This window comes from Ottowia sp., from assembly GCF_016703145.1.
Taxonomy (GTDB): Bacteria; Pseudomonadota; Gammaproteobacteria; order Burkholderiales; family Burkholderiaceae_C; genus Ottowia.
This window is the reverse complement of the sequence record NZ_JADJCO010000003.1, coordinates 1,516,054-1,627,043: the sequence shown is the minus strand read 5'-3', so window position 1 is coordinate 1,627,043 and position 110,990 is coordinate 1,516,054. Positions and strand designations below refer to the sequence as shown.

Sequence of the window (110,990 nt, the reverse complement as noted above, 5' to 3'; positions counted from 1 at the left end):
GGCGGCAGCCCGGTGGCTGGCAGTTCGATTTCCGACACCTGTACCGCAAGTCGGGCAGCGCTACGCGCTTCTCGGACTTCGCCTACGACTTGCGCGCGCTGGTCGCGCGGCAGTCTCTGCCCGGCTACGTCCTGGGCATCGAGCGGATGCCGGACAACAGTGCCGAGCTGCTGACCTTCCGGCCCGTGCCGTTCACGGCACGGGGATAAACGGTGCGCAGCTTGTGGACGGATTCGTGCTATCAGGAGTACGGGGTATCGTGCTATCGGGAGTACGTCCCTCGTGCTATCAGGAGTACGGATCGGCCGCAAAGCCAATACCGGTGCGGGTTTCGACCTCCCTTAACTTACCTAACTTAAATTCTCTAACTTGTAGTAGAGAAACGCCGTCGCGGTGGACAACCGCCACGCGGCCACAACCGCAGCAGGCAAAGCCCGGTTTTCCAACATGGAGGGCCAGGCCATGATCGTCGCGCTGCTCAACCAGAAAGGCGGCGTGGGCAAGACCACGCTCGCCACCCACATCGCGGGCGAACTCGCGCTGCGTGGGCAGCACGTCGTCCTGCTGGACGCCGACCCGCAGGGTTCATCGCTGGACTGGACGCAGCGCAGAAGCCAGCAAGGCTTGCCACGGCTGTTCAGCGCCGTGGGCTTGGCACGCGAAACGCTGCATCAGGAAGCGCCAGAACTCGCCAGGCGGGCCGATCACGTCGTCATCGACGGGCCGCCCAGGATCGCCGCCTTGGCGCGCTCCGCGCTGTTGGCGGCCGAGCGCGTGCTGATCCCGGTGCAGCCCAGCCCCTATGACCTGTGGGCCAGCGCAGAGATGGTGGCGCTGATCCGCGAGGCGCAGGTGTTTCGGCCTGCGCTACGCGCGGCCTTTGTCATCAACCGGCGCGTCAGCACCACCGTGATCGGGCGCGAAGCACGCCAGGCGCTCGCCGACCAGCCGCTTCCTGCGCTGCGCGCGGAAGTGCATCAACGCATCGTCTTCGCCGACAGCGTAGCCGCTGGCCGGCTCGCCCGCGAGACGGCACCGGACAGTGCCGCCGCGCGCGAAATCACCGCACTGGTGGATGAACTATTGCGGTGGCCGACATGACAGCGAAGCCGCCACCGAACAGCAAACGCACGGCCAAGCGCGTCGGCATCGGCGCGCGTCCGCCCGCGAATCCGCACGCCGAGGCGTGGATTCGCCAGGGCGACGCCGATGCGCTGGGAAAGGGCGACCTCTACACCGCGCGCCTGACCCTCGATATCACGCCCGCCATGCGTTCGCGCATCAAGGTATCGGCCTTCACGCAGGGCGTGACCGTGGCCGACCTGCTGCGCAGCCTGTTGGAGCGGGAGTTTCCAGAACACCGCAGGGAGAACACGCCATGACCGCACCCGCTTCGCCTGCCGCTGGCGCGGCTACGGCTGCGCTCGCCGCATCTTTCGGCCAGCCTGCCAGCGCGCCGCTGACGCGCGTGGCGTTGGCCTACATCGAACCGCGCTTCAAGCTCTATCTGCGCTTCGGCGAACCCGCGCGCACGCTCCAGCTCGACCGCTGGAGGCGCTGCGCGGTGTTCCTGCCAGGCGCCATGTTGTGCCGCATCCGCTGGCAGGCCAACGACTATGGCACCGTGCGCTGGCAGCTCATGGTCATGCAGGCTTGCACACCGCTGGATGCGGCGCAGCGCATTCCCGGCGTGCAGCCGGGCGCGCGCCTGCTGCTGCACGTTGAGGGCGAGAACCAAGTCCGCGCCGTGCTGGAGCGCATCGACGCCATCGAGGCACTGGGCATCGCACCTACCGGTGCTTCGCCCGCGTACTGGCGCACGCTCGCCAACCGCCTGGCCGCACGCTTGCCATTGCCCGAATACAGCACCGAGCGGCACGTCGCCTGGCTCATCGGGAGGGCGCTGCCATGACCGCCGTTTCCACTGCCGGCACAGCGTCGCATCCTCGCTCGCCCCGCGCACATTTGCGCGCTCGCATCGTGCTGGCGGGCCTGTCCGCCTGCAGCCTCGCTGCGCTGGCCTGGGCGTCCTTCATGAAGCCGCTGCCGCGCCTGATCTACAACCCGTCCGACAGCGTGGCCATCGGCTGGTATCGCGTCGATCCGCTGGGCCACGGCACCGGCTCGCTGCCACGTCCTTTGTCCGTGGACAGCATCGTTCTGACCACGCTGCCGCCAGAGGCTGCCGCGCTGGCCGCGCAGCGCGGCTACCTGCCGGCGCGCGTGCCACTGCTCAAGCGTGTGGGCGCGGTCGCGCCACAACACGTTTGCGTTTTCGATGCACTGGTCTGGATCGACGGCGTGCCGATGGCTGCCGTTCGGCCCGCCGACCGGCTGGGCCGTCCGCTGTCATCTTGGCCGCAGTGTCGGCGCCTTCGCCCTGGCGAACTGTTCCTGCTGAGTGTGACCAACCCGGCGTCGTTCGACAGCCGTTATTTCGGGCCGGTCAGTGCATCCGCCGTGATCGGCATTGCGCATCCGGTCTGGCTGGAATCCCGCCCATGATGGCCGTCGATTCGCTGCACGTTGCCGTGCATCTCATCGTGCCATCGGGCGTGTCGTTCTGCTGGCTGTCGCTGTTTCGTCACGCGTGCAATGCGGGTGTCAATCCTGCGCATTGGGCACCGCACTTCGCGCTGCCTCCGGCGCAGCCATCCCACGTGCAGGCGTCTTGCCTCGAACGCGCCCGGCCTGCGGCCCTGGCCGCGTTCGCCGGCGCGCTGGCTGCTCGCGCAGCAGCGCCGCCGGGCCGCCGACGCCCGGAGCGACAGCGAGGGGCAAAGGCGGAAGGCAAGACAAAAGGGTGCGGCACCTGTCGGCCCGCAAAGCCAGTCTGCACGTGGGGGTGGCGCGGCACGCAGCGGCTTCGCCGCCGTGCCGCATGGGGCGCGAGGCCCGCGCCGATACAGGCATGCCCGCGTGCTTCGCACGACCGGACACGCCTCAACTTTCCGGGGAGGCAACCATGACCGACCGCCGCGATGATTTCCGCATCCGTCCCAGCGCCCCGAAGAACCGGGGCCAGGGCTTCGTTTCCAAGGTGCTCAAGCAGGCGGGCAAGGCCAGCGGCGGCAAGTCCTCGGTGCGCCGTCCGGCATCGGCGCGTGGCACCGGCCAGCGGCCCGGCTCGCGCCTCGGACGTGGCCACACGGCGGCGCGCTTCGCGGGCGCGAAGCTGACGCCCATGTCGCGGCGCGTGACCATCAAGACGCTGCTGGTCAACCAGCGCCAGGCCAGCCCGCAGTCGCTCGCCAAGCATCTGCGCTACATCGAGCGCGATGGCGTGGGACGCGACGGCGAGCTGGGCCAAGCCTACGGGCCGCAGACCGATGCCGCCGACCTCGATGCGTTCAAGGAACGCTGCGCCGACGACCGGCACCATTTCCGCTTCATCCTCTCACCCGAGGACGGTGCAGAGCTGGAAGACCTGCGCACCTACACGCGACACCTGATGGGCCGCATGGAGGCCGACCTGGGCACGCGGCTGGAATGGGTGGCAGTCGATCACTGGAACACCGACAACCCGCACACGCACCTCATCGTGCGCGGGCGCGACGACACCGGCAAAGACCTCATCATCGCGGGCGACTACATCGCCGATGGCTTCCGCCATCGCGCCGCCGAGCTGGCGACTGAATGGCTGGGGCCGCGCACCGAACTGGAGATCCAGCAGACTTTGCAGCGCGAGGTGGAGCAAGAGCGGTGGACGAGCCTGGATCGCACGCTCAAGCGCGAGCTGGGCGACGATGGCCTGTTGCCTGTCGAACGCCTCAACGAGCCGAGATTGCAACGCCAGCGCCTGCTGCTGATCGGCCGCCTGCAACGCTTGCACCGCCTGGGCCTGGCCGACGAGCTGCGGCCGGGCACCTGGGCCGTCCATGCCGATGCGGAAAAGACCCTGCGCGCCCTGGGCGAGCGCGGCGACATCATCCGCACCATGCAGCGCGCCATGCGCGGCGAGCCGCGCGAACTGGCGGTGTTCGAGCCGGGAGACGATGGCCGAACCATCCTCGGCCGCGTGGCCGCGAAGGGGCTGGCCGACGAACTGCGCGACCGGGGCTATCTGGTCATCGACGGGGTGGACGGCAAGGCCCACTACGTCGCGCTCAACGCCCGCGACGAGCTGGCGAACTATCCAACCGGCTCCGTGGTGGAGGTGAAGGGTTCGACCGACGTGCGCGCGGCCGATCGCAATATCGCCGCGCTGGCGAGCGGTGGCCTGTACCGCACCGATCATCACCTTGCCATCGCCCAGGGGCAGGCCGTGCCTGGCCGCGATCCGCTAGAGGTGGTGGCCGCCCACGTTCGACGGTTGGAAGCCCTGCGCCGGGCTGGCATCGTGGAGCGCGTAGCCGAAGGTCTATGGAAAGTGCCCGTCGACCTGCCCGAGCAGGGCCGCCGCTACGACGCGCAGCGCCTTGGCGGCGTGGCCGTGGAACTGAAATCGCACCTGCCCATCGAGCGGCAAGCGCGCGTGATCGGGGCCACCTGGCTCGACCAGCAACTTATCGGTGGTGGTTCGGGCCTCGGCGACCTGGGCTTTGGCAGCGACGTCCGGGACGCGCTCCAGAAGCGCGCCGACTACCTGGCCGAACAGGGGCTGGCTGAGCGGCGCGGGCAGCGCGTGATCTTGGCGCGCAACCTGTTGGGCACGCTGCGCAATCGAGAGCTCGCACAGGCCGCCAAGGACATTGCCGCCGAAACCGGCCTGGAGCATCGCCCGGTGGCCGACGGCCAGTGCGTTGCCGGCATCTACCGGCGCTCCGTCATGCTCGCCAGCGGGCGCTACGCGATGCTCGATGACGGCATGGGGTTCAGCCTGGTGCCGTGGAAGCTGGTGATCGATCAGCGGATGGGGCAGCAGCTTATCGCCACGATGCGCAGCGGCGGGGTGTCGTGGGAGATTGGGCGACAACGGGGGATAAGTAGCTCTTAAAGTTGATGCTCAGGACTTCACTCGCAATGGTGCAAGGCTTGTGAAGTGCTTGACCGCTGCTCCCCATCAGAGTTGCATACAGGCAGTCGACAAACAGCAATGATGCGCCCGAAGCAACGTCGCCTGCCTTGGGCAGCCATCGAACGTTTCAGTCAGCGAAACACGGTGGGTGCGCTGCATGAGCAAATGGCTCACCGCTCCTGTGATGCGCGTTAAGGTCTCCATATCGAGCGGAATCGCCGTTCCCGAGCTGAATCAGGATTAGATGAAACGTGAATCCCAAATACATCGCGTGCTGCAAGCGCTGAACGCCAATCGAGTTCCGGGGTGGCAGTTTCCAGCCCACTATTTGGGGCTTGCATTCGGGCGCCTTGAGGGGCACCACGCCGAAGTAGTCATGCGTGCAGGCCCGCATTGCATCGACGCGAATGGGGCAGTGTCATTGGAAGCTCTGGGCGTTCTCGCGGATGTGGCGATGGCCGGTGCAGTACGGAGCCAGATGGGGCCCACGGCTCGCGTCGCGACGGTCAGCATACGGCTTAGCTTAGGCATACTCCCTGGAGAAGGAGATCTTCACGCGGCGGCCGAGCTGAAATTGAGCTATCCAGGCCCCGCTATGCAGATGACGGCAGCGAGTCTGTCTGTCGTCGCGAACGGCAAGCTCTGCTGTACCGGAGAAGGCACCTTTGCCGTTCTCGATAGCGCACGCAATTCGGCCTCTCATCCCCTGCCAAAGCGCAGCACGCTCGAATCGATCGATCCCCTTGCCACTGCGGATTTGACGTCGGAAGAACGGCTCGTCTTCGACCGAGCGCGGTACGCTGACACCCGCTCCCTCGCAGAGCACCCATTCCTCGAACGGTTTTGGAGCGCTCCTTCCGGGCAGGGGAAAGAATGGGCAGAGCGTCGTGTGGAAGGAGGCATGCACGTCGGAAACCGTGTCGGCGATATTCAGGGCGGCGTACTGCTCGGCATCGCGGCGCGGACTTGCTCCTCAGCACTTCCGCAAGGCTGGCGGCTGATCGATCTCTCCGCACAGTACATCTCAGCGAGTCCGCATACCGGAGTCGTGATTCGGGCCAAGTCGCTGCGCGTCGGTCGTAGCCTCGCATGCATCGAATGCGAGGCGACCGACGACCAGGGGCGAACGACGCTGCGCGCTCAGGCGAGTTTCATGAAGGAGCCAAACTCCTGACCACCCGGCAGGCATGGGCGCGCACGTCCGCCTTCGGGCGGCGCGAGCGTGCCGCGCCTCATCAACGCGTCGTACCCCACACACCTTCCACCTCCTCGGCCAGCGCAAGCAGTTTCTCGCCAAGTGTCTCCACAGTGAGTTGGGGAGGAAGACCGGCAGACGCCAAATAGCTGGCGTTGAGGCCATATATGGACCCCTGCGGCCCCCGCACGATGGTGCCTACGCCCGCATTCCCAAGAAGAGAGCTTGCTTGGCTATATCCCCGCCTCAGAGCCTCGCGGATAGCCGCATTCAACGGCCCGCGAACCTTCGGCCAAGCGGGGCCGTGCTCATCAGCCAGAAGCTCGTAGACGGCAGCGCGTTCATTCGCTCCAAGATGAGCCAAATACGCGATGCCGGGAGAGCACGTTTCGATCGGCAAGCGAAGCCCTGCAGCCACCGTGCGTGTCTGGGCGCCACGGCCTTTGCGAAAGGTGGTCACATAGACCATGTGGACATGGTCATGCGCTGACAGACCGACGTTGATCTGGTTCTCGCGGGCGAAGGTTTCGAGCAACCCATTGACCGTGCCCAACTCGGAACGGCTGAACTGAAACGCCCGGCCCAGGCTCAGGCACGATGGCGCCAGACGGTAAGCCTCTTCTTTCACGTCGAAATCAAGAAGTCCCGTATCCACCAGAGAGCGGCACAGCCTGCTCACGGTCGCCTTCGGCAACTGCACCCTCTGCACCAGTTCCGAATTGGACAGGCTCGGGGTGCCCCCCAGAAAGGCTCGGAGAATTCGGATACCCCGCTCCAGTGACTGACTGCCAGGTGTAACGCGGACAAACCTTCCGGTCTCCCGGCTAATGCGGCGACTCGTTTGCATGGTTCCCCCTGAACAAGAAAGACGACCTTGCGGCCCTGGATGTTCGAACCGCGCAACGCTTGGATTGTTCCGGTCTGCGAAACACGCGGCTTCCCCGCGCCATCTTACAGACTTAATCTTCCGGGCTCACCACCGGGGACCAGACGTGCTCCGGCCGAAATCACAGGAGGCACACATGGACAGGAGATACGCCGAACGCGCTTCGGTAAATCGGACACGCCGACGGGTTCTGCTTGCAGCAGGGAGTGCTCTGGCGGCCAGCAGCTTTTCACGGCCCGTGCTGGCTCAGCAGTGGCCCTCCAAACCCATTCGCATTGTCGCTGCTCAGGCACCCGGTTCATCGAACGATGCAACCGCGCGCGCGCTCGCGGAATTTCTCACCACCGAACTCAAAACCCCTGTGGTCGTGGAGAACAAGCCGGGCGGCCTCGGCATGATCGCAGCCGACACCGTGGCGCGCTCGGCGCCGGACGGATACACACTTCTGATCACCCTGCACAGCCAACTGGCGCAGGCGCCGGTCCTGCTCAAGAAGGCACCGATCGACCCAGCCAGGGACCTCGTTCCGGTCGGAACATTCAATACCGGTGTGTCGCTGGGCGTCGTCAAGAAGGACCTGCCGGTTACCAACCTGAAGGAACTCATCGCGCTGTCCAAGACGCGGCCTGTTTCGGTGGGCAACTATGGTGTTGGGTCCGGCTGGCAAATGATGGTCATGCAACTTGCCAAGCAGACAGGAGGCCAGTTCGACATCGTGACCTACAAGGGCACCGGCCCGATGGCGCTCGACCTGATGGCCGGGAACATCGACATGGGAGCGGGATCGATGGTCGGCTTGGCGGGCGGCATCCAGCGCGGGTCGTTCAAGCCCGTCGTCATGATCCAGGGCAGCCGCGGGAATCCACTGGCGCCAGGCGTGCCGAGTTGGGCTGACGAAGGCTTCAAGGGGCCGGCGTTCCAGAGCCTTCTGGAGTCGAACATGGTGTTGGCTCCGCGCGGCACGCCAACCGAGGTGGTTCAGCGTATCGCTGAGCTGATCCAGAAGTCCGCTCATGCCTCCGACAAAGTCAAGGCGGTGCTCGCCCAGCTCGGCGTCACTGACAGCCCCACGCTGACCGGACCCGCCCTCAAGGAGTTCATTGCCCAGACCTGGCCGGCGTTCCAGAACATGACCCGCGAACTCAACATCGTCATCGAATAGACGGGCACCGTCGTCAAGGAGGACATTCATGAGACTCGTCAACAAATGCGGAATCATCACCGCCGCTGCATCGGGAATTGGCCGCGCTGGCGCCATCCGGTTCGCCCACGAAGGTGCGAAAGTCCTGGTGGTTGATCGGGATCAAAGAGCAGCCGAAGAGACCGTCGCGGCCATTCGAGCCACGGGGGGCGCGGCAGTCGCTGCAATCGGTGATCTCACCCAAGAAGACTTTGCGCGACAGATCGTGCGCACCTGCCAAGAAGAATTCGGCGGCGTGGATTTTCTCTGGCCCAACGCCGGGCATCCCGGTGCAGCCGCCGTCGAAGGTCTGGACCTGGCCGATTTCGATCTCGCGATCAACCTGAATCTGCGAGCGGCACTGGCGTCCGTCGTGGAGGCGGTCCCGCTCATGCGACAACGCGGCGGCGGAAGCGTCCTGTTCACAGCGTCAACATCGGGTCTCGTTGGCTCACCAGTGAGTCCTGTCTACTCGGCCGCCAAGTTCGGCATCGTGGGGCTGATGAAATCATTGTCGAAGCGCTTCGGCAGGGATGGGATTCGATTCAACGCCGTGTGCCCAACTGCCACCGACACGCCGATGCTGCGCGTCTTCGTCAAGCAGCCCGACGACGAGGCGGCCCAGAACGAAGACGTAGAGGAGTTGGTCAAAAAGCGGGCCACCGGCAATGCGTTCGGTCGCACGGCAAAGCCCGAAGAGATTGCCAGTGCAGCGCTTTTCCTGATTTCCGACGAAGCGTCGTTCATCACGGGCGTCGCGCTTCCAATCGACGCCGGGGCAACGGCGTAGTACTTCGCCAGCCCAGGGATTGTTGCTCGATTCGAGCCAGGTCCGCACGGCTTCCGAGGACCGGCCATCAAGCCTGGCACGGCATCTGACGGTGCGTCTTCAGCGCCGGAAAAGCACCGTGCCGGCCGCAGCAGTAGCCGGATGCGTCCATTGATGGACGGCATCTGCTGCTCATTGCTCGCATCCCATATTGCAGACGCACCCCATCCAACAGGCGATGAAGGCACGTGTGCGTGCGTCCGGATTTAACGGAGGTGTCGCCCGTTGCGTCTTTGCTTGATGTTCCGTATACCGAAACACCATTCTTTCTTCATCGGTATCTCGCTGATAAATTTTCATCCGCACGAGGTGTTTCGAGATCGCGTGTCGCCGACTTTTCAATACCACTCTGAAGACACGAAAGAGGACTGATATGGGACAAATCACTGTAGCCGCCGGCATTGCGCGACTGCTCGAAAAAATGGGCACGGAGTTCGTCTTCGGCCTCAACGGCCATGGAAACTGGGGGCTGCTCGATGCCCTGGTCTACGACACCAAGATCGAGTGCATCAGCGCGCGGATGGAAGACCAGGCGGTGGAGCTTGCTGATGGCTACTGGCGCTACAAGCGCGGGGGCGCACTGCCCATCGTGACGACGAGCGTCGGCCCCGGCAACGCCAACATCATGCCGGCCATCGCCACGGCGTACTACGAGTCGATCGCCATGCTCGCCATCGTCGGCGTCGGCGCCACGCACTGGTTTGACCGGGGAGGCATCGAGGAAGCTTACCGCGATGGCCCTGAAGACTTCGCGGGGGCGATCCGGCCGATCTGCAAAAAGGCCGGGATGGCGACACGCCCGGACACCTGCATCGACATGTTCCTGCGCGCCTACAAGACGGCACTGTCGGGCCGGCCGGGTCCGGTGGTCATGGCCATCCCGTTCGACATCCAGCATGCGCTGATCCCCGAAGACAGCCTGCCCGATCCAATGCCCTACATGCGAATCCGCCGGCCCGGCCCGGATCCGAAGGGAATCGCCGACGCTATCAAACTGCTGGAGAAGGCCGAACGCCCGCTGCTGGTGTTCGGAAGCGGCATCGCCAATAGTGGCGCGCATCAGGCACTTCTCGACTTTGCCGAGGCCACCGGCACGCCGGTCGTCGCCACCTCTGCGGGCAAGGCTGCTTTCCCGGAGACGCACCGACTGTCTGCCGGCATCGTCGGACGCGCGGGCTCGCTGCACGGAAACCACATGGCCCGCCGCTCCGACCTGATCATCGGCGTCGGAACCCACTTCACAGACATCGACACCGGCGGCTGGACGCTGTTCGACATTCCCGGCAACGCCAAGCTGATCCACGTGGACATCGACGAGAACGAACTGGGCAGGGCTTATCCGACCGAGGTCGCCCTGAACTCGGACGCGCGTCTAGCACTGGAGGCCTTGACGAAGGCCGCGCAGAGCGCCGGGATCAAGGAACGCACAAGCTGGACGAACGAACTCGCCAAGGAACGCGATGCCTTCAACGAGGCGGTCAAGCCGCTGCGCGAGTCCAACATCTCGCCACTGCACTACGCCCGCGTCTGCGAGGACGTGAGCCAGGTCGTCGAGTCGCAATGTCCCGAGATGTCGGTATTCTTCGACACCGGCCATATGCTCAGCTTTGGCCCGTGTTTCCTGCGCGCATCGTCGCGCAACGTCTACCACAGCAGCTTCATGCATCGCATGGGCTGGAGCGCATCGGCGGCCATCGGCGCCAGCATGGCGAGCGGGGGCAAGCCTGCCGTGGCGCTACTGGGCGACGGGGCATTCATCATGCGTGCGACCGTCATGCTCACTGCCGTCGAGCAGAAGCTGCCTGTGATTGCGGTGGTGTTCGACAACAAGTCGCTGCAGATCGAACGCGAGGCGATGTTCAAGATATATGGCCGCGAGTCGCTGTGCGACTACCGCAAGAAGGGCGAAACTGAGCTTTGGGGGCCGGACTTCGCCAAGATGGCCGAGGGCATGGGCTGCGTCGGCGTCCGCGTCGAGAAGGCCGAGGACTTCAAGCGTGCGTTCGAAGCCGCCCTGGCCAGCGGTAAGCCCACCGTGATCAGCGTGGCCACCGAGATCGAGACACCGCAGTATCGCTCTGCCTGGTACCCGTATCCGAAGGACTTCAACGCTACCTGGAAGCCGGGCCTCGTGGATGCACCGGAAGGTCACGGCTTCGTGATGCCCACCTTCTCCAAAGAAGATTGAGGTCATCCCGATGAGCGAGCTTGCCCTGAAAGATCCAAACCTGCTGCGCACGCGAGCCTTCGTGAATGGCCAGTGGATCAGTTCGGATTCCGGCGACACCGTCGCCGTGACCAACCCCGCCACAGGCGACATCGTCGGTACCATCCCGCAGATGGGCGCGGCGGAAGCGCGCCGCGCCATCGAGGCAGCAGACGCAGCCCTGCCCGGCTGGCGCGCCACCCTGGCAAAGCAGCGGGGCCGGCTGCTACGAAGGTGGTTCGACCTCATCATCGAGAACCAGGACGACCTGGCCAAGCTGATGACGGCCGAGCAAGGCAAGCCCTTGTCCGAGGCACGCTCGGAGGTGGTGAGCGGCGCGGCCTTCATCGAATGGTTCGCCGAGGAGGCGCGCCGCGCCTACGGCGAGACCATCCCTGCGCCCGCGGCCGACCGCCGCGTGTTAGTCATCAAGCAGCCGGTCGGTGTGTGCGCAGCCATCACGCCGTGGAACTTCCCCAGCACCATCATCACGCGCAAGGCGGGAGCAGCCCTTGCGGCCGGATGCACGATGGTGGTGCGGCCGGCCAGCAACACGCCCTACTCGGCATTGGCGCTAGCAGAGCTGGCGCAACGTGCCGGGATACCCCCGGGCGTCTTCAACGTCATCACCGGTGCACCCGAGGAGATCGGGCTGGAGCTGACGACGAACCCGATCGTGCGCAAGCTGTCCTTCACGGGCTCGACCGGCGTCGGCAGGAAGCTGATGGCCCAGTGTTCCAGCACTATCAAGAAGATGGCGCTAGAACTTGGCGGGAACGCGCCGTTCATCGTGTTCGAGGACGCAGACGTCGATGCGGCCGTGGAGGGTGCGCTGGCATCGAAGTTCCGCAACGCGGGGCAAGCCTGCGTCGGCGCGAATCGGTTCTATGTCCACGATCGCATCTATGACGAGTTCGCTGCGAAGCTGGTCGAGAAGGTCAAAGAGCTGAAGGTGGGCCCGGGGACTGAGGCGGGCGTCACGATGGGGCCGCTCATCGACACGCGGGCCGTGGAGAAGGTGGAGGACCACCTCGCGGATGCGCTCTCCAAGGGCGCCCGTGTACTCGTCGGAGGTCGGCGGCACGCCCTCGGCCGTTCCTTCTTCGAGCCAACAGTGCTTGCGGATGCCAAAGCGAACATGAAGGTCGCCCGCGAGGAGACGTTCGGCCCGCTTGCCCCGCTCTTCCGGTTCACCGACGAAGCGGAGCTGCTTGAAGCAGCCAATGACACGGAGCTTGGGCTCGCCTCCTACTTCTACAGCAAGGACATCACGCGCATCTGGCGCGTCGCGGAGGCGCTGGAGACCGGCATGGTGGGCGTGAACGTCGGGTTGATGGCCAACGAAGCCGTGCCGTTCGGCGGGATCAAGGAGTCCGGCATCGGTCGCGAGGGCTCCCATCACGGTCTCGACGACTACCTGGAGGTCAAGTACGTGTGCCTGGGCGGCATGCACAGCTGACCACCACGACAGCATGCGGCGAGGGTCGGCTCACTAAGGATCGCCCGCCGCGGCATGCGCCCTTCACCCCCGGCAAGCACCCAACCAATCTTGAAGACAAAGGAGACTCATCATGCGTATTCTCGCCACAGCATTGACGGCCGTGACATTCCTGTTCGGGGCCACACTCGCCTCCGCACAGGACTATCCCTCGCGGCCTATTCGATGGCTCGTCCCCTACCCTGCAGGCGGAGGCGGCGACAACATCGCCCGGCTCATGACGCACAGAGCCTCGGAGGTCCTGAAGCAGAGCATCGTGGTCGACAACCGCCCGGGCGGCAACACCGTCATCGCCACGCAAGTTCTGCTCTCGTCACCCAAGGACGGATACACCGTTCTGCACACCGCCGAGCAGATTGCCTCCAATGGAAGCCTCTATCCGAGCCTCCAGTATTCGGCGGAGCGTGATCTGGATTTCATCGCGTTGATGGCGCGGGTTCCCTTCGTGCTGTTGGCGCGGCCCAATCTACCCGTCACCGACGGCGCGAATGTGATCGCCTACATGAAGAAAGAAGGTGACAAGGTCAACTATGGCAGTTGGGGGCAAGGTGGCGCCAATCACCTGGTGATGGAGGCGTTCGCCGACCGGATCGGTGCCCGCCCGACGCATGTGCCATTTCAGGGGGCCGCTCCTGCGGTGCAGAACCTTCTGGGGGGCCAGATCGATCTGTACTTTTCTGACCCCACTGTGGCGCTGCCGTACATCCGCTCCGGCAAGCTCAAGCCCTTGCTGGTGACCACCAAGGAGCGCTTGCCGTACCTCCCGGATATCCCCACGGTTGCGGAGAGCGGCTATCCGGGCTTCGACATGTACACGTGGCATGGCCTCGTTGCGCCGAAGGGAACGCCGCCTGCAATCGTGCAGAAGCTCTCTGCAACCATCCAACAAGTGGTCGCAGAGCCCGCCATCAAGAAGGAGTTGATGGAGCGTGGCCTGATCCCCGACGCGCAGGGACCGGAGCAATTCAAGGAGACGTTCCTCAAGACCCAGGCAGAGCTGGGCGGAATCGTACGCAAGCTGGGCATCAAGATTCAGTAAGGCACGAGCACAAAAGCCGCCGGAAGCGGGCCGTCGAGGTTTCGCCCCTCTTTTGCCGGCGTGCTCTCAACCCAGCACTGGTTGGGCGATCGGGATACCGGCCGGCCGTGGCTTCATCGCCGGAGATTGCAGCACGTTGCGTGCGCGCGGCTGATGTCGCTTGATGTAGATCGCCATCATGAGCCGGCAGAAATTCGTTGGTACCAAGGGACGCATTCGTATGTCAACCACGACGCGGTCGCAGTTGAGCCTGTGGCAGCAACTTGTGAAGGTGGCGCTGGAGCAGCCCACATCTGCTTTTCCCTCCACGGTCTTGTCCAAGGCCTGCGATCGCGTCATCGACACGGTCGCATCGGCGCTTGCGAGCGCAAGCGTGGGTGAAGGGCTCATGGCAAGCAGAGTCGTTCAGACCGAAGGCAGCGCAGGCCCGGCATCGATATGGGCGTCCAAGGGAAAAACGGCATCGGCAGCGCTGGCGTGTCTCGCAAACGGCACGCTTGCTCATGCCGTTGAGTACGACGACACCCATGCGCTGTCCACTCTTCACCCGGGCGTCGTCATCGTTCCCGCTGCCTTGGCGGTGGGCCAGGAGGTGAACGCCAGCGGTCCGGACGTGCTCGCTGCTGTGACCATCGGCTATGAGATCGCGTCACGCCTGGCGGCGCTGGTGCCTGGCAAGTTCCAACGCCAGGGATTTCAGCCGACGGCCGTGCTTGGCATCTTCGGCGCCACTGCCGCCGTCTGCCGGCTGAAGCGAGTCTCCCTCCAGAGCGCCACGCACGCGGGAGGCATCGCAGGCAGCCTCACGGGCGGGCTGATGGAATATCTGGCCGACGGCAGTGACGTGAAGCAATTGCATGCCGGGTGGGTGGCGCAAGGTGCCGTGCGTGCGGTCCAGTTCGCCGAAGGCGGTCTGACCGGCCCTCGGACGGTACTTGAAGGTGAAAAGGGGGTGTTCCAGGCGTTCATCTCCCAATCCATCGATCCTCTCGCTGCTGTCGCGGGGTACGGCGACGATTGGCGAGGGGTCGATGCCGCGACGAAGCTCTATCCCGCCTGTTACGGGGTGCATGCGGTCATTGACGCGTGGCACCTTGTTCGCGCCCAGCATGGCCTCGGACGAGAAGATCTGCCGAACATCAAGCGCATAACAGGGCTGGTCCCCGAGTTCTTCCGGCAACTGGTGTGCGAGCCGCTGGCACACAAGCGGGCGCCACGCACCGTCTACGAAGCACGCTTCAGCCTGCCCTATGTCCTCGCGAGGGCCATCGTCGACGGGCATGTCGATCTTCACAGCTTCCTGCCAGAGCGCGTGGCCGATCCGGCGTTGGCGCCCGTCATGCAGAAGATCGACTATGAAACCGCGGACTTTCGGACTTTCCCTGGTGAGTTTCCCGGGGGCGTGCGCGTGGAAATGTCGGATGGGCGTGTCTTCGAGGCGACGGTGGAGTACAACCCAGGCGGGCCGAGCATGCCTGCTTCCGGTGCCCAACTTGAGCAAAAGCTGCTTGCCGTGAGCGAACGCTTCAGCGATTCCGGCGCAGGGCGCGCCCTCATCGAATCGATGCGGATGCTTTGCCAGCCCGGCAGTGTCCTGCACGGGTTCTCCTCATCGATGGCCCGTATCGGGGCCGCCGAGCATGACTTGAATAGCGCTTCGACATGAAGGAAATGCCACCATGAAGGCCATCGTTGTACGTTCACCGGCTGGGCTAGAGCATCTGGAACTGCGTGACCTCCCAGACCCAGGCCATCCCGGGCCAGGGCAGATACGGGTCGCCTTGCATGCAACCTCGCTGAACTACCATGACCTGCAAGTCGCTGACGGGCGGTTTCCCACGGACGACGGCCGTGTGCTGATGTCCGACGGTGCAGGGGTCGTCGAGGCTGTTGGCGAGGGGGTCACCGACTTCAACCTCGGAGATCATGTGGTCTCGGTTTTCTTTCCGCAGTGGCTTGACGGCTCCCCGTGCGACGCCGTGGGCAACTTTCGAGGTACGCCGGGCGATGGCATCGATGGCTACGCCACCGAGTACACCGTTCGTCCGGCGACGAGCTTCACCCGGGCACCTCGTGGTTGGGAGCATGCCGAAGCGGCGACCATCACCACGGCGGGCCTTACAGCTTGGCGTGCGCTGGCGGTGAATGGGGCGCTCAAAGCCGGTGACACGGTGCTCGTGTTGGGGACCGGCGGCGTCTCGATCGCCGCGCTGCAGATCGCCAAGTCCATGGGCGCCCGCGTCATCGTTACTTCCTCGTCAGATGAGAAGCTGTCTCGCGCCCGTGCGCTGGGTGCTGACGAGGTCGTCAACTATCAGAGATCACCGGATTGGAGCCACACGGTCCTCTCGCTGACATCTGGGCACGGTGTGGACCATATCGTCGAGGTCGGAGGGCCAGGCACGCTCGCGAACAGCATCCGCGCCATACGCGTAGGCGGGCACATATCTCTGATCGGCGTCCTGACCGGCCGCGAGGGCGCTATACCGACAGGATTGATGCTGGGTAAACAAGTGCGTCTGCACGGGTTCATCGTTGGTAGTCGCCGGCAGCAGCAGGAATATGTCGCCGCCCTTGAGCAGACGGGCATTCGTCCTGTGATCGATCGGCGCTTCACGTTGGAGAACCTGGGCGATGCCTTCAGGCTTCAAGCGAAGGGAGGCCATTTCGGCAAAATCGTTGCGCAATGGTGACCCACCGCGTCCGCAGCTCAGATCTGCGGTCCGCCCCAAGCCTTCTCCAGCTCGTGCGCGAGTGCGACTATTGCTTCCCCTAGCTTTTCGACGGTGAGATCGGGTGGCAGCCCAACCGAAGGCAAATAGCTGGCGCTGACTGCATAAGCAGCCCCACCGCGCCCCTTCACTGAGGCACCGAGCCCGGCATTGCCAAAAACAGACGTGGCTTGGCTGTACCCCCGGGCGATCGCGTCAGCAATGTTTTGCTCCAAGGTTGACCGCACTGCGGGCCAGTCGCGATCGTGGTATGTCTCAAGGACACCGTAGACGGTTGCCCGCCTCTTCGGATTGGCCGAAGCCAAGTAGGCAATGCCCGGCGAGCAGGTGGCCATGGGAAGGCGCAGGCCCGATGCCACGGTGCGCGTCTGCGCACCGCGACTTTCTCGAAAGGTCGTGACATACACCATGTGCCCATGATCGGGAGCAGACAACCCAACATTGACCTGGTGCTCGCGGGCGAAGGTCTTCAGCACACCATTCACCGTGCCCAGTTCAGAGCGGCTGAACTGAAAGGCACGGCCCAGGCTCAGGCTTGATGGCGCGAGCCGATAGGCCTCTTCATCCGGGTCAAACTCCAGCATCCCGGCATCGACGAGCGAGCGGCAAAGGCGACTCACCGTCGCCTTTGGCAAGTGCGTACGCACCACCAGCTCCGAGTTGGACAGGCTTGGCGCTGCTTCGAGGAACGCGCGCAGAACCTGTATGCCGCGCGCCAGAGATTGACTACCTGGTGTGACCCTGACAAAGCTGCCAGTCTCGCGGCTCAACCGACGGCTCTCGTGCATCTCGGGTCACCCTCGTTCAGCGCTGGGGCGCCTCCAGGATCGTCACGACGCAGGCGGCTTCTTCCAGTCCATGGAACCCGCCGCCGTTTTCCGCCATGCCCAGCTTGGCCCCCTGAACCTGGTTTTCGCCCGCTTCGCCGCGCAACTGGCGCACGAGGTCATGCACCTGAATCGCGCCGGTCGCTCCGATCGGGTGCCCTTTCGAGTGCAGGCCGCCCGACACGTTGATCGGCAGCTTCCCCCCGAGCCGGGTAACCCCGCTGGCGACCATGGGGCCGCCTTGGCCGTATTCGCAGAAACCGCAGTTCTCCATGTGCAGGATCTCAGCGATGGCCGAGGCATCGTGCAGTTCCGCCAGCGAAATGTCCGTCGGGCCGACCCCCGCCATGTCATAGGCGCGGAACGCCGCCACCCGCGTGAGGTGGTGAGACACGTCCTTCGCGGCACGGTCGGAGCTGCTGCTTACACCCATGCCGCGCACGCGCACCGCACGGCTGGCGAGCCCCTGCTTGCGGACGAAGTCATCCGACGCCACCACCAGTGCGCAGGCACCGTCCGTCATGGGGGCACACATAGATCGGGTGATGGGCCAGGCGATCATCTTGTCGGCGAGCACTTCCTCGACGGTCATGGGATGGCGGTACTGCGCAAACGGGTTCCACTGGGAGTGCCAGTGGTTCTTTGCGGCCACGTGCGCGATCTGCTCCACCGTGGTGCCGAACATCTTCATGTGGAAACGCGCCTGCGCGGAGTAGATGTCCATGAAGACGGATCGCTCGGCCGACCCTGAGGCAGCCGAGTCGGGAGGCAGAACGTCCTGTCCCAGCGCCAGCAGGCGCGCAAGGTGCTCGTCCGCGAGGTCGCGGTCCCAGCTTCCCTTGAACGCCTCGAACATGGCCTCCCGCTTTTCGGGGAAGTTCATCTTCTCGGCGCCGACGACCAAGGCCACCTCGAACAGGCCCGCTTTGACGGCGGCGAAGCCCTGGAACAGGCCCGAGCTGGAGCTGGCGCAGGCGTTGTCCGTATTGAAGATAGGAATGCTCTCAAAGCCATAGGCGCGCAGCGAGGCCTGGCCGCGGACGCCGTGCTGCCCCTCCAGGGCGCCCTGGCGCGTATTGCAAAACCACGCGGCCTGCACGGCATCCTTGGTCAGGTGGGCATCGGCCAGGGCTGCGTCAATGGCCTCCCGGGACAAGTCCTTGACGCTGCGTTCGAGGTGCTTGCCGAGCTTGGTCATCCCGGCGCCAATCACATAGACGTTTGACATTCGTGTCTCCTTGATCAGTACCGTCCGCCGGTCACATGCAATGTCTCGCCCGTGATGTAGGACGAGAGTCGCGAGCCCAGGAAGACGATGGCGTTGGCCACGTCCTCGGGCTCGCCGATACGCGGGATGGGCGTGGTCTTCTCCGCCGCTTCCTTGATCTTTCCGTAGTGCGGCAGGTTGGTAACGGCCGCCGTATTGATGATCCCAGGCGCCACGGCGTTCACCGTGATGTTGTTCTTGCCGTACTCCAGCGAAAGCGCCCGGGTGAAGCCGATGATCCCGGCCTTGGCTGACGAGTAGTTGGCCTGGCCGGGGTTGCCCAGATGCGCCCGCGAGGAAATGTTCACGATGCGGCCGTACCCGGCCTCCACCATGGCCGGGATCACGGCCCGCGAACACAGGAAGGCACCCTTGAGGATCACGTCGACCACGCTGCTCCAGTCGGCCAGGCTCATGCGCACGATCTTCATGTCGCGCGTGAAGCCCGCGTTGTTCACCAGCACGCTCACGGGTCCCAGATCGCGCTGGATGGCGTCCACCGTCTCTTGGACCGAGACCTCGTCGGTCACGTTCGTCTCGTATGCGGCGGCCAATCCGCCTGTGGCGGCGATCTCCTCGCGCACGGCGTTGGCTCCCGCCAGATTGCGATCCACGATAGCGACCTTCGCGCCTTGGGCAGCGAACGACCGGGCGGCTTCAGCGCCGATGCCGCTGCCTCCGCCGGTGACCATCACCACTTGGTCTTTCAAACCGAAATCCATGTCATCTCCATTCGTCTAGCTAGTCAATGAAATACTGCCGTTATCGAGCACGCAGGCCGCGCCTTCGCCCTCGGTGAAGCAGCGAAAACGCAGTTCGCCTTCCTCCCGCCAAATCTCGGTGCGCAGCCGCTGGCCGGGATAAGTGGGCGCGGTGAAACGAGCGGCCACCGCGCCGATGCGCTGGGTCTCAAATCCGAGCGCCGCGCGCGACACGCTGCACACGCTGGAGCCCAGCGTGCATAGCCCATGCAGGATGGGCCGAGGGAACCCCACAGACGTGGCGAGCGCATCGTCCACATGCAAGGGGTTGTAGTCACCGCTCAGCCGGTAAATGAACGCCGCGCGCTCGTCCAACTCCCAGTGATCCACCAGGTCAGGTGTGCGCTCAGGGATACCCACGAAGACCGGCGCACCGGCCGCTTCGCCGCCAAACCCACCCTGACCGCGAAGCACCGACACGTTGTCGAGTTCGCACAGCAACTCGTCCTTCGCCACGTCGATGACGCGACGGCGCGTCACGACCACCGCATCGCGGCCTGGCCCCTTGTCCACGATGGACATCACGGCTGAAGTGCCGACCACCTCGCCTTCGGCAGGAAGCGGCTTCGCTACGCGCACCACCTGAGCACCGTGCAGCATCCTCTTCACGTCGATGCCGGTCGCAGGGTCTCCCATCCACAGCCCCGGATAGCCGAGCACGAGACTCATCGTCGGCAGCGCGGCAAGATCCTTCTCGTAGACGTAGCGCAGTTCCTGCTCGTAGGAGGCAGAACTGCGCCGACCCAACCCGAGCCCCAAGGCATAGAGCATCGTGTCCTTGCGGGTGTACTTCTGCCGAACCTCCGGGATCGGGTGGCGCATCAGGCGTTCGGGATCAATCATGTCCGCCCTCCTTGGGGTAGTCCGAGAAACGCGGCGCGCGTCGTTCCGTCATGGCGCGAACGCCTTCCTTGAAGTCCGGCGAGCGCATCTGGTAGGCCTGCACCTCGCTCTCCCGCGCCACGGCCTGGCGGAAGCCTTCGACCAAGCCCGTGCGGAGGGTGGTACGGGTCGACTGCACAGCCCATGGCGAGGACGTCGCGAGCTCCTGAGCCAGCGCCTTGGCCTCTTCCCGACATTGGCCCGGCGCCGCGAGGGTGTCCACCAGACCGATACGATGGGCCTCCTGCGCGTCGATGCGCTGGCCCGTGTACAGGAGGCGCGCTGCCTGCTGTACGCCGAGCAGACGGGGAAGCGTGAAGGACAGTCCAAAGCCCGGGTGCACGCCGAGGCGGTTGAAGTTGGCCGAGAAACGCGCTTCCGGCGCGGCGATGCGGAAGTCCGCACACATCGCGAGGCCCAGGCCCCCGCCGACGCAAGGCCCGTGGATGGCGGCGACGATGGGCTTGCCGAAGCGCATGAGGCGAATGCCCTCCTGGTACACGGGCGTGGTCTTCTTCGGGTTCCGGATGCGGTCGGAATCGGGTCGGCTATTGAAGTCCGCCCCCGCGCAGAACGACTTTCCGCCGGCAGCGAGGATCACCACGCGGCAACGCGGATCGGCCTCCAGCTCGTCGAGCACATCGGCGATCTGCTCGACCATCACCAGGTCGAAGAAATTGTGCGGCGGACGGTTCAGCTCGATGGTGGCGACCGCACTGTCGCGGCTGACGAGGATGGCGTCCGCTGCCGGTATTGCGGTGGGCTCTTGATGGCTGGTCATGCTGCGCTCTCCTCCATGTTGCGATAGAGGCTCGTGCGGCTCATGGCCGGCCAGAAGCTCTGGGCGCCTGCCTTCACCACCTGGCTGCCGATGCGACGGGCCCACCAGCTCGCGGTGCCGTGATCCTCGCGCCAGACCCACATGCGCCGCGTCGCGAAGTTCAGGACGTGCTCGTAGGTGAAGCCGATGGCGCCGTGCACCTGGTGCGCCACCGAGGTCGCAATGTCCGCTGCCTCGCCAGCGAGCACCTTGGCGCAACCAGCGCTGAGCGAGTCGCCGACCTGCTCCGGTTCGGTCCAAGACGATGCATTCTGGAAGGCCAGTTCCGAGGCGTGGCGGGCCACGGCGATCTGGCCTGCCATCTGGGCCAACTGCTGCTGAATGGCCTGATTCTTGCCGATCGGCCGGCCGAACTGCACGCGGTCAAGCGCGTATTGCACCGAGGTTTCGAGTGCGAACTCCGCAGCTCCGACGATCATGGCGGAGCGAGCCAGTGCGCCAAGGTAGCGGGCCGGCTGCGACACGAAAGGGAACGGGGCGTCGAACACGAACTCCGCTCGCGCCGCCTTGAGCACCACGGTGTCGCTGGGGAGCTTCGTCACATCGACGCGCTCCGCGACCTCACAGCCCGGCGCCTTGAGGTTCCAGACGCCCATGCGGCCGTCGGGCAAGCCGACCAGGATCAGGTCGCAGGCGCGGGCCCAAGGTACGCGGGCCAAAGTCCCATCGGCCACAACGTCGGCTCCCGAGCCGGAAAGCTGCAGGCCCGCGACCGTCACCTCGTCTGCCAGTGCAATCGGAAGGCTTGTCTCGACTTCGTGCCCGCCCGCATTGATCAGGTAGTTCGCGATCACCGTCTCGGCCAGAGGAAGGGGCACGCGGTAGTAGCCCAGTCCCCGGAACAGCGGGAGGGCATCGGTCCAGCTGACGCCGACGCCGCCCTGCGATTCTGGGGAAAGCAGATTCGCGAACCCGCTTTCGACGGCCAGATTCCACTGTTCGGGAAGACGGCCGGTTTTCTCGGCGTTGACGCAGTCCGCGATGTCCAGCGCCTTGGAGAAGAATCGGACAATGCTGTCCTCAATGATGGAGTCGCTCATCTCAGTCCCAAGCCTCGTGCAATGATTCCGCGCAGGATTTCCCGGGTCCCGCCGCGAAGGGAGAACGACGGTGCTGCGACCGTCAGATAATCGATGGCCTCGACGAACTCGGGGTCGTCACGTCCTGCCTCGGTGAAGTAGTCGGACGCCAGCTGCGGGATGGATTGCTCCATCACCGCGCCCTGATCCTTGACCAGCGATGCCTGCACGGCCGGGTCTTCGCCCCTGGCCATCATCAGAGCGATGCCCTGCGACATGCTGCGCAGGGCCAGGTACTTCGAGAACACGCGCCCGACGATCTCCGTCTGCGAATCCTGCTGCAGGTCGGCGACCTTGATCATCTGTTGATAGAGCTGGGTGCTGCTCAGAAAGCGCTCCGGCCCCGATCGCTCGTGCTTGAGTTCATTGAGCACCTGCGACCAGCCCTGGCCCTCGACGCCGATCAGGCATTCATCCGGCACGAACACACCATCGAGCACGACCTCGTTGAAGGTGTGCGTGCCCAACTGCGACTGGATGGGGCGCACCTCGATGCCTGGCAGTGTGATGTCCACCAGGAACTGCGACAGCCCCGCGTGGCGATCCTCGTTTTTTTCGCCGGTGCGGACCAGCGCGATCATGTACTCGCAGTCATGGGCGCGCGAGGTCCAGACCTTTCGTCCGGTGATTTCCCAACCGCCCTCTACCTTCTTGGCTTTGGTGCGAATGGAGGCCAGGTCGGAGCCGGAGTCGGGCTCGCTCAGCCCTGCGCAGAAGCCCAGTTCGCCTTTGGCGATGAGCGGCACCAGCTTGGGCGCGAGCGTGTCAGGGGCGTAGCGGATAAGCAGTGGCCCGCTCTGGCGCTCCGAGATCCAGTGGTAGCCCACGGGCGCGCCCGCAGCAAGCAGTTCCTCGATGACGACGTAGCGCTCGAGCGGGCTGCGGCCTTGGCCGCCGAACTGCTTAGGCCAAGTCATCCCGAGCCAGCCGCGCGCGCCGAGCTTGCGGCTGAACTCGCGGTTGTTGTTCTGCCAGCTCTTGGCACGTTCGGCGATCGGAAATCCCGCCAGGGCATCGCGCAGGAACGCGCGCACCTCCTGGCGCAGAACCTCGCATTCGGGCGGCATCTCGCCCAGTCGAATTTGCATGGGGGTCATATTGTTGACACTCGTGAAGGGCCGGCCTCAGGCCAGCCAGTTGGTAATCTGCGAGGCGGTGGCCTCGCCGTCGGCCGCCCTCGGCGTCCGCGGGGGCACGCACGGTGTTCTGCTAAACCGAATCGCGGGAGACGGCTGGCATACGCCCGCTACATCACTGAAGGTTCTGCGCGCGACCAGTTGCGGGTCGTTGACCGCCTCGTCAAAGGAGAGCACCGGCTCGGCGCAGCATTCGCAGGTAGCGAACAGGGTGGCCCACGTGTCGCGTGACTGTTGGAGGAACCTAGAAGCCATCTCTTCGCGCAAGCGCGGCCAGTGCCGCCGGTCGAAGTGATCGTTTTCCGCCGTAAAGTCGATATCCAGCAGCCCCAGCAGGTTGTCCACGAATCGACGCTCGACTGCGCCGACGGCGACGTACCGCCCGTCCGCACATCGGTACACGTCGTAGAACGGCGCGCCAGAGTCGAGGTAGTTGGTTCCGCGCTCGGCTTGCCAGTCGCCCGAGGCCCGCCGGCCGTGGATGGACATGGCGAGGTTGGAGACCGCATCGACCACCGAGACATCGACAACCTGGCCGCGCTTGGAGCGCCCGGCCTCAAGCAGCGCCGCCAAAATGCCAGCGACCGTGAACATGCCTCCACCGCCCATGTCCCCGACCAGGGTGACGGGAACGGCAGGTGGTTGCCCGCGCTGCCCTATCGCATCTAGCGCGCCGGTGCGCGCCAGGAAGTTGATGTCGTGTCCAACTCTGCCGGAAAGCGGTCCATCCTGGCCCCACCCCGTCACTCGGGCATAGACAAGCGCCGGATTGAGGCTGAAGCACTCTTGTGGGCCGAGGCCGATCTTCTCCATGACCCCGGGTCGGAACCCTTCGATCAATGCGTCCGCAGAGGCAAGCAATTCCTTGACACGTGCCATGTCCGTTGGGGCCTTGAGATCCAAGGCTGCTTCGTAGCGATTGCGCCGCAGGAAATTGAACTGCACGGCTCCCTTCGGAGCACCCAGTTGATGCTGCGTGGGACGGTCGATCCGAAGCACCTTGGCGCCCATGTCGGCGAGCAAGGTTGCAGCGAGCGCGCCAGGGCCCACGCCAGCGAACTCGACAACACGTATTCCGTCCAGCGCCGGCATGTGCGGTTACTCGAACTTCAGGCCTGTTTCCGAGACGAGCTTTCGCCACCGCTCTATCTCGGCAACCTGGAACTTGCGCATCTCGTCCGGCCCGGAGAAGAACGAGGTATGCCCTTGGGCCGCGATGCGCTCCTTGACGACGTCCATGGTGCTGGCCTGTCGAATGATCTCGACGATCCGGTCGCGAATCGGCCTGGGCGTGCCCGCGCGCACCGCAACGGCGTTGTAGATGAGCGCCTCGTAGCCCTTCGGGCCGACCTCTTTCACCGTAGGAACCCCCGGCAGCTTCGGATGGCGCTTGTCACCGGTGAACATGAGGATGCGAACCCGCCCGCCATCGGCCAGCGGCAGCAGCGGATTGACGGCAGTGACGGCGTAGTCCACCTCGCCAGCGGCCACTGCCTTCGCGGCCTCGCCCGAGTCCTTGTAAGGAATGTTGGTGACCTTGATGCCGAGCAGTTGCGCGAGCCACTCGTTCCAGAGCGTGTACGTTGGCGTTCCGCCGCCGTGATTCAACTTGCCGGGGTTCTTCGCCGCGAACTGAACCAGCTCTTCGAACGTCTTGAACTTGGACGATGCGGGGACCGCGACGGCCGCATAGCTGATTTCGAGCACCGAGATCGGCTCGAAGTCCTTCAGTGGATCGTAGGGAAGGTTCTTGCGAATTGCGGCGTTGGTGCTGAGCACCGTATTGCTGGCGAACAAGATCGAATAGCCATCAGCCGGCTCGCCGAGCACCGCCCGCGCGCCGATGATGCCCTCGCCGCCACCGCGGTTCTCGACCACGACAGACTGACCGGCGATATCGCCAAATACCTTGGCGTAAGTGCGTGCGGTGATGTCGCTCGAACTTCCGGCCCCGAAAGGGACATAGAACTTGACGGGTCTCGTGGGGTAGTTGCCCTGCGAGAACGCGACGCCGGGGAGCATCGTCGCGAGGCCTGCAGCGCCACACAGAAGTGCAGATCGGCGGGACATCAAAGAGCGGGTGGTGTACTTCATGGCATGGTCGCCGCATCTCTGCGGCATGTCTCCTTCAGTTAGTCATTCTTTGGCAAGTAGGTATCGTTGTGCTCTCCCAGCGAGGGAGCCGGACTTCGCAGCGTCGCAGGCGTCTTGCTGTAGAGGACGGGATGGCGAACCTGGACAATGGGTCCGACGACCGGGTGATCGGAGGTCTCGAACAACCCCACGGCGGCAAGGTGCTCGTCGTCGAGAATCTCGTGCAGCGGATTGATCTTTCCGCTGGCAATATCGAGTTCGTCGCAGACTGCCTGCCATTGCTGGTTCGACATCGTTGGCCCCAAGCGCTCCAACAGGTCATTCAATGCACCGATATTGCGGCTGACGTCAGCCCGGGAGCGGATCGCTAATTTCTCGAACTCGCTCTGCTGCCCCAGCCGGCAAAGGATCGTCTCCCACTGCTTGGGGCCATAGGGCATGATGCAGAGTGCACCATCCTGCGTATGGATGACACGTCGGCCGCCCTCCAGCAGACGCTTGTAGCCGGGAGGTTCGGCCCGATCCGGGTAAGTCAGACCGCCCATGTGCTCGACCAGGTTGAACGCGGTCATCGTCTCCAACATCGGGACCTCGATCTCCTGCGCGATGCCATGCTCCGAACGGCAGTGCAGTGCGGCCAACACGGCGTTGGCGGCCATCAAACCTGCGACCTTGTCGGCGATGACGGTCTTGACGTATGCCGGACCGCCGCTGCCGGAGTTGATGTCGACCAAGCCGCTCGCGGCTTGGATCACATCGTCAAAAGCAGGTCGTCCACCGTGCGGGCCGTTCGATCCATAGCCGGTAATCGAGCAGTAGATGATGCGCGGATTGATCTCAACGACAGTGGAGTACGAGAGACCCAGGCGCTCGATGGCTGCCATGCGCATGTTGTGGATGAAGACGTCGGCATCCTTCAGCAAAAGCTTGAGCTTGCTTTTGCCTTCTTCCTGTTTCAAGTCAAGCTGAACTGATTTCTTATTTCGATTCGAAGCCAAGAAAATGTGGCCGAATCCAGGCGTGCGCAGAACGCCGTTCGAGCGCATCGCATCGCCCGTCGGACCTTCGATCTTCAGTACCTCGGCACCCAGATCCGCGAGGATCTGCGTCGTGTATGGGCCACTCAAAACAGTCGTCAGGTCGATCACCTTGAGACCATGCAAGGGGCCGTCGATCGGCGCATGAGTCGTTGTTGTGTTCATGCGAAAAAGTCTACTGACGTGCCCCGACCTGGAAAAGATAGATGTTTCAGAATACGAAACATCATCAGTGAACGCTACTCGTATTCGCGGACTCGGGGAGCAATACTTTCTGCGCGAGAGAAACGGCGACGCAGCTCCCTCTGGTCGTGTGCGGAGCGAGCTAGAGCCGTTGGGAGCGCACCTATCAATGGGCTTTGAAACAGCAACGAGGCACCGATCTTCTCGGTGGCCAACTATGGCCTGAAAGCTGACCTGTTCGCCGCCGTGCCGAAACTGGTGCAGGCTTTGTGAAGCCGCCCGCAGGCGAGAAGGCATCGCGTGCCGACTGCCTTCTCTCAGTCGCCTCGTTCCAGGCCACGCCCAGCGAACTGCTGTTCGACGTGTTCGAGGCACGGGACTCGCCCCGCGTCCCAACATCGTTTACTGCGGCGACCACGCACAGAGCAAAGAGCGCGCTGCCGCGCTTCTTGGGCAGATCGGGTTCGACCCCGTGGACGCCTATGGGCATGTGGAAGGGCCGAAGTGGGCCTATCACTTCAACCGCTTGAAGTGACGCCGGGTGCGGCGCGCGGGGACAGCCTGGCTGCACGGCACGGCAGCCCAGGTTCTTGAACTGTCTCATCGCATCGTCCTGTGATTCCACAATGTTGAACTATCGGATTGATAAATATCATTTTGTTTGTCATTGTAGGATTGTTCGGTAGAATAGACCCCAGCAGTTCAGCAGCCGGCGCTATGTCAGTGCTCGCAGCGGCTGGCTCCTACCACCCATCTACTTCGACAAAGGAACAGATATGGCACGCATCATCCTCATCACCGGCGCCAATCGTGGGATCGGCCGCGAACTCGCCAAGCAGCTCGCAGCAGACGGCGACACCGTGCTGCTCGGCGCCCGCAACTTCGAGGGCGCCACCCAGGCCGCCGCAGAAATCGGCAGCAACGCGCACGCGGTTCAGCTCGACGTGTCGAACCAAGCGAGCGTGGACGCGGCTGCGAAGAAGATCGAAGCCGACTTCGGTCGTCTCGACGTGCTGGTGAACAACGTGGGCGGCGTCTTTGACTACGCGCAACAGGCTTCCACGGCCGACCTCGCGGTCGTCCAGCAGGCGCTGGAAATCAACCTCTTTAGCGCCGTGCGCGTCACGCAAGCGATGCTGCCGCTGCTGCGCAAGGCGCAGGGCGCGCGCATCGTCAACGTCTCCAGCGAGAAGGGTTCGATCGCCAGCATGACCGCAGGCGTCCCCGCCTACGGAACGTCGAAAGCGGCGCTGAACGCCTATACCCGCAACCTCGCTTCGGAACTGGCCGATCAGGGCATCACCGTCAACGCCGCCTGCCCCGGCTGGACGGCTACCGACCTCGGCGGCGAAGGCGGACGCCCTGTTTCCGAGGGCGCGGCCAGCATCAAGTACGTCGTCAATCTGCCCGCCGATGCCGGCACCAGCGGCTTCTATCAGGACGGCAAGAGCCTGGCTTGGTAATGACACCTTGAACCGCCCCGCGATGGCGGGGCGGTTCGGCCGTGCCGAGGCGCACGCACCGATCGACCCATCACTACAGGTTTATCCATGAGTTCACTCGCCGGAAAAGTCGCCCTTGTCACCGGGGCATCCAAAGGCATCGGGGCCACCATCGCCAAGGATTTCGCTGCCGCAGGCGCGAGCGTTGCCGTCAACTACGCCTCCAGCAAAGCAGCGGCGGATCAGGTCGTGGCCGTCATCGTGGCCGCTGGCGGCAAGGCCGTCGCCCTGCAGGGCGACGTTTCCAAGCCAGAAGCGATTGACCGAGTGATTGGGGAAACGGTCGCAGCTTTCGGGCGGCTCGACATTCTGGTCAACAACGCCGGGGTGTTCGAGTTCAAGCCCCTGGAGGCCATCACGCCCGAGCATTTCCACCACCAGTTCGACATCAACGTACTGGGCTTGCTGCTGACCACTCAAAAGGCCGTGCCCCATCTGGAAGCCGCAGGCGGCGGCAGCGTGGTCAACATCAGTTCTTCGATCAGCCACGCCCCCGAGCCATACGGCTCGGTTTACAGCGCCAGCAAGGCGGCGGTCGATGCCATCACCCGCTCGCTGGCGAAAGAGCTTGGCCCGCGTGGGATTCGCGTGAACTCGATCAATCCCGGGATGGTGGAAACCGAAGGCTCGCGCAGCCTGGCCTTGGGCAATTCCGAGGTGCAGGCATTCCAGGCACAGGTTGCCGCTTCCACGCCGCTCGGGCGCATCGCCCAGCCGCAGGACATTGGGCCGGTGGTGGTCTTTCTCGCGTCCAAGGATTCGGGCTGGGTCACCGGCAAATCGCTGCTCGTTGACGGCGGGCACTTCTAGGTCGCGTGTGCCCCCCGGCACATGACACTGCGCCACGCGACGCGTTGACGGCATTTGCGACAGGTCTATCAGTGCGATCGAAAGGTCAGGCACATCGTCGCATACGACACGGAGATCACCCTTATGAGCTATACCCTCACAATCAACGACGAGTCACGCGTTGTGGATGTGGACGCTGATACCCCTTTGTTGTGGGTGTTGCGTGACGTGCTTGGCATGACCGGCACAAAGTACGGCTGTGGCATGGCGCTGTGCGGGGCTTGCACAGTGCATATGAACGGAGCCGCCACTCGCTCCTGCCTCACCCCCGTTGAGGTCGCTGTCGGCAAGTCCATCACCACTATCGAGGCCATCCACAACACTGAGGCGGGCCGAGCCGTGCAGAAGGCTTGGCTCGACCTCGACGTCGTGCAGTGTGGCTACTGTCAGTCCGGCCAGATCATGTCTGCCACGGCACTACTCGCGCAAACGCCGGCCCCCAGCGACGAGCAGATCCGCGCTGGCATGGCCGGCAACATCTGCCGATGCGGCACTTACGACCGTATCCATGCAGCGATCAAGCAGGCAGCTCGCCTCATTCCAATCCGGAAGGAGACATGAAATGCAGACCGCTGATAAGACTCATGGTGCACCCAGACTGACGCGGCGAAATCTTCTGAAGGCAGTCGGTGTCGGTGGCGCGTTGCTCGTGGCCGCGCAAATACCTCGGTGGATTGCCAAGGGGTCCGCGAACGCTCCAGATGAGGGCGGCGGCACGTTCAGTGCGGTGATACGCATTGGCGCAGACGACATAGTGACCCTCGTGATGCCACGTGTCGAAATGGGCCAAGGCATCTATACATCCCTGTCCATGTTGATCGCCGAAGAGCTAGAAGTCGATTTGTCTCGCGTGCGCCTGGAGCACGCACCAGCCGACGACGAACTCTACGGGCGAACAGATTCTGGTGTGCAAGGAACGGGAGGCTCAACCTCGGTGCGTACCGCTTGGCTACCGATGCGGCAGGCTGGCGCAGCCGCCCGAATGATGTTGACTGCCGCGGCCGCCCAAAGTTGGGGAGTGGACGTCAGTGCTTGCAAGGCGGAGAACGGCGGGGTGCTGCACGCTGCCAGCGGCAGGCAGTTGCGATATGGCGAACTCGCTGCGCTAGCAGCGACGATGTCGGTTCCTGTTGAGGTTCAACTCAAGGACCGTTCGCAGTTTCAGAAGATCGGTAGCGCCCAGAAGCGGCTTGAGGCTCCCGAGAAAGTCAATGGTACGGCGAGGTTCGGCATCGACGCGCAGTTGCCAGGTCTGCGCGTGGTGACCGTGGCCGCTAGTCCCGTGCCGGGTGGGCGCGTCAAAGGCGTGAATGCAGAGGCGGCGCGCGGCGTGCGTGGCGTGAGCCAAGTCGTGCGCCTGGACGATCTAGTCGCGGTTGTGGCCGATCACATGGGGGCTGCACGCAAAGGCTTGGCTGCTGCTCAGGTTGAGTGGGACGACGGCCCCGCTGGTCAATACTCGACCGAAGCTATGGTCGCGGAACTGGCCAAGGCGTCGGGACAGGAAGGTGCCACAGCTCGCCGTGAGGGCGATGTTGCTACAGCGCAGGCTGACGCCACTGCCAAGGGTCACCGCAACATCGAGGCGATCTACCAGCAGCCGTTGCTGGCGCAAGCTCCGATGGAGCCGATGAACTGTACCGTGAAGTTGCTCCCCAACAGTTGCGAGATCTGGCTTGGCACTCAGGTTCCCACACGGGCACAGGCCGCCGCTGCCCAAGCAGCGGACCTGCGAGTGGAGCAAGTGCAGGTGCACAACCACTTGCTGGGTGGTGGCTTCGGCCGTCGGCTGGATGTGGATTTCGTGACACAGGCCGTGCGAATCGCCCGAGAGGTCCAGGCCCCCATCAAAGTGGTTTGGACGCGGGAAGAGGACATGCAGCACAGCACGTTCCGCCCGTCCCACTACAACCGCCTGAGCGCCACGCTGGACGCCCAGGGACATCCCGTTGCTTGGCACCACCGCGTGACAGGATCGTCCGTCATTGCACGCTACTCGCCCGCCGCCTTCAGAAACAACGTAGATCCCGATGCCATTCGGGATGCGGCTGGGCCGTATGAGTTCGCCAACATGCTGATTCAGTATGTGCGCCAAGAGCCGCCCGAGGGGTTGCTCACCGGCTGGTGGCGCGGCGTCGGTCATATGCAGAACGCCTTTCCGGTGGAGTGTTTTATGGATGAACTGGCACGCGCTTCTGGGCGAGATGCGATTGCTTTCCGAAAGCCTTTGCTGACCAAGCAACCTCGAGCGCTGCGGGTGCTGGAGGTCGCTGCCGAGAAATCCGGCTGGGGCGTACCACTGGCTAGGGGTCGGGGCAGAGGACTCGCCCTGACTTACTCATTCCAGACCTACGCGGCGCAAGTGGTCGAGGTCAGCGTCGATGCCGACGGCAATGTCACTACCGAGCGCGTCATCACTGTGGTGGATTGCGGTCAAGTGATTTCACCCGGCGCCCTTGGAGCGCAGGTGCACGGTGGCACCATCTTTGGTTTATCTGCCGCGTTGTTCGGCAACATCTCGATCAAGGACGGGCGCGTGGAACAGTCCAACTTTCACGACTACCGCGTACTGCGCATGAATGAGATACCTGCGATGGAGACGCACGTCATTTCGAGTACCGAAGACCCGACGGGCATTGGCGAGATCGCCACCGTGGTCATTGCGCCAGCGCTGCTCAATGCGATTCACGACGCAACAGGTAAGCGTATTAGGCGCCTTCCGATCAACCCGGCTGATCTCAAGGCAGCCTGAGTTGTTCTTCTCTAGCTGCCCTGCCCTGTCGGCCGGGCACGACCTTCCATCAACCACCATGAGGACAAGACCATGAAAGCTGTAGGCTTCAAGCAAAACGGGCCAATCGACCGCGACGACGCCCTGATCGACATTACCCTTCTGAAGCCCGTTCCCACGGAGCATGATCTGCTGGTCGAAATCGCGGCCACCGCCGTCAACCCGATCGACTACGAAATCCGCCGCAATGCCATGCCAGCCGACGGCGAAGTTCGCGTGCTGGGCTGGGACGCCGTTGGCACGGTCGTCGAGAAGGGTTCGCTCGTCCAGGGCTTCGAGATCGGTGACAGGGTTTACTACTGCGGCGCCATCCGTCGGCAGGGGTCGAACGCTGAATACAACCTGGTCGATGCACGCATCGCGGCCAAGGCGCCCGCATCCCTGTCCAATGCCGAGGCGGCTGCGCTGCCGCTGACCTCGCTCACCGCATGGGAAATGCTGTTCGAGCGCCTGGACGTGACGCGCCCCGTCCCCGGCGCGGCCCAGGCCGTGGTCATCATCGGCGGCGCCGGTGGTGTCGGCTCGATGGCGATCCAACTGCTGCGCGCCCGTACCGACCTGACGGTGATTGCCACCGCATCGCGCCCGGAAACCAAGGAATGGTGCGAAAGCCTTGGCGCGCACCATGTCGTGGATCACAGCCAGCCGCTGGCCGCGCAGATCGAAGCCTTGGGGCTGGGTGCGCCTGGCTTCGTCTTCACCACGGCCGGCTCCATTGAGTACCGCGACGACATTGTGAAATTCATGTCGCCCCAAGGACGCTACGGCTACATCGACAACCCCAAAGTGTTCGACGCCAACCCCTTCAAGTGGAAGTGCATTTCGATCCACCTTGAAGCGGTTTTCATGCGCTCGCTGATGCAGACCGTGGACATGAGCGTGCAAGGCGACATCCTGCGCGAAATCGCCAAGCTGATCGAGGCCGGGAAGATTCGCACCACGCTGACCGACACCTTCGGAACGATCAACGCGGCCAACCTCAAGCGCGCGCACCAACTGCTGGAAAGCGGCAAGGCACGCGGAAAGATCGTCCTTGAGGGCTTCTGACCGCCAGGTGCCCAGCATCCGCGCTGAACGGGCGAGCCGTTCCACGGGGCCGCGAGCGGCGACCCCGTGGGATCGCGTCGTCTTTCCCGAATCCCATGTTTGAAGTGAGGCACCACGATGATTTCTCGTGACGACCGCCGCGAGGCCGAAAGCCAGATCGCGCGCCTGATCCACACCTATCTCTACCGTCTCGATGAAGGCGACCTGGAAGCCGTCGCCGCGTTCTTCGAGGACGCGACCTGGCACGTTTCCCCGGAACTGGCGACGCGCGGCAAGGTGGAAAAGCTCGCCTGGCTGCGCGAGCACACCCCCGCGCATGGCGCCTACCTCGGGCCGCAGCACCTGATCGGCAATGTGCTCATCGACGTGGCCGACGACGGGCAGACGGCCACCAGCGTTTCGTACTTCATCGTGTCCCAACTGACGGAAGGCTCGGCGGCGCATGTGGCCGCACGCGGGCGCTACGTGGATGGCTTTGCCTTGCGCAACGGCCAATGGCGATTCACGGAGCGGCGAGTCCACATCGACCGGCGCTAAGGCCCGAGCGATTCTTGAGCTTGATAGGAAAAGAACAACGATGGCTGAAGCATCCGCATCTCAGTGCGCCCCCGGCACGCCCGCGAAAGCGGGCCTGCCTCTGGTCGTCTATATCCTGACGGTCGGCACGTTCCTCATGGGAACGTCCGAGTTCATCGTCGCGGGCCTGCTGCCCGAAATCGCCGCCGACTACGGTGTATCCGTCGCCCAGGTCGGCATGGCGATCACGCTGTTCGCTGTCGGCATGATCTTCGGCGCTCCGGCCGTGGGGCTGCTCACACTGCGGATGCCCAAGCGCATCACGCTGATGATCTCCCTGGTGGTGTTTGCGATAGGCCACCTGATCGCCGCGCTCACGACAGACTTCACGGTGCTGCTGGTCAGTCGCGTGGTCAGTGCGGTGGCCACCGGCGCGTTTTGGGGCAGCGCGGCAGTCGTCGCCACCCGCGCCGCCGGCCCCACGGCCGGCGCCCGGGCAATGGGTCTGGTGATCGGCGGTGGGATGCTCGCCAACGTCCTCGGCGTACCTCTGGGCTCGATTGCCGGGCAGCTCGCCGGATGGCGCGGCCCGTTTTGGGCGCTGGCCGTCATCGCGGCCGTCGTCGCTGTCGCCATCGTCAAGCTCGTGCCCGCAGAGCCGCCGGGCCAGGCGATCCCGCACATCCGTGGGGAGTTCGCAGGTCTGCGCACGGCCCGGCTGTGGCTGGTGCTGCTGGCTTGCGTCACCGTCAACGCAGGCGCGCTTTCCGTCTATAGCTTCATCGCCCCCTTGCTGACCGAGCACACGGGCCTGGGCAGCCGGTTCATCCCCATCGCGCTGGCCCTGTTCGGCGTGGCTTCTCTGTTCGGCTCGATCTTCGGTGGCCGCATCGGCGACCGGCACCCGTTCACGATGCCGATGTTCACCGCCGGCGTTTCGGCGCTGGCCTCGGCGGGGCTGTTCGCGTTTTCGTCGCAGCCGGCGCCCACGCTGATCCTGTTCACGCTGCTGGGCCTGGTCGGACTGGCGGCCAACCCGGTGCTTGCCCACCTTGCCGTCGGCTATGGCGGCGAAGCCCCCACGCTGGCATCCTCGATGGTGATTTCATTCCTCAACGTCGGCACGGCCCTGGGAACGTGGGTCACGGGAATGCTCATCGGAACGCAGCTCGGCGTGCTCGCGCCGCTGCTGGTCGGCGTCATCTTCGGCCTGCTCACCTTCGTTCCCGTGGTGACGGTTGCGGTGCTCGAACGTCGGCACCCGATCCTGCGGCATAAGCTCGCGGCCCCCAGCCACGCGGCATAGAGGCAATCTTCGTCCCATTGTCCGCGGCGGGCCGAGCACCCAGCCAGCCTCCCACATCGTGATTGCTTTGACCCATACGCGCCGCCATAATTCAACATTATGGAATCGACAACATCATCCGGCCGTGTGATCCAGTCCGTGCAGCGGGCTTTCGATCTGCTGGAGCACATCGCCCGGCAGCCCGAAGGCGCACGCTTGAGCGAATTGGCGGACGGCACCGGCTTGAACCGCAGCACCGCCCACAACCTGCTCGCGTCCCTCGAAGAACTCGGGTACATCACGCAGGACAGGAAGGGTGCGGCCTATCGGCTGACCGGCAAGCTCACCCAGCTTGTCCGGCCTGACGCCGAGGCCGAACACGCGCTGCGCGCACGCATCCGGCCCGTGCTCCAGGCCGTGAGCGTTGCATCAGGCGAATCCGCGTTCCTGGGCCTGGTCAGCGGCAGCGACTACCTGTGCGTGGACGCCGTGCTGTCGGACAAGCCGCTGCACCTGGCCGTGAGGCCCGGCGAGCGCACCCCGCTGATCGGACAGGCGCTCGGCCACACCCTGCTGGCGGCAGACGCCGGCCTGGCGCAATCCGTCCGTGCCCAAGACCCGGAACGCTGGCAGCAGCACGCCAAGGAAATCGACGATGCGCAGCGCAAGGGCTTCGCCCTCGACCTCGACAGCGAGAAGGCTGGAATCTCATGCGTGGCGGTCGCGGTCACGTCGCGCGCGGCCATCGCCATTGCCGGGCCGACGAGCCGCCTGCCGAAAGCGCGCCTGATCGAGATTGCCCAGCACATCCGCGCGGAACTCGACAAGGTACGCCCGGCGGGCCAAGGCTGGCTGTAGCCGGCCACCGTCGCCGCCCGGCGCTATGACGCCCGGACTTTGCGCTTGGGCAGATTGGCGGCTTCCGGTTCGAGCAGCCCGGCAATGTCGCGCCGGGGCGACGCACCGAACAAGCGGCTGTATTCACGGCTGAACTGCGACGGGCTTTCATAGCCCACCTTGAACGCGGCGCTCGCCGCATCCAGGCGCTCGTTGAGCATCAGCCGCTTGGCCTCGTTGAGCCGCAACCACTTCTGGTATTGCAGCGGACTCATCGCCGTGAGCTGCCGGAAATGGTGGTGGAACGTCGGCGTGCTCATCTGCACGGACGCGGCCAGCTCCTCGACGCGCAGCGGCGCCGCATAGTTCATCTTGAGCCAGTCGATGGCCCTGGCGATCTTGTAGGCTTGCCCGTCCACCGAGGCAATCTGGCGCAGCCGCCCCGCCTGGTCGCTGGTCAGCAGGCGATAGTGCAGCTCGCGCAGGAAGATTGGTGCCAGTGTCGGAATGGCCTGCGGCTCGTCCAGCAGTTCCAGCAAGCGCCCGATAGGTTTCAGGATGGCCGGCGTGAGATCGCCGATGCCGATGCAGCCATTGACGGCCCGATCGCGAGGCGGCGGTACGTTGCCATGCGCGATCAGCTCAGCAATCGTGCGCAGATCGAGGTTCACCGTCAGGCCCAGGCAGGGAACGTCCTGGCTGGCCTGCACCACTTCGGAACTGGCGGGCAAGTCCAGCGACGTGATGAGGTAACGGGAGGCATCGTAGGCATAGGCATCACCACCGACCAGCATCTGCTTCTCGCCCTGCACGACGACCACGATGCTGGGCGGAATCATGCAGTAGGCCGGCGCGGCGGGCGCCTCGCGCCGAAAGAAGCTCACGTTCGGGATCGGCGTCGAACAGTCCGTGGTGCCCTTGCTCCACTTGTCGATGACATGCACCAGCGGCTCGCGCAAGGTGCTGCAAGGTTCATTCATGGTGTCGTGTACGCGGGTGTATGGGCATGCGTCGCCCTGAAAAGGGAACTCTACCCCGAACCGCGCATTGATGTCACGGAACACTCCTGAATCATCGAATTAGGCAAGAAAACCAGAGGATTGATCTATCGGTTCAATGCGCCTGACCAGGAGAATCTTCATGTGATCCTGGGCGGCATGTGATCGCGCATCGTCTCTCCCGGCTGCCTGCTATCCCCAGGAACCCGATGCCAGCGGCGTGCAACTGTCCCCCGAGGACATGCAGGAAATCGAGGCCGTTCTTTCCAAGACGCCCGTTCAGGGCGCGCTACGGCGAGAACAGCCTGAAGTTCGTGGGACGTTGAACACCGTGCGCCCCGCTCAATAAGGAACAACCGATGACAGTCAAAGCCTACGGCGCCCATGCGGGCGATCTTCCCTCGAACCGATCGGCATCACCCGGCGCGCGCCCGGCGCGCACGATGTGCAGATCGCCATCGCCTACTGCGGCCTGTGCCACTCCGACATTCACCAGGTGCGCGGCGAATGGGCCGGCACGCTCTACCCCTGCGTGCCGGGCCACGAAATCGTGGGCCGTATCACGGCAGTCGGCGATCATGTGTCCGGCCACAAGGTCGGGGATCTGGTCGGCGTGGGCTGCATCGTCGATAGCTGCAAGCATTGCGAGGATTGCGGAGACGGCCTGGAGAACTACTGCGACCACATGGTCGGCACCTACAATTTCCCCACGCCGGACGCGCCCGGCCACACGCTGGGCGGTTACTCGCAGCAGATCGTGGTGCACGAGCGCTACGTGCTGCGCATCCGCCACCCCGAGGCGCAACTGGCGGCCGTGGCGCCGCTGCTGTGCGCGGGCATCACGACCTATTCGCCGCTGCGTCACTGGAAGGTCGGGCCGGGCCACAAGGTCGGCGTGGTCGGTATCGGCGGCCTGGGCCATATGGGCATCAAGCTCGCCCACGCGATGGGCGCGCACGTCGTGGCCTTCACCACGTCGGAATCCAAGCGCGAAGCCGCCAAGGCATTGGGCGCGCATGAGGTCGTCGTGTCCCGCAATGCCGACGAGATGGCCGCACACACCAAGAGCTTGGACTTCATTCTCAACACCGTGGCGGCGCCACACGATCTGGATGCCTTCTTTGTGCTGCTCAAGCGCGACGGAACGATGGCGTTAGTAGGTGCACCGGCCTCGCCGCACCCTTCGCCCCAGGTGTTCAACCTCATCATGAAACGCCGCAGTCTTGCCGGCTCAATGATCGGCGGTATCCCCGAGACACAGGAAATGCTGGACTTCTGTGCCGAGCACGGAATCGTCGCGGACATTGAAATGATCCGCGCCGGTGAAATCAATGGCGCTTACGAACGGATGCTGAAGGGTGATGTGAAGTATCGCTTTGTGATGGATGCCTCAACGCTGTGACCGCGCCGCGCAAGGCGTGGCAAGGCAGCAGAACACAACCTCCCCATCGAAAGGTCAGCCAATGAAAGAGATAGAGAACGTAGAGCCATCGGGCATTGATGCCGATCGCCGTCAGGTTCTGAAATACATGGGTTCGAGCGCCTTGGCGCTCGGCGTGATGTCAACGATTCCTTTTGCAAGGGCCAACACTATGTCGAACGAAATGCCGGAAGGCGCCAACAACTTCTACACCAGCGATCTGGTGGCTGTTCAGAAAGTCAACTTCCCGAACCAGTACGGGATGAAGATCGTGGGCAATCTGATCCTGCCGAAGAACCGCGACGCTTCCAAGAAGCTGCCAGCCATCGTCGTCGGTCACCCGATGGGTGCGGTCAAGGAGCAAAGCGCAAACCTCTACGCGACGAAGATGGCCGAACAGGGCTTCGCCGCAATGGCCATCGACCTCCCGTTCTGGGGGGAGAGCGAAGGCGCTGCACGCAACGCCGTAGCGCCCGACCTGTACTCGGAAGCGTTCAGCGCGGCGGTGGACTACCTCGGCACGCACGAAGCCGTGGATCGCGCGCGCATCGGCGGCATCGGCATCTGCGGCAGCGGCGGCTTCATCGTCAGCGCCGCCAAGATCGACCCACGCCTGAAGGCGATCGCCACCGTCAGCATGTACGACATGGGCGCGGTGACGCGCAATGGCTACGGCAAGTCGCAGACGCTGGCGCAGCGCAAGGACAAGCTGGCCCAGGCCGCGCAGCTTCGTTACGAGGAGTTCACCAGCGGCAAGCGGATTTTCCAGAACTACTTGCCGGTCGAATTGCCCGCCGATGCCGACCCCGTGACCGCGATGTATCACAACTTCTACCGCACGAAGCGCGGCATCGCCATCCCGGCCGGCTACACGCTGGAGCAGACACAGAACCGCACGCTCGCGGGCGAAGTGAAGTTCATGAACTTCTACCCGTTCAACGACATTGAGACGATCTCGCCGCGCCCGCTGCTGTTCATCGCGGGCGACCAGGCGCACTCCAGAGAGTTCAGCGAGGACGCTTACCAGCGTGCTGCAGAACCCAAGGAACTGCATTGGGTCAAGGGCGCCAACCACGTTGACCTTTACGACCGGGTGAACCTCATCCCGTTCGCCAAGCTGACGGACTTCTTCCACAAGCACTTGAGCTAGACCGGCCCAAGCGGCACCCAAAGGCGATAGACAAAATGGAGGTGTTCGATGGAACTTCGCCATCTACGCTACTTCTTGGCCGTAGCCGAGGAACTCCACTTCGCGCGCGCCGCCGAGAAACTGCACATCGAGCAATCGCCGCTGTCGCGTGCCATCAAGGAGCTGGAAGAGGAACTGGGCGTGGTGCTGCTTGCTCGCACCACACGCAGCACGCGACTGACCCGCGCCGGCAAACTATTCTTGGAGCATGCACACCGCGTTCTTGCCGCCTTGGATCAAGCGCGAGACGGTGTGAAATCAGCAGTCAACGGATTTCATGGACAGTTGCGTATAGCTCTATCGGACGGCATCACGCCATCGCGCTTGCCAGCTTTATTGGCGCTATGCCGCCAAGAGGAACCCGAGGTTGAGCTTCGCTTCTTTGAGGTGCCCCTGTCGCAGCAGCTCAAAGGGTTGCATGACGACCTGTACGACGTTGGGTTTGCGCAATCTGACGAGGTAGGCGACGGCATCGTTGCGCTGCCTGTCTGGAGCGATGTGCTCATGGTGGCGGTGCCGGCACGGCATCCATTGCTGACCCACAAGCGGATTCCGCTGGATGAACTGCTGCGTCATCCGCTGGTCTTGTGCGATCCGCAAGCCTGCGAAGGCCATGCCAAGTACGTTGATCGAGTGCTGCGCCGCTCCGACATGGAGCCTCTGATTGCCGAACGCAGCGCCTCTTGCGACCTCATGATGGCGCTTGTATCGGCTGGCTTCGCGCTTGGCCTGGCGGGTGCAGCGCACATCGCCGCCAGTCGTGAACAAGGCATAGTGGCACGGCCACTCGCATCGACTGTGCCGCCACTGACGACGTTCCTGCTGCGCCCCGAAGGTGAGCCATCCGATGTATTGGAGCGATTCATCGAGCGGGTGCAGTCGATGGACTCACCAGAATCCCCCAAGCCCATCGCGGGCCTCGATCCTGATCCTGATCCTGATCCTGATCCTGATCCTGATCCTGATCCTGATCCTGATCCTGATCCTACGGAGGAACCTGCACCATGAAGAAGATCATTCCCTTCTTGCTGGTGGCCGCGTTGACTGCCTGCGGCCAGTCGGAAACGCCTCAGAAGGCCAGCACCTCCGAAGCGAATATTCCAACAGTAGAAGAACTGGCGTCCAACCCCGAACGGCTTAAAGAACTGCGCCAGCAATGCAAGACGGATCGCGCCAAGCTGGGCGATGTACTGTGCAACCGGGTGGCCGAGGCTACGCGCAAGCGGTTCTATGGCGACGGCGATACCCCCTACACCCCGCCGAAAGAGTCCCCCAAGTTCTGATCGTTGGTGGTTCGCTGCATCACCTTCAAGTTCCCGTTCTACACGCCGCAATGCGCCTGCGCTTGCGGCGTTTTTATTTGGCTCTCTACCGCACTCATTCTGTCTTTTTGCTCGACCTTTCTGCTTGAAACGGTCTTTGACCGGCACTGACCCGGCACCGATCCTGACGCCTGCGGCACGTCCTTGTGTCGCTTCTTCCATCAGGAATCAGCGCAGGAGAAATCGGAGGCCAGGTCATGCAAGGGACGAACGTGCTGTTCGGTCAGATCGCCGTGGTATTCGGCATCGTGATCGCCGGCGTGTGGGGCGCCACACAATGGACAGCAGCCGCCCTCGGCTATCAGCTACGCCTTGGCTCGCCCTGGTTCGATTTCCTTGGCACGCCGATCTACCACCCGTGGAAGCTGTTCGAGTGGTGGTTCTTCTTCGATGCCTATGCGCCGCGCGTGTTCGACACCGGCGGCGCCATCGCGGGGGGCAGCGGCTTGCTGGCGGTGGTGGTCGCCATTGGCATGTCGATCTGGCGCTCGCGGCAATCGCGCCTCGTCACGACCTACGGCTCGGCCCGCTGGGCGAACGCGCAGGACATTCGCAAGGCGGGCCTCACACAGCCGGCCGGCGTGTTCCTTGGCAAGCACGACAGCCAGTACCTTCGGCATGAAGGGCCAGAGCATGTCCTGACGTTCGCGCCCACGCGCTCGGGCAAGGGCGTGGGCCTGGTGGTGCCCACCTTGTTGAGCTGGCCCGCGTCCGCCGTCATCCACGACATCAAGGGCGAGAACTGGAGCATCACGGCAGGCTGGCGCTCGCGCTTCTCGCATTGCCTGCTGTTCAACCCGACGGATGCGAGGTCGGCCGCATACAACCCGCTGCTTGAGGTACGGCGCGGCGCGCACGAAGTGCGTGACGTTCAGAACATCGCGGACATCCTGGTCGATCCCGAAGGCGCGCTGGAGAAGCGTAACCATTGGGAAAAGACCAGCCACGCGCTGCTGGTCGGCGCCATCCTGCACGTCCTCTACGCGGGCGAGGACAAGACGCTGCGCGGCGTCGCCAACTTCCTCTCCGACCCGGCCAGCCCTTTCGAGCTGACCTTGCACCGGATGATGACCACGCCACATTTGGGCGCGGAGCCTCATCCGGTGGTGGCGTCCGCAGCGCGCGAGGTGCTCAACAAATCGGACAACGAGCGCTCCGGCGTGTTGTCCACGGCCATGTCGTTCCTCGGCCTGTACCGCGACCCTACGGTGGCCGAAGTCACGTCGCGCTGCGACTGGCGCATCGCCGACCTGATCGCCGCCGAGCATCCGGTGTCGCTGTATCTGGTGGTGCCGCCTTCGGACATTTCGCGGACGAAGCCGCTCATTCGCCTGATCCTCAACCAGATCGGGCGGCGCCTCACGGAATCGCTTGACGGCTCCGACGGCATCGAGCGCCGCCACAAGCTGCTGCTGATGCTCGACGAGTTTCCGGCGCTGGGGCGCCTGGACTTCTTCGAGACGGCGCTGGCGTTCATGGCGGGCTACGGTATACGCAGCTTCCTGATTGCGCAGTCGCTCAACCAGATCGACAAGGCGTATGGGCAGAACCATTCGATTCTGGACAACTGCCATGTGCGCGTGACGTTTGCGACGAACGACGAACGCACGGCCAAACGGATCTCCGAGACGCTGGGCACAGCCACCGAGCTGCGCGCCCAGCGCAACTACGCGGGCCACCGGCTCGCGCCGTGGCTCGGGCACCTGATGGTGTCGCGCCAAGAAACGGCACGGCCGTTGCTGACACCTGGTGAAGTCATGCAGCTTCCGCCCGACGAGGCCGTGGTGATGGTCTCCAGCGTGGCGCCGATCAAGGCCAAGAAGCTGCGCTACTACTCGGACGCCAATTTCAAGCGCCGCGTGCTGCCGCCGCCCGCGCTGGCGGACGGCCAGTACGCCGACGCGGCGCCGCTGCGCCCCGACGACTGGAGCGGGCTGGCGATTCCGCCAACACCTGCCGCACCGGCCACCGCATCCGCTGATGACCTGGGGAGCTTGGCTGCCGACGACGGCGGCCCGCGCCGTCAGCCCGAACTCTCCGAAACCTTCGCCTACGACCCAGAGCTGGCCGCGACTGCCGCCGACCTCGCGCTGCTCGATGACGACGACGACCTGCCGCCTCCCCTTCCTCGCCAGCTTGATCCGGCCATGCAGCGCACGGCCCGGCTGGCATCGCTGAACCCCAACGACGGAATCGAGCTATGAGCCACTACCGCCTGAACCTCTTTATCCAGCCCGAGCACGCCAAGCGGCTCGACGAGCTGGCCGCCAAGAAAGGCGTCTCAAAGTCCAGCATCGTCGCGGCGGCACTCGCATCCTGGCTGTCGCCCGACGCGGCCGACCAGCGCGAAGCGGCGATTGCCAAGCGGTTGGATCGCCTGTCGCGCCATGCCGAGCGCATGGAGCGCGACCAGAACATCGCCATCGAGACGCTGGCACTGTTTGTTCGCTACTACCTGACCGTGAGCACGCCAGTCCCCGAGGCGCACCAGGACGCGGCTCGCGCCCAGGGCAAAGCGCGCTTCGAGCAATTCATTGAACAGTTGGGCCGCCACCTGCTGCGGGGCCGGAGCCTGGTGCGCGACGTGGTGGAGGAACTGCATCCCGACCCAATGCGGATGGAAGACGCGGCGGCCGCCGCACAAACGCAGGAGCGTGCGTCATGAGCGCCGTTCCGCAGTCCATGAGCGCCACATCGCTCGATCGCCGCATCCAGATGCTGCGCACGGCGATGGGGCCGCTGATCGCCGCCGCGCTCGAAGACCCGGACGTGGTGGAAATCATGCTCAACCCGGATCGAACCTTGTGGATCGACCGGCTTTCATCGGGCCGCGCGCCGATGGGCGTGGAGCTGTCCGAAGCGGACGGCGAGCGCATCATCCGCCTTGTGGCCGCCCACGTCGGCGCGGAAGTGCATCGCGGCCAGCCGCTGCTGTCCGCCGAGCTGCCGGAGACGGGTGAGCGCTTCGAGGGCATCCTGCCGCCCGCCGCACCAGGGCCGGCCTTCGCGCTGCGCAAGCGCGCCGTGGGCGTGATCCCGCTGTCGCGCTACATCGAAGACGGAATGATGACCGCCGAGCAGGCGGGCTTTCTGGTGCGTGCCGTGCGCGAGCGCCAGAACGTCCTGATCGCCGGAGCCACCAGTAGCGGCAAGACGACCTTGGCCAATGCGCTGCTGGCCGAAATCGCCGCCACGGGCGACCGCGTGCTGGTGCTCGAAGACACGGTGGAACTGCAATGCGCGGCCCGCGACCACGTGCCGCTGCGCACGCGGGCCGGCGTGGTGTCCATGACGGAGTTGGTGCGTTCGTCCATGCGCCTGCGCCCGGATCGCGTCGTCGTCGGCGAAGTGCGCGGCGCCGAAGCACTGGATCTCATCAAGGTGTGGGGCACGGGCCATCCTGGCGGCATCGCCACCATCCACGCCGGCTCCGCACTGGGCGCGCTGCTGCGCCTGGAGCAATTGATTCTCGAAGTGGCGGTGAACCCGCCCCGTGCGCTGATCGCCGAGGCGGTCAACGTGGTCATCCACATCGCCGGGCGCGGGCGCAAGCGCCACATCGAGAGCATCGCCCGCGTCGTCGGCTTCGACGGCGTGGGCTACCGGCTGGCGGATTGGGAGGCGGACGCGATGGACGCGCCGTTTCCCGAGTTGCAGCCGATCCCCGATGCCGCACCTGCTGCGGCGACTTTCCTGTCCCCTGACCAACCTGGAGAACTGCCATGACGCAGATGACCATTCCTGCTTTCCGTTTTTCTGCAAATCCGGCTTTGCGCCTTGCACGGCTGCGCAGCCTGGCCCGCCCTGCGGGGCAAGGACTGCTGCTGGCCGCGCTGCTGCTGTTCCTCGCCGGAACGGCGCAGGCCGCCGGTTCCTCGATGCCGTGGGAAGGCCCGCTGCAATCCATCCTCGAATCCATCCAGGGGCCGGTCGCACGAATCGTCGCGGTCATCATCATCATCGCCACGGGCCTCGCACTGGCCTTCGGCGACACGTCGGGCGGCTTTCGCAAGCTGATCCAGATCGTGTTTGGCCTGTCCATCGCGTTCGCGGCTTCCAGCTTCTTCCTGTCGTTCTTCAGCTTCTCCGGCGGGGCTGTCGTATGAGCGGCCCGGATACCTTCGCGGCAGGGTTCGAGGTGCCTTTGCATCGCTCGCTGACCGAGCCGATTCTGTTGGGCGGTGCGCCGCGCACCGTGGCGATCGCCAACGGCACGCTGGCCGCCGCCGTCGGGCTGGGCCTGCAACTGTGGATTCCCGGTGTCGTGCTCTGGATCATTGGCCATTCGCTGGCGGTATGGGGTGCGCGCGTCGATCCGCAGTTCATGGCCGTGTTCGCTCGGCACATCAAGCACCGCTCGCTGCTGGACGTGTGAGGTGATGCCGTGCTGAACCTTGCCGAATACCGCCAGCGCCCGGCCTTGCTTGCCGACTGGTTGCCCTGGGCCGGGCTGGTTGCGCCGGGCGTCGTCTTGAACAAGGACGGTAGTTTCCAGCGTACGGCCCGGTTTCGCGGGCCTGACCTCGACAGCGCGACGCAGGGCGAGCTGATTGCCACATCGGCGCGCTTGAACAACGCGCTACGTCGGCTGGGATCTGGCTGGGCCTTGTTCGTGGAGGCCGAGCGTCGCGCTGCCGCCAACTATCCGCACGCGGAGTTTCCTGAGCCTCTGTCGTGGCTGGTGGACGAGGAGCGCCGCGCAGCATTCGAGGAATCGGGCAACCACTTCGAGAGCGGCTATCACCTGACATTGGTGTATCTGCCGCCCGAGGAATCACGCGCCCGCGCGGCGGGGATGCTGTACGAGAACCGGCCCACCGAAGGCGTGGACTGGCGCGAGCGCCTGACGGCCTTCGTGGCGGAAACCGATCGCGTCTTTGACCTGCTCGACGGCGTGATGCCGGAAATCGCCTGGCTCGACGACAGCCAGACGTTGACCTATCTGCACGCCACCATCTCGACGCGGCGCTACCGCGTGGGCGTGCCCGAAGTGCCGTTCCACATCGACGCGCTGCTGACCGACTCCGCGCTGGTCGGTGGCCTCGCACCCATACTGGGCGAACAGCACCTGCGCGTGGTGTCGGTGCGGGGCTTTCCGACCTCGACCTGGCCGGGGATTCTGGACGACCTCAACCGCCTTGGATTTGCCTATCGCTGGTCAACCCGGTTCTTGTGTCTCGACAAATCCGAGGCGGAACGGGAATTGGGGCGCCTGCGCCGCCAGTGGTTCGCCAAGCGCAAGAACGTCATCGCCTTGCTGCGAGAAACCATCTTCCAGCAGGAATCCCCGCTGGTGGACACCGACGCCAGCAACAAATCGGCCGATGCGGATGCCGCATTGCAGGAGCTGGGCAGCGATCAGGTTGCCTTCGGCTACCTCACCGCCACGATGACGGTGCTCGACGCCGATCCTGCGGTGGCCGACGAAAAGCTGCGCATGGTGGAGCGCGTCATCCAGGGCCGGGGCTTCGTGACGATCCCCGAGACCCTGAATGCGGTCGATGCGTGGCTGTCCTCGATCCCCGGCAACGCCTACGCCAACGTGCGCCAGCCCATCGTCTCGACGCTGAATCTGGCGCACATGATGCCGGTGTCCGCCGTGTGGGCCGGGCCGGAGAAGAACGACCATCTTGATGGCCCGCCGTTGATCGTCACCCGCACCGAGGGCGCCACGCCGTTCCGGCTGGTGACGCACATTGGCGACGTGGGCCACACGCTGGTGGCCGGGCCCACCGGCATGGGCAAGTCGGTGCTGCTCGCCACCTTGGCGATGCAGTTCCGGCGCTATCGCGGCTCACGCATCTTCGCGTTCGACATGGGACGCTCCATGCGCGCCACGATCCTTGGGCTGGGCGGCGAGCACTACGACCTGGGCACGGATGGAGAAATTGCCTTCCAGCCCTTGGCCCGCATCGACCGCGAGGGCTACCGTACCTGGGCGGCCGAATGGATCGAAGGCCGCTTGCGGCATGAGGGCGTGGCCGTTGGCCCCGACGAGAAGGCCGCCATCTGGTCGGCACTTGGCAGTCTCGCTGGCGCGCCCGTGGAGCAGCGCACGATGACGGGCTTGTCGGTGCTGCTGCAATCGAATGCGCTGCGCCAAGCACTGGCCCCCTATGTGCTGGGCGGCGCGCACGGCAAGCTGCTGGACGCGGATGTGGATCGCCTGGGTTCTGGCAGCGTGCAGTGCTTCGAGATGGAAGAGCTGATGCACAGCAAGGCCGCCGTCATGGCCGTGCTGCATTACCTCTTTGCGCGATTCGACGAGCGCTTCGACGGTGCGCCCACGCTGCTGATCCTCGATGAGGCGTGGCTGTTCCTTGATGACCCCGTATTCGCAGCCCGCATCCGCCAGTGGCTCAAGACGCTGCGCAAGAAGAACGTCAGCGTCATCTTCGCCACGCAGAGCCTGGCGGACATCAAGGATTCGAGCATCGCGCCCGCGATCATCGAGAGCTGCGCCAGCCGCATCTTCCTGCCGAACCCGCAGGCGACCGAGCCGCAGATCAGGACGATCTACGAGGGCTTTGGGCTGAACTCACGCCAGATCGAGATCGTCGCCACCGCGCAGCCCAAGCGCGACTACTACTACCAATCGCGTCTCGGCAATCGCCTGTTCGACCTCGACCTGGGGCCGGCGGCGCTGGCCTTTGCAGGCGCTTCCACGCCGCAAGACCAGCGCGACATCGACCACGTGCTGCTGGATGCCGGCGCGCCCGGCTTCGCCGGCGCCTGGCTGCGCCATCGCGGTCTCGATTGGGCGGCCGACCTGCTGCCCTCGTTCCCCGGCCTTGCGCCGCTTGCCTCCCATGTTCCCCCTCGTATCACCGATCAACCCCAGGAGACCCTGCCATGAAGTCCTATACCCCCAAGCTCGCCGCAGTGGCCGTCGCCTGCACGCTCGCCTTCGGCGCCGTGCAGCCGGCCCACGCCATCTTCGGCATCGGCGACACCGTGTTCGACGAGTTCAACTTCATGCAGAACATGATGACGGCGGCCAACACGCTGGAGCAGATCAGCAACCAGGTCGAGCAGCTTCAGAACGAGGCACAGATGCTGATGAACCAGGCGCGCAACCTGGCCAGCTTGCCGTCCAGCGTGGTGAGCCGCTTGCGCAGCAATCTGGCGACCACCCAGCGGCTGATCGCCCAGGCCAAGGGCCTGGCCTATGACGTGGCGAACATGGACCGGGAGTTCGCGCGCCTGTACCCGGAGCAGTACGCCGCCACCGTCAGCGGCGACCAGATGTACCGCGATGCGCAGGCGCGTTGGAAGAACACGCTCAACGGCTTGCAGACCACCATGCAGATGCAAGCTCAGGCATCGCAGAACCTCCATGACGATGAAGGCGTGTTGGCCGATTTGGTGGGCAAGAGCCAATCCGCCGTCGGCGCGCTGCAAGCCATGCAGGCCACGAACCAACTGCTGGCCTTGCAGGCCAAGCAGTCCATCCAGACTCAGCGGCTCCAGATCACGCAAGACCGGGCCGCTTCGCTGGAGCTGGCGCGGCAGGCTGCGGCCACGGAGCGCGCCCGCGAGGTGCGGCGGCGTTTCCTGGGCGACGGCACGCCGTACACACCACAGTCCGTCAACTTCTACCGTGACTGACGGGAGGCCGCCATGCAATGCGTCCTCGTCCTGTCTGTTTCAGTGCTTGCTGCGCTGCTGGCCGCTTGTGGCGAGCGGCCAGCCGACAACCTCGCCGATGCCCTGGCCGCCGATCCCGTGCGGCTCAAGGCATTGCGCGCGCAATGCGCCGCCAATCCACAACAGGTCATGCAGGCCACGGGCGAGGACGCTTGCCGCGCCGCCGCCGAAGCCTTCCGGCGGCGCTTCTTCTCCGGCCAGACCGGGCCGGATGAATACCAGACGCTGGCCGACCTGCCACCGATTCCGCCGAGCTTCGATGAACCGGCCGATGGCGTAGCGCCAGCATCGCCCGCCGAACCGGAGGGCACGCCATGAATGACGTGACCATCATCGACCAGTTCCTCAACACCTTCGCCACCTACATCGACTCGGGTTTCGGGTTGCTGCGCGGTGAAGTGGCGTTCCTCACGGCCACGCTGATCGTCATCGACATGACGATCGCCGGGCTGTATTGGGCCATGAGCCACGCCACCGGCCAAGGCGAGGACGTGATCGCCAAGCTGCTGCGCAAAGTGCTCTATGTCGGTGCCTTCGCCTACATCCTCAACAACTTCAACTGGCTGGCCAGCATCGTGTTCCGCTCGTTTGCGGGGCTGGGCATTACGGCCACCGGCTCGGCCATCACGATGGAGAACTTTTTGCAGCCGGGCCGGCTGGCGAAAACCGGAATCGACGCCGGGGCGCCGATTCTGGAACAGATCGGCGAGATGGCGGGCTTTCCCGAGGTGTTCGCCAATCTCGATCCCATCGTGGTGCTGTTCCTCGCGTGGCTGGTCGTGGTGCTGTGCTTCTTCGTACTGGCGATCCAGCTGTTCATCACGCTGATCGAGTTCAAGCTGACCACGCTCGCGGGGTTCGTGCTGGTGCCGTTCGCGCTTTGGAACAAGACGAGCTTTCTAGCGGAAAAGGTCTTGGGCAACGTGGTGGCATCCGGCGTCAAGGTGCTGGTCCTGGCCGTGATCGTCGGCATCGGCTCGGGCTTGTTCTCGCAGTTCCAAGTCCATCCCGCAGAGCCGAACATCGACCATGCGCTGGTCATCATGCTGGCCTCGCTCACGCTGCTGGCGCTGGGCATTTTCGGCCCTGGCATCGCCACGGGCCTCGTGTCCGGTGCGCCGCAGCTCGGCGCGGGCGCAATGGCCGGTGCCGCTGTCGGCGCAGCCGGGACGGCCGTTGCCGTCGGTGCTGCCGCGGCTGGCGTTGGTGGCGCGGTCATGGCCGGGGCGCGCATGGCGCCAGCCGCCGCCAAGCTGGCCGGCAGCGGCGCGCGTGCTGCTGCCTCGACGGCCAGCAGCGCACGATCGGCATTCCAGGCGGGTTCCGCCGCCGCAGGCGGTGGCGCGAAGGGCGCAATGGCCGGCCTGGGCAACGTCGCCAAAACCGGCGCGCAGTCCGCCGGACGCGCGGCTGCATCCCGTGCTTCCGCTGCGGGGCAGCGGATGGCCGCTCCGTTCCGTGCTGGCTGGAACGGCCCAGCCGCTGACGAAGGTGCGGCCGCCGGTGGAGCCGGGGCATCCGGCCAGGCCGTCGCGGGCGATGTCACTTCCGGCGTAGCCAACGCACAGCCCGCCTGGGCCAAGCGGCTGCACCGCCGCCAGCAACTCACCCATGCCGCGACCACCGCCGCCCACGCACTGCGCGGGGGCGACGGCGGCGGCTCCGGCCAGGGGCCAAGCCTGCGCGGCTCCGACGATTGAAGCGATTCACAAGGAGAACTGACCATGCGATTCAGAAAACCGCAGGTGCGCTACGCCGACACGCCGCAGCCTGCCACGCCGTACCAAGCTGCTGGCCAGGTGTGGGACGACCGTATCGGCTCGCCCCGCGTGCAGGCGAAGAACTGGCGGCTGATGGCCTTCGGCTGCCTCACGCTCGCGCTGTTGATGGCCGGCGGCCTGGTGTGGCGCTCGGCGCAGTCCATCGTGACGCCCTATGTCATCGAGGTGGACAACGCGGGCCAGGTGCGCGCTGTCGGCGAGGCCGCCACGCCGTACCAGCCCAGCGATGCGCAGATCGCGTACCACCTGGGCCGCTTCATGGCCTGGTGCGTTCGCTGTCCATCGACCCGATCGTGGTGCGGCAGAACTGGCTGGACGCCTACGACTACACGACCGACAAGGGTGCCGTGGTGTTGAACGAGCACGCCCGCGTGAATGACCCGTTCGCGCGCATCGGCAAGGAGTCGGTGACGGTGCAGATCACCAGTGTGACCCGTGCCAGCGACACGTCTTTCAACGTGCGCTGGACGGAGCAGCGCTTCGTCAACGGCGCCGCCGCAGGCACTGAACGCTGGAACGCCGTGATTTCCATCGTGCAGCAAACCCCGCGTACCGAGCAGCGCCTGCGCAAGAACCCCCTGGGCATCTACGTCAACGGCCTGTCGTGGAGCCGCGAACTCGATTCTTCCGAAGGAGCCAAGCCATGAATGATCTTTTCCGTAAATCCGCTGCGCCGGTGATCCTGCTTGCCTTGGCGGGCTGCGCCACGCAGGGCAAGCCGCCGCCGACCATCTCGCTCGACGAGCCGGTGCAGGCCCAGCCGCTGCCGGAGCCGCCAGCGCCCGTGGAGGTGGTGGCCGTGCCGCAAGTGCTGCCGATGCCGGCGCAGATGAAACCTGTGCCGGATGCCAAGCCTGCCGCAGAACCCGCCGATGAAACCGTGCGCGTGTCCCGCGCCAACGCCGAAGCGCGCATTGCGCCCACGCGCGAGGGCTACGTCAACGCGATTCAGGTCTGGCCCTTCACGGATGGCGCGCTGTATCAGGTCTATGCGGCCGTGGGCCGCGTGACCGTGATCGCGCTCCAGCCGGGCGAGGAGCTGGTGACGGTGGCCGCCGGCGACACGGTGCGCTGGATCGTGGGCGACACGTCCAGCGGCAGCGGCGATGCGCTGCGCGTCAATGTGATGGTCAAGCCGATCCGCTCGGGCCTGAAGACCAATCTGGTCATCACGACCAGCCGCAGGACATATCTGCTGGAACTGACCTCGACCGAGAAGACTTGGATGGCCTCCGTGTCCTGGGAGTACCCCAAGGACAAGATGTTGACCCTGCAGCGCCAGGCGCAAGTGGCCAATGCCGCTGCGCCGGTGGAGTCCGGTCTGTCGCTGGAGAAGATCCGCTTCCGCTACGCGGTCAGCGGCAGCAATCCGCCGTGGAAGCCGCTGCGCGCCTTCGACGATGGCGAGAAGGTCTACATCCAGTTCCCGCCGGGCATCGCCCAGGGCGAGCTGCCGCCGCTGTTCGTGATCGGCGCACAGGGCGATGGGCAACTGGTGAACTATCGCTTCCGCTCGCCGTACTACATCGTGGATCGCCTGTTTGGCGCGGCCGAACTGCGGCTGGGCGGCGACAAGGGCGACGTGGTGCGGATCGAGCGCACGGATGGTGTCTCGGGTGGCACTCGGAGGAATTGACCATGAGCCAGGACGATTCCCCTGAATTTGCCACGTCTTCGGCGGGCAAGGTCGCGCCTGAGGCGGTGGCGCTGCGCGCGCAGCCGCGCTCGGTCACGCGCCTGAACCGGCGCACGCTGGCCATCCTCGTCGGCGGCCTGTCGGTCGCCGTGCTCGGGGCCACCATCTGGTCATTGCAGCCGCACCGGCGCGGCGCGGGCGATCAGACTGAGCTTTACAACGTGGATCGCGTCTCGAAGTCCGAAGGGCTGGATGGGCTTCCTTCGGATTACTCCAAGCTGCCAAAGGTGCCGGAACTGGGGCCGCCACTGCCGGGCGATCTCGGCCCGGCCATTGTGAAGTCGCAGCAGCCTGTGACGCCCACCTATGCGCCGCCGGGCCACGACCCGGAGGACGCACGTCGCCAGGAGGCGGAGGCAGCGGCGGCCTCGTCGGTGTTCTTCCGTTCCGGCTCTCCCGGCAAGACCGCAGCGCCAGCGACCGCGCAAGTCGTTGCGGCTGGCTCCGCATCGGCCTTGGCGGGCTTCGATCCATTGGCCGCTGGGTCGGCCTCGACGGCGGCCCAGCCTGCCGATCCAACCACGGCGCAGAACCGGCAGGAGCAGAAGGAAGCCTTCCTGAAAGGCGGTTCTACGGAAACCCGCAATTCCGGCCATCTCCAGATGCCTGTCTCACCATACCAAGTGATGGCCGGGACGGTGATTGCGGCGGCGCTGGTGACAGGCATCAAGTCCGATCTGCCGGGCGACGTGATCGCCACGGTGACGGAGCCGGTCTATGACACGGCCACGGGCAAGTTCCTGCTGATCCCGCAGGGCTCGCGCATCCTGGGCAAGTACAACAACCAGGTCAGCTTTGGACAGAGCCGGGTGCAGATGGTGTGGAACCGGATCATCCTGCCCGATACGTCCTCACTGACGCTGGACAACCTTGTGGGCACCGATCCTGCGGGCTATGCCGGCGTGGAAGACGAGATCAACCGGCACTGGGGCAGCATTGTGGCTGGGGCGGCGCTGACGACGTTGCTGGGTATCGGGGCCGAGTTGGCCGCGCCGGAGAACCGGCAGGACGGCAACCGCATCATCATCGCTGGACGTGATGGCCTACAGGACAGCGTGAACCAGGTAGGCCAGGAGATGACCCGGCGCAACATGAACATCCAGCCGACGCTGACGGCGCGGCCAGGGCTGCCGGTGCGTGTCATCGTCAACCGCGATTTACAGCTTCGTTCTTACCAGCCCTTGTTCTATCAGCGCGAAGGTGCCCGATGAGCACGACCAGAAAATTGCGGCTTGGCCCGCTCCCGAAACTCGAATCCAGCAAGCTGACCTTCGCGTGTCCGGCCAGCTTGAAGGCGGACTTGGACCGCTATGCAATGCTTCACACGCAGGCGTATGGCGAGGCCGTGGATGCGATGACACTGATCCCGCATATGTTGGAAGCCTTCATGACGGGGGATCGGGGATTTCGCTCTCAATCGCACGTGCAACAGAAGCGGGCAGCGCGAGATACGACGTCACCGTGATGCGTAGATTAGATGGTGCCCTCCTCGCTTCGCCACAGCGAGTTGTACCAATTGCTGCCGATAGTCACCATGGCTCCGTATGCACAGAGATCTACTGGGAGTCATCAATGCACGTTCGCATGGAACACGTCGCTGAACACGAGGAGCCGCAGGCGCACGCACCGTATCCCGGCACGGATGGCTATGACAACCTGCCCCAGTTTCCTGCAAAGTTTCCTTTGCCTTTCCGCCGTACCATCCGCCGTCACGAGTTGCACCAGATCGTGCCTCTGGCAGAGACGACGATCTACGAAATGGAACAGCGCGGCGAATTCCCGCGCCGCTTCCGCCTCACCGCCCGGTGCGTCGTCTGGGACTTGGCAGAAGTCGAAGCCTGGATCGAAGGCCGCAAGCAAGCCTCTCGATCAGCGAAGACCAGCACGTCGAGCGGACCGGACGTGAGGCTGCGCCGGCACCGCCCTATTCGAGGATGACGTCACCATCAAATGGCTGCAGCGGCTACGCGGCATCCACCCGGACCAGTACCGCTCCCGGCAGCGCCTGTGCCATCTTCGCCGTGGCAAGTGTGACCGCAGCATCGCGGTCACTCGCCTTCCTGCTGAAAGCCAGGCCGACATGACCCGGCCGCCCCCAACCGCCCGTGGCATCGGCGCAGTCGCTGTCCGCCAGCCGGCGAAGGACATCCTCCTGCGACCCCATGCCCGAGTCCAGTGCATAGACCAGCGTGAAATCGTGAACCATCGCGGTAGCCTCCTTCGTCATCTGGCACCAGCGATCCGCGCCAGCGTTTCGTCAAGCTGCCGGCGATCAGTTGCACGCTTGGCGGCCGTGCGCTGCGCCAGGTTGTGAAGCTTGCGTCGCACACCCGGCAACTCGGCCGCATGGGCAAGTCCGATCAGATTGAAATCCGGCTTCTCATCCTCGACGGATTGCAGAAAGGCTCGCGACGGCCCATCCAACCAATGCGCTACGCGCGCCAACAGGCGCTCGCGGCTTTCCAGCAAGGCAGCCACGCTGATAGGCTCGGATGTCATGCCCTTGAAATGGGCCTCGAAGGTAGCCTCGAAATCCGCAGACACGCGGGGTGCCAGCATTTCCCAGGCCGGCTTGGGGCTGCACGTCAGGTACACGAGGAAAGTGCGCCAGAGCGCTTCATTCGCCCGCTCCTCCTGCAGCAGCAAGCCTACGTCGAAGAGATCGCGCGGATGCTGCCGCGACAGCGCCGCCGCCAGCTTGCCGGCATAGAGGTCGGCGAAATCCAGAACCTGCACCTCGGCGAAGCCGAACGCCTCCTCCACGCGTGGGCGCACGACCATGCTGCGCACCGGATGCACCGTGCCGCGCATGACCGGTGTTGTCTCGATCTGCACGCGCGCGCGGCCGCGACTGGCCACCAGCCGCGTGACCGCCCCGCCCTCGCCCGCCGAGGCCTGCACCTGCAGTTGCAAAGGCCGCGCACGCAGCTTGTCGGCCAGTTGTCCGAGCGCTTCGGCAATCAGCCTCGCATCCTCGGCATAGTCATGCACCGGCAGCCAAGCCAGATCGATGTCCACCGACAGGCGCGGCAGATCGTGCTCGAACAGATTGATGGCCGTGCCGCCTTTGAGCGCGAAGCGCGGCTCCTGCGCCAGCACCGGCAGGATCTCGACCAGCAGCCGCACGCGGTCCGTGTAGCGCTGATCCCAATGGTCAAGCCAGGTGCTCATCGAGGTCTCCCGGCAAGGTGATCTGGTAGGTGGGATGCAAGCGCCCGCCGGGCACGAGCGCGCGCTTGCCTCGGCCCAGGTCAACGCCTTCGAGCGACACATGCGTCAGCCATGCATGCCGATGGCGATCAGCCAGGGCCAGGAACAGCCGCGTGGCCTTGATGCTGCGGCAATGCCGCAATAGCAGGCCGACCCGCTGCGGCCGCAGCGTGGTCATGGCCTGCATGAGCGCATCGACCTCGTAGACCCCTGCGGCATCCGACACGCCATCGCACAGCTCCAGCATCGCCCGCTCGGGCGAGGAGCACACCAGGGGTCGGTGCTGGGCCCGGCCCGGTACCAGGCCAGCCCCTGCGCCGACAGTGCCGCCTCGGACATGTCGTCCGTGAACGAGACGGCAGGCAGATCGAGCGGCCCCTTGCCCAGGTATTCGAAGCGCTGCGCCATGGACAGCTTGTCCACCCAGCCCGGCGGTCGGTCCGGCCCGTAGAGGGTCACCGTCCCGGCATCGCCCAGGCGCAGGTAGTGCTCGTGTCCCTGCTGGGTCAGCGCAAAACGCCCTCCGACGTGCAGCGACGAGCCCTCCCCGAGCTGCAGGCTGCGGACCATGCCCTCCCACTGCAATCGCCCTCCCTTGCGCAGGTAGACACCCCGCGCGGGCGACACCAGCCAACCGCTGGCGACATAGCGCGCGACCAGGCTGTTGGAATAGCCATGCGCCCGCAGCCAGCGGCTGGACACCAAGCGTGTATCGCCCAGTTCGGCCAGCAGATGGTTCAGTTTTCCTGAATTTTGAGCATCCATAGTGCTCAAAATAGCAGATTCATAAACCATCGCCAAGACCGGATGGTTTGAGATCAACGAAAAAGAGTCACCTTGAGTGATCTTTTTCAGACAAAAGCAAACCGTCCGCTGCCCAACGGCAACGAGCCCAGATGCAGTCATCATGCGGTCCCCACCTCACAAGGCCGCGCTGAGCACTGGCACCGGCACGTTCTCCGGCTGCAAGGTCGGGACATAGGTCCGCCCGTCAATCCAGGCATCAACCATGTCCGCCCACTCCTGCAGCATGTGGCGCCGCTGCTCGGCGTATTCGGCCTTGTTGTAGACCGAACGGGAGGTTCGCCCCTCTTCGTGGGCCAGGCACTTCTCGATCCAGTCGCCGTTGAAGCCCACTTCGTTGAGCAGCGTCGAGCCGGTACGGCGCAGGTCATGCACGGTGAAGGGCTCCAGCGGCAGAGCGGCCGCCTTGGCCCGCGCCACGATGAGCTGGGTCACCCGGTTCAGGGTCGCATGCGACATGCAACGGATCGGCTCGTAGCGCGAGGGCAGCACGAACTTCGAGCCAGCAGCGCAGGTGTGCAGCGCCACGAGGATGTCCAGGGCCTGCCGTGACAGGTAGATCACATGCGGGTTGCGCCCCTTCATGCGCTGCTTCGGGATCGTCCAGGTGGCATTCTCGAAGTCGATCTCGCTCCAGGTGGCCTCGATCAATTCGCTCTTGCGCACCAGGGTCAGCAGGACCATGCGCAGCGCCAGGCGGATCGTCGGATACGTCGCGATGGACTCCAGCTGATGGAACGCCAGCCGGATTTCCGCCGGCGACAGCGCCCTGTCTTTCGGCACGAAGGTCGCGATCGAGGCCGCCGCCACATCGCTGGCCGGGTTGTCCACCTTCTCGCCGTGCAGGATGGCGAAGGCATAGACCTGCTTCACGATGTCGCGAACATGCACCGCGGTGGCAGGCGCCCCGCGCGCCTTCACCTTGCTGCACAAGGCTCGCAGGTCGTCCGCGGTGATTTCGTTGAGCAGCCGATTCTGGAACGCCGGCAGGATGTCCCGATCGACGACGTGCTTGCGCATCGCGCGCGTGCTGTCAGCCATCCGGGCGTCCGCCAGCCACTTGAGGGCCACGTCGCCGAAGTTCTTGGCCGCCGTCAGCCGGCGTTTCTCGCGCTGCTTTTCCAGTGCCGGGGAGCGGCCAGCAGCGACGGCCTTCTTGGCGTCGAGCAGCTTTTCTCGGGCCAGCGCCAGCGAGATGCCACCAGCGCCATAGCGGCCGATGGTCAGGGTCTCACGGCGCCCGTTGAGACGGTAATCGTAGCGGAAGGTGACGGTACCGGCGGTCGATACCGTCACGTACATCCCATCGCGGTCCGAAGCCTTGTAGGGCTTGGACTTAGGCTTCAGATTGCGCAGTGCTGTGTCGGTAAGCATCGAGGTTTTTCTCCTGTTTCGTGACGGCTTTTACCGTCAGGGGTCAGGAGACCTGTCGATGCCCGGAAAGCCGCATGAAACAAGCTTTCCAGGGGAGCGCTTTACCGTCAAAGACCGGTTTGGTCTCAATAGTAAACGGGAGGGTCTTAATCCGACCTCCAGTTCTTACCGTCAGTTCTACCGTCAACCTGTTTTGCTGGCCGGCGATAGCTACCGATAGCTGCTGTGACGTATTTCTTTATAAATCAACACGTTACGTCAGTTTTTCGATAGTGGTGCAGGATGTTGGGATCGGCTGGATTGATCTGCTCGGAGCGGAAGGCGATGTATGCCGTGGTGTCCACGGTGCGGCCGTCCGCGAACGACGTGATGATGAGGCCGTCATGTCCTTCGCGCTTCGCTTCGCTCACCATGTCGCCGACAACGGAATCCCAACCCATGCCACCGGCCAAGAACTCTTGTGCCTCCATCGAATCGGTTGGCGCATCCATCCCCAACTCATCGGCGACACGGGCGGCCTCGGCCATCACATCGACAACCTTTGGGTTCTTCAGGCTGAGGTAAGCGTCGATCACGCGCCCATCCCTGCCCCCTGCCATGTCATAGGCGTAGTTGTGGCTGTCGCTGAACCAAGCACCGCCCACGCCGCGCTTGTCCGCGCCCATATCGAACGCATCGAAGTCGGCGGAAGTGCCGTGGTACACCACCAGCGGCTTGCCCTCTGCGTCCACCACCTTGCTGTCGCCGAACCAGCGCTCGAACTCGGGCGTGTCGGTCTGGTCGGCGCCTTGGTTGTAGGAGCCGCCTTGATCTGGTAGAGTGCCACTCATGCCCCCAAGCGTTTCGGACGTTAGATTGGCGGTGGCCCGCTCTATGGCGGTCTGAGCATCAATCGTTGGGGGATACTTCCACATGGTCGCGCCGCGTACATCTTGGCGCTTGCGGGATACCACGCCCGTATAGACCAACACCCCATCCTCAAATTTCTTGGCGAACACCAAGCCACGCAGCATCTGGTTGCCCTGCTCGTTCTTGACGGGCACATTGGCGTTGATGGCGTCGTAGCTGGTCACCATCTCTGGCACTCGGGCGAGGTCTTGCGCCGTGACCGCCACTTGGCCGCGCGAGGCTTCCGCCTTGCTGTCGCCGTGGTTCTTGCGGATGTGATCCACGCGGCTTCTGTCGAGTGAGTGCGAGTAGCCAGCCAGCTCGGGCGCATCCTGCGCCAGCTTGCCGCCCAGGTCGGTCCAGAACACCGCCTGCGCCCCCTCGCCTTCCCACATCTGCGCCGCTTCTTCGCCGCTGGTGACGTGCACCCAGCCCTTGGGCGGCTGCGAGGCCAGCGCCTGGTTCAGCACGTCCCCGCCCAGCACGCTCTCCGCGCCCACCGTCAGCATGCGCCGCTCGAACAGCGCCTCGGGCGTCACACCCAACTGCGCCGCGCGCGTGGCGAAGTAGGCGCCCACCACGCGGGAATAGGCGTCGTTGACCTCGGGCCGGAAGCGCGCCGCCCGGTCGAGCTGCTGGCGAATCTGCCCCGTCACCACGTCCGCGCTGGCGCGGAAGGCATCGCCCTGCTGGCTGTCGGCCACGGCGCGGTCGAGGTCGGCCTGCAGTTGCTCGCCCTGGCTCTGCATGTACTGCTGCGCCTCGGCTTGGCTGAACCCGTCTGCCTCGGTGCGCAGGTGCGGCTGCAACTGCTGCGCGAGGTCGGTCGGCGCGATGCGGGCGGCGTACTCGTCCACGGGGATGGCCACCGCGCCCCCGGTCTGCGCGGCCTGCTGCACCTGTTCGGCCACGGCCGGGCTGATGGCGGCCACCTGCTCGGCCAGGCCGGACTGCATCAGGGTCTGGCCGTCGATGTAGACCGACTGCAGCGGGCCGTCCTCGGTGGCCTTGGCGACGAACTCCTGGAACGTCTCGGGGCTGCGCTGCAGCACCTTGTTGGCTTGGGCCAGGGTGTTCAGCTCTGCCAGCACCTGGTTGCGCAGCTCGGCCTGCCGGGCTTTCTCGGCCTGGTAGTCGGCGCGGTTCACCGCCCAGCCGGCCGCCTTCACCGTGGCCACCTGGGCGCCGCCGCCAACGGCCGTGGCGATGGCCGTTTGCAGCGCCGCGTTCGGGCGCGCGTCCAGGTAGTCGCCGAAGGTCTTGCCGGCGTTCTCGGGCAGCACCGCCCATTCATTCAGATCCTGCAGGGCGGTGGCGATCTGCTCGCCGCCCTGCTGGCCGCCCCCGGCGGGCTGGCGCGCGAAGCCCTTGATCGGATCGCCGGGGCTTCCCCGATGTCATCGCAAAAATCCGCAGCAAGATCGGGTTCGACGCCATCGACATGCAACTGATGACGGCGACCGACCGCGACGGGAGAACCTGCCGGCCCGGCCGATATTTCCTGACCGCCGCCGGGCGCGAGCGGCTGGCGAAGCTGGGGGCCATGCCATGACCGGCACCGCCTACCCCGACAAAAACTTTGGCTCTGTCTTCGTTAAGTGTTGAACCGTCCGGAATCTCCCCCAGTCCAACGTCCATGTAGGACTGCCGGGAGACTTCAATGGACTCACGCACCTCCAAACGATTGCTCACCGGGCTGCAGGGCCTCACGCACGAGCAACGCATTGAACTTGAGAGCGCACTGCACCAGCAGTGCAGCCCCGAGCAAGCACAGCAAATCATCCAGTCTCGCCTGCAGCGCACCCCTCGGTGCCCGCACTGCGCTGGCACTCACCTGTACCGCCACGGCCAGGCGCACGGCTTGCCGCGCTACCGTTGTGTGGCTTGCGGCAAGACCTTCAACGCCTTGACCGGTACGCCCTTGGCACGCCTGCGGCTCAAATCCAAGTGGCTGCACTATCTGCAATGCATGCTCGACTCCCAGACCATCCGGCAAGCGGCGCGCACAGCGGTGTCCATCGCAACACCAGCTTTCGTTGGCGCCACCGCCTCCTGCAATGGGCCAAAGATGATTGCCCCGCCCACCTGAACGGCATTACCGAGGCCGACGAGACGTATCTGCTCGAATCCCACAAGGGTGCGCGCCAGCTGAAGCGCGCTGCCCGCATCACGCATGAATCGGTCAATCTGTCCGCAGGTATTCGCGTCAAGGGCGCATTCCATGTGCAGAACGTCAATGCGTATCACAGCCGCCTGCGCCAATGGCTCAACAAGTTTCATGGCGTGGCCACTCGATATCTGCCCAACTACCTGGGCTGGCGCCGCGCTCTGGATACCCATCGCCTGCAAACCCCGCAAGCATTGCTCCTCGCGGCTGTTGGCGTCTTTCCACACTCAACGGGAACATAGCCAAGAAAAAAGCCTGCTACCTTTTGAGTAGCAGGCTTTCCTTATGTGGACTGGTAGGACGTGGCAGGCTCGAACTGCCGACCAACGGATTAAAAGTCCGCTGCTCTACCAACTGAGCTAACGTCCCCCGATGCCAGATTGCTTTGTCAGCACTCCAGCAAGCCTTGCATTATAGCGTGGATTTGGCACGCCCCAGGGCCACTTGGTCCAGCACCCAGCCGGCCGCGCACAGGCCGAAGGTGGCGGTGACGGCGACACTGGAGCCATAGCCGTGGCAGTTCAGCGTACCGTCGACCTGATCCGCGGACTCGCAGGCCTCGGGCATGGCCACGCTCTCGCGGCTGAACACGGCTGGCACGCCCATGCACTGGCCGCCGGCCGGCGCGCCATGGTGGCGGCGCAGGCGGGAGCGCAACTGGGCGATCAGCGGGTCGTGCGTGGCCTGCGCGATGTCGGCGATCTCCACGCGCTCGCCGTGGCGCTTGCCGCCCGCCGCGCCGGCGGTGATGAAGCAGGCTTGCCGGACTCGCGCCCAGGCGGCCATCGCCACCTTGGCGGCCACCTGGTCGCAGGCGTCGATGACGGCGTGGACGGGCCCGGGCAGCATCCCCGGCCAGTGCTCCGGCTCCACGAACGCATCCACCTCATGCACCACGCAGCCGGGGTGGATCTGGGCGATGCGCTCGCGCATGGCCGACACCTTGGCCTGGCCCAGTGTGGCGCTCAGGGCGTGGATCTGCCGGTTGACGTTGGATTCGGCCACGTGGTCCAGATCGATCAGGGTGATCCCGCTCACGCCGCTGCGCGCCAGTGCCTCGGCCGCCCAGGAGCCGACGCCGCCGATGCCGGCGACCGCGACGTGCGCCGCGCGGATGCGCCGTGCGCCCTCGGCCCCGTACAGGCGCGCCAGTCCGCCGAAGCGGCGCTCGGCGTCCGCCTCGCTCACGGGGTGCGCTCCAGCCGCCAGCCCTGGTACTTCAAGGCCGCGACGGCGCCGGCCACGATGCCGGCCACGGCGGTGAAGCTGGTCAGGCTCAGGTTCGACACGCCGCTTAAGCCCTGGCCGATCGTGCAGCCCAGCGCGGTCACGCCGCCCACGCCCATCAGCACCGCGCCGGCCAGGTGGTTGGCCAGGTCCTCGGTGGTCTTGAAGCCTTCCCAGCGGAACTGGCGCGAGGCCAGCGCCTGCAGCGCCGCCCCGGCGACGACGCCGGCCACGGACGCCACGCCCAGGCTCAGGCGCTGGTTGCGGTCGCTGAAGAACATCAGCCAGTCGATGCTGTGGGCCAGCGGCGAGGTGAAGGTGAGCGACTCCATGCGCCCCGAGCGCGTGGCCAGGTAGGTGGGCTCCAGCGTCTGTGGGTGCTCGGGCACATAGCCCAGCGCGCCGCTCACCCACCACATGGCGGTGATCACGGCGCCGATGCCCAGCCCGGCCAGCAGGTTGTCGGCGCCGACGAAGCCCTGGCCCAGCAGCGCCCACAGCACCAGCGCGCCGCCCGCCAGCAGCGCGGCGGCCGCCAGCGCAGGCGCGGGGGCCCAGCCGCCGGCCGCCGCCGTCAGGTGGCCCAGCGTGGCCGGGCCGTCGAATTCGACGAACACCCGGTCCACCGTGCGGTCGCGCAGCACCGCCGTGATGCCGCGCAGCGTGGCGTAGGCCGCCAGCGCCATCACCACGAACACCACCAGCGCCTTCAGGTTGCCGGCGCCCATGCGCACCAGGGTCTTGCTGCCGCAGCCCGACGTCAGCACCATGCCGATGCCGAACAGCCCGCCGCCCACCAGCGACGACAACCACATCCAGCGCGGCCCGGCGTACACCGTGTCGGCGGCGCGCACCCACCCGCCGGCGGCCAGCAGCGCGAAGCCAAGCACCGCGACGCCCGCCGCCAGCGCCCATTGGCGCATGCGCGTCCAGTTACCCATGGCCACCACGTCGGCGATGGCGCCCATGGTGCAAAAGCGCGTGCGCTGCACGATGGCGCCGAACAGCGCCGACAGCGCGAACGCCGCCAGCAGCACGTGGCGGGTGAGCAAGGAGATGTCGGGCTCCAGGGACATGGGGCCGGATTCTATTGAACGGCCCGTGCCGTACATGCCCGAGGGGCGATCCCGATCACTATTGTTTCAATAGCTATTGGCGCAATACCAGCACTGGCATTGGGCACTTTTCACCATCCATTCTCGGCAGGGCGCCGCCCCCGCTCCGCCCGGTGCGCAAAGCTAGAATTAAAAGTTTCGCGCCTGCGCCGCAGGCCCGCCCCCTTCCCCTGGCTCACGCCAAGCACGCCATGTCCGACTCCACCTCCCAGCCCCGCCTCGCGGCCCTGTCCAAATCGTTCGAGCCCACTGCCATCGAGGCGCAATGGGGCCCCGCATGGGAACGGCACGGCCTGGGGCGCGCCGGCTTTCGCGGCACGGGCCAGCCCGATGCCGGGGCGGCGGCGCGCGGCGAGAACTTCGCCATCCAGTTGCCGCCGCCCAACGTGACCGGCACGCTGCACATGGGCCACGCGTTCAACCAGACCATCATGGACAGCCTCACGCGCTACCACCGCATGCGGGGCTTCAACACCGCGTGGGTGCCGGGCACCGACCACGCCGGCATCGCCACGCAGATCGTGGTGGAGCGCCAGTTGCAGGAAAAAGGCCAGAGCCGCCACGACCTGGGCCGCAAGAACTTCGTCGCCCGCGTGTGGGAGTGGAAGGAAGCGTCGGGCAACACCATCACCAGCCAGATGCGCCGCCTGGGCGACACGGTGGACTGGAGCCGCGAGTACTTCACCATGGACGACAAGCTCTCCAGGGTGGTGACCGAGACCTTCGTGCGCCTGTACGAGCAGGGCCTGATCTACCGCGGCAAGCGCCTCGTCAACTGGGACCCGGAGCTCAAGAGCGCGGTGAGCGACCTGGAGGTGGAGAGCGAGGAGGAAGACGGCTTTCTCTGGCACATCGCCTACCCGCTGGAGGGCGGCTCGGGTGCGCTGACGGTGGCCACCACGCGGCCGGAAACCATGCTGGGCGACGTGGCCGTCATGGTCCATCCCGAGGACGAGCGTTACACGCACCTGATCGGCCAGCACGTGAAGCTGCCGCTGGTGGACCGGCTCATCCCCGTGATCGCCGACGACTACGTGGACCGCGCGTTCGGCACCGGCGTGGTCAAGGTCACGCCCGCGCACGACCACAACGACTACGCCGTGGGCCAGCGCCACGGCCTGCCGACCATCGGCGTGCTGGCGCTGGACGCCACCCTCAACGACAACGCACCGGAGAAATACCGCGGCCTGGACCGCTTCGCCGCGCGCAAGGCCGTGGTGGCCGACCTGCAGGCCGTGGGCGCCCTGGTCGAAACCAAGAAGCACAAGCTGATGGTGCCGCGCTGCGCCCGCACCGGGCAGGTCGTCGAGCCGATGCTCACCGACCAATGGTTCGTCGCCATGAGCAAGCCGGACGCGAGCGGAAAGTCCATCGCCCGGAAAGCCATCGATGCGGTGCAGTCCGGCCAGGTGCGTTTCGTGCCCGAGCAATGGGTCAACACCTACAACCAGTGGATGAACAACATCCAGGACTGGTGCATCTCGCGCCAGCTCTGGTGGGGCCACCAGATCCCGGCGTGGTACGACGAGGATGGCAAGGTGATCGTGGCCCGCAGCGAAGCCGAGGCCCAGGCCAAGGCCCCCGGCAAGACGCTGCGCCGCGACGAGGACGTGCTGGACACCTGGTACTCCTCCGCGCTGGTGCCCTTCAGTACCCTGGGCTGGCCCGACCAGGGCGACGCGCCCACGGATGACTACAACCTGTACCTGCCCAGCAGCGTGCTGGTCACCGGCCACGACATCATCTTCTTCTGGGTCGCCCGGATGATCATGATGACCACCCACTTCACCGGCCGCGTGCCCTTCCGCGACGTGTACATCCACGGCCTGGTGCTCGACGCGCACGGCAAGAAGATGAGCAAGTCGGAGGGCAACGTGCTCGACCCGGTCGACCTGATCGACGGCATTGCGCTGGAACCGCTGCTGGACAAGCGCACCACCGGCCTGCGCAAGCCCGAGACCGCGCCCAAGGTGCGCGAGGCGACGAAGAAGGAGTTTCCCGACGGCATCCCCGGCTACGGCGCCGACGCGCTGCGCTTCACCTTCGCCGCCATGGCCACGCTGGGCCGCGCCATCAACTTCGACAGCAAGCGCTGCGAGGGCTACCGCAACTTCTGCAACAAGCTGTGGAACGCCAGCCGCTTCGTGCTGATGAACTGCGAGGGCTTCGACTGTGGGGCCGATAGAGATACCGCCCTGGAGCGCTCCGCCGCCGACCGCTGGATCGTCAGCCGCCTGCAGAAAACCGAGGCGCAGGTGGCCAAGGGCTTCGCGGACTACCGCCTCGACCTCGTGGCGGGGGCGATCTACGACTTCGTCTGGAACGAGTACTGCGACTGGTACCTGGAAATCGCCAAGGTGCAGATCCAGACCGGCGACGCCGCCCGGCAGCGCGCCACGCGCCGCACGCTGGTGCGCGTGCTGGAAGCCATCCTGCGGCTGGCGCACCCGATCATCCCCTTCGTCACCGAGGCGCTGTGGCAGGCCGTGGCCCACGTCGCCGGCAAGACCGGCGATTCGGTGGCCGTGGCGCCCTACCCCGCCGCGCAGGCCGAGAACATCGACGAAGCGGCCGAAGCCCAGATCGCCCGGCTCAAGCAACTGGTGGACGCCTGCCGCAACCTGCGCGGCGAGATGGGCGTGTCGCCCGCGCAGCGCCTGCCGCTCTATGCGCTGGGCGACGGCGACTTCATCCAGGCCCACGCGGCGGTGCTGGGCGCGCTGGCCAAGCTGAGCGAGGTGAAGGTATTCGCCAGCGAAGACGAATGGGCCGCCGCCGCGCAGGCCGCGCCGGTCTCGGTGGTGGGCCCGGCGCGGCTGGCGCTGTTCATGGAGATCGACGTCGCCGCCGAAAAGGCGCGCCTGGCCAAGGAGGCCGCGCGGCTCGAAGGCGAACTGGCCAAGGCCCAGGGCAAGCTGGCCAACCAGGCCTTCGTCGCCAAGGCACCGCCCGCCGTCATCGAGCAGGAGAACCGGCGCCTGGCCGACTTCGGCGCCGCGCTGGAGAAGATCCGCGACCAACTCCGGCGCCTGGGCTGACCACGCCCGCTACGCGTGCCTCATCGGCACGCTGTCCGCGCCCAGCAGGCCACGCTGGCGCTGCTCCTCGCTCATCGCCAACGTCTCGTGCAGACGGTCGGCCAGGTACCAACTGCCGCGCAGGTGCGACTCCTGCGTGCGGGGCGCCAGGCGCGGCGTGATGCGCAGCGTGGGCAGGCCGCGCAGGGGGCAATCCGGCGCGGCCAGGCGTTCGTCGTCGCTGTCCATCAGGAAGGCGGCGATGCGGCCCGAGCGCAGCGCGGCCGCCAGGGCATCGAGGTCGAACAGCGAGGGACGGCTGATACTGGTCCACATCTGGCCGGGCTTGCAGGCGGCCAGCACGTGCTCGCCCACCAGGCTGCGGTAGCGCGAGGCGTAGATGGCCTGCATCGACACCGCGTCGGCGACTTTCAGCATGTCGGCCAAGGCCATGGGCTGCACGCCCAGGCGGCGCCACAACTCGGCGCCGCGGTGCACGGCCGGGTCGTAGCCCACCACGCGCGCGCCCAGCGGCACCAGCATGGTGGCCAGCAGGTGGGCCGGCGCCGACAGGCCGAACAGCCCGATCACGCTGTCGTTGATCTCCCGGCCCGACAGCGATTCCTCTTCCAGAAGCCGGCCGCCGCAGCGGAACAGGGTGAGCAGGCTGAACAGCAGATGCTCGGCGCTGGCCCGCACCGTGGCGCTGGAGGCCTGGACCACCCGCACGCGGCGGCACTGGCAGGCTTCGAAGTCGATATTCTCGGTGCCGTCGTGGATACGGCCCAGCACTGCCAGGCGGGGCGCGAAGTCGAGCAACTGGCGGTTGACCTTGAGCCGGGGCGGCACCACCAGCGCATCGGTCTTGTACAGCCGCTGGTGCAACTGCGCCAGATCTTGCTGCAGCTCTGGCCGATAATCGACTTGGTGCCGAGCGGCCAGCCACTGGCGGGCGTCGGCGGCCAAGTCTTCGAGCAGCAGAATCTCCACGTTTCCCTCGCCGATCTTCGTCCAGCAGTGTTCACGGGTCGGCTGCTGGCTCGGCGGCACTTTACCATCCGCACCGCGACTTTCATGCAAGCTTCACGTCAGGTTCATACCGCTGTTTTTCCGGTCGCGGGGCTCGGCACGCGCTTTCTGCCGGCCACCAAGGCCAGCCCGAAAGAGATGCTGCCCATCGTGGACAAACCCCTCATCCAGTACGCGGTGGAAGAAGCCTACGCCGCCGGCGTGCGCCACATGGTGTTCGTCACCGGCCGCAGCAAGCGCGCCATCGAGGACCACTTCGACACCGCCTACGAGTTGGAGAACGAACTGGAAGCCGCCGGCAAGCAGGCGCTGCTGGACGTGGTGCGCGCGGTACAGCCCGCCGACATGGACTGCACCTACGTGCGCCAGCCGCGCTCGCTGGGCCTGGGCCACGCGGTGCTGTGCGCCGCGCACATCGTGGGCGAGCACCCGTTCGCCGTGCTGCTGGCCGACGATCTGATGGTCGGCCCGCCGGGCGGGCAGCCGGTGCTGGCGCAGATGGTCGAGGCCTTCGCGTCGCTGGGCCGCTCGGTGCTGGCGGTGCAGGAGGTGCCGCCCGACCAGGTCAGGCGCTACGGCATCGTGGCCGGCACGCCGGCGGGCGAGCGCCTGATCGGCATCGAGCGCATCGTCGAGAAGCCCGACCCCGGCCAGGCGCCCTCGCGCATGGGCGTGGCCGGGCGCTACGTGCTCACGCCGCGCATCTTCGAGGAACTGCGCCAACAGCGGCCGGGCGCGGGCGGCGAGATCCAGCTCACCGACGCCATCGCGCGGCTGATGGCCAAGGAGCACGTCTACGCCTACCAGTACAGCGGCAAGCGCTACGATTGTGGTAGCAAGGAAGGTTTCCTGCAGGCCACCGTCGAGCTGGGCCTGCAGCACCCGGAGATGGGTGCGCCGTTCCGCGAATACCTGAAGACGCTGGCGCTCTGAGCGGCCTCAACGCCGCCGCAGCACGTGGACGAATTCATCGCCCACGGCCTGCTGGTCGACCAGCGCGTTGCCGGTCTGCTTGGCGAAGGCCTGGAAGTCGCGCACCGAGCCGGCGTCGGTGCACAGCACCTTCAGCAACTCGCCGCTGTGCAGCTCGGACAGCGCCTTCTTGGCCTTGAGAATGGGCAGCGGGCAGTTGAGCCCGCGCGCGTCGACTTCTTTCGCAATGTCCATGCGGGAATTGTCGGTCAATCGAGCCCGCGCCGCCGCTCGGCGTTTTCCTCGGGCGTGAAGTACACCGGCTCGTGCCCGCGCGAGCGCAGCCAGTCCGCCAGCGCATGGCCCGTGCCGGCCGGCCAGCAGCGCAGGTCAGGCAAGTCATAGAGCCGGTAGTCCACCAATTCGGGCGACAGCCGCACCTCGCCCTCGGCCACCACGTGGTAGGCGATGATGACCTGGTTCATGCGCTGGAAGTCGTACACGCCCACCAGGTTCAGCGCGCGCACGTCGAGGTTGGTCTCCTCCTTGACCTCGCGCGCGATGCCCTCCTGCGGCGTCTCGCCCGCCTCCATGAAGCCGGTGATGAGCGCGAACATCTTGCTCGGCCAGGCCGCGTTGCGCGCCAGCAGCACCCGGCCACCGACCTCGACGATGGCCGCCAGCACGGGCACCGGGTTGTTCCAGTGGGTGAAGCCGCAGGCCGGGCAGCGTAGGCGCTCGACGGCGCCGCCGTCCTCCTCCTGCGCGATCATGGCCAGCGGCGTGGCGCAGGCGGGGCAGTAGTTCCAGGCGTTCAAACGCTATCCTTATTATAGCTATCGATGCAATATCGGAGCCGGCTCCAGGCCGATTTCTCTTAAAAACGAGATATCAGGCCGGGAACACGCCGGTGGACAGGTAGCGGTCGCCCCGGTCGCAGACGACGAACGCGATGGTGGCGCCCTGCTCGCGCGCGGCGATCTGCTGCGCCACCCAGACCGCGCCGCCGGAGGAGATGCCGCCGAAGATGCCCTCCTCGCGCGCCAGGCGCCGCGCCATCTCCTCGGCGTCGCCCTGATCGACCAGCACCAGCTCATCAACCGCCGTGGGGTCGTAGATCTTCGGCAGGTATTCCTCGGGCCACTTGCGGATGCCCGGGATGCGCGAGCCCTCCGCCGGCTGCGCACCGACGATGCGCACCTGCGGGTTCTTCTCCTTCAGGAAGCGCGACACGCCCGTGATGGTGCCCGTGGTGCCCATGGCCGACACGAAGTGCGTGATGTGCCCGCCGGTCTGCTCCCACAGCTCGGGGCCGGTGGTCTCGTAGTGGATGCGGGGGTTGTCGGGGTTGGCGAACTGGTCCAGCACGCGGCCCTTGCCCTGCGACACCAGCTTGTCGGCCAGGTCGCGCGCATACTCCATGCCGCCGGAGCGCGGAGTCAGGATCAGCTCGGCGCCGAACGCCTTCATGGTCTGCGCGCGCTCGACCGACAGGTCCTCCGGCATGATCAGCACCATGCGGTAGCCCTTGATGGCCGCCGCCATGGCCAGCGCGATGCCGGTGTTGCCCGAGGTGGCCTCGATCAGCGTGTCACCCGGCTTGATCTCGCCGCGCTCCTCGGCGCGCTGGATCATCGACAGCGCCGGCCGGTCTTTCACCGAGCCCGCGGGGTTGTTGCCTTCCAGCTTGGCCAGCACCACGTTGCCGCGCGCGGCGTTGTCCTGCGCGCCCACGCGCTGCAGCCGCACCAGCGGCGTGCGGCCGATGGCGTCTTCGATCGTCGGGTAGTTCATGCACCGCACTGTGCCATAATTTCTGGCTTGCTCTCGCGCCGCCCGGGTGGCGAAATCGGTAGACGCAGCAGACTCAAAAATAGGGACTTCTACGTATACCGGGTCTTCAGCGATCACTCGCCAGGCCGCGCCAGCCAATGGTTTGCAGGGAAATCAAGAAGCCAGTCCAAAAGCTCGCTTTTTGTATCAGGGGCCAGCTAGGAGCCAGACCGTTTCGGGATGGGTCGTAGCGGGCCGTAGTGAGTAGTACAGGAAAGTTGCGTTCTAGCCCGAGTGGTGAAATTGGTAGACGCAGGGGACTCAGACCTAATTTGAGCCTTCTCGGGGAAACCCTTGAAGTGAAGCCCGTCAAACTCGGCGAAGGCCCTGAACGCAAGTTCGAGCTAATACCGAGCCAAGCCCTTGAGTCGAAAGGCTCCTGGGAAGGTGTAGAGAGCAGACGGCGGGCACCTACGGCCGCAAGGCTATGGTGAAGGCGTGCTCCAGCCCACGAACGCCGTTTCTTCGGAGACGGCGGCGGCGAAAGCCGAAGTGGGAAGAAAATCCCCCGCCGCAAGGCGTGCCGGTTCGATTCCGGCCTCGGGCACCACCCCAGGTGGACATGCAGGCAAACGCTACGCTCCTCGCTGGCATGCGGCAGTGCTTTCCCGCACGACGCCCGCACCCCAATCCCGCACACCCTCTGAAGATTCAGCCCTTCCCGTCGCCGCGGGCGGGGCGCTCGTCCGCGGATGGCGAGTCAGCGCCAAAGGGGTCCTCCGTGTCCATCAACTCCCCCGCGGCGGCGCCACCCAGCGCGCCGGCGACCACGCCCACGGTGCCGCCGACCAGCACGCCGACCGGGCCTGCGACCGCCATGCCCACGGCGGCGCCCGTGGCCGCGCCGACCAGGGCGCCGCCGCCGGTGAACACCGACTTCGATTCACGCTCCCGCTCCTCGGGGGCAAGGGGAAACTGGGCCTCGGGCGCCGGGTCCTGCGAAGGCACCCCGTGGCCTGGGCGCGCCTGTTCGGCCAGGTCCGGGTCGATGGATGTGTCGCTCGGCTGTTGCGTGGTGAGGGGTTTCATGGGCTCTCCTTGAGCATGGACGATGGGCGGGCAGAACACCTTCCCGCACCTTCGTTTTAACGCCGACCCCAGCCCGCCCCTGCCCTCCAGCGGAGCGTTCAGCTGTAGGAGACCCGTCCTTCTATCCGCGCGCGCCAGCGCCCTCCCGCGCCGCCAGCCACGGCAACCCCAGCGCGCCGATGGCCAGCACGCCCACCCCGGCCAGCGCGCCGGCCTTCACGTAGGCGAGGGACGACCACAGCATGTACAGGCACACGGCGGCGAACGCGATGGGCAGCAGCGGGTACAGCGGCACCTTGAACGGGCGCGGCGCCCGCGGCTCGCGCACGCGCAGCACGATCAGCGCGACGGCGCACAGGAAGAAAAAGCTCCAGAACACCGGCGCCGTGTAGTCCACCATGGCCTGGAAGCCCCCGCGCAGACTGGCGCCGAAGACCACCAGCGCCAGCGCGAACGCCGACTGCGCGTACAGCGCCACGGCCGGCACGCCCCGGTCGGCCCGCCAGCGCCCCAGCACGCGCAGCGCGGGCCAGTCGCGCCCCACCGCGAAGCTGGTGCGCGCGCCGACGATCATGGTGGCGTTGATCGAGGTCAGCGCGGCGACGGCCACCATCAGCGCCACCAGCGTCTCGCCCGCGCGGCCGAAGGCCCGGCCCAGCAGGTCGGCCGCCACCGCCTCGCTGGCGGCCATGCCCTCCAGCCCCAGGCCGTAGACGTAGGCCAGGTTGACCAGCAGGTACAGCGCGGTGATGAGCGCGATGCTGATCACCAGCGCGTGCAGCATGCCGCGGCGCGAGCCGCGCAGTTCGGCGCTGAGGTAGGCGGCCTCGTTCCAGCCGCCGTAAGTGAGCAGCACGAACACCATCGCCAGCCCCAGCATCGACAGGCTGGGCGCGCCCGCCGGGGGCACGGCCGCCGTGGCGGCGGGCATGGCGTGGCCGGGGTCCAGCCACAGCCACAGGCCGGCCGCCGCCACCAGCACCAGCCCCAGCACCTCGGCCAGGGTGAGCCAGCTTTGCGTGCCCGCGCTGGCGCGGATGCCGCGCGCATTCAGCCCCGTGAGCACCACGATGGCCAGCCCGCCCCATGCCGCCGAGCCGTGCGCGCCCAGCGGCACGAGGGTGCCCATGTAGTCGCCGAAGACGAAGGCCAGCAGTGCGATCGACCCCGTGGTGATGACCGCGAAGCGCGCCCACGCGAACAGGAAGGCCACGCGCCGCCCGTAGGCCCGGTGCAGGAAGTGGTAGTCGCCGCCGGCGTGCGGCCAGGCGGCCGCCAGCTCCGCGTAGCACAGCGCGCCGATCAGCGAGACCAGCCCGCCCGCCGCCCAGGCGGCCAGCATCCAGCCGGTGGAGCCGGTGAACTGCGCCACCAGCGACGGCGCCTTGAAGATGCCGGCGCCGATGACGATGCCGACGATGATCGCGACCGCCTCGCGCAGCCGCAGCGTGGGTTGCGGCTGCGCGGCGTCGCCGTCGGCGTCGTTCATTCGCTGGACAGCCGTTCCGCCTCGTTCTCCGGCGCGGGGCCGGCCCCTTCGATGGGCGGCATGTCGCCGGTGCGCAGCGCGCTGAACGGCGCGCGCGTGCCCGCCGTCAGGTCGTGCACCGTGCCGGCGATGCGGTTGCCGGCCACCCGGCCCTCGAAGCGGCGCAGGTGCCCCGCCTCGTCGATGAAGCCGAAGCGCACCTGCTCGCCCGCCACCCTGGCTTCGCGCAAGCCGGTCTCGAAGTCCTTGAAGGCGACGGTGCCGCTCAAGTCCTGGAACGCCTGGCGCAACGACATCCGCACGGTGGACCGGCCGCCGGCATGCGGAAAGCTCAGGTCCCAGTCGCCGCCGGCGTTGGCGGGCACCAGCCACAGATGCACCGACGCGGCGCCGACGCGCGAGGTCTCGTCCGGGCGCCAGAGGCCCATGCGGAACTCGTGCGACACCACGCGCGTGCCGGGCCGCAGCGCCATGATGCGGGGCCGCAGCCGCAGGTTCAAGTGCGGCAGCAGGTACATGGTCACCACCGTGGCGCGCGAGAAGTCGGACTCGAAGATGTCCGCCTTCTCGAAGCGCGCGCGCGCCGCCACCTGGGCCTGCTGGGCATGGAGGCGCGACAGCTCGACCAGGTCGGTGTTGTATTCGATCCCCAGTCCCCGCGCGCCCTCGCGCGCGGCGGCGATGACGATCTTGCCGTCGCCCGAGCCGAGGTCGATCACGTAGTCCTCCGGCGTCACCTGCGCCAGGCGCAGCATGCGCGTGACCAGCGCGTCGGGCGAGGGAATCCAGATCACGTCCTTGCCGGCCTGGCCGCGCGTCGGCGCGTAGGTGCCGGCCGGGGGCTGCTGCGCCCGCGGCACCGGCGAGGCCAGCAAGCCCCCCAGGGCCAGGGCGCCGGTGCCGGCCAGGAAGGCGCGGCGCGGCGACGGCGACGGCGGTGGTTCGATGCGGATCATGGGGTCTCGTCCTTTCGGAGGGATGGGGCCGCGCCACGGCGCGATCGACAAGCGCGCAAGCCTAGCGGCACCGGCCCTGCGACGGCAAGACCCGCCGCTTTACCCGACACGGAAGGACGCCCTTTGCGGCCGACTTCAGGATAGCAACCCCGTCGCTGGCGTGGCGTGGCGCAGCCGCAGCCGCAGCTCCTGCTTCAGGCGCCGGTTGTCGAGCCGGCGCGACTCACTCATGAAGGACAGCCGCAGCGGCGACAGTTGCTCGCGCGCCTCGGCGCGGCCGATGCGCGGCAGGCGCGGCAGGCCGTACAGGTCGGCCGCCAGGTCGAAGTACTCGCCCATCCGCCACTGGCTGTCGTCGCTGGCGTGGTAGACGCGCTGCGGCGCCCCGCGCCACAGCGCCAGCACGCAGGCGCGCGCCAGGTCGTCGGCGTGGATGTGGTTGGTGAACACGTCGTCGGGCGCCGCCAGCACGGGGGTGCGCCGCAGCAGGCGCTCGCGCGGCGTGCCGCCTTCGCGGTCGGGCGCGTAGATGCCGGGGATGCGCAGGATGCTGGCGCGCGCGCCGGTGGCGCGGCCGAAGGCGCGCACGTGGCCTTCGGCCGCGACGCGGGCGCGGGCGCGGGCCGTCCGGGGGTTCACCGCGCGCGTCTCGCCGACCCACGCGCCGCCGCAGTCGCCGTACACGCCGCTGGTGGAGCCGTAGACCAGCGCCACCGGCGCGGCGCGGCGCGCCAGCGCGCGCAGCAGCGCCTGCGTGCGCGCGTCGCCCTCGCCCTGGCCGGGCGGCGGCGCGAGGTGGATCACGCGCGTGGCGATGCCCGCCAGCCGCCGCAGGCTGGCGGCGTCGTCCAGGTCGCCCGCCAGCGGCTGGATGCCACGCGCGCGCAGCCCGGCGGCGCGCGGAGGCTCGGTGGCACCGCGGACCAGGGCCAGCACGCGCACGCGCGGCGCCAGCAGGCGCGCCGCGCGCTGGCCCACGTCGCCACAGCCGACGATGAGCACGCGCGCGCGTCGAAAACGCGCCGGCAGCGCGCCGAGAGGGCTTTGGTTTGAGGGCAAAATCTTGGCTCCGATCAGGCGGCAGGGACCGCACGAGAATACCCAACCCCATGACCCACACCATCACCGTCGAGCCCAGCGGCCGCAGCTTCACGACCGAACCCGGCGAGCCCATGCTCACCGCCGGCATCCGCCAGGGCATCGGCCTGCCCTACGGCTGCAAGGACGGCGCCTGCGGCTCGTGCAAGTGCCGCAAGATCTCCGGCACCGTCGTCCACGGCCCGCACCAGGACAAGGCCCTCAGCGCCGAGGAAGAAGCCCAGGGCTACGTGCTGACCTGCTGCGGCACGGCCACCAGCGACGTGGTGCTGGAGTCGCGCCAGGTCACGCACGCGGGCGCCTTCCCGATCAAGAAGATGCCGGCGCGCGTGGCGCAGTTGGAGCGGCTGTCGCACGACGTCATGCGCATCAAGCTGCAGCTGCCGGCCAACGACGTGGTGCAGTACCACGCCGGCCAGTACGTCGAGTTCATCCTGCGCGATGGCGCGCGGCGCAGCTACAGCATGGCCAACGCGCCGCACACGCTGATCGAGAGCGGCGCGCCGATGGTCGACCTGCACGTGCGCCACATGCCGGGCGGCAAGTTCACCGACCACGTGTTCGGCGCCATGAAGGAAAAGGAGATCTTGCGCATCGAGGGCCCCTACGGCAGCTTCCACCTGCGCGACGATGCGCCCAACCCCATCGTCCTGCTGGCCTCCGGCACGGGCTTCGCGCCGATCAAGGCGATCATCGAGCACATGCAGTTCATGGGCATCACGCGCGACGCCGTGCTGTACTGGGGCGGCCGCCGTCCGCACGACCTGTACCTGGACGGCTGGGTGCTGGACAAGCTGGCCGAGATGCCGCACCTGAAGTACGTGCCCGTGATCTCCGACGCCCTGCCCGAGGACGGATGGCGCGGCCGCACCGGCTTCGTGCACCGCGCGGTGCTGGAGGACTTCGCCGACCTGTCGGGCCACCAGGTCTACGCCTGCGGCGCGCCCATCGTGGTCGATTCGGCGCGCCACGACTTCGTGCAGCAGGCCGGCCTGCCGGAGCACGAGTTCTACGCCGACGCCTTCACCAGCGAGGCGGACAAGGTGGCGGCGTGACCCGTTTACTCATCTTTCGATAGCTTATTCCGAAATATCCACGCGGGTTTCAGGCCAATTTCATTCAAAAATCACCATGCAACGACGTTCTCTCGTCACGGCCGCCCTGGCCCTGGCCGCCGCCGGCGGTGCCCTCGCGCAGGCGCCCGCCAAGCCCATCCGCCTGATCGTGCCCTACGCGCCCGGCGGCCCCATCGACGTGACCGCCCGCGCGCTGGCCGAGCGGGTGCAGGCGCCACTGGGCACCATCGTGGTCGAGAACAAGCCCGGCGCCGGCGGCAACATCGGCTCCGACATGGTGGCCAAGGCCGCGCCGGACGGCACCACCATCGGCATCGCCGCCGTGGCCACGCACGCCATCAACCCCTGGCTGTTCAGCCGCATGCCCTACGACGCGGGCAAGGACTTCGCTCCCCATCACGCAGATGGTGCGCGTGCCCAACGTGCTGGTGATGAACCAGGCCGCCGCCGCCGCGCGGCTGAAGATCGACAGCCTGGCCGATCTGATCACGTACGCCCGCAAGAACCCCGGCAAGCTCAACTACGGCTCCGGCGGCAACGGCTCGGCCGGCCACTTGGCGGGCGAGATGTTCAAGCAGGGCGCGGGCATCTTCGCCGTGCACATCCCCTACAACGGCGGCAACCCGGCGCAACTGGCGCTGCTGTCCGGCCAGGTGGACTTCAACATCGACAACCTGGCCACCGCCGCCGCCAACATCAAGTCCGGCAAGCTGAAGGCCCTGGCCGTGACCAGCGCCAGGCGCTCGGCGCTGATGCCCAAGGTGCCGGCCATGGCCGAGACCCTCCCCGGCTTCGAGGTGGACACCTGGTGGGGCCTGGTGGCGCCGGCCGGCACGCCGCGGGACGTGGTCGACCGGCTGAACGCCGCCTTCACCGCCGCGCTGAAGGCGCCCGAGACGCAGCAGCGCTTCGCCCTGCTCATGGCCGAGCCGGTGCCGACCACGCCAGAGCAGTTCGGCCAGTTCATGGCGCGCGAGCGGGCGCGCTATGAAGCGGTGGTCAAGCGGTCGGGCGCGAAGGTGGATTGACCGCTTCATCTTTCATAGCAACAAAGCAAAAAGCCACGCGGGCCCGCGTGGCTTTTTGCTTTGGAAAGAGTGCCGTGCTGCGTCACTCGCCCAGATAGGCGGCGCGCACGCGCGAGTCGGCCAGCAGGTCCTTGCCCGTGCCCGCCATGGTGATGAGGCCCGACTCCATGACGTAGCCGCGGTCGGCCAGGGCCAGCGCGCGGCTGGCGTTCTGCTCGACCAGCAGGACGGTGACGCCCTGGGCGTAGACGTCGCGCACGACCTCGAACACCTTGTCCACCATGATGGGCGACAGGCCCATCGACGGCTCGTCGAGCAGCAGCAGCTTGGGCCGGCTCATCAGCGCGCGGCCCATGGCCAGCATCTGCTGCTCACCGCCGGACATGGTGCCGGCGAGCTGATCCTTGCGCTCGCGCAGGCGCGGGAAGATGGCGAAGATGCGCTCCATGTCCTCGCCGATGCCCGCCTTGTCGCGGCGGATGTAGGCGCCCATCAGCAGGTTCTCGGCGATGGTCATGCGCGTGAACACGCCGCGCCCTTCCGGCACCATGGCCAGGCCCTGCTTGACCAGATCCCACGGGCCCTGGCCCTTGATGGACTTGCCCAGGTACTCGATGGTGCCGCCGGCCAGCGGCAGCGTGCCGGTGATGGCCTTCATGGTGGTGGTCTTGCCGGCGCCGTTGGAGCCGATCAGCGACACCAGCTCGCCCTCGCGCACCTCGAAGTCCACGCCCTTGACGGCCTGGATGCCGCCATAGGCCACCTGCAGGCCGGAAACCTTCAACAATGTCTGTGCCATGGTCGCCTTTGTCGTTGCGTCAGTGACCGCCGGTGCCCAGATAGGCTTCGATGACTTTCTCGTTCTTCTGCACCTCGGCCGGCGTGCCCTCGGCGATCTGCTTGCCGTAGTCGAGCACGGTGACGCGGTCGCACAGGCCCATCACCAGCTTCACGTCGTGCTCGATCAGCAAAATGGTGCGGTTGTCCTTGCGGATGCGGTCGATCAGCTCGCGCAGCATCACCTTCTCGGTGGCGTTCATGCCGGCGGCGGGCTCGTCCAGCGCGATCAATTGCGGGTCGGTGGCCAGCGCGCGGGCGATCTCCAGCCGGCGCTGGTCGCCGTAGGACAGCGTGCGCGAGCGGTAGTGCGCGTACTTGCCGATGCCGACGTAATCGAGCAGCTCCTGCGCGCGCTCGGCGATGGCGTCCTCCTCGGCCTTGAAGCCGCGGGTGCGGAAGATGGCGCCGAACACGCCCGAGCCGGTGCGGATGTGGCGGCCCACCATCACGTTCTCCAGCGCCGTCATCTCGGCGAACAGGCGGATGTTCTGGAAGGTGCGGGCGATGCCGGCCTTGGCCACCTCGTGCACGGCGGCGGGCTTGTAGGGCTTGCCGGCCAGCTCGAAGCTGCCGCTGTCGGGCGTGTACAGGCCCGTGATGACGTTGAAGAAGGTGGTCTTGCCGGCGCCATTGGGGCCGATCAGGCCGTAGACCTGGCCGCGCCGGATGGTCAGGCCCACGTCGGACAGGGCCTGCAGGCCGCCGAAGCGCTTGGACACGCCCTGGACGTTGAGAACGGTTTGCGCGTCGCTCATGGTGTGCGCCCTCCTCGCCCTACGGGTTGACCGAGAACTGGCGGTTCTCGGTGGTGCCGGGACGGCGTCGCCGGGGAAGTCGATGCCCGGCGGATTCTGCTGCGCCGACGTGGGCATCGCCTTGCCGCCGAAGCCGCGCCGCGCCTTGCCGTGCTCGGGCGAGGGCCACAGCCCGCGCGGGCGCAGCAGCATGATGACGATCATGGCCAGCGCGATCAGCAACTGGCGCAGGATGGCCGAGTCCAGCCGCCCGTCGGTCATGGCCTGCAGCGGCCCGGCGACGTAGCGCAGCACCTCGGGCAGCGCGGCCAGCAGCACGGCGCCCAGGATCACGCCCGGCAGGTGGCCGATGCCGCCCAGCACCACCATGGCGACGATCATCACCGACTCCATCAGGCTGAACGATTCCGGCGACACGAAGCCCTGAAAGGCGCCGAACATCACGCCCGACACGCCGCCGAACGAGGCGCCCATGCCGAAGGCCAGCAGCTTGAGGTTGCGCGTGTTCAGGCCCATGGCCTTGGCGGCGATCTCGTCCTCGCGGATGGCCATCCAGGCGCGGCCCACGCGCGAGTCCTGCAGCCGCTGGCAGATGACCACGGTGAAGAGCACCAGCACCAGGAACAGGTAGTAGTACAGCGTGACCGAGGCGATCTCGAAGCCGCCGACGTCCACCTTCTTGCCCAGGTCCAGCCCGAGGATCTTGACCGAGTCGATCTGGCTCACGCCCTTGGGGCCGTTGGTGATGTTGTACGGGTGGTCCAGGTTGTTCAGGAAGATGCGGATGATCTCGCCGAAGCCCAGCGTGACGATGGCCAGGTAGTCGCCGCGCAGCTTGAGCGTGGGCGCGCCCAGCAGCACGCCCACCACGCCGGCCAGCGCCAGCGCCAGCGGGATCACCAGCCACAGCGAGGTGTGGAAGCCCGTGGGGAACATCGCCGCCAGCGCCGGGAAGGTGGAGGTCAGGTGCGGCGAGGCCAGCAGCGCGTACATGTAGGCGCCGACGGCGAAGAAGGCCACGTAGCCCAGGTCCAGCAGGCCGGCGTAGCCCACCACGATGTTCAGGCCCAGCGCCAGCATCACGTACAGCAGGGCGATGTCGGCGATGCGCACCCAGGCATTGCCGAACTGCTGCAGGATGAGCGGCAGCACCAGCAGGCCGATGCCGCACAGCACGAAGGCGATCAGTTTGCTTTTTTGCGTCATGTCGCGGTCCTCCCGTGCGTCAGGCCCGGTCCGCCACGCGCTCGCCCAGCAGGCCGGAGGGCCGCAGCGTGAGGATGACGATCAGGACGATGAAGGCGAAGATGTCGGTGTAGTGGCTGCCCAGCAGGCCGCCCGTGAGGGAGCCGATGTAGCCCGAGCCGATGGCCTCGATCAGCCCCAGCAGGATGCCGCCCAGCACCGCGCCGCCCAGGTTGCCGATGCCGCCGAACACCGCCGCCGTGAAGGCCTTGAGCCCCGGCAGGAAGCCCATGGTGTGCTGCGCCGTGCCGTAGTTGGACGCGTACATCACGCCGGCGATGGCCGCCAGGATGGCGCCGATGATGAAGGTGGCGGAGATCACCACGTCGGGCTTGACGCCCATCAGCCCCGCCACGCGCGGGTTCTCGGCCGTGGCGCGCATGGCGCGGCCGATGCGGGTGTAGTGCACCAGGTACATCAGCACGGCCAGCGACACCGCGGTGACGCTCAGGATCATGATCTGCGTCGGCGTGATCACCGCGCCGCCGACGTTGAACGGCGCGCTGGGCAGCAGCGTGGGGAAGGGCTTGTAGTTGGGCTTCCAGATGATCATCGCCAGCGTCTGCAGCAGGATCGACATGCCGATGGCGGTGATCAGCGGCGCCAGGCGCGGGCTGTTGCGCAGCGGCCGGTAGGCCACCTTCTCGATCACGAAGTTGAGCGCGGCGGCCACCACGCAGGCGATGACCATGGCCAGGATCAGGATGAGCCAGCCGGGCGCGCCCGGCATGCCGGCCTGCATCAGCCCGATGGCCGACCAGGCGGTGAGCGCCCCCACCATCAGCACCTCGCCGTGGGCGAAGTTGATGAGCTGGATGATGCCGTACACCATCGTGTAGCCCAGCGCGATCAAGGCATACATGCTGCCCAGGACCAGACCGTTGATGATCTGCTGAAGCAAGACTTCCATAAATCCGTTCCTCCTGGGCCCGAGCCCGTTGTCGCCAGGCTGGCGTTGTCCACTGGCGCGCCGCCGGGCGCTTTGTGAGCACCCCACGACCACCTAGCAAAAAACCCGCCAGGTGTTCCTCCTCAGCGGGTTTTGGTGCCGGTGATTCTAGCGAAGGGCGGGTTCGCGCCAGGTTGGTGCGGCACCGGGGTTTTCCCTCTCCCCCGGCGCCCCGGATGGGTGCGACGCCGGACTCAGCCGCCCCCGGCCTGGCGGTTGCGGCGGCGCAGCTCGGCCAGCTTCTCGCCGATCTTGATCTCCAGTCCGCGCGGCGCGGGCTGGTAGAAGTCCTGCGGCGGCATGCCCTCGGGCAGGTAGCGCTCGCCGGCGGCGAAGGCGCCCTCCTCGTCGTGCGCGTAGCGGTAGCCCTTGCCGTAGTCGAGCTGCTTCATCAACTGGGTCGGCGCGTTGCGCAGGTGCAGGGGCACGGGGCGCGTGGCGTCCTGCTTGACGAACGCCTTGGCGGCGCCGAAGGCCTTGTAGACGGCGTTGCTCTTGGGCGCCACGGCCAGGTAGACCAGGCACTCGGCCAGCGCCAGCTCGCCCTCGGGCGAGCCCAGGCGCTCGTACACCTCGGCGGCGTCCAGCGCCAGGCGCAGCGCGCGCGGGTCGGCCAGGCCCACGTCCTCGCTGGCCATGCGCACCAGCCGGCGCGCCAGGTAGCGCGGGTCGGCACCGCCGTCGAGCATGCGCGCGAACCAGTACAGCGCGGCATCCGGGTCGCTGCCGCGCACCGACTTGTGCAGCGCGCTGATGGTGTCGTAGAACTGCTCGCCGCCCTTGTCGTAGCGGCGCATGCGCTCGCCCAGCACCTTCAGCAGCCAGGCGTCGGTGATCACGTCCAGGCGCTCGGCGCGGGCGGCGACGAACAGCGTCTCCAGCGTGTTCAGCAGGCGCCGGGCGTCGCCGTCGGCGTAGGCGACGAGGCGCTCGGTCGCTTCTTTTTCGATAGCTGTCGGCGCTTGTCTGGCCTGGGTTCGGGCCAGAATTTCCTTCAAATCCTGGTCGGTGAGCGGTTGCAGCACGTACACCGCCGCGCGCGACAGCAGGGCCGAGTTGACCTCGAACGACGGGTTCTCGGTGGTGGCACCAATGAAGGTGAACAGCCCGCTTTCGACGTGCGGCAGGAAGGCGTCCTGCTGGCTCTTGTTGAAGCGGTGCACCTCGTCCACGAACACGATGGTGCTCTGCGGCGTGAGGCTGTCACGCGCCTTCTGCGCCAGCTCCACCGCCTCGCGGATGTCCTTGACGCCGCCCAGCACCGCGCTGATGGGGATGAACTGCGCGTCGAACGCATCGGCCATCAGCCGCGCGATGGTGGTCTTGCCCGTGCCGGGCGGCCCCCACAGGATGCAACTGTGCGGCTGGCCCGACTCGAAGGCGATGCGCAGCGCCATGCCCTCGCCCAGCAGGTGCTGCTGGCCCACCACCTCGCCCAGGCGGCGCGGGCGCAGGCGCTCGGCCAGGGGCTGGTGCGGGCGGCTGGCGGACGGATTCATAGCGCGTCGAGCGGGCTCAGCACGCCACGCCCGCCTATGTTGAGGACATGGGTGTAGATCATCGTCGTGCTCACATCCGCATGCCCCAGCAGCTCCTGCACCGTGCGGATGTCATAACCTGCTTGCAGCAAGTGCGTGGCAAACGAATGGCGCAACACGTGCGGCGACACCGGCTTGGCAATCCGCGCCCGCTGCGCCGCCCCGCGCACCACGCGCTGCACCGACTCGGGGTACAGGTGGTGGCGCCGCTCCAGCGCCTGGCCCGTGCGCGCATCCGGGCGCGGGTCCAGCGCGCGCACCGGCGACGGAAACACCCACTGCCATGCCCAGCTCTTGTCCGCATCCGGGTATTTGACCGCCAGCGCATGCGGCAAATACACGCCCGGCAAACCGGCGGCCCGATCCTTCTCGTGCAAAACCCGCGCCTTTTGCAACTGCGCCTGCAAGGGGGCGATCAGGTTCTCGGGCAGCACCGTCACCCGGTCCTTGTTGCCCTTGCCCTCGCGCACCACGATTTCGCGCCGCGCGAACTCCACGTCCTTCACGCGCAGCCGCAGCGCCTCCATCAGCCGCATGCCCGTGCCATACAGCACCTGCGCCACCAGCCCCGCCGTGCCTTCGGCGTGCAGCAGCAACTCGCGCACCTCTCCGGGCGTCAAGACCACCGGCAAGCGCCGGGGCCGCCTGGCCTGCACCACCTCATCGAGCCAGGGCAATTCCATGCCCAGCACCTGCTTGTACAAATACAGAATCGCCGCCTTCGCCTGGTTCTGCGTGGAGGCCGACACCTGCCGATCCACCGCCAGGTGGCTCAGAAACGCCTCGACCTCCGCCGCGCCCATCTCTTGCGGATGGCGCTTGCCGTGGAACAGGATGAAGCGTCGCGCCCAGTCGATATAGGCTTCTTCCGTGCGGATGCTGTAGTGCCGCGTCCGCAGGTGAATGCGCAGGCGCTCCAGCAGCTTGGGCTGGCGCGGCGTGTCGGTGGGCGCATCCAAGAGGCTTGCCATCCGCAGAATTTTAGGTTTGCCTAAACGGCAGGTACCTTGGGGCTTTCCTGTAGGCGGTGTGGGGTGCTACGATCTTATCTGACGATGACGCCCCGCCCGGGCGTCGTCTAATTCTAGTTAGAGGCTCAAATGGCACAAGTCATCGGACAAGCGCTAGCAATGCTGCTAGTACTTTTTATTCTTCGTTTGATATATAAATTTTCGCTAAACATCACAAATAAACTTGACCGAGGTAGCTCGGGGAAATCAGCGTTTGTTAAAGGATTTTTTGTGATTCTCGCCATCGCCCCTTGGGTTGGCATGTTTATTTATGTGAAGTTTTATTCATAGCCTTATCGTTTCTAAATTTTTGTCACAGCCGACCGTCTACAACGCCGGCTAAATTCAGGGCGCTAGTCTTAATTAAATTTTATTTATGCGGTTGCAGTTAAAAACTTTACCTTAATCCTTGCTTTAGCATCAGGTTCTGTATACGCAGACAATTATTTACCGTCTCACTCGTGTCGCAAGCCAATAAAACCGTACAAATTCACCAGCAACTGGGAAGTGGAGCAGTTTAAAGACGATGTTGCGCGCTACAAACAATGCATTAGTGACTTCGTGGATGAGCAGAATGAGGCCGTAGAAAATCACAAACGTGCAGCCAAAAATGCAATTGACGAGTGGAACGGCTACGTTCGCTATGAAATCAAATAACGCGATCCTAACTATTCGTCGCAAGCGACCACCCACAGCGGCGACTGAAATCAGGGCGTTAGATTTTCAATCCTTCTTAAATCAAAGCATGCAAAACAACATCACAACCTCGTTTCTACTCTTCACACTTGCAACCATCTCAGGATGCGCTGCCAACTCCGGCGTTGTACAAATGGGCAGCAATACCTATATGGTCTCTCGACAAGCCGCCACTGGGTTCACTGGCATGGGAACTCTCAAAGCAGAAGCGATGAAAGAAGCATTCGATCAGTGCAAAAAAACAGGCAAGGCTGTTGAAATCATAGAAACAATTGACGCCAAGCCGCCTTACATCCTTGGTAATTTTCCAAAAACAGAAATTCGCTTCAAGTGCGTAGCAGAATAGTTTTCCTATCAATATCTAACTATGCGTCGCAGCCGACCGCCTACGGCGGCGGCTGAACTCATTTGTTAGGCCTCGCAGGCCGCATCCCGCAACCCATCCACCCTTGGAGAAATGCAATGTTCGGATCGAAGAAGAATTCAAAGTCACCAAAAGACACTGGAGGTCCCGTCGTGAAGTCAGGTCCGACTCGCGGACAGAACCGGTCACGCAACACTGACGGCCAGTGGCGAGCAAAGCGGAGCGACGCAGGTAGCTCAAAGAAATCTAAGTGTTATCTGACAACGGCAGCATGTGAACACATGGGTCGACCGGACGACTGCCACGAGTTGCAGACACTTCGCATGCTTCGCGACTCATACATGATGCGATCTCCAGAAGGTAGAAGTCTTGTTGCGAGTTATTACGAAACTGCTCCAAGGATCGTTGCCGATCTAAAGAACAAGACCGAGCTGGACTACGTTTGGGGCGTTGTGCTTCAGTGTGTGGCTGCAATAGATTCCGGAAATTTAGACGAAGCAGTTGCTTTGTATCAAGAGATGGCTTTGGTCATGGGCTGCCAGCACCTCGAAGGCGAGGCCTAACAATTCGCTCAACCGGACACATTGCGGCGTGCCGGCATTTGCCCCGCCATTTCATTCTGGGTCAAATGCCGTCACACCACAATGTGCCGGTTAGCTCAAACGTTAGGCCTCGCAATTTCAACCGCGGCAATACACCGCACTTTTCAACAGCCAACTCAAATCACAACGGAGGAATGATGGACTTTATCGATCAGCTGCGGGTACTTGCGTCCAGGGTTACAACAACCAAAGATTTGATCCAAACGGAAGAGGCGACCAAGAACGCCATGATCATGCCGTTCATCCAAATTCTTGGATACAACGTATTTGATCCGCTTGAAGTCACGCCCGAACTAATAGCTGATATTGGGACCAAGAAAGGCGAGAAAGTTGATTACGCAATTCTAAGGGATGGAAAACCGATAATCTTGTTCGAATGCAAGAAGAGTGGCGGCGATCTAAGCATCAATCACGCAGCCCAGTTATTTAGATACTTCCATGTAACAGCAGCCCGATTCGGTGTTCTCACAAACGGACTTACCTACCGCTTCTTCACTGACTTGGAACAGCCGAACAAGATGGATGAGAAGCCGTTCTTCGAGTTCAATATACTGGACTTCAAGGAGCGGGATGTTGAAGAACTCAAGAAATTTGCGAAGGCTGCCTTCGATCTTGACACAATATTAACCACCGCAAACGAACTCAAATACACCCGCGTGATTCAATCGAAACTCGCGGAGTGGATGACAAGTCCAACAGAAGAATTCGTACGATTGGCTTCGTCGGAGTTGCTTGGTGCTAAACGATTCACACCTCAGATCAGAGATCAGTTTACCGCAATCACCAAGCGAGCTTTTGAACAATTGATTGGTGAGAAAATAAATGAACGGCTTAAGGGCGCAATGGCGCCCGAGTCAATCACTATCACTGATCGCACACCAATGCAGACCCAACAACCTTCAGCCGAAACCCAATCAGCGGCGGCTGCACCGTCAGAACCAGCAGTTATTACTTCGCCGGAAGAGCTGGAAGCATTTCACACCGTACGAGCGATTTTGCGAGGCGTCGTTCCGGCCAAGAGAATATTCATGCGCGATGCTCAGAGCTACTGTGCAATTCTGTTAGATGACAACAATAGAAAAGCAATCTGCAGGCTTCGTTTCAACAACACCCAGAAACTGAGACTTGGAACCTTCAATGACAAGCGAGAAGAAGCCGTTGTTGAACTGGATGCAGTAGAAGACATCTTCAACTACGCGGATCAGATCAAGGCGACGGTAGCTTCTTACCTTTCGCCATCAAACGGCAAGAACGGCGAGGCCTAACCATTCGCTCAACCGGACCCATTGCGGCGTGCGGCCAAAGGCCCGCCATTTCATTCTGGGCCTTTAGCCACACGCCGCAACGGTCCGGTTAGCTCAAACGTTAGTCCCTTCATATTCCGCTTTATGCAGGCCAGCATTTATTCCAGCGCTTCGCCAATCTCAAAGGTTTCTCCTTTGGGGTTTTGGCGCTGCGCCGGGCTTCGCCTGTCTGCACTGCGCAAGTTTCAAGCCTTTTTGGCCTCCAGCGCTTGTGCAGTAAGCGCCACCAGCTATCATTCTTGCAGCGCTGCGTCGCTTCCGTGGCGCAGCGCTTTTTCGTGGGCCGCGCCCGTCTTCAAGTCTGGGCGCTCCCTTTCGGCCTTCGGGTCTAACATTGCGGTCAAGCCGACCCGCCTACGGCGGTCGGCTTACCTTGGCCGTTAGTCCCATCACCCGCTCTATGCGCGCAGCCACTTATTTCAGCGCTCGGCCCTGTTCCAAAGGCTTTCTAGCCTTTTTGGCCTCCAGCGCTTGCCAGCCAAGCGCCACCAGCTATCATTCTTGCAGCGCTGCGCCGCTTCCGTGGCCCAGCGCTTTTTCATGGGCCGCGCACGTCTTCAAGGCTGGGCGCTCCCTTTTGGCCTTCGGGTCTAACTCTGCGGTCAAGCGGACGGCTTCGCCGCCGCTTACCTTGGCCGTTAGCCATTTCGACACGGAGCCACTATGAGCCGCACCATTGCACTCTTGATCGCTGTAGCCATCTCACAAACCGCGTGTACCAAGCCACCTGAACCAATTTGCCAGGAACTCGACACGACCATCGACAATAGCATTAGGCAGGTTGCGCTTACCCTTGCGGAGGGTGATGTGTTTGACAAAGGAGCGATGCAACAGGCCGCACGGTACATAGCCGCGAACAACCATCTTCAGGTTATACAAATTAGCCTGAATCTCCAGTCTCAACACAAGTGTCAAATTCGTAAGTCTGTGATTAACCCGCTGATATACAAGTCCGAAGCGCTCAAATGCCTCACTGCGACTATCGGCGAAAAGAAAGACAACGCAGCCGCACTGTGCGACATCAAAAACTGGAAGGGAGACTAAAGATGAGTGACACAAGCAACAGCACAGACAACGACAACAACAACCATCCGCCCTCGAAGAAGATCGAGAATTCAATCATTGGCGTCGCAATCGCCGGTGGTTCAGCCGCCTCGGCTGCGGGAGTTGTCGCAGCAGGCGCATCAGCGACTGGAACAATCAGCGCTGTTGGCGCTGCCATAGGCGGTGTCGCCGGGGGAGTTTTTGGTTCTGGTGTCGGCTTGGCAACCGGCGGCGTAGGTATGGCAGCCACAGTTCCATTCGCCACGGCTGGTGCAGCCATTGGTGGCTGGGCTGGCCCCGCGCTGGCAGTTCTGGGCATCGGTACAGCTCCAGCATGGGCGGTGCCCGCTGCAATTGGCGGTGGTGTAGTTGCGGCAGGCGGCATTGCCGTAGCTGCCTACAAGCTGGTCAAAGCTCGCGGAAAGAAAAATGGCTAACACTGCGCTCCAAGGGACGCGCCGCAAGCGGCGCGCCCCTGAGCTTGGACGTTAGTCCCATCACCCGCTCTATGCGCGCAGCCACCTGTTCCAGCGCTCCGCCCTGTTCCAAAGGCTTTCAAGCCTTTTGGGCCTCCAGCGCTTGTGCAGCAAGCGCCACCAGCTATCCTTCTTGCAGCGCTGCGCCGCTTCCGTGGCCCAGCGCTTTTTCGTGGGCTGCGCCCGTCTTCAAGGCAGGGCGCCCCCTTTTGGCCTTCGGGTCTAACTCTGCGGTCAAGCGGACCCGCATTCTGCGGGCCGCTTACCTTGGCCGTTAGGTTTATCCACATGAAAACTCAGATGAAAAAACTATTTATTTATGCGCTTACCGCTACAACACTAGCAGGCTGCGGAACCTCTGCTGTAATTAAGGATGTTCAAGACAAACAAGTACAGCAACTTGATCTAAAAGCAGCAGCAAATTCAAAGCCAATTCAACTATCCAAAGTTGTCGTGCGATTGAAGCGGGGTGAACACGTTGGAGCATTACAGGGTGGCTTATTATGCGTACCTCAAGCCGATCTAAATTGGAAAGGCGGACGATTAAAACTCGACTCAGACGACTTTACCGATGCCTTTAAAGAGGAGTTAGAAAAATACTCTTTTAAAACGGTTGGAGATACAAATGCGCTATTTGAAGATCCGTCAAGTTGGAAATCTGAAATATTGATTGCCGGTCTGGTGAAAGAATTAAAATCAAATGTCTGTTTCCCTATGGCTGGTTTTGGTAATTTTTCCAGTTCAAAAGGAGAGTCCTTCATAAAGGTTGAGTGGCAAATTTATTCCAAACTTGATCGAGCCGTTGTTCACGCTGTCACCACCGAGGGCTCGTTCAAGTCTTCAGAAAGCCAAGAAGGAGGCATTGATCCAATAATTATTAATGCATTCACTCAGGCAGCACGAAATCTTCTGGCCGATGAAAAATTTCGAAATATAGTTGTTCGTGGCGGCGAAACAGTCAAAGAAACGACATTCAAAACGGCCGATGGCTTTATCATCACCCCTGGAAAATCGAAGCCTTTTCACAAACAGGCGGATGAGTGGAAGGAAGGCGTGGTGACGATCTTCGCCGGGAACGGCCATGGCAGTGGTTTTGCAATTGGCGAGAACCTCATCCTGACCAATCATCACGTCATCGGAGAATCAGATAAGGTTGTCGTAAAACTCGGTGCTGGCTTTGAAATCAGCGGGGATGTTATTGCTTATAACTCTGCATATGATGTGGCGGTCATAAAAGTTCCAGCGAGTTTACCGCGTCATTTCAAATTGCAACGTGCTCTACCATCAATCGGCACGGATGTTTATGCGCTTGGCAGCCCTCTTTCGGAAAATTTAGATGCAACTCTTTCCCGCGGGGTTGTCAGCAATGTCAGAAAAGAAGATAACAAAACATTAATCCAAAGTGACGTCAATGTACTGCCGGGAAATAGTGGCGGCCCCCTAGTTAATGGGTCAGGCGAAGCGGTCGGGATTGCCGTATCAGGAGTGCAAATAAACAGATCGCCGCAAGGAATTAACTTCTTTATCCCAATCAAGGATGCTTTGGAAGCCATGAAAATCCAGTAGTCGATCATTTCTAACCATTCGTCGCAGCCGACCGCCTACGGCGTCGGCTGAACTTATTCGTTAGGCCGCTGCTCCGGATCGCATCATCGTCATCAAAGTTGGTGATGCCTCCCGCGGCGGTACGTGGAAAAGTCTAATGATCGGCGCACACGCCGGCGTCGCTCATCGATCAAGGAACGGCGGATCCCCTCTAAGGACAAATCATCATGGATGCAAAGTATGTGATTGCGATTGCGAGCCTGTCACTTATTCTTACGACCCACGCGGAGGCGGGGAAGGTCTTCGCAAGGGGAAAGGTGCCAGCAACTGGAACATCTGCTTCGAAGCACAATCCTCCGTGCACGCCTGATCAACAAGCGAAGAACTTGGGTCAGCAGATTGTCGACAAAGGATTGGATGCCGTGGGCAAGGCGACGGCATCACTCGGTCTTGGAAACGATCCGTTCAATACGAGACGCTTGAATCAATCTATGTGCGTCGATCTCTGCGTCGTTGTCCCTCAAGGAGCCAACTTCACGGCGCGAGGCTCCATAACCCCTATCGACTGGAAGGGCGACCTACCCTCCGGGCTCCCGGAAACGATCGATCCTCAGAATTGGGCTGCCGTCACTGGGCCGGCTGTGGACTCTACGCCTCGAGGGGATGTCGTCTGCTATACGTTTAAGAATTGGAGTCACGATCAAGAGAGGGCCATAGGTGTCGAAGTGTCCTACTAGCAGTATGGGCAGCCGCCTAACAGTTCCTTCCAGCGGACCGCCTTCGGCGTCCGCTGAAGTCAAACGTTAGGAGCCTTTGAAGTGGATCCGTTAGTGACCGTGACTCTTGATACTGGACTAATGCTGTCACTTTTAGACAGGACAAGAGAGGCGACTGCAGTTGAAAAAATTCTCCAGTGGCATCTGGAAGGAAAAGTTCGAGCTTACGTATCCAATCGAATTTTTGATCCAGATACCTGCGATATGCGTGACGAACAGAGAAAAGAGATGCGCATGATCATCGAAAAATATGACATAGAGATAATTGGCTCTGGATTTCGCCTTGGTTTTTCCAGACTAGATGGCCTCGATAAGCTTAGTGGCGGCTTCACCACGCGCAACCCAGAGGAAATGGCGAACTTCTCGAAGATCGTTGGAAAAGATCCAACCAATCTTCCAAAGTCGTCCATCGGAAATAGGTTATCCAACAAGATCGGAGATTACGACGCATTACGTGATCACTACGCGGATAAGCGAGAGGTTTTTATCACGCTAGACACTAAAGACTATCTTCATATCACCAAGAGAGCCATATATTTTGAATGTTTAGGACTGAAGATCATGAGCCCGTCTGAATTCCTAGAAAAGTGCTCATAGCCCGGTGAACTGAATTGGTTCCCTCAGCATATCCTAACCCGACGGTCAAGCGGACTGGCTTACAGCCAGCCGCTTACCTCAAACGTTAGCCGAAGATTGTCATGAGATCACGCTTATTTCACGGGCTTCTGGCTGGAATAACTCTCGCAGCATCATTACAAGCCGCAGGAGACGTTACGAACCAGATCGCAGCACCGAGCGCGTCGGTATACCGCAACGTTGCGAATCACGACCTCCGAATATTCACGTTTTCGCCCACGGTTCTCGCTGGTACAGCGCGGCCAGCCATCCTCATGGTGCAAGGCGGAGCATGGTCGCGCGGCAGCCCCGAACAGCTCTTCAGGCCAGCACAATACTTTTCTGAGAACGGGTTTGTATCTGTGATCGTTGAATACAGATTGGCGGATGCGGCGAACTCGCCGGTCGAATCTTTCTCCGATGTGTGCCACGCGCTCGCCTTTCTTAGAAAGAATGCCGAAACGCTTGGCCTCGCACCATCAAAGATCGCACTTTGGGGAATATCGTCGAGTGGACAACTCGTAGCGTCTGCAGCGACGGTTGGCTGCGGCTCTGCAGAAGGTAGCGCCGGTAACGGCGGACCCGACGCTCTGCTGCTTGTTTCGCCTGTAGTAGACGCCGTCTCAGATGGGCTGTTTCGTCAGCTGATGAAGGGGCACGGGAAACCCGCATCTTTCTCGCCAATGCACACTTTGACGAAGAGGATTTCTCCCACCCTCATCATGCAGGGCGATGCGGATCCGACCACTCCGATCGAGCGCAGCAAGGCCTTCTGCGAGCAAGCGCGAGCGCTAGGAGGCCGGTGCGAGCTCGTGGCGCTTGAGGGAAAGGGACACGTCCTTGACAGGGCAACTCGAGACCGGGTGTTGGCTTTTCAAGCCACATTTCTTCGAGAGATATGGAAATGAACAAGGCTAGCACGTCGCTCCAGCGGATCGCCTGCGGCATCCGCTGACGCTTGGCCGTTAGCCCCTTCATATTCCGCTTTATGCAGGCCAGCATTTATTCCAGCGCTTTGCCTTTCTCACAGGTTTCTCCTTTGGGGTTTTGGCGCTGCGCCGGGCTTCGCCTGCATTCGCAGCGCCAGTTTCAAGCATTTTTGGCCTATAGCGCTTGTGCAGCAAATGCTACCAGCTATCATTCTTGCAGCGTTGCGCCGCTTCCGTGGCGCAGCGCTTTTTCGTGGGCCGCGCCCGTCTTCAAGGCTGTGCGCCCCCTTCTGGCCTTCGGGTCTAACTGTTCGTCGCAGCCGACCGCCTACGGCGGCGGCTGAACTCAGGGCGGTAGTCCCCACCGGCACCATTCTTCTCTCCGTCACACGCTTCTATGCGCGCTTGGATACCACCTTGACCGCCATTCGTCACTGCAACAATCTCGGAGCAACTCATGTTCTCAAATACTCGGCTGAACTCACTGCTTCTCTCGGCCCTCGTTGCCGTGTGCTCTGCTGAGGCCTACTCGCAGGACCTCCGGGCTCAATTCCTGCCGCCACTTGACTTCAAGCCAGTGACCTTCAGCGGTGAGACCAAGGAGTCAATCGGAATGTTTACAGACATTGCCAATTCGACTTTCAAGCCACCAGGAGCAGGACCGTTCCCAGCGGTCGTTCTCATGCACTCATGTGGTGGCGTAAAGAACCCCCACATCAAGCAGCACGCCCAGGAAATTCTTCAACAGGGCTATGTAGTGCTTGTCGTAGACAGCTTCGGACCTCGCGGATTTGAGAACTGTGCTGCCCGCGTCCTCAGCGGGTCTGCTGGCGTAGCTGATGCCTACGCTGCGCTGGCGTCCCTTTCGGTAAAGCCCTTCGTCGACAAATCTCGCATCTACCAGGTGGGCTATAGCTGGGGGGCGATCATCGCCACTATGCTAGCTTCGCCACAAAGCGCAACCGTCGTTGGCTCAAGTTCGCGGTTCACTGCAACGGTTTCAAACTACTCCAGTTGTTCATTCGAGAACAAATACCAACTACTGCTCAGAGACTCAGACCGTCCAGTTCTAATGCTCCTTGGCGAACTCGATCAAGAGTTGCCTCCGGCGTCTTGTTTTCCTCTCTTGAATGAGATGAAGGCAGCAGGCAGCCCAGTTCATTGGCACGTCTTTCCAGGTGCCACTCACGCTTGGGACAAGCCGAGCTTTCCGGCACGCGGCTATGCGTACAACGAGCAGGTCACGAAGGAGGCGACATCGAGAATGTTCACCTTTCTTTCCCAACAGCGCTAGCGTGGGCGGGGCCTAACCCCTCGTATATGGACTCCCCACCAAAGGCAAGAAACTGATTGATGTTCTGGCTGTTGGGGAAACGCCTGCAGTCGCATATCCGGCATCTGTTGTGGACTCTGTGGTGGTCCGTGCCAGCATGGAATCTGCGGGACCGGCGCGCCAATCAATACAAGCGGCAGGCAAGCTGCCGGAAGAGTTATCGGCGTCAGACGGTCTGGGGAGTGCCCGGTTGGCCATGTGGGTCAATCAATCTCGTCGCAAGCGGCGTGGGGGGAACAAAAATCTTTCATGTGACGACTGTTCGATGGGTGCGCCTGCCACTCAGGCGGGCATCACAAAGCTCTCGCGGGTGATCTTTCTGCTCAGGCGGTCAGACTCGCCAAACGGCGTCTTGTCCCTGAGCGTCGCGTAGCAGATGCGCGCAAGCTTGTTGGCCAGCGCACAGGCCGCCTTGTTGTGGTTCGAGCGACGCTGCACATCCAATGCCCAGCGACGCACGCCCCCCACCTCCTTGCCTGCGCCTTCAGCCACCTTGGCCGCGCGCAACACGCTCCTGGCGCCGTGCGTGAGCAGCATGCGCAGATAGCGGTCGCCGCGCTTGGAGATCGAGCCCAGAAAGCGCGAATTGCCCGAAGAGTGTTCACGCGGCGTCAGCCCGAACCAACTGGCAAAGTGGCGCGCATCCTTGAAGTGCGTCACATCGCCCGAAGTGGCCGCCACCAGGGCGGTGGCCGTGAGCAGGCCAATGCCCGGAATCGAGAGCAGCGTGGTGCAGGCCCGGCTCTGTCGGGCCAGGGTGGGTGTCGATGACTTTCCAGTGTTCATCGGCCACGGCGAGTTGGAACACGGACTTGGCCAAATCGACAGCAACGGTTGTAGCATTCATGTCGGACTCCTTACGTTTGTTGAAGACCTGATCCCCACGCCAATGAAGACCAGAGCGCGAATTTCGCGCAAACAAACGGGGGAGTCCATCCCATCAGTCAAGCCGACGCCACTTCGCGCCATGGCTTAATTCGTTAGGCATCTGAAAACGCAACAGTCGGAGGTACCGAAGATGAATACGTCCGCTCAGGGACTGCGGGTCCTCGTCACAGCCGGTGCGGCGGGAATCGGTTGCGCCTTTGCGTCCACTTTTCACGAGGCTGGTGCCAAGGTATTCGTTTGCGATATCGATGCCCAGGCATTGTCCAAGTTCCGTGCCGAACATCCGCAGGTTGGAACTGCCGTCACTGATGTGGCGGTTCCGTCGCAGGTCGACGAACAATTCGATACAGCAGCCTTGTTCTTGGGTGGTCTTGACGTCCTGATCAACAACGCCGGCATCGTCGGGCCAACCGCAAGGGTCGAAGATATCAGCGTTCTGGAATGGGATCGGACGATCGCCATTGACCTCAACGGCATGTTCTACTGCACGCGCCGCGCTGTCCCCTTGCTGAAGGCTGCCGGCGGTGGCGGCATCATCAACCTGTCTTCTATCGCGGGCCGGCTTGGATATCCATTGCGTACGCCATACTCAGCGGCGAAGTGGGCTGTCGTCGGATTCACAAAGAGCCTCGCGATTGAACTCAGCCCTTCAAACATACGGGTCAACGCAATCCAACCCGGAGTCGTCGAAGGCGAGCGAGTGAATCAGGTCATCAGCGCCCGGGCTGCGGCTGCAAGTATCGACTTCGAAGCGTCCCGCGAGCAGTTCGTATCAACGATTTCGCTCCGACGCATGGTCGGCGCCCAAGACGTCGCAAACATGGCCTTGTTTCTTGCCACGCCGGCTGGAGCAAGCATCTCGGGCCAGGCCTTGTCTGTTTGCGGCGACCATGGCTCACTCGCATGAGCGGCGAGCAGCGAGCAGCGAGCAGCGAGCAGCGAGCAGCACAAAAACCTACCCAAGGAACCACCCCGTGTCAACACCAGAAGACCGCCTCGCTGAGCTCGGCCTTGTTCTTCCTGCGCCGCTCCAATTGCCACCGGGCGTCACACTGCCGTTTCCGTGGGTGCGCATAGTCGGTACCAGGGCAATCATCTCCGGCCACGGCCCGACAAACACGGACGGAAGCTTGGCTCAACCGTTGGGAAAGGTCGGCTCAGAGGTCAGCGAAGACCAAGCCTATATTGCCGCACGCCTCACAGGAATGGCCATCCTCGGAAGTCTGAAAAGACAACTTGGTTCACTTTCACGCATCGCCTGCTGGACCCGGGTCTTCGGAATGGTCAACTCCGCCCCAGGATTCACACGCCAGCCGGCGGTTATCAATGGCTTCACTGACCTCATCGTCAGCGTTTTCGGCCAAGAGCATGGAACTCATGCGCGTAGCGCAGTCGGCCTGGCAGAGCTGCCTTTCCGGATACCCGTCGAAATTGAGGGCGAGGTTGAATTGCGGCCGGGTGATGCCTGACCCCTCCTTCAAGCGGACCTACCTTCGGCAGGCCGCTTAAGTCACACGTCATGCCTTCTAAAAAAGGAGTTACCGCATGAAGCCGCGCATTAAGGTGCTCACCCTTGGCGTCGATGATCTTGAAAGATCGCTGCGTTTCTATCGCGAAGGACTTGGGCTGGAAACAGAGGGGATCATCGGAACCGAGTTCGTGCATGGCTCGGTCGTATTTTTCGATCTGGAAGGCGGCTTGAAACTTGCTCTTTATCCCCGGAAAAGCCTTGCGCACGACTCGACGCTTCCACTCGGGCCGCCCAGCGCAACAGAACTGTCAATCGGCCACAATGTGGACTCCAAGGCAGCAGTCGACGCAGTGATGAAGCAAGCGAGAGCGGTGTGGTGCCACCATCGTCAAGCAGGCGCAGGACACTTTCTGGGGTGGCTACGGTGGATACTTTCAAGACCCCGATGGGCATCTCTGGGAGATCGTGTGGAATCCTCAATGGGTAGTCGAAGATGAGGCCCCTCCCAACCCAAGCACTTCTTCTATACCAAAATCTGGTGTTGCCAAGCGAACCCACCAACAAGGCGAACTCGACTATGGATGAAATGGTACAAGCCCAGCACTTTCCCCCGGGCACGGGCACAGTTCATAAGATTGGTCGAATGACCATGATCTTCACGACCACCGCCAAGCACAACGAAGGTGGCTACACGCTTTGCGAGGCAATCGAACCTCCTCAGTCTGGTGCCGCGCTGCACCGTCATCCGACATACGACGAGACGTTCATCATTTGCGAAGGGAACTACGAGTTTCAATTGGATAAGCAGATGCTCAAGCTTGGGCCGGGAGACACAGTCTTTGTGCCCAGAGGCATACCTCACAGTTTCCTAAGCGTGGGGCCAAGGGTAGGCCGCCAACTGATCATCAGTTCGCCAGGTGGCATCTTTGATGCCTTCATTGCTGAGGTGGCAACTTCGATGGTTGACAGTGGTTTGCCGGCGTGCCCCGGAGAAGCCACTGACTTCAGAGCAATTGCGGCGAAGTACGGCATGGAGTTCCTGAGCTAGCCAGACGCGCCGAGCTTGCATCTGGCTTGAAGGAGTTGAGTTCGCCATGTCAGCAGGCGCGCAGCGACGCCAACCGCTCGTTGCACCTGACGTGCAACAACGCGCTTCGACCGCTTCCGCAGGTGAACTCAATTCGTTAGGCCGCACAAGCAACTATCTCTGCCGATTCAGGAGAACACAATGCTCAATCCCCGTATTGCCCCAATCGAGCCACCGTACCCGGCGGATGTGCAGGCGGACTTCGACGTGCTCATGCGTGGAGCCCCTCCATTGCTTCTCTTCCGGACGGTTGCCAGGAATCCGCGCGTTCTTCAGCGCATGATGGCTGGTGGCTTACTCGATCGAGGCAGCATTTCCCTTCGCAGTCGCGAGTTGATGATTCTGCGCACTTGCGCGCGCTGCGGCGCTGAATACGAGTGGGGTGTTCACATTGCCAGCTTTGGCGTCAAAGCCCAATGGACGCCAGCGCAAGTCCGATCGTCGGTTCATGGGAAAGCCACGGACGACTGTTGGACCGTCGAAGACCAACTGGTTATTGAACTCGCCGATCAGCTTCACGATTCGAGCCACGTCGACGACACCACGTGGGCAAAGCTTTCGGCACACTTCGCGCCCGAACAACTCGTCGAGCTTGTCATGTTGGCTGGGCTTTATCATGCGGTGTCGTTCATGGTCAACGCCTGTGGCGTTCAGCCTGAGACATTCGCCCCAGCTTTCCCGGGTGCAGCCTAACTGTTGGTTGGATCGGCCCTGCACATCCAGCGCCCATCGGCGGATGCCGCAGACCTCCTTGCCAGCACCCTCGGCCACCTTGGCCGCTCTGAGCACGCTGCGCGTGCCGTGGGTGAGCAACATGCGCGGATAACGGTCACCTCTCTTGGAGAAGCGCCCCAGGTAACGGCTGCTGCCCGAGCTGTATTCGCGTGGCGTCATTCAAGCCGATGCCGCTTCGCGGCGCGGCTTATCCCAAGCGTTGTCCCGCCGTCGCCTGTCGAACACCGGCCGAGATGTGGCGCCCGTTTCAAATCGTCGTCACTACGGCATGACGCGTGTACGACAATGCGCGTACCATCATGCGGCCCAGCGCCGAGCGCTGGGCCGCGGTGAGTTCCGAGGGGGTGTACAGGCAGGCCTGCTGCCTGTATCTCCGGTCCAAACCATCACCGAGAAAGAATGGCCAAGCCTCCCGATCCCCTGCCTCCAGAGGTGATGGCCGCGTTTGAACGCGGCCATCCCATCGAGGCGATCAAGCTGCTCGTCCGCATGCGCGCCGGCTCGCGCGCGGCGGCACAGTCCAGGGCCCGGCGGCCGGCTGGCCCTGCTGCGGCAAACCCTGTGGCCTCCCCTCCGGTACATCGGAAACCCAGCACACGCGACAAGGGGCTGTCGCCTGGAGAGGTACCGCGCTCAAACTCGGCCTTCTGGGGTTGGATGGTGGTGGCCCTGTTGACCTATCTGGCCTATCGGTTCCTGCGCTGATTGAAGCGGTGCTTGCTGCACCTCGTCGCGGGAACCATGGAAACTCTAAAACGCATCACGTTCACATTTGCGTTCGCTTCTGCATTCTTCATTTCGCTGGTTTCCTCTGCGTCAACAACTACGTCGTTGAGTTTGCCACGGTGGGGTAGCCGCTCTATCCTGGTGCCAGCGTTCCAAGCACCGTTCCCGGCAGTCTTCGCATTCCACTTGGCGGCGGCCCATTTCCGGTAATGGTCATTCTCCATCTCCATGGCTCAGCCGGTATCGACGGACGCGGAGAAGAAATGGCAAAGGTCTTGCCCGACGCGGGGATAACATTCATCTAGCCCGACCTGTGAAAGCTGTTCATCGAGAACGGCGACCCACTCAAGCAGATCGCGATCAGCATGCCCTGATGTTCACGCCATGAATCTGATCGAGGCACCCGTCACCCTGCGCCCGATGGCGGAGCACGATCTTCCGATGCTCCACCAGTAGTTGAATCGCCCGCATATCGTGGTGGGGTGGGGTGGAGAGCGGCCCACGATTCAGCAGGTCCAGCAGTGCTACCTGCCGCGAATCCTGACAGCGGAGCGGGTGACGCCCTACATCGGCCTGCTCGGCGGCCGGCCGCTCGCCTATGCCCAGTCCTACGTGGCGCTCGGTGCCGGCGATGGATGGTGGGAGGACGAGACAGACCCGGGAGTGCGCGGCATCGACCAGTCCATCGCCGACCCCGAGCTTCTTGGGCAGGGGCTTGGAACTCGGCTCGTCGGCGCCCTGGTCGATCTGCTCTTCAGCGACTCGCAAGTCTCCAGGATTCAGACGGACCCCGCGCCGCACAATCTTCGAGCCATCCGCTGCTACGAGAAGGCGGGATTCCGGAGAATCCGGACCATCGTCACGCCCGACGGCCCCGCCCTCTACATGCTTCGAGACCGGCCCGTCGAAGTATCGTCAACCAGCCACCGATCATGCGGATGACCATGAAGCCCAAGGAACGCGAAGCGCTGCTCCAGGCGCTGCAGGTCCGCTTCGAGGCGAACAGGCACCGGCACGCCGGGATCGCCTGGAAAGGTGTGCGCGCCAGGCTCGACAGAGACCCTGGGGTGCTCGGCGCGCTGCAGCGGATGGAAGCCACCGGCGGCGAACCCGACGTCATCGGTCAGGAGAAATGGCCCCCACGCTTCCCTGCTTCGCAGGGTCCGCTACCGGCCGAGGGGGCGCTTTTCATCTTGGGGCGGCCCGGCGATGAAAAGGCCTCCGGCCCGTTCATCTTCTGCGACTGCTCCGCGGAAAGCCCCATCGGGCGCAGAAGCACCTGCTACGACGCCGAGGCGCGCGAGGCAAGGAAGGAGCACAAGCCCGAAACCAGCGCGGTCGAGATGGCCGCTGCGATGGGCATCGAGCTTCTGACCGAGGCGCTGTATCGGGATCTGCAAGAGCTGGGCGAGTTCGACACCAGAACGTCCAGTTGGATCGCCACGCCACCCGAGGTGAGGGCGCTGGGTGGAGCCCTGTTTGGCGACCGGCGCTACGGCAGGGTCTTCGTCTACCACAATGGCGCGCCGTCGTACTATGCCGCCAGAGGCTTCCGCGGCGCGCTGCGGGTGTGAGCCTCGCACGATCCGGCATCGCCGAAACCGCATGCACATCGCCGCGGCATCACCATCCACTTGAAAGGTCCTCGAAATGAACGGTCATTGCTTGTGCGGCGCTGTCGGCTTCACGTCGCCGGATGCGAAGGAGATCGGGGCATGCCACTGCGGCTTCTGCCGCCGGTGGGGCGGCGGACCCTTGCTGGCGGTGCACTGCGGCCCCGGCGTGACGTTCACGGGCGCCGACCAGATCGCCGTCTATGCGTCCTCGGAGTGGGCGGAGCGGGCCTTCTGCAAGACATGCGGAACCCACCTCTACTACAAGCTGCTGGCGACCGGCGAGTACTTCGTCCCCGCCGGGGCATTCGATTCGGCCGATTTCGAGCTGGCCAGCCAGATCTACATCGACAAGAAGCCCGGGTACTACGCTTTCGCCAACCAGACGCCGACGCTCACCGAGCAGCAGGTGATCGAGCAGTACGCGCCGCCCGATGGCGAGGCCGCGCCCTGACCGCGTGATGCCGGCGACGGCAACCCGAGCGCTGGCCAGTTGCATAGGCTCGCCGATTAGCAATAAAAAACGGCTTAGGTCCGCATGGACAAATGGATGACAGCTTCCATATTGATAGCACACGGAGCCAGATTCATGGCCGGGTCATGTCCGTCCCAGCCCCTGGCTTGGACCGAGCGGCGCGTTTCTCTGAACACCAGGAAAAAAGCGGCCCGGAGGCCGCATTCTTTCTTGATCTGGCGGAAGCGGTGAGATTCGAACTCACGAACGGTTGCCCGTTGCCGGTTTTCAAGACCGGTGCAATCGACCACTCTGCCACGCTTCCAGGATCGAGCGACCGGATTCTATCGGCCCGATCGTGGGGCCGCCCGGCAAAAAGAAACCCGCTGCATGCAGCGGGTTGCCGGGGTAGCCCAAGCAGAAGATCACTTCAGCTTGATTTCCTTGTACTCCACATGCTTGCGAGCCTTGGGGTCGAACTTCATGATCGACATCTTCTCGGGCATGAGTTTCTTGTTCTTGCTGGTGGTGTAGAAGTGACCGGTGCCGGCCGTGGATTCCAGCTTGATCTTTTCGCGTCCGCCTTTGGTGGCCATGAGGTGCTCCTTTGGGCTGAATGATTAGGCTTGGCCGCGTGCGCGCATGTCGGCGAGCACGGCGTCGATGCCATTCTTGTCGATCAGTCGCAGCGCGGCGCTGGACACGCGCAGGCGCACCCAGCGGTTCTCGCTCTCGACCCAGAAGCGGCGGTACTGCAGGTTCGGCAGGAACCGGCGCTTGGTTTTGTTGTTGGCGTGGGAAACGTTGTTCCCGACCATGGGCTTCTTGCCCGTGACTTCGCAGACGCGTGCCATGAGATCACTCTCCAGTCGATACAGCCGTCGCTGGCGCCGCTTGCTGAAAAGCGACTCGCTTCGGCCTCACCTCGCCATGAATGGGGTGGCGGTGGCCCCTGATCCGATAATGGAAAAAGCCCGCGATTATAGCCTGACTGGCCCCGCCGCCCGCTTCAGCCGCCCTGCTGCTCCAGAAAGCGCTGCGCGTCCAGCGCCGCCATGCAGCCGGTGCCGGCGCTGGTGATGGCCTGCCGGTAGACGTGGTCCTGCACGTCGCCGGCCGCGAAGACGCCCGGCACGCTGGTCTGGGTGGCAAAGCCCTGCAGGCCGCCGCGGGTCTGGAGGTACCCGCCCTCCATGTCGAGCTGGCCCTGGAAGATCTCGGAATTGGGCGAATGGCCGATGGCGATGAAGCACCCTTTCAGGTCGATGTCCTCGGTCTGGCCGCTGTCCACGTGCCGGATGCGGATGCCCGTGACGCCGCTGTCGTCACCCAGCACCTCGTCGAGGACGTGGAAGGTCTTGAGTTCGATCTTGCCGGCGGCGGCCTTCTCCATCAGCTTGTCCACCAGGATCGGCTCGGCCCGGAACTTGTCGCGCCGGTGCACCAGGGTGACCTTGCGGGCGATGTTGGACAGGTACAGCGCCTCCTCGACCGCCGTGTTGCCGCCACCGATGACGCAGACGTCCTGGTCGCGGTAGAAAAAGCCGTCGCACGTGGCGCAGGCCGACACGCCCCGGCCCTTGAAGGCCTCTTCCGACGGCAGGCCCAGGTACCGGGCCGACGCGCCGGTGGCGATGATCAGGCTGTCGCAGGTGTAGGTGGCGCTGTCGCCGGTGAGAGTGAACGGCCGCCGCGACAGGTCGGCCGTGTGGATGTGGTCGAAGACGATCCCGGTCTTGAAGCGCTCGGCGTGCTCCTGGAAGCGCTGCATCAGCTCCGGCCCCTGCACGCCCTGGGCGTCGGCGGGCCAGTTGTCGACGTCGGTGGTGGTCATCAGTTGGCCGCCCTGGGCGATGCCGGTGACCAGCAGCGGGGCGAGGTTGGCGCGCGCGGCATACACGGCGGCCGTGTAGCCGGCCGGGCCGGAGCCGAGAATCAGCACTTTGGCGTGTTGGGTGAGCATGGTTCTTTTGGAGGGGGCGGGATGACCCTGGTTGAAGCAAGGTTGCGATAGCATACGGCCGGCTATCCAGCATGCTGTACTGTCCTCGGTACGAGGCAACAATGCTTCGATTTTAAGAACGCCCTGAAGAACGTGAAGGCCGGAGGTTGATTGCCATGACGATGCTGTCGAGTCTCGATCTGATTCGCCGAGTCCCCTTGTTTGCGATGCTGACGGAAACGCAGGCCAACGCCGTGGCCAATGCCGTCGTCAAGCGCCGCTTCAAGCGCGGCGAGACGATCGTCGAGCAAGGCAAGAAGTCCAACGCGCTGTTCATCTTGCTCAACGGGCGTGCGCGGGTGATCACGGCCGACGGCCGGGGGCGCGAGGTGATCCTGGCGACGCTGCAGCCGGGCGACCACATCGGCGAGATGAGCTTGATCGACAACGAACCGCATTCGGCCACCGTGCGCGCCGAGGTGCAGACCGACGTGCTGATGCTGGGCCGGGTCGAGTTCGCCCGCTGCCTGCCCGAGAACACGTCCATGACCTACGCCATCATGCGCGGGCTGGTGCAGCGCCTGCGCCATGCCGACCGCAAGATCGAGTCGCTGGCGCTGATGGACGTGTACGGCCGCGTCGCGCGTGCCCTGCTCGAATTTGCCGCCGACACCGGCAACGGCGAACTGCTGATCCGCGACAAGATCTCGCGCCAGGACCTCGCCAAGATGGTGGGCGCGTCCCGCGAGATGGTGAGCCGCGTGATGAAGGACCTGGAAGAACGCGGTTTCATCCAGACGCAGGACAACGGCTCCATCGTGGTCAAGGTGCGGCTCAACGACGTCGGTTGATCCCGTCCCGCTGGGGCCCCTCGCGGCGGCGCGCTTGCGGTAAGCTCACCGGGCTGTAGTTTCATCCATGGCTTACCCTCTCAATACCTTCAATGCCGCAAGCGGCGCCGCGGCGCCGCGCCCAGGCGTCCATCGCTTTGCCCAGGAAGTGGTCCTGGTGCTGGGCCTGGCGCTCATCATCTTTCTGGCCATGGCCCTGGCGAGCTACTCGCCCCAGGACGCGGCCTGGTCCACGTCCGGCACGAGCGGGGCAGTGCGCAACTGGGCCGGCAAGCTGGGCGCCTGGATCGCCGACCTGTCCTACGTGCTGCTGGGCTTTTCGGCTTGGTGGTGCGTGGCGGTGGCGGTGCGTGCCTGGGTCGCCGGCGTGCTGCGCTGGATGAATGGCGCGGCCCGGCCGGCCGTGGCGACGCCCGCCTCCTCGCCCTGGGCGCGCCTGAAATCGACCCGCTGGGCCTTCTGGCTGGGCCTGGCGCTGCTGCTGGCGGCCAGCACCGGGCTGGAGTGGAGCCGGCTCTACCGCTGGGACGGCGCGCTGCCGGGCTCGGCGGGCGGGATGCTGGGCTACCTGGGCGGGCCGATCGCCGTCCAGTGGCTGGGCTTCACCGGCTCGGCCCTGCTGGGCATCGCCGTGCTGGTGCTGGGCGCGGCCCTGGTGTTCCGTTTCTCCTGGAGCCGCGTGGCCGAGCACATCGGCGCGGGCCTGTATGCCCTGGTCGAGTCGCGCCGGTCGCGGCGCGAGATCGCGCAGGACGTGGCCCTGGGCAAGCAGGCCGCGCGCGAGCGCGAGGAAGTGGTGCACCACGAGCGCGAGGTGAGCGAGGAGCAGCACCCCGCGCCGGTGCTGATCGAGCCGCCCGCGGCGCCGGCACCCAAGAGCGAGCGCGTGGTCAAGGAAAAGCAGAAGCCCCTGTTCACCGAGCTGCCCGACAGCCGCCTGCCGCAGGTCGATCTGCTCGACGGCGCGCTGGTGCGGCAGGAAAGCGTGGCGCCCGAGACGCTGGAGATGACCAGCCGCTTGATCGAGAAGAAGCTCAAGGATTTCGGCGTCGAGGTGCGGGTGGTGCTGGCCTCGCCCGGCCCGGTGATCACGCGCTACGAAATCGAGCCGGCCACCGGCGTGAAGGGCTCGCAGGTGGTCAACCTGGCCAAGGACTTGGCGCGCTCCCTCAGCCTGGTGTCGATCCGCGTGATCGAGACGATCCCCGGCAAGAACTACATGGCGCTGGAGCTGCCCAACGCCAAGCGCCAGTCGATCCGCCTGTCCGAGATCCTGGGCTCTCAGGTCTACAACGAGGCCAAGTCGCTGCTCACCATGGGGCTGGGCAAGGACATCGTCGGGCACCCGGTGGTGGCCGACCTGGCCAGGATGCCGCACGTGCTGGTGGCCGGCACCACCGGCTCGGGCAAGTCGGTGGGCATCAATGCCATGATCCTGTCGCTGCTGTACAAGGCCGAGCCCAAGGACGTGCGCCTGCTGATGATCGACCCCAAGATGCTGGAAATGTCGGTCTACGAAGGCATTCCGCACCTGCTGGCGCCGGTGGTCACCGACATGAAGCAGGCCGCCAACGGCCTGAACTGGTGCGTGGCCGAGATGGAGCGCCGCTACAAGCTGCTGTCCAAGGCCGGCGTGCGCAACCTGGCCGGCTTCAACCAGAAGATCGACGACGCCAAGGCGCGCGGCGAGTTCCTCTACAACCCCTTCAGCCTCACGCCCGAGGACCCCGAGCCGCTCGATAGGCTGCCCCACATCGTGGTCGTCATCGACGAGCTGGCCGACCTGATGATGGTGGTGGGCAAGAAGATCGAGGAGCTCATCGCCCGCCTGGCGCAGAAGGCGCGCGCCGCCGGCATCCACCTGATCCTGGCCACGCAGCGGCCCAGCGTGGACGTCATCACCGGCCTCATCAAGGCCAACATCCCCACGCGCATCGCCTTCCAGGTCAGCAGCAAGATCGACAGCCGCACCATCCTCGACCAGATGGGCGCCGAGGCGCTGCTGGGCATGGGCGACATGCTGTACATGCCCTCGGGCACCGGCTTTCCCATTCGCGTGCACGGCGCCTTCGTCAGCGACGACGAGGTGCACCGCGTCGTCGAATACCTCAAGAGCCAGGGCGAGCCCAACTACATCGACGGCGTGCTGGAAGGCGGCACCGTCGATGGCGAGCCGGGCATGCCGGGCGAAGGCGGCGAAGGCGGCGAGAAGGACCCGATGTACGACCAGGCCGTGGAAGTGGTGCTGAAGAACCGCAAGGCCAGCATCTCGCTGGTGCAGCGCCACCTGAAGATCGGCTACAACCGCGCCGCGCGGCTGGTCGAGGACATGGAGAACGCCGGCCTCGTCAGCGCCATGACCGCCGACGGCAAGCGCGACATCCTGGTGCCCGCGCGCGCCGAATGATCGCCCCCGGTGTCTCGCCGGTGTCCCGATGTTTCGATGCGTAGCCGGCAGAACCTTCGGGCGCCGCGCATGATCTGAAAGCCCATGAACGCCATGCACACCCGCACTTTCCGCCGCGCCCGCGCGGCCGCCGCCGCGCTGGCCGTCCTGGCCGCGCCCCTGGCCTGGGCCGGCGGCCTGGACAGCCTGGAGCAGTTCGTCAAGCACACGCGCTCGGGCAAGGCGGCCTTCACCCAGGAGGTGACCGCGCCTGCCAAGGAGGGGCAGCCGCCGCGCAGCCGGACGCAGAGCGGCAGCTTCGAATTCCAGCGGCCGGGCAAATTCCGCTTCGTCTACAGCAAGCCCTTCGAGCAGACCATCGTCGCCGACGGTCAGACGCTGTGGCTGCACGACGTGGACCTGAACCAGGTCACCGCGCGCCAGCAGGACCAGGTGCTGGGCTCGACCCCGGCGGCCATCATCGCTGCGGCGCCGGACCTGAAGGCGCTGCAGAAGGACTTCACCCTCGCCGAGGAGCCCGACCAGGACGGCCAGCAGTGGGTCAAGGCCACGCCGAAGTCGCGCGATGGCCAGGTGCAGAGCATGCGCGTCGGCTTCCGGCCCAGCGCCAAGGGGCCGGAGCTGGGCACGCTGGAGATCCTGGACAGCTTCGGCCAGCGCTCGGTGCTGCGCTTCAGCGCGTTCGAGGTCAACGCCGCCCTGGCGGCCAGCCACTTCCAGTTCAAGCCGCCCGCTGGGGCGGATGTCGTGCGGCAGTGATGCTGCGGCCAGATACTATTAAATATATAGCTTATCGCGCTTATTCCGTGCGGGATGCAGGCACTTTTTCCTTTAATGGCGTGCTCTCCTCCGCGGCAGGGCCGGTGCGCGCGGGCACGCTGATCCGCTGCCCGCGCACCAGGTAGCGGCCCTCGAAGCGAACCGGCACGGGCTCGCCGCCCAGCGGCATGCCGGGAGGGCCGGGCCGCTGCGCATGCACGTGCAGATGCGGTTCATCGCTGCCGCCGGAATTGCCGACCTCCGCCAGCCCGTCGCCGGCCCGCACGTGCTGCCCCGCGCGCACCTGCACGCTGCCTTGGCGGAAGTGGGCCAGCAGCACGTGCAGCTCGCCGCACGCCATCAGCACGTGGTTGCCGGCCAGCCGGTCGGGCACGTCGTGCCGGGGCGGCACCATGTCCGGCAGGCCGTCCTGCGCGATCAGCACGCGGCCCGCGCACGGCGCGCGAACGGGCCAGCCCTGGATGCGGTAGGCGGCCAAGTCGGCCGGCTGCAGCCCACTGGCGCGCAGCCCCCAGCGGTCCAGCGCCACCAGGTCCACGGCGTGCCCGTTGCCGCGCCAGCGCGCGAAGCGCGGCACGCTGGCGTCCTGCGTCTCCAGATGGGCGTTGAGGCGGATGTCGCTGCCGCCATTGACCACCAGGAAGGTCCCACCGTCGAGCGGCCATTGCAGCGACGGCAGCACCCCCGGCGGCGGCCGCCGCCCGGACCAGGCCCGCCGGGCCTCGTCGCCGGCCCACAGCCCCAGCGCGGCGTACACCCCGACCGCCCACCAAGGCGGCACGGTCCACAAGCCCGCCACGCCCAGCCACAGCAGCAGGGCGCCCGTCCCCGCCGCCTGCGCGAGCCAGCTCAGCCGGCCGCCCGGGGGCATGGCCAGCAACCAGCCCAGCAGCAGCATCGGCAGCGCCGCCTGCAGCAGCGCCAGGGCCAGCCACGGGGGCACCGTCGCGTGCGGCATGCCCGTCAGTCCGCCACCAGCACGTCGGCCAGCGGCCGGCGCGGCGCGGCTGGCCCCGGCGCCAACGGCGCGCCCAGGCACAGCAGCATTTGCGCGCAGCCGGGCCCGTCCGTGAGCTGCTGCAGCCTCGGGCGCAGCGCGGCCGCCTGCACCGGCTGGTTCAGGTACGCCGCCTGCAGCCCCCACTGGGCCGCCACCAGCAGCAGCCGCTGCAGGGCCTGGCCCGCGGCCAGCCAGTCGGCCACGGTGTCGCCGGCCGTGCTCAGGACCGCCAGCGCGGGCGATTCGTCCGCCAGTCGCCCGTCCCTGGCGCCGGCGCCGCGGTCCATGTCGACGTGCCGCACCACGAGCCGCACCAGCTGATCGTGAGTTCGCGGTCGCCGGGGTCGTTGACGGGCAAGGCCCGGGTGCGATCGGCCCGCGGGTCGATGCCGCCGCCGCGCAGCCGGAAGCGCCAGGGCTGGGTGTTGTGGCTGGAGGGCGCGAGGACGGCCGCTTCCACCCAGCGTTGCAGATCGGCCGGACCGGGCCGTGGGGCGGCGGGGACGGGCATGTCAACCTCCTGGACACGTCACAGCGTGGGCCGCATCGGCCGCCGCCATGGCGGCCGGGGCTGGCTGTACGGCGGCATTCTCGGTCGCGGGGCCGGACGCGGGTTTGATCGGCGTCATGGACGCGGCCCGTGCCGGGCTCGGGACGCACCAAGGCGAAGGCCCCGATCTCCGTCACGAAACCGGGGCCTTGCGGGACGCCGCGCGACGCGGGGCGACGGGGGCTACATGTGGTCGATCATCACCTGCCCGAAGCCCGAGCAGCTCACCTGCGTGGCGCCTTCCATCAGGCGGGCGAAGTCGTAGGTGACCTTCTTGCTCTGGATGGCGCCTTCCATGGCGCTGATGATCTTGTCGGCGGCCTCGGTCCAGCCCATGTGGCGCAGCATCATCTCGGCGCTGAGGATCTCGGAGCCGGGGTTGACGTAGTCCTTGCCGGCGTACTTGGGCGCGGTGCCGTGGGTGGCCTCGAAGCAGGCCACGCTGTCGCTCAGGTTGGCGCCGGGCGCGATGCCGATGCCGCCCACCTGCGCGGCCAGCGCGTCGGAGATGTAGTCGCCGTTCAGGTTCAGCGTGGCGATCACCGAGTATTCGGCCGGGCGCAGCAGGATCTGCTGCAGGAAGGCGTCGGCGATGCTGTCCTTGACGATGATGTCCTTGCCCGTCTTGGGGTTCTTGAATTTGCACCACGGGCCGCCGTCGATCAGCTCGGCGCCGAACTCGCGCTGCGCCAGCGCGTAGCCCCAGTCGCGGAAGCCCCCTTCGGTGAACTTCATGATGTTGCCCTTGTGCACCAGGGTCACGCTGGGCTTGTCGTTGTCTATGGCGTACTGGATGGCCTTGCGCACCAGGCGCTCGGTGCCCTCGCGCGAGACGGGCTTGATGCCAATGCCCGAGGTCTCGGGAAAGCGGATCTTCTTCACGCCCATCTCGTCCAGCAGGAACTTGATGACTTTCTTCGCTTTCTCGCTCTGGGCTTCCCACTCGACGCCGGCGTAGATGTCCTCGCTGTTCTCGCGGAAGATCACCATGTCGATCTTCTCGGGCTCCTTGACCGGGCTGGGCACGCCCTTGAAGTAGCGCACCGGGCGCAGGCACACGTACAGGTCCAGCTCCTGGCGCAGCGCCACGTTGAGCGAGCGGATGCCACCGCCGACGGGCGTGGTCAGCGGGCCCTTGATGGACACCACGTACTCCTTCAGCGCGGCCAGCGTCTCCTCGGGCAGCCACACGTCGGGGCCGTGGACCCGGGTGGACTTCTCGCCCGCGTACACCTCCATCCAGTGGATCCTGCGCCGGCCGCCATACACCTTCTCGACCGCCGCGTCCACCACCTTGATCATCACGGGCGTGATGTCGAAGCCCGTGCCGTCGCCCTCGATGTACGGAACGATCGGCTGGTCGGGCACGTTGAGGGAAAAGTCCGGGTTGACAGTGATCTTCTGCCCGCCGGCGGGCACCTTGATGTGCTGGTCCATGCTGCGTCTCCTGGGAAAAATCATGTTCGAAAGCCAAGGAAATTCTAGCGGCGACAATGCGCGCATGAAGACCTTGACCCGCCTTCTGCCCGCCCTGGCCGCCGCCTTGCTGCTGTCCGCGCCCGCGCGGGCGCTGCAGCCGCCGACCGGCGCGCCGCAGCTCGACCTGCCGCGCACCACGCTCACGGCCGGCATGCACCGCATCGACGCCCAGGTCGCCGCCACGGCGCAGCAGCGCCAGACCGGCCTGATGCACCGCCAGGCGATGCCGCAGCACGAGGGCATGCTGTTCGTGTTCGAGCAGCCGGCGGTGCAGTGCTTCTGGATGAAGAACACGCTGATCCCACTGACCGCCGCCTTCGTCGACGACGACGGCACCATCGCCAACCTGGTCGACATGAAGCCGCTGGACGAGCGCAGCCACTGCTCGGCCAGGCCGGTGCGCTACGTACTGGAGATGAACCAGGGCTGGTTCGCCGCCAAGCACCTGCGCGCCGGCCATCGGCTGGGCGGCGAGGTGTTCAAGCGCCGCTGACGGCGACCTCGGATACTCTGTTTTTTATAGCAACCTGCGCTTCATTGGCACTGGCTGGCGTCCGAAAAGGCATGAAAAAACCGCCCGAAGGCGGTGGGGTTCCGAGCGGGGCGCGGATCAGCCGAAGTTCTTGGCCGCGAAGTCCCAGTTGGCCAGCTTGTCGAAGAAGGTTTCGACGAACTTCTGGCGCAGGTTGCGATAGTCGATGTAGTAGGCGTGTTCCCACACGTCCACCGTCAGCACGGGGGTGTCGCCGGTGGTCAGCGGGGTGCCGGCGGCGCCCATGTTGACGATGTCGACCGAGCCGTCGGCCTTCTTGACCAGCCAGGTCCAGCCGCTGCCGAAGTTGCCCACGGCGCTGGTGACGAAGGCTTTCTTGAAGTCGGCGTAGGAGCCCCACTTCTTGTTGATCGCGTCGGCCAGCGCGCCGGCCGGCTCGCCGCCGCCGCTCGGCTTCATGCAGTTCCAGAAGAAGGTGTGGTTCCAGATCTGCGCGGCCTGGTTGTAGATGCCGCCCTGGGCCTTCTTGATGACGTCCTCGAGTTCCATGTTCTCGAACTCGGTGCCTTTCTGCAACTCGTTGAGCTTGTCCACGTAGGCTTTGTGGTGCTTGCCGTGGTGGTATTCCAGCGTCTCCTGGCTGTAGGCGGGTGCCAGGGCGTCGATGGGGTAAGGCAGGGGGGGCAGGGTGCGTTCCATGCTGTTTTCCTTGGTCGTCGTGGGATGGATTTTGGGGGGAGCGGGCCATGATAGACCCGCCCGGCGCCCGCGCATTGTAGGAAGTCAGCGCGTGCGCCGGCCGATGACGGCGAGATCGACCCTGCCGTCGGCCAGGGTGGCGGCCAGCGCCTGGCCGGGCCGCGTGTCGGCGGCACGCGTGACGGGCCGTCCCTGCTCGTCCTCCAGCCAGGCGTAGCCGCGCTCCAGCACCTGGCGCGGGTCGAGCGCCGCCAGGCGCCATTCGGCGCGCTCCAGCCGCTGGTGCGCGGCGTCCAGGCGGCCGCGCAGGGCGGCGGGCAGGCGTTCGGCCAGGCGCTCCAGCCCGGCGCGCGCGGCGGCGACGGGGGGCGGCAGGCCGCGCGTCAGGCGCTCGGCCAGGCGGTCGAGCCGGGTGCGCTCCTGCTGCAGCCGCCACACGCTGGCGTGGTGCAGGCGCTGGGCGCGGCGGGCCAGGCGCAACCGCTCGGCGGCAACGGCGGCCGAGGGCCGGCCCAGGCGGCCGGCCAGCCAGTCCAGGCGCTGGGCCTCGGCGTCCAGCCGGCGGCCGGCGGCGCGGCGCAGGCGATCCTGGGCAGCGTCCAGCGCGGCCAGCCATTGCGCGCGCGGCGGGCTGGCCAGCTCGGCGGCGGCCGTGGGCGTGGGCGCGCGCAGGTCGGCGACGAAATCGGCGATGGTGAAGTCGGTTTCGTGCCCCACGCCGGCGATCACCGGCACGGGGCTGGCGGCGATGGCGCGGGCCAGCCGCTCATCGTTGAAGGCCCACAGGTCCTCGATCGAGCCGCCGCCGCGCACCAGCAGGATCACGTCGATCGGCGGCGCGTCGGATTTTTCAGTCGAATCGGCCTCCAGCCCGCGTCCATCCTTCGCTAGAAAATACAATTTTGATAGCGCATCGCACAACTCCCCGGGCGCGCTGGCGCCCTGTACCGCCGCCAGCGCCAGCCGCACCGGGATGTGCGGCACGCGCCGCGCCAGGGCCGTCAGCACGTCGTGCAGCGCCGCCGCGCCGGGCGAGGTGACGATGCCGATGCCGCGCGGCAGCGCGGGCAGCGGGCGCTTGCGGGCGGCGTCGAACATGCCCTCGGCCTCCAATTGAGCCTTGAGGCGCAGGAACTGCTCGAACAGCGCGCCCTGCCCGGCCCGCGCCATGGACTCGACCACCAGTTGCAGGTCGCCCCGCGCCTCGTACACCGCCAGGCGCCCGCGCACCTCCACCTGGTCGCCCTCGCGCGGGGCAAAGTCCAGCAGGCCGGCGGCGCGGCGGAACATGGCGCAGCGCAACTGGCCCGCCTCGTCCTTAAGTGAAAAGTAGCAGTGCCCGCTGGCCGCGCGCGTGAAGCCCGACACCTCGCCGCGCACGGCCACCGGGTTGAAGCGCGCCTCCAGCGCGTGCGCCACGGCGCGCGTCAGCGCGCCAACTTGCCACACGCGCGGCGCCGTTGCTGGGTTTCGATCCGCAAAGCCAGTGTTCATGCGGGTTGGCGGGGAGTTTGGGGGCGATGTGGGCGGCCACTACTCCACAACGTGTCGCCCAGGCGACGCACTGGGCAAATCACCTTGAAAAAGCCTGATAAGCACGTGCAAGTCATTGATATACATGCCTTTTCTTGTGTCCATTTGTTCATCAACCCGTCGCGGGCCGCATGAAATCTGGCTGGACGTCATTTGTACGCCGGTTTCTTCACAAAGTTATCCACAGAAACTGTGCACAACGGCGGGTGGGGCAGAGGGGCGCAGGAGGCCCGGGCGCGGCGGGCGTGCTGGGCGATAATCGCGCGCACTCACTTCTCGAGAACCAGCGCCGCCTCGACAAGGGCCGAGAACCGGGGACGCGCCGTGGAGAACACCCCTTGCTTTCGATCATACAAGCCGCTGGCTGGCCGATCTGGCCTCTCATCCTGTGCTCCATCCTGGCGCTGGCCTTCGTCGCCGAGCGCTTCATCAAGCTCAAGTCCGCCCGCGTGCTGACGCCCGGCCTGGTGGACGAGGCCATCGGCGTGTCGCGCACCGCG

At 64.8% G+C, this 110,990-nt stretch carries 108 protein-coding genes, 2 tRNA genes and 8 pseudogenes (2 of these 118 only partly in view); 72 read left to right on the top strand and 46 right to left on the bottom strand.

Annotated elements, in window-relative coordinates:
* From IPG65_RS11600 to IPG65_RS11570, 7 genes are all read left to right on the top strand, one after another.
* Positions 1-209 carry the 3' portion of a replication initiator protein A gene (locus tag IPG65_RS11600; protein ID WP_293189572.1) on the top strand. Its footprint begins 625 nt before the window's first position, so 209 of the gene's 834 nt are visible here — the last part of the coding sequence; the start codon falls outside the window, past its left edge; it ends in the stop codon at positions 207-209.
* Between the two features lie 253 nt (positions 210-462).
* Complete coding sequence (parA, locus tag IPG65_RS11595) at positions 463-1,101, top strand: ParA family partition ATPase (RefSeq protein WP_196650090.1); 639 nt, start codon at positions 463-465, stop codon at positions 1,099-1,101.
* Positions 1,098-1,382, top strand: coding sequence for a chromosome partitioning protein ParB (locus IPG65_RS11590; RefSeq protein WP_293190077.1), 285 nt, complete (start codon positions 1,098-1,100; stop codon positions 1,380-1,382). Before parA ends, IPG65_RS11590 begins: the two co-directional genes overlap by 4 nt.
* A complete protein-coding gene (locus IPG65_RS11585; protein ID WP_293189568.1) occupies positions 1,379-1,912 on the top strand; it encodes a DUF2840 domain-containing protein in 534 nt (177 codons plus the stop codon). Before IPG65_RS11590 ends, IPG65_RS11585 begins: the two co-directional genes overlap by 4 nt.
* Complete coding sequence (locus tag IPG65_RS11580; RefSeq protein ID WP_293189566.1) at positions 1,909-2,505, top strand: S26 family signal peptidase; 597 nt, start codon at positions 1,909-1,911, stop codon at positions 2,503-2,505. Before IPG65_RS11585 ends, IPG65_RS11580 begins: the two co-directional genes overlap by 4 nt.
* 460 nt (positions 2,506-2,965) lie before the next feature.
* A complete protein-coding gene (locus IPG65_RS11575) occupies positions 2,966-4,936 on the top strand; it encodes a relaxase/mobilization nuclease and DUF3363 domain-containing protein (protein WP_293189564.1) in 1,971 nt (656 codons plus the stop codon).
* 292 nt (positions 4,937-5,228) lie between these two features.
* A complete protein-coding gene (locus IPG65_RS11570; protein WP_293189562.1) occupies positions 5,229-6,131 on the top strand; it encodes an acyl-CoA thioesterase domain-containing protein in 903 nt (300 codons plus the stop codon).
* Positions 6,132-6,192: 61 nt separating this feature from the next.
* Here the strand turns inward: IPG65_RS11570 and IPG65_RS11565 are convergent, their stop codons facing one another.
* Positions 6,193-6,999: a helix-turn-helix domain-containing protein gene (locus IPG65_RS11565; RefSeq protein WP_293189560.1), complete on the bottom strand. Its 807-nt coding sequence runs from the start codon at positions 6,997-6,999 to the stop codon at positions 6,193-6,195.
* Positions 7,000-7,174: 175 nt separating this feature from the next.
* On the opposite strand from IPG65_RS11565, the gene IPG65_RS11560 reads away from it, so the two are divergent.
* The 7 genes from IPG65_RS11560 (at position 7,175) to IPG65_RS11530 (ending at position 16,483) form a co-directional block, all read left to right on the top strand.
* Positions 7,175-8,200: a tripartite tricarboxylate transporter substrate binding protein gene (locus IPG65_RS11560; protein WP_293189558.1), complete on the top strand. Its 1,026-nt coding sequence runs from the start codon at positions 7,175-7,177 to the stop codon at positions 8,198-8,200.
* Positions 8,201-8,228: 28 nt separating this feature from the next.
* The gene (locus IPG65_RS11555; RefSeq protein ID WP_293189556.1) at positions 8,229-9,008 is read left to right on the top strand and encodes an SDR family oxidoreductase; all 780 of its coding nucleotides are present in this window, start codon (positions 8,229-8,231) and stop codon (positions 9,006-9,008) included.
* 412 nt (positions 9,009-9,420) lie between these two features.
* A complete protein-coding gene (locus IPG65_RS11550; protein ID WP_293189554.1) occupies positions 9,421-11,235 on the top strand; it encodes a thiamine pyrophosphate-binding protein in 1,815 nt (604 codons plus the stop codon).
* 10 nt (positions 11,236-11,245) lie between these two features.
* Positions 11,246-12,712, top strand: a complete 1,467-nt coding sequence (locus IPG65_RS11545) for an NAD-dependent succinate-semialdehyde dehydrogenase (protein WP_293189552.1) — start codon at positions 11,246-11,248, stop codon at positions 12,710-12,712.
* A 112-nt stretch (positions 12,713-12,824) separates the two neighbouring features.
* Complete coding sequence (locus tag IPG65_RS11540; protein WP_293189550.1) at positions 12,825-13,790, top strand: tripartite tricarboxylate transporter substrate binding protein; 966 nt, start codon at positions 12,825-12,827, stop codon at positions 13,788-13,790.
* Between the two features lie 220 nt (positions 13,791-14,010).
* On the top strand, positions 14,011-15,456 hold the full coding sequence (locus tag IPG65_RS11535) for an MmgE/PrpD family protein (protein ID WP_293189548.1): 1,446 nt from the start codon (positions 14,011-14,013) through the stop codon (positions 15,454-15,456).
* 13 nt (positions 15,457-15,469) lie between these two features.
* Entirely contained in the window at positions 15,470-16,483 is a 1,014-nt protein-coding gene (locus IPG65_RS11530) for an NAD(P)-dependent alcohol dehydrogenase (protein WP_293189546.1), read from the top strand.
* Positions 16,484-16,500: 17 nt separating this feature from the next.
* Here the strand turns inward: IPG65_RS11530 and IPG65_RS11525 are convergent, their stop codons facing one another.
* From IPG65_RS11525 to IPG65_RS11480, 10 genes are read right to left on the bottom strand one after another with little or no spacing between them, the layout of a single operon-like run.
* Positions 16,501-17,310, bottom strand: coding sequence for a helix-turn-helix domain-containing protein (locus IPG65_RS11525; protein WP_293189544.1), 810 nt, complete (start codon positions 17,308-17,310; stop codon positions 16,501-16,503).
* Between the two features lie 16 nt (positions 17,311-17,326).
* The gene (locus tag IPG65_RS11520) at positions 17,327-18,577 is read right to left on the bottom strand and encodes a thiolase family protein (RefSeq protein WP_293189542.1); all 1,251 of its coding nucleotides are present in this window, start codon (positions 18,575-18,577) and stop codon (positions 17,327-17,329) included.
* A gap of 14 nt (positions 18,578-18,591) precedes the next feature.
* Positions 18,592-19,338, bottom strand: a complete 747-nt coding sequence (fabG, locus tag IPG65_RS11515; RefSeq protein ID WP_293189540.1) for a 3-oxoacyl-ACP reductase FabG — start codon at positions 19,336-19,338, stop codon at positions 18,592-18,594.
* A 15-nt stretch (positions 19,339-19,353) separates the two neighbouring features.
* The gene (locus IPG65_RS11510; protein ID WP_293189538.1) at positions 19,354-20,220 is read right to left on the bottom strand and encodes a MaoC/PaaZ C-terminal domain-containing protein; all 867 of its coding nucleotides are present in this window, start codon (positions 20,218-20,220) and stop codon (positions 19,354-19,356) included.
* Complete coding sequence (locus tag IPG65_RS11505; protein WP_293189536.1) at positions 20,213-21,040, bottom strand: enoyl-CoA hydratase/isomerase family protein; 828 nt, start codon at positions 21,038-21,040, stop codon at positions 20,213-20,215. Before IPG65_RS11505 ends, IPG65_RS11510 begins: the two co-directional genes overlap by 8 nt.
* Positions 21,037-22,140 carry an acyl-CoA dehydrogenase gene (locus tag IPG65_RS11500; protein WP_293189534.1) on the bottom strand — a complete coding sequence of 368 codons (1,104 nt, stop codon included), beginning with the start codon at positions 22,138-22,140 and terminating at the stop codon, positions 21,037-21,039. The genes IPG65_RS11505 and IPG65_RS11500 overlap by 4 nt, the downstream gene beginning before the upstream one ends.
* Complete coding sequence (locus IPG65_RS11495) at positions 22,137-23,276, bottom strand: acyl-CoA dehydrogenase family protein (RefSeq protein WP_293189532.1); 1,140 nt, start codon at positions 23,274-23,276, stop codon at positions 22,137-22,139. Before IPG65_RS11495 ends, IPG65_RS11500 begins: the two co-directional genes overlap by 4 nt.
* 27 nt (positions 23,277-23,303) lie before the next feature.
* Positions 23,304-24,407, bottom strand: a complete 1,104-nt coding sequence (locus IPG65_RS11490; protein WP_293189530.1) for a CaiB/BaiF CoA-transferase family protein — start codon at positions 24,405-24,407, stop codon at positions 23,304-23,306.
* Positions 24,408-24,413: 6 nt separating this feature from the next.
* Positions 24,414-25,409, bottom strand: coding sequence for a tripartite tricarboxylate transporter substrate binding protein (locus tag IPG65_RS11485; RefSeq protein WP_293189528.1), 996 nt, complete (start codon positions 25,407-25,409; stop codon positions 24,414-24,416).
* A 38-nt stretch (positions 25,410-25,447) separates the two neighbouring features.
* Positions 25,448-26,611: a CoA transferase gene (locus IPG65_RS11480; protein ID WP_293189526.1), complete on the bottom strand. Its 1,164-nt coding sequence runs from the start codon at positions 26,609-26,611 to the stop codon at positions 25,448-25,450.
* Between the two features lie 794 nt (positions 26,612-27,405).
* On the opposite strand from IPG65_RS11480, the gene IPG65_RS11475 reads away from it, so the two are divergent.
* The 8 genes from IPG65_RS11475 (at position 27,406) to IPG65_RS11440 (ending at position 35,477) form a co-directional block, all read left to right on the top strand.
* Complete coding sequence (locus IPG65_RS11475; protein ID WP_293189524.1) at positions 27,406-28,092, top strand: SDR family NAD(P)-dependent oxidoreductase; 687 nt, start codon at positions 27,406-27,408, stop codon at positions 28,090-28,092.
* An 87-nt stretch (positions 28,093-28,179) separates the two neighbouring features.
* Positions 28,180-28,941: a glucose 1-dehydrogenase gene (locus IPG65_RS11470; RefSeq protein WP_293189522.1), complete on the top strand. Its 762-nt coding sequence runs from the start codon at positions 28,180-28,182 to the stop codon at positions 28,939-28,941.
* Positions 28,942-29,064: 123 nt separating this feature from the next.
* Positions 29,065-29,541 (top strand): (2Fe-2S)-binding protein, encoded by a 477-nt coding sequence (locus IPG65_RS11465; protein ID WP_293189521.1) that lies wholly within the window; start codon positions 29,065-29,067, stop codon positions 29,539-29,541.
* A gap of 1 nt (position 29,542) precedes the next feature.
* Positions 29,543-31,732: a molybdopterin cofactor-binding domain-containing protein gene (locus tag IPG65_RS11460; protein WP_293189520.1), complete on the top strand. Its 2,190-nt coding sequence runs from the start codon at positions 29,543-29,545 to the stop codon at positions 31,730-31,732.
* Positions 31,733-31,804: 72 nt separating this feature from the next.
* Complete coding sequence (locus IPG65_RS11455) at positions 31,805-32,818, top strand: zinc-binding alcohol dehydrogenase family protein (RefSeq protein ID WP_293189518.1); 1,014 nt, start codon at positions 31,805-31,807, stop codon at positions 32,816-32,818.
* A 117-nt stretch (positions 32,819-32,935) separates the two neighbouring features.
* Positions 32,936-33,355 carry a nuclear transport factor 2 family protein gene (locus IPG65_RS11450; protein WP_293189516.1) on the top strand — a complete coding sequence of 140 codons (420 nt, stop codon included), beginning with the start codon at positions 32,936-32,938 and terminating at the stop codon, positions 33,353-33,355.
* 40 nt (positions 33,356-33,395) lie between these two features.
* Entirely contained in the window at positions 33,396-34,640 is a 1,245-nt protein-coding gene (locus IPG65_RS11445; RefSeq protein ID WP_293189514.1) for an MFS transporter, read from the top strand.
* A 126-nt stretch (positions 34,641-34,766) separates the two neighbouring features.
* Complete coding sequence (locus IPG65_RS11440) at positions 34,767-35,477, top strand: IclR family transcriptional regulator (RefSeq protein ID WP_293189512.1); 711 nt, start codon at positions 34,767-34,769, stop codon at positions 35,475-35,477.
* 23 nt (positions 35,478-35,500) lie between these two features.
* On the opposite strand, the gene IPG65_RS11435 is transcribed toward IPG65_RS11440, so the two are convergent.
* A complete protein-coding gene (locus tag IPG65_RS11435) occupies positions 35,501-36,520 on the bottom strand; it encodes an AraC family transcriptional regulator (protein ID WP_293189510.1) in 1,020 nt (339 codons plus the stop codon).
* Between the two features lie 293 nt (positions 36,521-36,813).
* Between IPG65_RS11435 and IPG65_RS11430 the strand changes: the two are divergent.
* The 18 genes and pseudogenes from IPG65_RS11430 to IPG65_RS11345 all read left to right on the top strand — a co-directional run bounded on the left by IPG65_RS11430 (position 36,814) and on the right by IPG65_RS11345 (position 53,447).
* Positions 36,814-37,856: pseudogene (locus tag IPG65_RS11430) on the top strand (NAD(P)-dependent alcohol dehydrogenase).
* 61 nt (positions 37,857-37,917) lie between these two features.
* Entirely contained in the window at positions 37,918-39,024 is a 1,107-nt protein-coding gene (locus tag IPG65_RS11425; RefSeq protein WP_366932129.1) for an alpha/beta hydrolase, read from the top strand.
* 48 nt (positions 39,025-39,072) lie between these two features.
* Entirely contained in the window at positions 39,073-40,071 is a 999-nt protein-coding gene (locus IPG65_RS11420) for a LysR substrate-binding domain-containing protein (protein WP_293189508.1), read from the top strand.
* The gene (locus IPG65_RS11415) at positions 40,068-40,346 is read left to right on the top strand and encodes an EexN family lipoprotein (RefSeq protein ID WP_293189506.1); all 279 of its coding nucleotides are present in this window, start codon (positions 40,068-40,070) and stop codon (positions 40,344-40,346) included. The genes IPG65_RS11420 and IPG65_RS11415 overlap by 4 nt, the downstream gene beginning before the upstream one ends.
* Positions 40,347-40,582: 236 nt before the next feature.
* Positions 40,583-42,589 carry a conjugal transfer protein TraG gene (locus tag IPG65_RS11410; protein ID WP_293189504.1) on the top strand — a complete coding sequence of 669 codons (2,007 nt, stop codon included), beginning with the start codon at positions 40,583-40,585 and terminating at the stop codon, positions 42,587-42,589.
* Positions 42,586-43,050: a CopG family transcriptional regulator gene (locus IPG65_RS11405; RefSeq protein WP_293189502.1), complete on the top strand. Its 465-nt coding sequence runs from the start codon at positions 42,586-42,588 to the stop codon at positions 43,048-43,050. The genes IPG65_RS11410 and IPG65_RS11405 overlap by 4 nt, the downstream gene beginning before the upstream one ends.
* Positions 43,047-44,111 carry a P-type conjugative transfer ATPase TrbB gene (gene trbB, locus IPG65_RS11400; protein WP_293189500.1) on the top strand — a complete coding sequence of 355 codons (1,065 nt, stop codon included), beginning with the start codon at positions 43,047-43,049 and terminating at the stop codon, positions 44,109-44,111. Before IPG65_RS11405 ends, trbB begins: the two co-directional genes overlap by 4 nt.
* Positions 44,108-44,491 (top strand): TrbC/VirB2 family protein, encoded by a 384-nt coding sequence (locus IPG65_RS11395; RefSeq protein WP_033453502.1) that lies wholly within the window; start codon positions 44,108-44,110, stop codon positions 44,489-44,491. Before trbB ends, IPG65_RS11395 begins: the two co-directional genes overlap by 4 nt.
* On the top strand, positions 44,488-44,760 hold the full coding sequence (locus tag IPG65_RS11390) for a VirB3 family type IV secretion system protein (protein WP_293189483.1): 273 nt from the start codon (positions 44,488-44,490) through the stop codon (positions 44,758-44,760). The genes IPG65_RS11395 and IPG65_RS11390 overlap by 4 nt, the downstream gene beginning before the upstream one ends.
* Before the next feature lie 9 nt (positions 44,761-44,769).
* Complete coding sequence (gene trbE / locus IPG65_RS11385; protein ID WP_293189481.1) at positions 44,770-47,241, top strand: conjugal transfer protein TrbE; 2,472 nt, start codon at positions 44,770-44,772, stop codon at positions 47,239-47,241.
* Entirely contained in the window at positions 47,238-47,993 is a 756-nt protein-coding gene (gene trbJ, locus IPG65_RS11380) for a P-type conjugative transfer protein TrbJ (RefSeq protein ID WP_293189479.1), read from the top strand. Before trbE ends, trbJ begins: the two co-directional genes overlap by 4 nt.
* A gap of 12 nt (positions 47,994-48,005) precedes the next feature.
* Positions 48,006-48,350: a hypothetical protein gene (locus IPG65_RS11375; RefSeq protein WP_293189477.1), complete on the top strand. Its 345-nt coding sequence runs from the start codon at positions 48,006-48,008 to the stop codon at positions 48,348-48,350.
* A complete protein-coding gene (trbL, locus tag IPG65_RS11370) occupies positions 48,347-49,732 on the top strand; it encodes a P-type conjugative transfer protein TrbL (RefSeq protein ID WP_293189475.1) in 1,386 nt (461 codons plus the stop codon). The genes IPG65_RS11375 and trbL overlap by 4 nt, the downstream gene beginning before the upstream one ends.
* 24 nt (positions 49,733-49,756) lie before the next feature.
* Positions 49,757-50,376: pseudogene (gene trbF, locus IPG65_RS11365) on the top strand (conjugal transfer protein TrbF); the annotation flags it as partial.
* Positions 50,377-50,456: 80 nt separating this feature from the next.
* The gene (gene trbG, locus IPG65_RS11360; protein WP_293189473.1) at positions 50,457-51,449 is read left to right on the top strand and encodes a P-type conjugative transfer protein TrbG; all 993 of its coding nucleotides are present in this window, start codon (positions 50,457-50,459) and stop codon (positions 51,447-51,449) included.
* Positions 51,450-51,451: 2 nt separating this feature from the next.
* On the top strand, positions 51,452-52,720 hold the full coding sequence (locus tag IPG65_RS11355) for a TrbI/VirB10 family protein (protein ID WP_293189471.1): 1,269 nt from the start codon (positions 51,452-51,454) through the stop codon (positions 52,718-52,720).
* A complete protein-coding gene (locus tag IPG65_RS11350; RefSeq protein ID WP_293189469.1) occupies positions 52,717-52,974 on the top strand; it encodes a DUF2274 domain-containing protein in 258 nt (85 codons plus the stop codon). The genes IPG65_RS11355 and IPG65_RS11350 overlap by 4 nt, the downstream gene beginning before the upstream one ends.
* Before the next feature lie 119 nt (positions 52,975-53,093).
* A complete protein-coding gene (locus IPG65_RS11345) occupies positions 53,094-53,447 on the top strand; it encodes an AlpA family transcriptional regulator (RefSeq protein ID WP_293189467.1) in 354 nt (117 codons plus the stop codon).
* A gap of 25 nt (positions 53,448-53,472) precedes the next feature.
* Here the strand turns inward: IPG65_RS11345 and IPG65_RS11340 are convergent, their stop codons facing one another.
* The 5 genes and pseudogenes from IPG65_RS11340 to IPG65_RS11320 all read right to left on the bottom strand — a co-directional run bounded on the left by IPG65_RS11340 (position 53,473) and on the right by IPG65_RS11320 (position 59,068).
* Positions 53,473-53,715 carry a transcriptional regulator gene (locus tag IPG65_RS11340; RefSeq protein ID WP_293189465.1) on the bottom strand — a complete coding sequence of 81 codons (243 nt, stop codon included), beginning with the start codon at positions 53,713-53,715 and terminating at the stop codon, positions 53,473-53,475.
* A 17-nt stretch (positions 53,716-53,732) separates the two neighbouring features.
* The gene (locus tag IPG65_RS11335) at positions 53,733-54,680 is read right to left on the bottom strand and encodes a nucleotidyl transferase AbiEii/AbiGii toxin family protein (RefSeq protein WP_293189463.1); all 948 of its coding nucleotides are present in this window, start codon (positions 54,678-54,680) and stop codon (positions 53,733-53,735) included.
* Positions 54,664-55,484, bottom strand: a pseudogene (locus IPG65_RS11330) (type IV toxin-antitoxin system AbiEi family antitoxin domain-containing protein). The gene IPG65_RS11335 and the pseudogene IPG65_RS11330 overlap by 17 nt, the downstream one beginning before the upstream one ends.
* A gap of 156 nt (positions 55,485-55,640) precedes the next feature.
* Positions 55,641-56,897 (bottom strand): site-specific integrase, encoded by a 1,257-nt coding sequence (locus tag IPG65_RS11325; RefSeq protein WP_293189461.1) that lies wholly within the window; start codon positions 56,895-56,897, stop codon positions 55,641-55,643.
* Positions 56,898-57,142: 245 nt separating this feature from the next.
* Positions 57,143-59,068, bottom strand: a complete 1,926-nt coding sequence (locus IPG65_RS11320) for a hypothetical protein (RefSeq protein WP_293189459.1) — start codon at positions 59,066-59,068, stop codon at positions 57,143-57,145.
* 377 nt (positions 59,069-59,445) lie between these two features.
* Here IPG65_RS11320 and IPG65_RS11315 point away from each other — a divergent pair.
* A pseudogene (locus IPG65_RS11315) lies at positions 59,446-60,194 on the top strand (hypothetical protein).
* Between the two features lie 51 nt (positions 60,195-60,245).
* Here the strand turns inward: IPG65_RS11315 and IPG65_RS11310 are convergent.
* From IPG65_RS11310 to IPG65_RS11300, 3 genes are all read right to left on the bottom strand, one after another.
* A tRNA-Lys gene (locus IPG65_RS11310) sits at positions 60,246-60,321 on the bottom strand.
* Positions 60,322-60,363: 42 nt separating this feature from the next.
* Positions 60,364-61,140 (bottom strand): tRNA threonylcarbamoyladenosine dehydratase, encoded by a 777-nt coding sequence (locus tag IPG65_RS11305; protein WP_293189457.1) that lies wholly within the window; start codon positions 61,138-61,140, stop codon positions 60,364-60,366.
* Positions 61,137-62,255 carry a YeeE/YedE family protein gene (locus IPG65_RS11300; protein ID WP_293189455.1) on the bottom strand — a complete coding sequence of 373 codons (1,119 nt, stop codon included), beginning with the start codon at positions 62,253-62,255 and terminating at the stop codon, positions 61,137-61,139. The genes IPG65_RS11305 and IPG65_RS11300 overlap by 4 nt, the downstream gene beginning before the upstream one ends.
* A 230-nt stretch (positions 62,256-62,485) precedes the next feature.
* On the opposite strand from IPG65_RS11300, the gene IPG65_RS11295 reads away from it, so the two are divergent.
* Positions 62,486-65,332 carry a valine--tRNA ligase gene (locus tag IPG65_RS11295; protein ID WP_293189453.1) on the top strand — a complete coding sequence of 949 codons (2,847 nt, stop codon included), beginning with the start codon at positions 62,486-62,488 and terminating at the stop codon, positions 65,330-65,332.
* A gap of 9 nt (positions 65,333-65,341) precedes the next feature.
* On the opposite strand, the gene IPG65_RS11290 is transcribed toward IPG65_RS11295, so the two are convergent.
* Positions 65,342-66,301: an NAD(P)-dependent oxidoreductase gene (locus IPG65_RS11290; RefSeq protein ID WP_293189451.1), complete on the bottom strand. Its 960-nt coding sequence runs from the start codon at positions 66,299-66,301 to the stop codon at positions 65,342-65,344.
* Between the two features lie 84 nt (positions 66,302-66,385).
* Between IPG65_RS11290 and galU the strand changes: the two genes are divergently transcribed.
* Positions 66,386-67,273, top strand: a complete 888-nt coding sequence (gene galU / locus IPG65_RS11285; protein WP_293189449.1) for a UTP--glucose-1-phosphate uridylyltransferase GalU — start codon at positions 66,386-66,388, stop codon at positions 67,271-67,273.
* Between the two features lie 6 nt (positions 67,274-67,279).
* Here the strand turns inward: galU and IPG65_RS11280 are convergent, their stop codons facing one another.
* The 7 genes from IPG65_RS11280 to IPG65_RS11250 all read right to left on the bottom strand — a co-directional run bounded on the left by IPG65_RS11280 (position 67,280) and on the right by IPG65_RS11250 (position 73,618).
* Positions 67,280-67,507, bottom strand: coding sequence for a sulfurtransferase TusA family protein (locus IPG65_RS11280; RefSeq protein WP_293189447.1), 228 nt, complete (start codon positions 67,505-67,507; stop codon positions 67,280-67,282).
* Positions 67,508-67,521: 14 nt separating this feature from the next.
* A complete protein-coding gene (locus tag IPG65_RS11275; protein WP_293189445.1) occupies positions 67,522-68,070 on the bottom strand; it encodes an NUDIX hydrolase in 549 nt (182 codons plus the stop codon).
* Positions 68,071-68,143: 73 nt separating this feature from the next.
* Positions 68,144-69,046: a cysteine synthase CysM gene (cysM, locus tag IPG65_RS11270; RefSeq protein ID WP_293189443.1), complete on the bottom strand. Its 903-nt coding sequence runs from the start codon at positions 69,044-69,046 to the stop codon at positions 68,144-68,146.
* Between the two features lie 690 nt (positions 69,047-69,736).
* A complete protein-coding gene (locus IPG65_RS11265) occupies positions 69,737-70,114 on the bottom strand; it encodes a bacteriocin (RefSeq protein ID WP_293189441.1) in 378 nt (125 codons plus the stop codon).
* 121 nt (positions 70,115-70,235) lie between these two features.
* A complete protein-coding gene (locus tag IPG65_RS11260) occupies positions 70,236-71,603 on the bottom strand; it encodes an amino acid permease (RefSeq protein ID WP_293189439.1) in 1,368 nt (455 codons plus the stop codon).
* Positions 71,600-72,559, bottom strand: coding sequence for a methyltransferase domain-containing protein (locus IPG65_RS11255; RefSeq protein ID WP_293189437.1), 960 nt, complete (start codon positions 72,557-72,559; stop codon positions 71,600-71,602). Before IPG65_RS11255 ends, IPG65_RS11260 begins: the two co-directional genes overlap by 4 nt.
* Positions 72,560-72,694: 135 nt before the next feature.
* Complete coding sequence (locus IPG65_RS11250; protein WP_293189435.1) at positions 72,695-73,618, bottom strand: NAD-dependent epimerase/dehydratase family protein; 924 nt, start codon at positions 73,616-73,618, stop codon at positions 72,695-72,697.
* A 50-nt stretch (positions 73,619-73,668) separates the two neighbouring features.
* Here IPG65_RS11250 and IPG65_RS11245 point away from each other — a divergent pair, with 50 nt between their 5' ends.
* Together IPG65_RS11245 and IPG65_RS11240 are read left to right on the top strand one after the other, a co-directional pair.
* Positions 73,669-74,712, top strand: coding sequence for a CDP-6-deoxy-delta-3,4-glucoseen reductase (locus IPG65_RS11245; RefSeq protein WP_293189433.1), 1,044 nt, complete (start codon positions 73,669-73,671; stop codon positions 74,710-74,712).
* A 76-nt stretch (positions 74,713-74,788) separates the two neighbouring features.
* Positions 74,789-75,761, top strand: a pseudogene (locus IPG65_RS11240) (tripartite tricarboxylate transporter substrate binding protein).
* A gap of 82 nt (positions 75,762-75,843) precedes the next feature.
* Here IPG65_RS11240 and IPG65_RS11235 read toward each other — a convergent pair.
* From IPG65_RS11235 to IPG65_RS11210, 6 genes and pseudogenes are all read right to left on the bottom strand, one after another.
* A complete protein-coding gene (locus IPG65_RS11235) occupies positions 75,844-76,560 on the bottom strand; it encodes an ABC transporter ATP-binding protein (RefSeq protein ID WP_293189431.1) in 717 nt (238 codons plus the stop codon).
* Positions 76,561-76,579: 19 nt separating this feature from the next.
* Positions 76,580-77,356: an ABC transporter ATP-binding protein gene (locus IPG65_RS11230; protein ID WP_293190073.1), complete on the bottom strand. Its 777-nt coding sequence runs from the start codon at positions 77,354-77,356 to the stop codon at positions 76,580-76,582.
* A gap of 141 nt (positions 77,357-77,497) precedes the next feature.
* Positions 77,498-78,562: pseudogene (locus IPG65_RS11225) on the bottom strand (ABC transporter ATP-binding protein); the annotation flags it as partial.
* Positions 78,563-78,581: 19 nt separating this feature from the next.
* Positions 78,582-79,511 carry a branched-chain amino acid ABC transporter permease gene (locus IPG65_RS11220; RefSeq protein WP_293189429.1) on the bottom strand — a complete coding sequence of 310 codons (930 nt, stop codon included), beginning with the start codon at positions 79,509-79,511 and terminating at the stop codon, positions 78,582-78,584.
* Between the two features lie 233 nt (positions 79,512-79,744).
* Positions 79,745-81,049, bottom strand: coding sequence for a replication-associated recombination protein A (locus tag IPG65_RS11215; protein WP_293189427.1), 1,305 nt, complete (start codon positions 81,047-81,049; stop codon positions 79,745-79,747).
* Positions 81,046-82,059 carry an integron integrase gene (locus IPG65_RS11210; protein ID WP_293189425.1) on the bottom strand — a complete coding sequence of 338 codons (1,014 nt, stop codon included), beginning with the start codon at positions 82,057-82,059 and terminating at the stop codon, positions 81,046-81,048. Before IPG65_RS11210 ends, IPG65_RS11215 begins: the two co-directional genes overlap by 4 nt.
* 129 nt (positions 82,060-82,188) lie before the next feature.
* Here IPG65_RS11210 and IPG65_RS11205 point away from each other — a divergent pair, with 129 nt between their 5' ends.
* The 14 genes from IPG65_RS11205 to IPG65_RS11150 all read left to right on the top strand — a co-directional run bounded on the left by IPG65_RS11205 (position 82,189) and on the right by IPG65_RS11150 (position 91,743).
* Positions 82,189-82,389, top strand: coding sequence for a hypothetical protein (locus IPG65_RS11205; protein WP_293189423.1), 201 nt, complete (start codon positions 82,189-82,191; stop codon positions 82,387-82,389).
* 454 nt (positions 82,390-82,843) lie between these two features.
* Entirely contained in the window at positions 82,844-83,140 is a 297-nt protein-coding gene (locus IPG65_RS11200) for a hypothetical protein (protein WP_293189421.1), read from the top strand.
* Between the two features lie 116 nt (positions 83,141-83,256).
* On the top strand, positions 83,257-83,721 hold the full coding sequence (locus IPG65_RS19375; RefSeq protein ID WP_366932128.1) for a CFI-box-CTERM domain-containing protein: 465 nt from the start codon (positions 83,257-83,259) through the stop codon (positions 83,719-83,721).
* 176 nt (positions 83,722-83,897) lie between these two features.
* Complete coding sequence (locus IPG65_RS11195) at positions 83,898-85,025, top strand: type I restriction endonuclease (protein WP_293189419.1); 1,128 nt, start codon at positions 83,898-83,900, stop codon at positions 85,023-85,025.
* Positions 85,026-85,148: 123 nt separating this feature from the next.
* On the top strand, positions 85,149-85,448 hold the full coding sequence (locus IPG65_RS11190) for a DUF1010 domain-containing protein (RefSeq protein ID WP_293189417.1): 300 nt from the start codon (positions 85,149-85,151) through the stop codon (positions 85,446-85,448).
* Between the two features lie 16 nt (positions 85,449-85,464).
* Complete coding sequence (locus IPG65_RS11185; protein WP_293189416.1) at positions 85,465-85,731, top strand: DUF1010 domain-containing protein; 267 nt, start codon at positions 85,465-85,467, stop codon at positions 85,729-85,731.
* Positions 85,728-86,108, top strand: a complete 381-nt coding sequence (locus IPG65_RS11180) for a hypothetical protein (RefSeq protein WP_196995795.1) — start codon at positions 85,728-85,730, stop codon at positions 86,106-86,108. The genes IPG65_RS11185 and IPG65_RS11180 overlap by 4 nt, the downstream gene beginning before the upstream one ends.
* Before the next feature lie 2 nt (positions 86,109-86,110).
* Positions 86,111-86,545, top strand: coding sequence for a hypothetical protein (locus tag IPG65_RS11175; protein ID WP_196995796.1), 435 nt, complete (start codon positions 86,111-86,113; stop codon positions 86,543-86,545).
* Positions 86,443-86,862 carry a DUF1010 domain-containing protein gene (locus tag IPG65_RS19370; RefSeq protein WP_366932127.1) on the top strand — a complete coding sequence of 140 codons (420 nt, stop codon included), beginning with the start codon at positions 86,443-86,445 and terminating at the stop codon, positions 86,860-86,862. The genes IPG65_RS11175 and IPG65_RS19370 overlap by 103 nt, the downstream gene beginning before the upstream one ends.
* 10 nt (positions 86,863-86,872) lie before the next feature.
* On the top strand, positions 86,873-88,150 hold the full coding sequence (locus IPG65_RS11165; RefSeq protein ID WP_293189406.1) for a S1C family serine protease: 1,278 nt from the start codon (positions 86,873-86,875) through the stop codon (positions 88,148-88,150).
* A gap of 797 nt (positions 88,151-88,947) precedes the next feature.
* Positions 88,948-89,502, top strand: a complete 555-nt coding sequence (locus IPG65_RS11160) for a hypothetical protein (RefSeq protein ID WP_293189404.1) — start codon at positions 88,948-88,950, stop codon at positions 89,500-89,502.
* A gap of 101 nt (positions 89,503-89,603) precedes the next feature.
* A complete protein-coding gene (locus IPG65_RS19365) occupies positions 89,604-90,428 on the top strand; it encodes an alpha/beta hydrolase (protein ID WP_293195186.1) in 825 nt (274 codons plus the stop codon).
* Positions 90,429-90,508: 80 nt separating this feature from the next.
* A complete protein-coding gene (locus tag IPG65_RS11155; RefSeq protein WP_293190071.1) occupies positions 90,509-90,793 on the top strand; it encodes a DUF1010 domain-containing protein in 285 nt (94 codons plus the stop codon).
* A 113-nt stretch (positions 90,794-90,906) separates the two neighbouring features.
* The gene (locus IPG65_RS11150; RefSeq protein ID WP_293189402.1) at positions 90,907-91,743 is read left to right on the top strand and encodes a dienelactone hydrolase family protein; all 837 of its coding nucleotides are present in this window, start codon (positions 90,907-90,909) and stop codon (positions 91,741-91,743) included.
* Between the two features lie 321 nt (positions 91,744-92,064).
* Here IPG65_RS11150 and IPG65_RS11145 read toward each other — a convergent pair whose 3' ends face one another.
* Positions 92,065-92,625: a transposase gene (locus IPG65_RS11145; RefSeq protein WP_293189400.1), complete on the bottom strand. Its 561-nt coding sequence runs from the start codon at positions 92,623-92,625 to the stop codon at positions 92,065-92,067.
* Positions 92,626-92,800: 175 nt separating this feature from the next.
* Here IPG65_RS11145 and IPG65_RS11140 point away from each other — a divergent pair, with 175 nt between their 5' ends.
* The 4 genes and pseudogenes from IPG65_RS11140 to IPG65_RS11125 all read left to right on the top strand — a co-directional run bounded on the left by IPG65_RS11140 (position 92,801) and on the right by IPG65_RS11125 (position 95,189).
* Positions 92,801-93,577 carry an SDR family oxidoreductase gene (locus IPG65_RS11140; RefSeq protein ID WP_293189398.1) on the top strand — a complete coding sequence of 259 codons (777 nt, stop codon included), beginning with the start codon at positions 92,801-92,803 and terminating at the stop codon, positions 93,575-93,577.
* A 67-nt stretch (positions 93,578-93,644) separates the two neighbouring features.
* Entirely contained in the window at positions 93,645-94,139 is a 495-nt protein-coding gene (locus IPG65_RS11135) for a RidA family protein (RefSeq protein WP_293189396.1), read from the top strand.
* A 76-nt stretch (positions 94,140-94,215) separates the two neighbouring features.
* A pseudogene (locus IPG65_RS11130) lies at positions 94,216-94,624 on the top strand (VOC family protein); the annotation flags it as partial.
* 160 nt (positions 94,625-94,784) lie between these two features.
* Positions 94,785-95,189: a cupin domain-containing protein gene (locus tag IPG65_RS11125; protein ID WP_293189394.1), complete on the top strand. Its 405-nt coding sequence runs from the start codon at positions 94,785-94,787 to the stop codon at positions 95,187-95,189.
* 810 nt (positions 95,190-95,999) lie between these two features.
* On the opposite strand, the pseudogene IPG65_RS11115 reads toward IPG65_RS11125, so the two are convergent.
* Positions 96,000-96,122, bottom strand: a pseudogene (locus tag IPG65_RS11115) (transposase); the annotation flags it as partial.
* A 240-nt stretch (positions 96,123-96,362) separates the two neighbouring features.
* Between IPG65_RS11115 and IPG65_RS11110 the strand changes: the two are divergent.
* The 4 genes from IPG65_RS11110 to IPG65_RS11095 all read left to right on the top strand — a co-directional run bounded on the left by IPG65_RS11110 (position 96,363) and on the right by IPG65_RS11095 (position 98,756).
* Complete coding sequence (locus IPG65_RS11110; RefSeq protein ID WP_293189392.1) at positions 96,363-96,668, top strand: hypothetical protein; 306 nt, start codon at positions 96,363-96,365, stop codon at positions 96,666-96,668.
* A gap of 477 nt (positions 96,669-97,145) precedes the next feature.
* Entirely contained in the window at positions 97,146-97,631 is a 486-nt protein-coding gene (locus IPG65_RS11105; RefSeq protein WP_293189390.1) for a GNAT family N-acetyltransferase, read from the top strand.
* 2 nt (positions 97,632-97,633) lie between these two features.
* Positions 97,634-98,263: a DUF4256 domain-containing protein gene (locus IPG65_RS11100; protein ID WP_293189388.1), complete on the top strand. Its 630-nt coding sequence runs from the start codon at positions 97,634-97,636 to the stop codon at positions 98,261-98,263.
* Between the two features lie 76 nt (positions 98,264-98,339).
* A complete protein-coding gene (locus tag IPG65_RS11095; protein WP_293189386.1) occupies positions 98,340-98,756 on the top strand; it encodes a GFA family protein in 417 nt (138 codons plus the stop codon).
* A 237-nt stretch (positions 98,757-98,993) separates the two neighbouring features.
* Here IPG65_RS11095 and IPG65_RS11090 read toward each other — a convergent pair.
* From IPG65_RS11090 to trxB, 4 genes are all read right to left on the bottom strand, one after another.
* Positions 98,994-99,081 (bottom strand) — tRNA-Ser (locus tag IPG65_RS11090).
* A 100-nt stretch (positions 99,082-99,181) separates the two neighbouring features.
* Positions 99,182-99,352 (bottom strand): 50S ribosomal protein L33, encoded by a 171-nt coding sequence (rpmG, locus tag IPG65_RS11085; RefSeq protein WP_293189384.1) that lies wholly within the window; start codon positions 99,350-99,352, stop codon positions 99,182-99,184.
* A 24-nt stretch (positions 99,353-99,376) separates the two neighbouring features.
* The gene (gene rpmB / locus IPG65_RS11080) at positions 99,377-99,610 is read right to left on the bottom strand and encodes a 50S ribosomal protein L28 (RefSeq protein ID WP_087282502.1); all 234 of its coding nucleotides are present in this window, start codon (positions 99,608-99,610) and stop codon (positions 99,377-99,379) included.
* 155 nt (positions 99,611-99,765) lie between these two features.
* Entirely contained in the window at positions 99,766-100,719 is a 954-nt protein-coding gene (trxB, locus tag IPG65_RS11075; RefSeq protein WP_293189377.1) for a thioredoxin-disulfide reductase, read from the bottom strand.
* Between the two features lie 155 nt (positions 100,720-100,874).
* On the opposite strand from trxB, the gene IPG65_RS11070 reads away from it, so the two are divergent.
* The 3 genes from IPG65_RS11070 to lolA all read left to right on the top strand — a co-directional run bounded on the left by IPG65_RS11070 (position 100,875) and on the right by lolA (position 104,715).
* On the top strand, positions 100,875-101,549 hold the full coding sequence (locus IPG65_RS11070; protein WP_293189375.1) for a Crp/Fnr family transcriptional regulator: 675 nt from the start codon (positions 100,875-100,877) through the stop codon (positions 101,547-101,549).
* Positions 101,550-101,616: 67 nt separating this feature from the next.
* Positions 101,617-103,956 (top strand): DNA translocase FtsK, encoded by a 2,340-nt coding sequence (locus IPG65_RS11065; RefSeq protein ID WP_293189373.1) that lies wholly within the window; start codon positions 101,617-101,619, stop codon positions 103,954-103,956.
* A 93-nt stretch (positions 103,957-104,049) separates the two neighbouring features.
* Positions 104,050-104,715 carry an outer membrane lipoprotein chaperone LolA gene (gene lolA, locus IPG65_RS11060; protein ID WP_293190067.1) on the top strand — a complete coding sequence of 222 codons (666 nt, stop codon included), beginning with the start codon at positions 104,050-104,052 and terminating at the stop codon, positions 104,713-104,715.
* 40 nt (positions 104,716-104,755) lie between these two features.
* On the opposite strand, the gene IPG65_RS11055 is transcribed toward lolA, so the two are convergent.
* From IPG65_RS11055 to icd, 4 genes are all read right to left on the bottom strand, one after another.
* A complete protein-coding gene (locus tag IPG65_RS11055) occupies positions 104,756-105,694 on the bottom strand; it encodes a M23 family metallopeptidase (RefSeq protein WP_293189371.1) in 939 nt (312 codons plus the stop codon).
* Positions 105,695-105,699: 5 nt separating this feature from the next.
* Positions 105,700-106,023, bottom strand: coding sequence for a hypothetical protein (locus IPG65_RS11050; protein ID WP_293189369.1), 324 nt, complete (start codon positions 106,021-106,023; stop codon positions 105,700-105,702).
* Positions 105,957-106,247 (bottom strand): nitroreductase family protein, encoded by a 291-nt coding sequence (locus IPG65_RS11045; protein WP_293189367.1) that lies wholly within the window; start codon positions 106,245-106,247, stop codon positions 105,957-105,959. The genes IPG65_RS11050 and IPG65_RS11045 overlap by 67 nt, the downstream gene beginning before the upstream one ends.
* 222 nt (positions 106,248-106,469) lie before the next feature.
* Positions 106,470-107,723, bottom strand: a complete 1,254-nt coding sequence (icd, locus tag IPG65_RS11040; RefSeq protein WP_293189365.1) for an NADP-dependent isocitrate dehydrogenase — start codon at positions 107,721-107,723, stop codon at positions 106,470-106,472.
* Positions 107,724-107,787: 64 nt separating this feature from the next.
* Between icd and IPG65_RS11035 the strand changes: the two genes are divergently transcribed.
* The gene (locus IPG65_RS11035; RefSeq protein WP_293189363.1) at positions 107,788-108,258 is read left to right on the top strand and encodes a DUF192 domain-containing protein; all 471 of its coding nucleotides are present in this window, start codon (positions 107,788-107,790) and stop codon (positions 108,256-108,258) included.
* Between the two features lie 117 nt (positions 108,259-108,375).
* Here the strand turns inward: IPG65_RS11035 and IPG65_RS11030 are convergent, their stop codons facing one another.
* Complete coding sequence (locus IPG65_RS11030) at positions 108,376-108,957, bottom strand: Fe-Mn family superoxide dismutase (protein WP_293189361.1); 582 nt, start codon at positions 108,955-108,957, stop codon at positions 108,376-108,378.
* 84 nt (positions 108,958-109,041) lie between these two features.
* Positions 109,042-110,451 (bottom strand): exodeoxyribonuclease VII large subunit, encoded by a 1,410-nt coding sequence (gene xseA / locus IPG65_RS11025; protein WP_293189360.1) that lies wholly within the window; start codon positions 110,449-110,451, stop codon positions 109,042-109,044.
* A 377-nt stretch (positions 110,452-110,828) separates the two neighbouring features.
* On the opposite strand from xseA, the gene IPG65_RS11020 reads away from it, so the two are divergent.
* Positions 110,829-110,990 carry the beginning of a MotA/TolQ/ExbB proton channel family protein gene (locus IPG65_RS11020; RefSeq protein ID WP_293189358.1) on the top strand. It continues 492 nt past the right edge of the window, so the window shows 162 of its 654 coding nt (coding positions 1-162); it begins with the start codon at positions 110,829-110,831; its stop codon lies off the right edge, out of view.

Coding starts and splice junctions, on each gene's coding strand:
- trbB (WP_293189500.1), top strand. CDS start 43,047: ATGAGCGCCGTTCCGCAGTCCATGAGCGCCACATCGCTCGATCGCCGC.
- IPG65_RS11035 (WP_293189363.1), top strand. CDS start 107,788: ATGAAGACCTTGACCCGCCTTCTGCCCGCCCTGGCCGCCGCCTTGCTG.
- galU (WP_293189449.1), top strand. CDS start 66,386: ATGCAAGCTTCACGTCAGGTTCATACCGCTGTTTTTCCGGTCGCGGGG.
- IPG65_RS11375 (WP_293189477.1), top strand. CDS start 48,006: ATGCAATGCGTCCTCGTCCTGTCTGTTTCAGTGCTTGCTGCGCTGCTG.
- icd (WP_293189365.1), bottom strand. CDS start 107,723: ATGGACCAGCACATCAAGGTGCCCGCCGGCGGGCAGAAGATCACTGTC.
- IPG65_RS11325 (WP_293189461.1), bottom strand. CDS start 56,897: ATGCTTACCGACACAGCACTGCGCAATCTGAAGCCTAAGTCCAAGCCC.
- IPG65_RS11125 (WP_293189394.1), top strand. CDS start 94,785: ATGACCATGATCTTCACGACCACCGCCAAGCACAACGAAGGTGGCTAC.
- IPG65_RS11340 (WP_293189465.1), bottom strand. CDS start 53,715: ATGGTTCACGATTTCACGCTGGTCTATGCACTGGACTCGGGCATGGGG.
- IPG65_RS11460 (WP_293189520.1), top strand. CDS start 29,543: ATGCAGACCGCTGATAAGACTCATGGTGCACCCAGACTGACGCGGCGA.
- IPG65_RS11350 (WP_293189469.1), top strand. CDS start 52,717: ATGAGCACGACCAGAAAATTGCGGCTTGGCCCGCTCCCGAAACTCGAA.
- IPG65_RS11520 (WP_293189542.1), bottom strand. CDS start 18,577: ATGTCAAACGTCTATGTGATTGGCGCCGGGATGACCAAGCTCGGCAAG.
- IPG65_RS11045 (WP_293189367.1), bottom strand. CDS start 106,247: ATGCCCGTCCCCGCCGCCCCACGGCCCGGTCCGGCCGATCTGCAACGC.
- IPG65_RS11260 (WP_293189439.1), bottom strand. CDS start 71,603: ATGAACGACGCCGACGGCGACGCCGCGCAGCCGCAACCCACGCTGCGG.
- IPG65_RS11565 (WP_293189560.1), bottom strand. CDS start 6,999: ATGCAAACGAGTCGCCGCATTAGCCGGGAGACCGGAAGGTTTGTCCGC.
- cysM (WP_293189443.1), bottom strand. CDS start 69,046: ATGAACTACCCGACGATCGAAGACGCCATCGGCCGCACGCCGCTGGTG.
- IPG65_RS11265 (WP_293189441.1), bottom strand. CDS start 70,114: ATGAAACCCCTCACCACGCAACAGCCGAGCGACACATCCATCGACCCG.
- IPG65_RS11190 (WP_293189417.1), top strand. CDS start 85,149: ATGCAGGCCAGCATTTATTCCAGCGCTTCGCCAATCTCAAAGGTTTCT.
- IPG65_RS11180 (WP_196995795.1), top strand. CDS start 85,728: ATGAGCCGCACCATTGCACTCTTGATCGCTGTAGCCATCTCACAAACC.
- IPG65_RS11555 (WP_293189556.1), top strand. CDS start 8,229: ATGAGACTCGTCAACAAATGCGGAATCATCACCGCCGCTGCATCGGGA.
- IPG65_RS11495 (WP_293189532.1), bottom strand. CDS start 23,276: ATGACCCCCATGCAAATTCGACTGGGCGAGATGCCGCCCGAATGCGAG.
- IPG65_RS11425 (WP_366932129.1), top strand. CDS start 37,918: ATGAAAGAGATAGAGAACGTAGAGCCATCGGGCATTGATGCCGATCGC.
- trbL (WP_293189475.1), top strand. CDS start 48,347: ATGAATGACGTGACCATCATCGACCAGTTCCTCAACACCTTCGCCACC.
- IPG65_RS11300 (WP_293189455.1), bottom strand. CDS start 62,255: ATGTCCCTGGAGCCCGACATCTCCTTGCTCACCCGCCACGTGCTGCTG.
- IPG65_RS11195 (WP_293189419.1), top strand. CDS start 83,898: ATGGACTTTATCGATCAGCTGCGGGTACTTGCGTCCAGGGTTACAACA.
- IPG65_RS11505 (WP_293189536.1), bottom strand. CDS start 21,040: ATGACCAGCCATCAAGAGCCCACCGCAATACCGGCAGCGGACGCCATC.
- IPG65_RS11280 (WP_293189447.1), bottom strand. CDS start 67,507: ATGGACATTGCGAAAGAAGTCGACGCGCGCGGGCTCAACTGCCCGCTG.
- IPG65_RS11415 (WP_293189506.1), top strand. CDS start 40,068: ATGAAGAAGATCATTCCCTTCTTGCTGGTGGCCGCGTTGACTGCCTGC.
- IPG65_RS11465 (WP_293189521.1), top strand. CDS start 29,065: ATGAGCTATACCCTCACAATCAACGACGAGTCACGCGTTGTGGATGTG.
- IPG65_RS11235 (WP_293189431.1), bottom strand. CDS start 76,560: ATGGCACAGACATTGTTGAAGGTTTCCGGCCTGCAGGTGGCCTATGGC.
- IPG65_RS11475 (WP_293189524.1), top strand. CDS start 27,406: ATGGCACGCATCATCCTCATCACCGGCGCCAATCGTGGGATCGGCCGC.
- IPG65_RS11580 (WP_293189566.1), top strand. CDS start 1,909: ATGACCGCCGTTTCCACTGCCGGCACAGCGTCGCATCCTCGCTCGCCC.
- IPG65_RS11030 (WP_293189361.1), bottom strand. CDS start 108,957: ATGGAACGCACCCTGCCCCCCCTGCCTTACCCCATCGACGCCCTGGCA.
- IPG65_RS11215 (WP_293189427.1), bottom strand. CDS start 81,049: ATGAATCCGTCCGCCAGCCGCCCGCACCAGCCCCTGGCCGAGCGCCTG.
- IPG65_RS11230 (WP_293190073.1), bottom strand. CDS start 77,356: ATGAGCGACGCGCAAACCGTTCTCAACGTCCAGGGCGTGTCCAAGCGC.
- IPG65_RS11335 (WP_293189463.1), bottom strand. CDS start 54,680: ATGAGCACCTGGCTTGACCATTGGGATCAGCGCTACACGGACCGCGTG.
- IPG65_RS11545 (WP_293189552.1), top strand. CDS start 11,246: ATGAGCGAGCTTGCCCTGAAAGATCCAAACCTGCTGCGCACGCGAGCC.
- IPG65_RS11455 (WP_293189518.1), top strand. CDS start 31,805: ATGAAAGCTGTAGGCTTCAAGCAAAACGGGCCAATCGACCGCGACGAC.
- IPG65_RS11220 (WP_293189429.1), bottom strand. CDS start 79,511: ATGGAAGTCTTGCTTCAGCAGATCATCAACGGTCTGGTCCTGGGCAGC.
- parA (WP_196650090.1), top strand. CDS start 463: ATGATCGTCGCGCTGCTCAACCAGAAAGGCGGCGTGGGCAAGACCACG.
- IPG65_RS11110 (WP_293189392.1), top strand. CDS start 96,363: ATGGCCAAGCCTCCCGATCCCCTGCCTCCAGAGGTGATGGCCGCGTTT.
- IPG65_RS19370 (WP_366932127.1), top strand. CDS start 86,443: ATGGGCGGTGCCCGCTGCAATTGGCGGTGGTGTAGTTGCGGCAGGCGG.
- IPG65_RS11355 (WP_293189471.1), top strand. CDS start 51,452: ATGAGCCAGGACGATTCCCCTGAATTTGCCACGTCTTCGGCGGGCAAG.
- IPG65_RS19365 (WP_293195186.1), top strand. CDS start 89,604: ATGAGATCACGCTTATTTCACGGGCTTCTGGCTGGAATAACTCTCGCA.
- IPG65_RS11245 (WP_293189433.1), top strand. CDS start 73,669: ATGACCCACACCATCACCGTCGAGCCCAGCGGCCGCAGCTTCACGACC.
- IPG65_RS11185 (WP_293189416.1), top strand. CDS start 85,465: ATGCGCGCAGCCACTTATTTCAGCGCTCGGCCCTGTTCCAAAGGCTTT.
- IPG65_RS11100 (WP_293189388.1), top strand. CDS start 97,634: ATGAAGCCCAAGGAACGCGAAGCGCTGCTCCAGGCGCTGCAGGTCCGC.
- IPG65_RS11550 (WP_293189554.1), top strand. CDS start 9,421: ATGGGACAAATCACTGTAGCCGCCGGCATTGCGCGACTGCTCGAAAAA.
- rpmB (WP_087282502.1), bottom strand. CDS start 99,610: ATGGCACGCGTCTGCGAAGTCACGGGCAAGAAGCCCATGGTCGGGAAC.
- IPG65_RS11450 (WP_293189516.1), top strand. CDS start 32,936: ATGATTTCTCGTGACGACCGCCGCGAGGCCGAAAGCCAGATCGCGCGC.
- trxB (WP_293189377.1), bottom strand. CDS start 100,719: ATGCTCACCCAACACGCCAAAGTGCTGATTCTCGGCTCCGGCCCGGCC.
- IPG65_RS11585 (WP_293189568.1), top strand. CDS start 1,379: ATGACCGCACCCGCTTCGCCTGCCGCTGGCGCGGCTACGGCTGCGCTC.
- IPG65_RS11420 (WP_293189508.1), top strand. CDS start 39,073: ATGGAACTTCGCCATCTACGCTACTTCTTGGCCGTAGCCGAGGAACTC.
- IPG65_RS11560 (WP_293189558.1), top strand. CDS start 7,175: ATGGACAGGAGATACGCCGAACGCGCTTCGGTAAATCGGACACGCCGA.
- IPG65_RS11345 (WP_293189467.1), top strand. CDS start 53,094: ATGGAACACGTCGCTGAACACGAGGAGCCGCAGGCGCACGCACCGTAT.
- IPG65_RS11530 (WP_293189546.1), top strand. CDS start 15,470: ATGAAGGCCATCGTTGTACGTTCACCGGCTGGGCTAGAGCATCTGGAA.
- IPG65_RS11485 (WP_293189528.1), bottom strand. CDS start 25,409: ATGAAGTACACCACCCGCTCTTTGATGTCCCGCCGATCTGCACTTCTG.
- rpmG (WP_293189384.1), bottom strand. CDS start 99,352: ATGGCCACCAAAGGCGGACGCGAAAAGATCAAGCTGGAATCCACGGCC.
- IPG65_RS11050 (WP_293189369.1), bottom strand. CDS start 106,023: ATGGACCGCGGCGCCGGCGCCAGGGACGGGCGACTGGCGGACGAATCG.
- IPG65_RS11405 (WP_293189502.1), top strand. CDS start 42,586: ATGAGCCACTACCGCCTGAACCTCTTTATCCAGCCCGAGCACGCCAAG.
- IPG65_RS11095 (WP_293189386.1), top strand. CDS start 98,340: ATGAACGGTCATTGCTTGTGCGGCGCTGTCGGCTTCACGTCGCCGGAT.
- IPG65_RS11575 (WP_293189564.1), top strand. CDS start 2,966: ATGACCGACCGCCGCGATGATTTCCGCATCCGTCCCAGCGCCCCGAAG.
- trbG (WP_293189473.1), top strand. CDS start 50,457: ATGAATGATCTTTTCCGTAAATCCGCTGCGCCGGTGATCCTGCTTGCC.
- IPG65_RS11165 (WP_293189406.1), top strand. CDS start 86,873: ATGAAAACTCAGATGAAAAAACTATTTATTTATGCGCTTACCGCTACA.
- IPG65_RS11525 (WP_293189544.1), bottom strand. CDS start 17,310: ATGCACGAGAGCCGTCGGTTGAGCCGCGAGACTGGCAGCTTTGTCAGG.
- IPG65_RS11150 (WP_293189402.1), top strand. CDS start 90,907: ATGTTCTCAAATACTCGGCTGAACTCACTGCTTCTCTCGGCCCTCGTT.
- IPG65_RS11390 (WP_293189483.1), top strand. CDS start 44,488: ATGAGCGGCCCGGATACCTTCGCGGCAGGGTTCGAGGTGCCTTTGCAT.
- lolA (WP_293190067.1), top strand. CDS start 104,050: ATGCACACCCGCACTTTCCGCCGCGCCCGCGCGGCCGCCGCCGCGCTG.
- IPG65_RS11590 (WP_293190077.1), top strand. CDS start 1,098: ATGACAGCGAAGCCGCCACCGAACAGCAAACGCACGGCCAAGCGCGTC.
- IPG65_RS11055 (WP_293189371.1), bottom strand. CDS start 105,694: ATGCCGCACGCGACGGTGCCCCCGTGGCTGGCCCTGGCGCTGCTGCAG.
- IPG65_RS19375 (WP_366932128.1), top strand. CDS start 83,257: ATGTTCGGATCGAAGAAGAATTCAAAGTCACCAAAAGACACTGGAGGT.
- IPG65_RS11490 (WP_293189530.1), bottom strand. CDS start 24,407: ATGCCGGCGCTGGACGGAATACGTGTTGTCGAGTTCGCTGGCGTGGGC.
- IPG65_RS11470 (WP_293189522.1), top strand. CDS start 28,180: ATGAGTTCACTCGCCGGAAAAGTCGCCCTTGTCACCGGGGCATCCAAA.
- IPG65_RS11410 (WP_293189504.1), top strand. CDS start 40,583: ATGCAAGGGACGAACGTGCTGTTCGGTCAGATCGCCGTGGTATTCGGC.
- IPG65_RS11395 (WP_033453502.1), top strand. CDS start 44,108: ATGACGCAGATGACCATTCCTGCTTTCCGTTTTTCTGCAAATCCGGCT.
- IPG65_RS11070 (WP_293189375.1), top strand. CDS start 100,875: ATGACGATGCTGTCGAGTCTCGATCTGATTCGCCGAGTCCCCTTGTTT.
- IPG65_RS11445 (WP_293189514.1), top strand. CDS start 33,396: ATGGCTGAAGCATCCGCATCTCAGTGCGCCCCCGGCACGCCCGCGAAA.
- IPG65_RS11065 (WP_293189373.1), top strand. CDS start 101,617: ATGGCTTACCCTCTCAATACCTTCAATGCCGCAAGCGGCGCCGCGGCG.
- IPG65_RS11210 (WP_293189425.1), bottom strand. CDS start 82,059: ATGGCAAGCCTCTTGGATGCGCCCACCGACACGCCGCGCCAGCCCAAG.
- IPG65_RS11540 (WP_293189550.1), top strand. CDS start 12,825: ATGCGTATTCTCGCCACAGCATTGACGGCCGTGACATTCCTGTTCGGG.
- fabG (WP_293189540.1), bottom strand. CDS start 19,338: ATGGATTTCGGTTTGAAAGACCAAGTGGTGATGGTCACCGGCGGAGGC.
- IPG65_RS11480 (WP_293189526.1), bottom strand. CDS start 26,611: ATGAACACAACAACGACTCATGCGCCGATCGACGGCCCCTTGCATGGT.
- IPG65_RS11140 (WP_293189398.1), top strand. CDS start 92,801: ATGAATACGTCCGCTCAGGGACTGCGGGTCCTCGTCACAGCCGGTGCG.
- IPG65_RS11205 (WP_293189423.1), top strand. CDS start 82,189: ATGGCACAAGTCATCGGACAAGCGCTAGCAATGCTGCTAGTACTTTTT.
- IPG65_RS11175 (WP_196995796.1), top strand. CDS start 86,111: ATGAGTGACACAAGCAACAGCACAGACAACGACAACAACAACCATCCG.
- IPG65_RS11155 (WP_293190071.1), top strand. CDS start 90,509: ATGCAGGCCAGCATTTATTCCAGCGCTTTGCCTTTCTCACAGGTTTCT.
- IPG65_RS11200 (WP_293189421.1), top strand. CDS start 82,844: ATGCAAAACAACATCACAACCTCGTTTCTACTCTTCACACTTGCAACC.
- IPG65_RS11500 (WP_293189534.1), bottom strand. CDS start 22,140: ATGAGCGACTCCATCATTGAGGACAGCATTGTCCGATTCTTCTCCAAG.
- IPG65_RS11535 (WP_293189548.1), top strand. CDS start 14,011: ATGTCAACCACGACGCGGTCGCAGTTGAGCCTGTGGCAGCAACTTGTG.
- IPG65_RS11145 (WP_293189400.1), bottom strand. CDS start 92,625: ATGCTACAACCGTTGCTGTCGATTTGGCCAAGTCCGTGTTCCAACTCG.
- xseA (WP_293189360.1), bottom strand. CDS start 110,451: ATGAACACTGGCTTTGCGGATCGAAACCCAGCAACGGCGCCGCGCGTG.
- IPG65_RS11255 (WP_293189437.1), bottom strand. CDS start 72,559: ATGATCCGCATCGAACCACCGCCGTCGCCGTCGCCGCGCCGCGCCTTC.
- IPG65_RS11295 (WP_293189453.1), top strand. CDS start 62,486: ATGTCCGACTCCACCTCCCAGCCCCGCCTCGCGGCCCTGTCCAAATCG.
- trbJ (WP_293189479.1), top strand. CDS start 47,238: ATGAAGTCCTATACCCCCAAGCTCGCCGCAGTGGCCGTCGCCTGCACG.
- IPG65_RS11510 (WP_293189538.1), bottom strand. CDS start 20,220: ATGATTGATCCCGAACGCCTGATGCGCCACCCGATCCCGGAGGTTCGG.